This window comes from Bacillus sp. UNCCL81 (assembly GCF_900112535.1).
In the GTDB taxonomy this organism is placed as follows: Bacteria; Bacillota; Bacilli; order Bacillales; family Bacillaceae_G; genus Gottfriedia; species Gottfriedia luciferensis_B.
In genome coordinates, this window is record NZ_FOMF01000013.1 from 1 (window position 1) to 96,832 (window position 96,832).

Below are 96,832 nucleotides of genomic sequence, written 5' to 3' on the forward strand. Positions count from 1 at the left end.
GTTGAAAATATTATGACCTAATGTTTAGAAAAACAAATTCAGTTGATTAGTTTTTCTACATAACAGTTAGGTTACTCTAAGTAAAGGCTATTTGATTAGGGTTTATTTCAGACTTTTTTGGATGATTAAGTTGATTGGAGCGGATAGTGCTCGACTCCTATGGGATAAGCGGGAAGGCTGAGACCCCGCAGGCTTGCCGAGGAGGCTAAAGAATCTCGCCCCATGGAAAGCGAGCATCCTGTAGTGGAAATCAACATCACTCTACTCCTTTTACGAAAATTTGGTAATTTAACTGACAAGGTTGTTTTTTAACTAATCCCATGAAAGAATAAAGGCTTAGGAAATACCGCTCAAATGCTCATGAATAACCAGCCAAACACCATGGTCATTTTTTATAAATACATTGGTAGCTCTACCATGACCGGATACAAAGTTTCCTTTCAAATATCCTTCATATTGAAATTGATAAGTACATGTTGCAGAATTGTGATCGGTAGTTAACCATTTTACATTTGTAGCTTTGTAAACTTCATTTTGAATTACATTCCAAGCATTTTCAAAATACTGCTGAATTTCTAGTAAAGAAGTACAGGTTTTGTCTGAAAACCAATAAATGGCGTCCTTGTGTATATATTTTTTTACTTGATTAAAATCATGTGTATTTGTTGCAGTTATGTATTGTTGTAACGCATTTTGATAGCTCATATACAAACCACCTTTATAGTAGAGTTGAAGTAAGTCTTGTAGGTGAATATCTATAATACATCATAGTATTCTTTGCATAAGTAATCAGTTAGTTTAAAGCAAAAGAAACCCTCAAGGTAAGTTAAACTTCCTTAAGGGCTGCGGTAAGCATAAATGAACCTATTAATTGCTTTCTTCATCTATTTCCTGCTGTTATGTCTTTGGTACTGAACTTAAGTAACTTCAATCATACCGCCACTTATTCGCTTATAACCTCTCCATTTCGCTATATCTTCCATTAATTGCAATAGAGCTAAATCCTTTTTTTTCGATTCAATCATTATATCGATATCACTTCCAATTGATCTGACGATGTCAAAAAAGGGCTTAATAAAGTCAATGTCAATTAAATCTGAATGTGCTCTGAACTCTTTATCGGATTTCGGAGATGAAATATGAATTTTAGGCTTCAAAAATGTATGCTCCCAAGTAGAAAATATAATGGGTAATAATTTCTCTAATGGTTCTTCACATAAGTTTGCCATATGATGATGATAGTCAAATACGAGCGGAATACCTTCGTTTTTACAAACCATTAGTGTTTCAGCTGTATTATACGTTTTATCGTCATTTTCTAGCGTCATTTGTTTTTTTATGTGAGTAGGGAGCTTTTTTATATTTTCATAAAAACGTTGGATCGCAAGCTCTTTATTTCCATACGCTCCTCCAATATGTATATTAATGACGCTTTGGTCAGAAATACCCATTGCTTCAAGAACTTTATAATGATACTCCATATCAATCACAGCATTATCAGTTATATGAGGTTTTTCACTTGTAAAAAGCGTGAATTGGTTAGGGTGAAAACTAACTCTTAATTCATGCTTCTTGATAAAATCACCTATTTCTTTAAACTGTTTGTGAAAAATATTTATATAATCGAATTCTACATCTGGATGAGTCGCTAAAGGGACCATTGAAGAGGACATTCTATATAAGGGAATTTGTTGTCCCACATTATAATGAAGTGCTCTATACGTATTTTCAATATTTTGCGATGTAACAGAAATTAATTTCTCTAAACGTTCTTCCAGGTCAAGGGCTTTATAACGTGTAAATGTAAGAGTTTTTGCAGGTGAACAATTATATAAAGATAATGCATGTGATACATATCCAAATCGAATGATCATATTTTGTTCACCTCTACCTTGGTTTTTGTATATGTACAAATGTTTACATTAATGGAGAAAGAAGCTTAGATAAAAGCTTGCGACATTTCCATAAGAATGTTGTATTTTTATAATGTTCAATAGGATATGATTTTGAGCGTTCTAAGTCCTTTGTAAATATTTCCTTAATCTTCAATATGAAAGACTCACTTGAAAAAATACAGCTCCATTCATCATTTATGCAAAGACTTCTACGATCAAAGTTAACGGATCCTACATCACAACAACAATCATCGATGAGTAGTACTTTGGCATGAAAGAACCCTTTCTGATAATGAAAAACTTCCCCACCACCTTCTAAAATTAAAAGGAGATGTGGAAAACTCGCCTCTTTAACTAGTCTGTGGTCTTCTTTTTCCGGCACCATTACGCATATGTGGACACCTCGTTTAAGAGCGGCAAGAAGTGCGTTCATCAGTTTTTTTGTCGGAATAAAGTAAGGTGTACCAATATAAATATGTTTTTTTGCCTGATTTATTAAATCTTTATATAGATTCTCAATGCGTACAAAGTCCGAAGAATAGAAGTGATGCTCGATTTTCCCTTTTGCTAATTCATCGTCATTAATTAACGTAAAGGATTCTCCGCCACTTCTAACCCAGTCTATTAAAAATTGAATGTGTAAATCTTTTACACCTTCACCTGTCATTCGAATATGATAATCTCTCCAATAACCTAAATCTTCATCAAAACCAATATATTCTTTGCCAATATTAAAACCACCAAAATAACCGACTTTTTGATCTATTACAGTAATCTTTCGATGGTTACGATGTTGAAAACGATAAAGGGTAAATGGAAATCCCGTTCGCCGATTAAAAAGTACTTCTACGCCATTTTCTATTAGTTTTTTTATTCTTTTACGCTTAAGCCTAAAGCTTCCGATCCAATCAACAAGGAGGCGTACTTGTAATCCTTCCTGAGCTTTTCTTTCAAGTAATGATAAAAATTTTTCGGATGTATCATCATTTCGAACAATATAAAAAAGCATCGAAATACTACTACTTGCTTCTGTTATATCGTCTAGAAGATGCTTGTACAAATCATTACCATCTGTTATTAACATTGTCTCACTATATCTTTTTTTAAATGGACAAGTTTTATCATATTTATGAAATGCTTTATAGCCAAAATAAAGATCTAAGCTAGCAAGGAGTATAAGAAAGAGTAGAGCAATTAAGCAAATGAAAAGAATCATATAATTAAACTCCTTTACCTTTTACGTGTTGATAGTATGACCATATCCATTGAAGAATATGAAAAAGAGCCAATTTAATATGAAAAAGTATTTGACTGAATAGTCATTCATAATATAATTAAATTATATATTTTCTGAATATTATTATGGTTATAAATTTTTAAACAGTAAGCGTTTTCTTTATAACCGGGAAAATTGGGGGAGGAATACATCATGAATCATGCACTTTTGTATTTGAACGCACTAGGGTTTGTGGCAATTACAGTTTATGCAATTTATTTATTCGTTTACCTGATTCAAACAAGACTTGCCTACATTAAATTAGGTAAAAAAGAAGAATTTGAAAGAAATTTGAAAGAACGTTTTCAAAAAATTTGGGTCAATGTTTTTGGACAAAAAAAGCTATTAAAGGATAAGAAAAGTGGATTTATTCATTTGTTATTCTTTTATGGATTCATTTTAGTTCAAGCAGGAGCTTTAGACTTTATTATAAGAGGTCTTGTTCCTAGCGCACATTTACCTCTTGGACCTTTATATGGTGCATTTACATTTTTTGAAGAAATCATTGCGTTACTTATATTGGTGGCAGTTGTTTGGGCCTTCCATAGACGATATATTGAGAAGTTAGTTCGACTAAAAAGAGGTTGGAAAAGCGGTTTAGTTCTTATTTTTATTGGTTTATTAATGTTATCAACGCTTTTTGGTAATGGTATGGGAATCATTTGGCATGGTGAAGCAACAAGCTTTCATGAACCAATCGCATCATTAATTGCAACAGTTTTTAACGGTATTAGTAAGCCTTTATCAATTTCATTATTTTATGTTGCGTGGTGGACTCACTTAATTTCACTTTTAACGTTCTTAGTATATGTACCTCAATCAAAACACGCACATTTACTTGCTGGTCCAGCAAACGTGTATTTTAATCGTTTAACGAAAGCAGGAAAATTAGAAAAAATAGATTTTGAAGATGAAACACAAGAAACATTTGGTGTTGGAAAAATCAGCGACTTCCGTCAATCACAATTAATTGATTTATATGCTTGTGTAGAATGTGGTCGTTGTACTAATGTATGTCCAGCTACTGCAACTGGAAAAATGCTGTCACCGATGGATTTAATTTTAAAACTCCGTGATCATTTAACTGAAACAGGGGCTGTTGTAACATCTCGTGCACCTTGGGTTCCAACAGTTGCATTTTCTAAAACAAAAGGAAATCAATTAGCATTTGCTTCACAAGGAAAACAAGAATCAGCAGCAACATTGGAATATAGTCCAAGTTTAATTGGTGATGTAATTACTGAGGAAGAGATTTGGGCATGTACAACTTGTCGTAATTGTGAAGATCAATGTCCTGTAATGAATGAGCATGTTGAAAAGGTAATTGATTTACGTCGTTATTTAGTTTTAACGGAAGGTAAGATGCAACCAGATGCTCAACGTGCAATGACAAATATCGAACGTCAAGGAAACCCATGGGGATTAAATCGTAAAGACCGTGAAAACTGGAGAGAACTTGATGAAAGTATCCATATCCCAACAGTAAAAGAAGCTCAGAAAGCTGGAGAAGAAATTGAGTACTTATTCTGGGTTGGTGCAATGGGTTCATATGATAACCGTAGCCAGAAAATCGCATTAGCATTTGCGAAACTAATGAATGAAGCTGGAATTAAGTTTGCAATTTTAGGTAATAAGGAGAAAAATTCTGGTGATACACCTAGACGATTAGGTCAAGAATTCTTATTCCAAGAGTTAGCAAGTAATAATATCGCAGAAATTGAAAAATCGGGAGTAAGCAAATTAGTAACAATTGACCCGCATGCTTATAACACATTTAAAAATGAATATCCTGATTTTGGTTTATCAATAGAAGTTTATCATCATACAGAATTATTATCTCAATTGGTTAAAGAGGGTAAGTTAAAACCGGTTCATCAAGTTAATGAAGTGATTACTTACCACGATTCATGTTATTTAGGTCGATACAATGAAGTTTATGAAGCTCCTAGGGATATTCTTCGTGCAATTCCTGGTGTCAAACTAGTTGAAATGGAGCGTAAGCGCGAAACAGGTATGTGCTGTGGAGCGGGTGGAGGATTAATGTGGATGGAAGAGCATGTTGGTAATCGTATTAATGTAACACGTACTGAACAAGCACTTGCAGTTAGTCCAAATGTAATTGGAACAGGTTGCCCTTATTGCTTAACAATGCTATCAGATGGAACAAAAGCAAAAGAAGTCGAAGAAAATGTTAAAACACTAGATATAGCAGAGCTTTTAGAGTTATCGATTTTTGGTGACAAACAAAACCAAGCTTCATAAAAGTTCTATAACTTTTCAATCTTCATAAAATAGCAATGAAAGGTGTGCAACTTGTACACCTTTCAGACTGCCTGTCAGCGTTTTTTTATTTGGTGAATTGATTGATTATAGAATTTTATTATAGAGGAGAAATAGATAAAATTTTAAGGGGGAAAATGGGATGAGTAAAACAGTTATAGTAAGTGCAGTTCGTACACCAATCGGACGTTTTGGAGGCGCCTTAAAGGGCTTTAGTGCTGCTCAGTTAGGTGGTATCGCAATTAAAGAGACATTGAACCGTGTTAACCATCCATTAGAAATGATTGATGATGTAATAATGGGAACAGTTTTACAAGGTGGACAAGGACAATTACCTTCAAGACAAGCACTTCGTAATGCAGGATTACCTTGGGAAACAAGATCAGAGACAATAAATAAAGTATGTGCATCTGGTATGCGTAGCGTTATGCTTTCTGATTTATTGATTCGTTCTGGTGAAAGTAAACGTATTGTTGCAGGTGGAATGGAATCAATGAGCAATACACCTTATTATCAAACCTCTATAAGATGGGGAAATAAAATGGGGAACACAGAATTAAAGGATGGCCTTCTAGTAGATGGCTTAACTTGTTCATTTACTGGAGTTCATATGGGCACATACGGAAGTGAAGTTGCTAAACTTGAAGACATATCTCGTGAGCAACAAGATGAGTGGGCACTTCGTAGTCAACAACTTGCGGTTGAATCGATTAAAACAGGTAAATTTGAAGAAGAGATTGTAACGATTGAGTCAGTTGGCAAAAAAGGAGTCGTAACAAAAATAGAAGTAGACGAGTGTCCAAGGGAAGATACTACTATTGAAAAACTAGCTAAGCTATCTCCAGCATTTGATCGCGACGGAACAATCACAGCTGGAAATGCACCTGGATTAAATGACGCAGGTGCGGCACTTTTATTAATGAGTGAGGAAGAAGCAAAACTAAATGGCTATGTACCTTTAGCTACAATCGTTGCAACAGAATCAATGGCTGTAGAAGCAAAAGACTTTCCTAGAACTCCGGGATATGTCATTCAAAAATTATTACAAAAAACAAATAAAAAGATATCAGATATTGATTTATTTGAAATTAACGAAGCATTCGCAGCAGTAGTTTTAGCAAGTGCGAAAATTGCGGATATACCTTTAGAAAAAATAAATGTAAATGGTGGAGCGATTGCTCTAGGACATCCAATTGGAGCAAGTGGTGCAAGAATCATTGTAACCTTAATTAATGCATTAAAAGCACGAGGCGGAGGCCTTGGAATTGCTGCAATTTGTAGCGGTGGTGGTCAAGGAGACGCAGTCTTAGTAGAGGTACGATAAGAGGGAAAAGCAAGAATAGCAGTGTATGGAAGAGCAGGAAAGGTGTGGAGGGGAATGTTTCCTTCTATCTAAGTACTGCCTCCCTTAAGCTGTTATTTTTTTGCTTTTCTATTTTTGCGTATTAACTTGACCCTGTTTTTCCTTCCTTCCAGACTTAAAAATTTTTCTACAAAAAATAACAGGAATTTTCAGATTTTTGTCTAATATTATACGAAGTAGACTATCTTTTTAGTCAAAGTAGAAAATATTTTGTTAACGCTTACAAAAATCGACAAAAACAACATGGCAGTGATAAGGGAGCAATTAAGTTAAGGGGAATAGGATATAAAATAATTATCTTTAATTAAAACCTTTCATTTGATTGTGATACTTGTCCTAGCAAAAATCGGGGGAAATGATCTATGCAATTTCGTTTAAGTGAAGAACATGAAATGATTCGTAAAATGGTAAGAGATTTTGCTAGAAATGAGGTTGCTCCGTCAGCTGCTGAGCGTGATGAGCATGAAAAATTTGATCGTTCAATTTTTGATCAAATGGCTGAGTTGGGATTAACAGGAATTCCATTCCCAGAGGAATATGGTGGAATCGGCAGTGATTATTTAGCTTACGTTATCGCTGTTGAAGAGCTTTCTCGGGTTTGTGCTTCAACAGGTGTAACGTTATCAGCCCACACTTCATTAGCTAGTTGGCCGATATATAAGTTTGGTACTGAAGAACAAAAACAAAAATTCTTAAAACCGTTAGCACAAGGAACAAAAATCGGTGCTTATGGATTAACTGAACCAGGATCTGGGTCAGATGCTGGTGGTATGAGAACGACTGCTAGAAAAGAAGGAAACGAATATATATTAAATGGTTCAAAAATATTTATTACAAACGGTGGAGAAGCGGAAATTTACGTAGTATTTGCTGTGACAGATCCTACAAATAAACACGGAGTTTCTGCATTTATCGTTGAAAGTGATACACCAGGTTTTTCAGTTGGTAAGAAAGAAAGTAAATTAGGTATTCGTTCATCGCCGACAACTGAAATTATCTTTGAAGAATGCCGCATCCCAGCTGAAAACTTATTAGGTGAAGAAGGTAAAGGATTTAAAGTTGCGATGCAAACGCTTGATGGTGGTAGAAATGGAATCGCTGCTCAAGCAGTAGGTATTGCACAAGGTGCTTTAGATGCTTCAGTTGATTACGCTAAAGAGCGTGTTCAATTTGGCAAACCAATTATTGCTCAGCAAGGTGTCTCATTTAAACTTGCTGATATGGCTACAAGTATCGAAGCTTCTCGTCTATTAACTTATCAAGCTGCTTGGTTAGAATCTAATGGACTTCCATATGGTAAGGAATCTGCTATGTCTAAATTACTAGCAGGAGATACTGCGATGAAGGTTACAACAGAGGCAGTACAAGTTTTCGGTGGCTATGGATATACAAAGGATTATCCAGTGGAACGCTTTATGAGAGATGCTAAAATAACTCAAATCTATGAAGGAACACAAGAAATTCAAAGACTAGTAATCTCAAGAATGCTATAAAAAATAATATTATTCTTCTTTTCGCATTACGAAAGATTAGGATCGCTTGGTACAAGGAATATGGATAGCCCTTTACCAAGTTTTCTTTTACAAAAAAAGGCAATTATATTTCTGGGGGATGATTAGTATGGTAGAAAAGTATCAAGCTAAGCACAAGATTCGTTTCGTTACTGCATCAAGCTTATTTGATGGCCATGACGTGTCAATCAATATGATTAGAAGATTATTGCAAGAAAATGGAGTTGAAGTAATTCATTTAGGCCATAACCGCTCTGTTGAAGAAATTATTAACGCAGCAATTCAAGAGGATGTACAAGGTATTTCAATTTCTTCCTACCAAGGTGGACATATGGAGTACTTTAAATATATGTACGATTTGCTTCAAGAAAGAGGCGCTTCTCACATCAAGTTATTTGGTGGAGGTGGTGGCGTAATTCTACCTAAGGAGCAAGAGGAGTTAGAAGCATACGGAATCACTAAAATCTATTCACCTGAAGATGGCCGTATAATGGGTCTTCAAGGGATGATTAATCATATGTTACAAAGCACAGATTTTCTTCCACCTTTGAAGGACTTAGAAAACGTTCAAAAACTATCTGCTACAAATCATAAAGAAATTGCTAGATTTATTACTTTAGCTGAAAATAAAGGTTCTCTAGATTCAAGCTTAGAGATGGCCGCAACATTAGAAAAATCAGAAACTGATAAAAGTGTAGTAATTGGTATGACTGGTACTGGTGGAGCGGGTAAGAGTTCATTAACAGATGAGCTAGTACGCCGTTTTATTCAAGAGTTTCCAGAAAAAACAATCGGTATTGTTTCAATTGACCCAACAAAACGTAAAACAGGTGGGGCACTATTAGGTGATCGTATTCGTATGAATTCAATCCATCATCCAAATGTGTATATGAGAAGTTTAGCTACTCGAGATAGTCAATCTGAAATCTCAAATGCATTAGAGGATACGATTTCAATCTTAAAATCAGCTGACTTTGACGTTATTTTTGTTGAGACAAGTGGTATAGGTCAAGGTGATGCTGCAATTACGCAGTACAGTGATATTCATCTGTACGTTATGACAAGTGAATTTGGAGCACCTTCGCAATTAGAAAAAATTGATATGATTGACTTTGCAGACTTGATTGCAATTAATAAATTTGAACGTCAAGGCTCAGAAGATGCATTACGTCTTGTTCAAAAACAATATCAACGTAGTCGTCATCTTTTCCATGATGATATCGCTACAATGCCTGTATATGGAACAATAGCTAGCCAGTTCAACGATGCAGGAACTAATAATTTATTTTTAGCTTTAACAAAATCAATTGAAAAACACACTACAAATGAGTGGAATACGACATATATTAAGCCGGGTAATGTTGAGAAACAACATGTCATTATTCCAAGTAATCGTCGTTTTTATTTAAGAGAAATTGCAGAAACTGTAAGAAACTATCACGAAAACACTGAAGTTGAGGCAGCAAAAGCTTCAAAGCTTTATCAAATTGAAGGAACACTGTCTGAAATAGAGTCACAAAATATTGAAGATGCAAAACATACATTAGTAGATTTGAAAAATAAATTTGAAGAATCTCTTGCTCCATCTACAAAACAAGCACTAAATCATTTTAAATTGATTAAAGAAGCATATTCACAAGATCAACTAATTCAAAAAATTAGAGATAAAGAAATTAAAGTTGAGTTAACAACTACAACTTTATCGGGCACAAAAATACCGAAAGTATCTGTACCTACTTATCGAGATTATGGAGATTTATTAAGATGGGTAGCAAAAGAAAACGTACCTGGATATTACCCATTTACAGCTGGAGTGTTCCCATTCAAGCGTCAAGATGAAGATCCAAAGAGACAATTTGCTGGTGAGGGGCCTCCAAGTAGAACGAATAAACGATTCCACTATCTATGTGAGAATGACCCAGCTAAACGTTTAAGTACTGCATTTGATTCAGTAACTCTATACGGAGAAGACCCAGCAATCCGTCCTGATATTTTTGGGAAAATTGGTGAGAGTGGAGTTAATGTATGTACTTTAGATAATATGATTGAGCTTTATAATGGTTTTGATTTATGTAGTCCTTCAACATCTGTTTCTATGACAATTAATGGTCCAGCACCAATTATTTTAGCTATGTTTTTAAATACTGCTATCCATCAACAAGTTGAAATAAAAGAAAAAGAATTAGGTCGTATTTTAACAGTTGAAGAATTTACAGAAATAAAGCGAGTAACTTTACAAAAAGTTCGTGGTACTGTTCAAGCTGACATTTTAAAAGAGGATCAAGGTCAAAATACATGTATTTTCTCAACAGAATTCGCTTTAAAAATGATGGGCGATATACAACAGTATTTTATTGATAATAGTGTTCGTAATTATTATTCGGTTTCAATTTCTGGATATCATATTGCTGAAGCTGGAGCAAATCCTATTTCACAACTTGCATTCACTTTATCAAATGGATTCACTTACGTTGAATATTATTTAAGTCGAGGCATGAAAATTGATGATTTTGCCCATAATTTATCATTCTTCTTTAGTAATGGGCTTGATGCTGAGTATTCTGTAATCGGACGTGTAGCGAGAAGAATTTGGGCTGTTACGATGAAAGAAAAATATGGTGCATCTGAACGTAGCCAAAAACTTAAATACCATGTTCAAACATCAGGTCGCTCATTACATGCTCAAGAGATGGCGTTTAATGATATACGTACAACTTTACAAGCATTACTGGCTTTATACGATAACTGTAACTCACTTCATACGAATGCATATGATGAAGCTGTTACAACTCCTACTGAGGAATCTGTACGTCGAGCAATGGCGATTCAGCTTATTATTCAAAAAGAAAATGGTCTATCAAAAAATGAAAATCCAATCCAAGGATCATTTATCATTGAGCAGTTAACAGACTTAGTAGAAGAAGCAGTCTTAAAAGAGTTTGAGAGAATCAGTGACCGTGGTGGCGTATTAGGTGCGATGGAGCTTCAATATCAACGTGGCAAAATTCAAGAAGAATCACTTTATTATGAAACACTTAAACATAATGGTGAACTTCCAATTATAGGAGTAAACTCTTATATCAATCCTAACGAACAAATGGAATCAATTAATACGATGGAAATCGCTAGATCAAGCTACGAAGAAAAACAATCGCAAATTGATCATGTAGAACAATTCCAAGTGAAACATAAATCAGAAGCACAGGTTGCTTTAGAACAATTAAAACAAGTTGCTCGTCAAAATGGCAATTTATTCGAAGAGCTAATGAATACTGTTCGCGTTGCTAGTTTAGGACAAATCACTCAAGCATTATATGAAGTAGGCGGACAATACCGTAGAAATATGTAAAAAAGAATTGTGAAAGCCGGTTGTCCTGCTTTAAGACAGCATAAGTGGCATGTGACTGGAGTTAGGTAGAATGGGCGTCTTTTAGACGCTCATTTTACTATTTTCGCAAAAAATTAGTCTAATATTGAAAAATATAGACAAGGTGCTAGCATATTTAACTTAGTTTTGTTTATAATGAAAGATATGTATTTTATAGCTAACTAGTAAAATTTATACATAATGTTATTAAATTATGGTGAAAATATTATTTTTAAAGGAGTGCTTACCTTGAGTTTAAAGCAATACTCGGAAGAGCAATTAAAAGAATTATCGCTTATTGAATTAGCATATGAACTTTTTTCTGAAACAAAGGAACCTATTTCTTTTTACGATTTAGTTGACCAAATGGCAACAGTTTTAGGTGTAACTAGAGAGGCACTATTAGAAAAACTTCCTCAATTTTATACAGAATTAAATATTGATGGCCGTTTCGTATGTTTAGGTGAAAATCGCTGGGGATTACGTGCTTGGTATCCATACGATCAAGCAGAAGAAGAAGTATTACCTGTTGCAAAACCTAAGAAGAAACGTAAACAATTAGAAGAAGAAGATGAGTTCGAAGATTATGACGCATCTGAAGAAGATGATTTTGAAGAGGAAGAACTTGAATTAGACGAGTTAGATGAAGATCTAGTTGATGATGATGAAACTGATGAGTTTGATGACGAAGAAATCGATGAAGATGATGAAGATCTTGAAATAGATGATGAAGATTTAGAGCTAGAAGATGAAGAAGAAGAAGAATTAGATGAATTTGAAGAGGAAGAAGAACGATAAGTTCTTGACTTTTAAGTACTGAATGAGTAGAATTCTTATTGGGCTCTTTAAAAAGAACGAAATATATTTTGACGCTCCCTATTTTAAATAGGGGGCGTCTTTGTTTTTTTACAAATACTTAATGTAATAAAACAATAAATGAAATGTTTGCTTTCGATTCAAATGTTAAAAATTTGCATGAAAAAACCCAATTTTGGATGACAATAAAGCATGCATACAAAATGTTATTAAATAATTTTTTATAAAGGATTAGCTTTGTAATTTCTTGTAAGGAAAAATAAAATACGAATGCTAAAAATGAAAGGGGCTCAATTATGACAAAGTATATTTTTGTAACAGGTGGCGTAGTTTCTTCTCTTGGTAAAGGGATTGTTGCAGCATCTTTAGGACGACTACTAAAAAATAGAGGATTAAATGTAACAATTCAAAAGTTCGATCCTTACATTAACTTAGATCCAGGAACAATGAGTCCATACCAACATGGTGAAGTTTTCGTAACAGATGACGGTGCAGAAACAGACTTAGACTTAGGTCATTATGAAAGATTTGTTGATATTAACGTTACTAAATTCAACAATGTAACATGTGGTAAAGTTTATTCTACGGTATTACAAAAAGAACGTCGTGGAGATTACTTAGGAGGAACTGTACAAGTTATCCCACACATTACAAATGAGATTAAGGATAAAGTTTTCCGTGCTGGTCGCGAAACAAATGCAGATGTTGTTATCACTGAGATCGGTGGAACAGTTGGTGATATCGAGTCATTACCTTTTATCGAAGCTATTCGTCAAATTAAAGGTGATGTAGGCCGTGACAACGTAATGTATGTTCACTGTACACTTCTACCTTATATTAAAGCTGCTGGTGAGTTAAAAACTAAACCAACCCAACACAGTGTAAAAGAACTTCGTAGCATTGGTATTCAACCAAATGTGATCGTATTACGTTCAGAAACATCTGTACCACAAGAAATGAAAGATAAAATTGCTCAATTCTGTGATGTAGATGCTAAAGATGTGATCGAATGTGTAGATGCAGATACTCTTTACGAAATCCCATTAGCGTTACAAGCACAAGGATTAGATAGTATCGCATGTAATCATTTAAAACTACAAACAAATGAAGCAGATATGACAGAGTGGATTTCTTTAGTAGACAAAGTTAAAAACTTAACTAAATCAACAAAAATCGCTCTTGTTGGTAAATATGTAGAATTACAAGATGCTTATATTTCAGTAGCAGAGGCATTAAAGCACGCAGGATATGCTTTTGATAGTGAAATTGAAATTAAATGGATTAATGCAGAAGAAGTTACATCAGCTAATGTAAACGAACTTTTAAGCAATGTAGATGGAATTCTTGTACCAGGTGGATTCGGAGACCGTGGTGTAGAAGGCAAAATCTTAACTGCACAATTTGCTCGTGAAAATAACGTACCATTCTTAGGAATTTGTCTAGGTATGCAAATTGCGTCAATTGAATTTGCTAGAAATGTTTTAGGCTTGAAAGGTGCTCACTCAGCAGAAATTGATCCTACTACTAACTATCCAATTATCGATTTATTACCTGAACAAAAAGATGTAGAAGATTTAGGTGGTACATTACGTTTAGGTTTATATCCATGTAAATTAGTTGAAGGTTCAAAAGCATACGAAGCTTACGGGGATGAAGTTGTTTACGAACGTCACCGTCATCGTTATGAGTTCAATAATGAATACCGTCAACAAATGGAACAAGAAGGATTTATCTTCTCAGGTACTAGCCCTGATGGTCGTTTAGTAGAAATTATTGAGTTGCCAAATCATCCATGGTTTGTAGCTTCACAATTCCACCCAGAGTTTATTTCTCGTCCAAATAGACCACAACCATTATTCAGAGATTTTGTAGGAGCATCACTACAAAACCGAGGATAAGAAAATAAAAAAGACCCAACAGGATTTTATTAAAATCCTGTTGGGTCTTTTTGTTATTTTAGAATTGTTTTTCAGTCGAAATCTGATAGGATTTCACTCATTGTAAGTAGTAGGCAGTGATAAATAAATAATCCTGTAAGTAGGGTAGGTAAACAGATTCGGTCTCCCTCGTCAGTTGGAACAAGCTTTCTTGTTAATTCATAGTTAATAAATACATCAGCTAGTTCTGATAAATGGTCTTCACCATTGATCGTAGTAGAGACGATTACTAATCCAACGTTTGATTCTAATAGTTTATTAGCAAGAAGAATAGCTTCTTGATCGTCCGTCTGTCTTGTAAATAAAAGTACTCGATCTACTGGGGATAATGACTGGATTTCGCCGTTAATCAACAAAGGTTTAATTGAGTCGTTTTGTTCTGCTCCATCAGTTATTTCTGAAACAATACCAGCAAATTCTTTTGTGCCATGTACATAAACGCATCCTTCGCCTATAACTGCCTGTGCTAGGAAGCGTGAAGCATCTTCAAATACTTCCTCTTGTTTAACTATTTTTTGAAAAACCCCATTCAATTGTGTCGAAAAAATTTTTAACATTAAATAATACTCCCTCTTATAAAAGTATGGTCTAACCATTATACTGTAATTTAGATAGATACAAAAAAATTAAAAAAGTAATTTTTTGTAAATTTTTCAAACTAATGCAGGAAAAAAGGTTTTTAAGTAGAATGTAAAAATTTAGGGGAATTTGTATTTTTTTAAGCAAGGTTATCTGGTTTAGAAAGGTGGTACTATTTTTGGGAAGTAAATTACTTATAGTAGACGATCAGTACGGAATTCGTTTGCTTTTACACGAAATTTTCAAAAAAGAAGGCTATGAGGTATTTCAGGCAGCTAATGGTTTTCAAGCAATTGATATTGTAGTGAAGGATTGTCCCGACTTAGTTATTCTTGATATGAAAATACCAGGTATGGACGGAGTGGAGATTCTAAAGCGAATCAAAGAAATTAATAAAGATATTAAAGTTATTTTGATGACGGCTTATGGTGAACTCGATATTATTGAAGAAGCTAAAAAATTAGGAGCACTACAATATTTTCCAAAACCATTTGATATTGATGAAATTAAAAAGGTTGTTAGAGAACATACTTCACAACCACAATCTCAGCAGTAAAATAGCAGATGGGGTAGCGGACCATCTGCTTTTATTTTTACCCATTAACTGAAAGCGTTTTCGGAAATAGCCGATAAAACCGTTAGAAACAATGTTTAATTGTCTAAAATGTTACGATAATACGAACATTAGATGATATTTGTTGTGTTTTCATTTCATTTTTTGTATTCTTATGTTGTGATATAAATACCTTATAATTTACATAATAAAGAACACTTTGTAGCATTATATTCTTGTTAGTAAAATTATGGGTGCAGATTAATTTTCATAAAAGAGTATATAAGGAGGGCTTAAAATGCCTTTAGTATCTATGACTGAAATGCTTAATAAAGCAAAAGAAGGTAAATACGCTGTTGGTCAATACAATATTAATAACTTAGAGTGGACTTTTGCTATTCTTACTGCAGCTGAAAAAGAACAATCACCTGTAATTCTTGGTGTTTCTGAAGGTGCAGCTAAATACATGGGTGGATTTAATACTGTTGTAAAGATGGTAGAAGGTTTATTAATTGATTTAAAAATTACTGTACCTGTAGCAATTCATCTTGATCACGGTTCAAGCTTTGAAGCATGTAAAGCTGCAATCGACGCTGGATTTACTTCAGTTATGATTGATGCTTCTCACGATCCATTTGAGCAAAACGTTGAAACAACTAAAAAAGTTGTAGACTACGCTCACTCTCATGGTGTATCTGTAGAAGCTGAATTAGGAACTGTTGGTGGACAAGAAGATCATGTTGTTGGAGACATTATTTATGCTGACCCAGCAGAGTGTAAAGAACTAGTTGAGCGTACTGGCATTGATTGCTTAGCTCCAGCTTTAGGTTCTGTTCATGGACCATACAAAGGTGAACCGAAATTAGGTTTCGACGAAATGGAACAAATCGGTAACGAGACGAACGTACCATTAGTTTTACACGGTGGAACTGGAATCCCAACTGAACAAATTCAAAAAGCAATCGCTCGTGGAACTGCAAAAATTAACGTAAACACTGAGAACCAAATTGCTTTCAATAAAGCTGTTCGTGAATTTGTTGCAAATGATCAAAAACAATACGATCCACGTAAAGTTCTTGGACCAGGTCGCGAAGCAATTATCGCAACAGTGGCTGGCAAAATCCGTGAGTTCGGTACTAGCAACAAAGCATAATATTTTAAGTTTTTTAGCTTAAAATATGATATATTATAATAAATTAAAGCCGTCTAAATTATGTTTAGACGGTTTTCTTGTTTAACAAAGCCATTTTTAGCAATAAAATTAACTGTTTTTTCATTTAGACTTGAAGATATAAGATAATAATGATTAGAATTAGTTTAGGTCTAGTTTAAGAATTTACCAAATATCTATTTCTACTTTATTAGCTAATCAAAATTCATTTAAAGGTTTTACTCAATTTTTATTGAATTTCAAGATATTGTAAATAACAAAACCGAAGCAAAAGTCTTTACATTAGACTGTAGCTCTCGTATAAACTAAGATTAGAGAAGTAGAATTTTGGAGAAAATAGGTAGAAACTATTCGACAGTTGAGAAGTTTAAAAACTATACTTCTCTACTATTTTCTTCTGCTCATTTAGAAGGGAGTATACTATGGAAAAGCTTGTATTAGAAGGCGGTATACCTTTAAAAGGGACAATTCGTGTTAGCGGTGCCAAAAATAGTGCAGTGGCTTTAATCCCAGCAACTATCTTAGCAAGCTCACCTGTAACACTTGAAGGAGTTCCTTCTATTTCAGATGTTAAAACACTATGTGACCTTTTAGAGGAAATAGGTGGACAAGTAGAAGTATCTGATGAAAAAATAATGATTGATCCAACAAATATGGTTGCAATGCCACTTCCAAGTGGGAAGGTAAAAAAATTGCGAGCGTCTTATTATTTAATGGGTGCAATGTTAGGTAGATTTAAGCAAGCGGTTATAGGCTTACCAGGAGGCTGTTACCTTGGACCAAGACCTATTGATCAACATATAAAAGGTTTTGAAGCATTAGGTGCAAAAGTAACAAATGAGCAAGGTGCAATTTATTTAAGGGCAGAAGAACTAAAAGGTGCACGTATATACTTAGATGTAGTAAGTGTTGGTGCAACGATTAATATCATGTTAGCAGCGGTTTTAGCAAATGGTAGAACTGTTATTGAAAACGCTGCAAAAGAGCCTGAGATTGTCGATGTAGCTACTTTATTAACAAGTATGGGTGCTAAAATTAAAGGTGCTGGTACTGATGTAATTCGAATTGATGGAGTAGAATCACTATCTGGCTGCACACATACAATTATCCCTGATCGCATTGAAGCAGGAACTTATACAATATTAGCTGCTGCAACTGTGCAAGAAGGGGACAAGGTTATTGTTGATAATGTTATTCCACACCATTTGGAATCACTTATTGCGAAAATGAGAGAAATGAATATAGATATTGATACAAATGACGATCAAATTATCGTTTCAGGATCAAATAAAGAACTAAAATCAGTAGATATCAAAACTTTAGTTTATCCAGGGTTTCCAACTGACCTACAGCAGCCGTTTTCTGTGCTGTTAACGAAAGCAAATGGGACAGCCGTTATTACTGATACAATATATGGTGCAAGATTTAAGCATATTGATGAGCTTAGAAGAATGAGTGCAACGATTAAAGTCGAAGGTAGTACGGCTATTATTTCCGGCCCTTCACAGTTACAAGGCGGCCGTGTAAAAGCAAGTGATTTACGTGCTGGAGCAGCTTTAGTTATAGCAGGCTTGATTGCAGAAGGTAAAACAGAACTAACTGGATTAGAGCACGTTGACAGAGGATATGAGGATTTAGTTGAAAAGCTTTTAGGATTAGGAGCTAATGTTTGGCGTGTTCAGCTAACCAAGCAAGAAGTTGAACAATTAAAAAATGCGTAAAATTGGGTGTTTACATACTCATAACATAATTAGATAGTTTTCATTTACATCAAAGGGGGAGTTTGGAATGGAAAGAAGTTTATCAATGGAGTTAGTACGTGTTACTGAGGCAGCAGCACTAGCATCTGCAAAATGGATGGGTTTAGGTAAAAAGGATGAAGCAGATGATGCTGCTACAACAGCAATGCGTGACGTATTTGATACGATTCCTATGAAGGGAACAGTTGTAATTGGAGAAGGGGAAATGGACGAGGCTCCAATGCTTTATATCGGTGAAAAACTTGGGAATGGATATGGTCCAAGAGTGGACGTAGCAGTTGACCCACTTGAAGGTACAAATATCGTGGCATCTGGTGGATGGAATGCTTTAGCAGTTATTGCAATTGCTGACCATGGCAATTTATTGCATGCTCCTGATATGTACATGGAGAAACTTGCAGTAGGACCTGAAGCGGTTGGTAAAGTTGATATCAATGCATCTGTTCTTGATAACTTAACAGCTGTAGCAAAAGCAAAAGGAAAAAATATTAATGAAGTTGTTGCAACAGTATTAAATAGAGAACGCCATGCGAAATTAATTGAAGAAATTCGCTCAGCAGGTGCTCGAATTAAACTGATCAACGATGGTGATGTTGCGGGTGCAATTAACACAGCTTTTGATCACACAGGTGTTGATATTTTATTTGGAAGCGGTGGAGCGCCAGAAGGAGTTATCGCTGCAGTTGCTTTAAAATGCTTAGGTGGAGAACTTCAAGGGAAGTTATTACCTCAAAATGAAGAAGAGATCGAACGTTGCAAACGCATGGGTATAGAAGATCCAAACCGTATATTATATATGGACGATTTAGTTAAGGGTGACGATGCAATTTTTGCTGCTACTGGTGTAACTGATGGAGAATTACTAAAAGGTGTACAATACAAAGGGAATGTAGGTTCTACGCAATCATTAGTTATGCGTGCTAAATCAGGAACTGTTCGTTTTGTAGATGGACGTCACAGCCTAAACAAAAAACCAAACCTAGTTATAAAATAATCAATCCGTAAAAAAGCTTGGTTTTGATGAGGGTTAATAATGAATCAAAATTCTTTGTTAATGAAATCGGGACCTAGATATTAATTTAGTAAAATAATGACTCTTTCCTTTATTTACCAAGGGGAAGAGTCATTAAATAGTTTAGTCGAAAAATAGTTGGCATAAAAAACTCTTTCGAATTATAATCTCAATAGATAGTAAACCTATTAATTCTAATTACTTAGAATATTTTTAGGGGAAAAGGTTACACTAAAGAGTAATACTTTATGTAAGTTTCCTTCAAAAAACCTTCTAAATAACCTTCCGAATTAAGAAAACCCTAATTTGAACGAATAAAAGTAAAGAGTGGTGTTATATGAGTTTAACAATCTCTGCATTAGAAAACATGAAATTAAAAGATTTGTATGAACACGCGAAGGTAATGAAAATTTCGTATTACAGCAAATTAACGAAAAAAGAACTTATTTTTGCAATCCTTAAAGCGCAAGCGGAAAAAGATGGATTAATGTTCATGGAAGGTGTACTAGAAATTATCCCATCAGAAGGATATGGATTCTTACGTCCAATTAATTATTCACCTAGTTCAGAAGATATTTATATTTCTGCATCTCAAATTCGTCGTTTTGATATGCGAAATGGTGATAAGGTTTCTGGAAAAGTACGTCCACCTAAAGAAAATGAAAGATACTTTGGTCTACTTCAAGTAGAAGCAGTCAATGGAGATGATCCTGAGAATGCTAAAGAACGAGTTCACTTCCCGGGATTAACTGCATTATATCCAAATAGACAAATGAAGCTTGAAACATCTCCTGCTAAGTTTTCTACAAGAATTATTGATATGATCTCCCCAGTAGGATTTGGTCAACGTGGTTTAATTGTTGCCCCTCCAAAAGCCGGTAAGACAGAGTTATTAAAAGAAATTGCAAATAGCATCACGACAAATCACCCAGAAGCTGAACTAATTGTATTACTAATTGATGAGCGACCAGAAGAGGTAACGGACATTGAACGTTCTGTAAAAGGAGATGTTGTAAGTTCGACTTTCGACGAAACTCCTGATAGTCATATTAAGGTTGCTGAACTAGTATTAGAGCGCGCTATGAGACTAGTAGAGCACAAGAAAGATGTAATTATTTTGATGGATAGTATTACTAGGCTTGCTCGTGCGTATAATTTAGTTATTCCACCAAGTGGTCGTACGTTATCAGGTGGTATTGATCCTGCTGCATTCCATAGACCAAAAAGATTCTTTGGTGCTGCACGTAATATCGAAGAAGGTGGAAGTTTAACGATTTTAGCAACAGCTCTAATCGACACTGGCTCACGTATGGATGATGTTATTTATGAGGAGTTCAAAGGTACTGGTAATATGGAGCTTCACTTAGATCGTTCATTAGCTGAACGTCGTATCTTCCCAGCAATTGACATTCGTCGTTCTGGAACACGTAAAGAAGATCTATTAATACCAAAAGATCATCTGGACAAGCTATGGTTAATGCGAAAAACTATGTCGGATATCCCAGACTTTGTTGAACGTTATTTCAGAATGCTTCGTCAAACGAAAACAAATGAAGATTTCTTCAATACGATGACTGAAGAAAGTAGAAAAACGCCTGTATCTAATAAATAGATGGAAGATATAAGCAATCTGAAAGAGAAATAGTGGGTTGCATTCTCCCGGGTTAGTTGCTATAATTTCATTTGTATGTGAAATGTAAACTATGTGGTATACACATGGTTTCTTATAACTCTGATTTCAAGGATTTCAGGGCGGAAGGAGATGAAAAACATGAAAGCGAATATTCATCCTAATTACAAGAAAGTAGTGTTTATGGATATTAACACTGGTTTCAAATTCTTAAGCGGATCAACAAAATATTCTAACGAAACAATCGAATGGGAAGATGGCGAAACTTACCCTCTAATCAAAGTTGAGGTTTCTTCTGATTCTCACCCATTCTACACTGGACGTCAGAAATTTGCTAACGCTGCAGGACGTGTTGAACGTTTCAACAAAAAATACGGCCTTAAGTAATATTGATGAAAAGCAGGCGAGTTATTGCTACTTTGCCTGCTTTTTTTACGCATTTATAGTCAAATAACATATAAGTCTAATTCAATTTAGTGAATTTTTATATAAATACTCAAGATACTTACACGAATTATAAATAGTGCTGAATTAACCAGCGTTTAAAATAAATAATAAAATAGTCTTTGTACTGATATAGAAAGGTGAGACACATAATGTTCTTTATGATGAAAAAAAATGGTTGGATTGAAATGATTTGCGGAAGTATGTTTTCTGGAAAATCAGAGGAACTAATTCGCCGTGTTCGTCGTACGCAGTTTGCTAAGCAAAGCTGTGTTACATTCAAGCCATCAATTGATAATCGATACAGTGAAGTAGAAGTCGTGTCTCACACAGGTATGAAAGTACCTGCTTATGCAGTAACACACTCATCACATATACTTCAATACGTTACAGAAGAAGTTGAAGTAGTTGCAATTGACGAGATTCAATTCTTTGACGAAGAAATAGTTATGGTAGTTCAACAACTTGCTAACTCTGGGAAACGTGTGATTTGTGCAGGTTTAGACCAGGATTTTAGAGGCTTACCATTTGGTAAAGTACCTGAAATATTATCAATTGCAGAACATGTAACGAAATTAAATGCAGTTTGCGCTTCATGCGGATCACCTGCAAGTAGAACACAAAGATTAATAAATGGTAAACCAGCTTTATTTGAAGACCCTATTATTTTAGTAGGAGCATCTGAATCATACGAACCAAGATGTCGTCACTGTCACGAAGTACCAACGAAAACAATTCAACCAGCACTTCAAAGTCAGAACGATTAATTTTACTGTAGGTTGAAAATTAGCTATTAAGACCATATACTAAGAAATGTGGAGAAAGCTCGCCCAGCTCTGACTGAGATATGATCGAAGAGCTAGCTTGCAGAACTGAAGAATAATAATTGTGGATAAAGTGTTATACGCGCTTTTACCTTAGAATTTAGAATTAAAGAAGCGATTTAGAATCGCTTTTTTCGATATATATTTAAGACGAAAATGTCGAGGTGAAAATTATGTTTGATCGATTACAAGCTGTAGAGGATCGCTATGATAGATTAAACGATTTACTTAGTGACCCGGAAATTATAAACGATTCAAAAAAGTTACGTGAATACTCAAAAGAACAATCAGACATACAAGAAACGGTTGATGTATACCGTCAATACAAATCAGTTAAAGAGCAAATTAAAGATGCAAAAGCTATGCTTGAAGAGAAGCTTGATGCTGATATGCGCGAAATGGTTAAAGAAGAATTAAATGATTTAGAAAACGAATCAAAGGATCTAGAAGAACGTTTAAAAATCCTTTTAATTCCTAAAGATCCTAACGATGATAAAAACGTTATCGTTGAGATTCGTGGTGCTGCGGGCGGAGACGAAGCTGCATTATTTGCTGCTACGTTATATCGTATGTACAGCCGTTTTGCTGAGGTTAACGGATGGAAAACAGAAATCATTGAAGGTAACTATACAGAGCTAGGTGGCTTTAAAGAGGTTATCTTTATGATAAATGGTAAAGGTGCATATTCAAAACTAAAATTTGAAAATGGTGCACACCGTGTTCAACGTGTTCCTGAAACAGAATCAGGTGGACGAATTCATACTTCAACTGCAACAGTAGCAGTTTTACCAGAAGCTGAAGAAGTTGAAATTGAAATTCATGAAAAAGATATTCGTGTAGATACATTTGCTTCAAGTGGTCCTGGTGGTCAATCAGTAAATACAACGATGTCTGCAGTGCGTTTAACTCATATTCCAACAAATACTGTTGTATCATGTCAGGATGAAAAATCACAAATTAAGAATAAAGAAAAAGCGATGAAGGTTCTTCGCGCTAGGGTTTATGATAAATTCCAAAGAGAAGTACAAGCAGAATACGATCAAAATCGTAAGCAAGCTGTAGGTACAGGTGACCGTTCTGAACGTATCCGTACTTATAACTACCCACAAAACCGTGTAACTGACCACCGAATTGGATTAACAATTCAAAAGCTTGATCAAATCGTTGAAGGTAAAATCGACGAAATTATTAATGCGTTAATTATGGATGATCAAGCAAAACGCATGGAACAAAGTCAATAATGACAACAAAAATATATGAAGCCCTAAAATGGGCTTCTTCTTTTTTACAAGAACATGGTCGTGATGAAAATGTGGGTGAAATTGTATTAAAACATCTTTTGGACTACAATCGAACAGAATTATTGCTAAATATGAGAGAAGATTTAGAAGAGAATGATTGGATGCAGTTTCAAGAACTGATTCACAAGCACGTTAAGGGCCAACCAATCCAGTATTTAATAGGATATGAATACTTTTATGGCCGAAAGTTCTTCGTTAATGAAGAAGTACTAATTCCGAGACCAGAAACAGAGGAGTTAGTGGAAGGTGTATTGCATCGTATTCAAAAGCATTGGAAAAATACAGAACAACTTGAACTAGTAGATGTTGGTACAGGTAGTGGGGCGATTGCAATCTCACTTGCGCTTGAAAATAAACAATTAACAGTTCATACAGTCGATATTGCAGAAGAATCTATCCAAGTCGCTAAACGAAATGCGCAAGAGTTACAGGTAAATGTCCACTTTATTCACAATGATTTACTGAATTACTTTATTGAAGAAAACAAGAAAGTTGATATTGTTGTATCAAATCCGCCGTATATTCCGCATGAGGATTGGTTGGGTTTAGATGAAGTAGTTAAGGATCATGAACCATACCGTGCTTTAGTAGGCGGCGAAGATGGTTTAGAATTTTACCGCCGTTTTGCAAATGACTTACCTAAAGTATTAAAAGAAAAATCATTGGTTGCATTTGAAGTAGGTGTCAATCAAGGTGAACAGGTTGCAGACATTTTAAGGAAAGCTTATCCGAATTCAAATGTTGAAGTTGTTTTCGATATAAATGGCAAAGACCGTATGGTTTATATGGTAAATGGCTAATTTAAATAGTGAATCGTAATGATATTGACTAGAAAAAGTCCATGTATTACGATTCTTTTTTTTGTGTTAAAGTTGTAAAAGATGAGGAAAATTTCAATCAAGAAAAAACAAAAACATTACGAAAGAAGATAGTTAGAATGAAAAAGTTTAAAGGTTGGATTGTATTTAATGGTCATATTACAGCTACAAAATTTACTGAACTTTTCGAATGGTTACAAGATACAGCAATCGCAAAAGGAATAGACGTTTCCTTAGTTAAACATTATGAACTAATCCCAGTAATTGAAAAGGGTCAAGCAATTTTAAAAGGGAAATTCGCGAATGAGAAACCTGATTTTGTAATTTTTTGGGACAAGGATGTTCATTTAGCAAGGCATTTAGAAAATATGGGGCTAAAACTATATAATTCTGCGAGAACGATAGAAGTCTGTGATGATAAGGCTTTAACTTTTCAAGCATTATCTAACTTTAATATACCTATGCCAAAAACAATTACGGCTCCGCTATTATTCCCTAATTGTGATTTAACAAATTATGATTTTTACGATGAAGTTATACAGGAATTAGGTTTTCCTTTAATAATAAAAGAGTCATTCGGTTCATTCGGTAGACAAGTTTATTTAGTTGAGAATAGAGAAGACTTTTTTAAGAAGGTAGACGAACTAAAGCACAAACCGCATATTTATCAAGAGTTTATAGAATCAAGTAGAGGGACTGATATTCGTATCCAAGTAGTAGGTAAACAAGTAGTAACAGCAGTGTTAAGAAAATCAGAATCAGATTTTCGGGCAAATGTTACAAACGGTGGAAAAATGTATAAGTATGAGCCGACAGAAGACCAAATCAACTTAGCACTTAAATGCTCTGAAATAGTAGGAGCAGATTTTGCAGGGATTGACTTATTATTTGGAGAAGATGGAAAAACATATATATGTGAAGTTAACTCAAACGCACATTTCAAAAATATTTATCTATGTACAGACGTGGATACAACGAAATATATTATTGATTATATTACCTGGGACTTGGAGAAAAACGTATGATTGGTTGGTTAATCTATTCCGAAGCAGATGCAGAAAGAAACAGAACGTATATCGACTGGCTAGTAAGCGGAGCATTGGAAAATGGATTTGAGTTAAAGTTACTTTATACAGATGATATTGTAATAGGTACTCGAAACGGTGTTAATATACTTTACTATCAAGGTAAAGAATTAAACAAACCGGCTTTTGTAATCATGAGGACTATATCACAAATATTATCTTCCCACTTTGAAGAAATGGGAATCAGAACATTTAATAACCAGGCGATTTCAACAATGGCCAATCACAAGTTTCTAACACACCAGAAGCTTTCTAGTCTAGGTATTCCAATGCTGGACACATTTTATTATAAAAAAAGTACAATTATAAAATCTCTAGATACAGTCCATTTCCCTTGTGTACTTAAAAATTGCACAGGAAGAGGCGGAAGTGAAGTATATTTTATAAATAATCAAGAAGAGTTACTGGAGATAGTACAGAACTCAAATTTCGATGAACTATTAATTCAAAACGTTGCAGAGCAGTTAGGTAAAGACTTAAGAGTTTTCATTATCGGTAAAGAAATTATTGCAGCTGTTTTAAGATATTCAGAAAAAGACTTTCGAGCGAATTTTTCACTAGGTGGAGGCGCAGTGCTTTACGAGCTTTCCCAAAATGAAAAAGAACTAATTCAGAAAATAGTAGATCACTTTGATTTCGACTTCGTAGGAATTGATTTTATGTTCGATGCAAACAATCAACTGATTCTAAATGAAATTGAAGACGTAGTAGGAAGTAGAACATTATATACAGTATCAGATATAGATATTGTTTCGTTGTATATGAAATATATTAAAGAGCAGATAAACTGTTAAAGAAAAAAGAATTAAAAAAATCTAGGAAATAAACAAAGCTTTTTAAGGTTTTTCCTGGTTTTAATTCACACTTTCTTTTTCAATTGATAGTTAATGGAACAGTTAGGATAACCTTTTTATCTATGAGTAGCTCAACAACTGCACAACTAAAAAACGGGTAGCCTGAACTGGAAATCATCGTTTACTATCTAATCTAATAAAGAATCTATTAAAAAAAATAGAATACTAGTGTTTAAGAAATAATCAAATTGTCTACACTGTTCCTAGAGGGATGGTGGAGAGAATGAAAACTAAAAATAAAACAAAAATAACATATAAAATTATTTCTTTATTTATCATATTATTGATTAGTTCATCAGTGTTAATGCCACTTCGAGATACAAATGCAAAAGGTAATGAGATGGTCGTAATTCCTAAGAAAGCTGTACGACTACGAATTCTAGCAAATAGCGATTCTAGTGAAGATCAAGCTCTTAAACGTAAAGTTCGAGATGAAGTTAATGCTCAAATTAATACTTGGGTAAAAGATTTAACAACTTTTGAAGAAGGACAAAAGGTTATTAAAAGTCATATTCCAGACTTACAAAAAACGGTTGCACGTGTTATTAAAGAAGAAGGCTCAAATCAACCATTTACAATTACTTACTCTAAAAAAGTTAAATTCCCTACAAAATTATATGGTAGTTTCTTATATCCTGCTGGTGATTACGAAGCGGTTTTAATTAAACTTGGTGCAGGTCAAGGGGCAAACTGGTGGTGCGTATTGTTCCCACCATTATGTTTCCTAGATTTTTCAAACGGTGATGCAACTTTAAGTAAAGAGTCACTACAATCGCAACAAAGGGTTGATCATGAAACAAAAATCGAAAGTGAACCAAAAAGTGAACCAAAAAATGAAGCAAAAAATGAGTTTAAACAACAAGAAGCATTACGTTTAAGTGATGTTGATTCTATTGCTACAACAAAACAAAACAATGAATCATCTTTACAGGATGATGCTGATGTCAAGAGCAGTGAAGATGCGGTTGTAGCTTCCACTCTACCTGGTGATGAACCAAAAGAAGATATTAAGGTAGAGAGCTTCTTTGTACAAATGTTAAAGCAATTATTTTAGTTCTAGCAATCTCCCTATGTGCATAAAGTATTACAAGCATACTAGGGAGGTTTTTTTATGAAAATACGTTCAGCGATTCAGGATGATTTTGAAACAATTTTTTCATTCTTAGGACAAGCAGGGTTATCTACAAACGGACTTGAGGAGCAACAAGAAGCTTTTTTCATAATGGAAGATGAGTTTGGGAAAGCACAAGCTGTAATAGGATATGAACAAGATGGAGAAGAAGCGTTATTAAGATCACTAGTAGTTGCACCTACCATTTACTCACATCATATGGTACTCTTTTTACAAAGTGTTCTTGAAAAACTAAAAGATGAAATGATTAGTAAAGTATATTTATTAACAAGGCAGCATGTAGTTCAAGACTTATTCCTTTTACTAGGTTTTGGGCAAGTCGAACAGGAAAATGTTTCAAACAGTATTAAAGAAATGAAGCATTACCAAACTACTATTACGAATGAAGAAGTATTAGTTTATCAAAAAGAACTATACACAAAGTTATCCACAAATTAGCAAGTTTTGTCCACAATTTGTGGATAAAACTTGCTTTTCATTCTTTGGATAATGTCTAAATTTGTAAAATATACACTATTATTCACTCTAGAGAGAGGTGCTACGTATGGAAACGAAAATATGGTATGTGGATAATCCTGTGAATAAAGAAGAAGTTTACCCACAGATTGTGGATGCAGCAAAAAAATTACAGTTAGGACAAGTTGTCGCTTTTCCAACAGAAACTGTTTATGGATTAGGGGCAAATGCTCTTTCGGATGAAGCGGTTCAACGAATCTTCCAAGCAAAAGGTAGACCAAGTGATAATCCCCTTATTGTACATATTGCCAACGAAGAACAGTTAGATCATCTAGTTGAAGAAATTCCGTTAAATGCAAAAAAACTCATGGATGCTTTTTGGCCAGGACCATTAACGTTAATTTTAAAAAGTAAAAAACATGTTTCAAAATATGTAACGGCAGGGTTATCCACTGTTGGAATAAGAATGCCTGATCATCCAGTTGCTTTAGCGTTAATTGAAGCTTGTAATTTGCCAATAGCAGCACCAAGTGCAAATACTTCAGGCAAACCTAGTCCAACGTCTGCTAAGCATGTATTTGAAGATTTAAATGGACAAATTGTAGGTATTGTAGATGGTGGTAGTACAGGAGTCGGATTGGAATCAACAGTTATTGACTGTTCCCAAGATATTTTTACAATATTAAGACCAGGTAGTATTACACCAGAAATGATCAAAGAAATAATTCCTACAGTGGAAGTAGATCCAGCAACAATGAAGGAGAATGAAGCACCAAAATCACCGGGGATGAAATATAAACATTATGCACCAGATGCTCAAATGCATCTTGTAAATGGAAGTATTGAGTTTATGCACAAACTTATACACAATTCCAAAACAGAAGGAAAAAGAGTAGGGATATTAACAACGGAAGAAAATGCAACGAAATATGATGCAGATGTTGTTCTTACATGTGGAAAACGTAGTGACTTATCAACGGTAGCAGCAGCATTATATGATTGTATACGTCAATTTAATGAAGAACACGTTGATATCATTTATTGCGAAACTTTCCCTTATGAAGGTATTGGAATTGCCATTATGAATCGTCTGTGGAAAGCTTGTGGACATTCGGTTATACAGGAATAGAACGGGCTACTATTGTTTTCGTCTATAAACAAAGCCCAAAAACTTTATTTTCAGACAGGCGAAGTAACGAAGAAAGCGAGCGTTTGTCAACAGTCTGAAAAATTATATTAATTTCCCTCATATGATTTGTAGGACGTGCATATCTTTTAATAGCAAGTCCTAGGGGGGAAAGCATGAGTAGCTCGTTAATCAATGAACTAATTACATTAAGTATTATGGGATCTGCGCTAGGTTTAGATGCATTCTCAGTAGGGTTAGGAATGGGCGTTATCCAACTAAAATTTAAACAGATCATTCATATTGGCATTGTAATCGGGCTATTTCATGTAATAATGCCCTTACTAGGAATGATCATTGGATATGAGTTATCCGAAAATCTAGGACGATTTGCTGTATTACTCGGCGGATTATTATTAATGGGAATAGGCTTTCACATGATTTATTCAACTTTATTTGGTAAAGAAGAAAATAAATATTCACCAACAGGAGTAGGTTTACTTCTTTTTGCATTTAGTGTAAGTGTGGACAGCTTTTCAGTTGGAATTAGCTTAGGAACATTCGGTGCTAAAACATGGCTAACCATTTTACTATTTGGTATTATTAGTACGATTTTAACTTGGGCAGGATTACTTTTAGGAAGAAGAGTAGAACAGGAACTCGGTAAATTTGGAGAACTATTAGGTGGTTCATTCTTATTGATTTTCGGTATAAAACTATTATTTTTTTCTTAAAAGATACATATGGTGAATAAGAGCTAAGGATGGAGAAAATTGGAGACAATTGCCCCATCCTTTTACTTTTTAGTAAAATAGATTAAATAAAACGTTCAGATAAATGAGGGTGAGGTATTAAGATGGAAAATATATTATTTGTTTGTACCGGAAATACATGTAGAAGCCCAATGGCAGAAGCGCTATTAAGACATCATGGGAATGAGCTCTATCAGGTCAAGTCTGCTGGAGTATTTGCTATGTCAGGCGACCCTGCCTCTCAAAATGCAATATTGGCACTAAAAAATAAAGGGATCGAAACAAAGCATTCCTCGCAGCAAATAAATGAAAATCTTTTAGAATGGTCTTCGAAAGTCTTATCAATGACATTGAGCCATAAACAAATGTTAGTTTCTAGGTTTCCTCAATATAAGGATAGAATCTTTACGTTTTATGAATATATAAACGGTCAAGCTAAAGATATTTCTGACCCGTATGGAGGGTCATTAACAACTTATGAAAATACTTTGACGGAATTAGAAGAGTTGGTAAAACAGATTGTACAGAAACCGAACGAATATTAATTTAAACAGTGATTGGATGTTAATTAGATGCCCTAAATCTGAACATAATAGTGTAAGATAGAAATTGAAGTTAATTCAATACAGAAGAAAATTCAATCAAAGAGATCAATACGGGGGTTATCTAATGAAAGTAGCAATAGCATCTGATCATGGTGGATTAAATATTCGTCAAGAAATCATGAATTTAATGGATGAAATGGGTATTGAATACGAAGATTATGGTTGTGAGTGTGGTACATCTGTAGACTACCCAGACTATGCATTCCCAGTTGCACAAAAAGTTGCAAATGGAGAAGTAGACCGTGGAATATTAATTTGTGGGACAGGAATTGGTATGTCAATTGCCGCAAATAAAGTTGAAGGAATTCGATGTGCATTAGTACATGATACTTTCAGTGCAAAAGCAACTCGTGAACATAATGATACGAATATTCTAGCTATGGGGGAACGAGTAATCGGACCTGGTTTGGCAAGAGATATTGCAAAAATATGGTTAACGACTGAGTTTGAAGGCGGTCGACATGAAAATCGAGTAAACAAAATTAAAGACTACGAAAAAAATCATCAATTATAAAACTTAAACAAGAAGCCGTTAATCCAAAACATAATGTGAAGATTATCGGCTTTTTTAATAATGAGTAATAGAATTTAGTGAATTATTCTACGAAAGGAGCAAAATAAATGAATGAAGAGTTAAAGTTAGTAGCCGGGCAAATAAAAACATTATTAAACGAGCTAAATGATCATGTAAGTTTTACAAGTGACCATGTTTTAGTAATTGGATGTAGCACTAGTGAGGTTAGTGGGCAAAGAATTGGAACTTCAGGAACAATAGAAGTAGCGGAAGTTTTATTTAATGAGATTAAGGCATTTCAAGATGAAACAGGAGTACAATTAGCATTTCAATGCTGTGAACATTTGAATAGAGCAATAGTTGTTCAAAGAAAGACGGCAAAAAGTTTACAACTCGACGAGGTAACTGTGATACCAGTTCGTACCGCAGGAGGAGCACTTGCTTCATACGCATTTAGACATATAGATGATGCTGTAATTGTTGAACACATTAAAGCGGATGCAGGAATTGATATTGGAGATACTTTAATCGGTATGCATTTAAAGCACGTAGCAGTTCCTTTAAGAACAAGTATTAAACAAGTTGGACAAGCTCATATAACGGCGGCAAAGACTCGTCCAAAGTTGATTGGTGGAGCACGTGCAGTTTACTCAATAGATGAAGACGTGAAATAAAGCGCTTTTTATTATAATAGAATAGTTAAATGTTAGTTTTTTGAAAGATATATCTTTCATTTTTAATGCAAAACATGGTAAAATAGAAAGGAATTCGGTCGTTTTATCGAATAATATAGTAAATTTATACTAGTAATGTTCGTGTTTTATAAAAAGGGGGATATAACTGTGGAAAATTTAAAAAAGCAAGATCCATCATTGTATGAGGCAATACAGTTAGAGTTAGGTAGACAACGTACTAAAATCGAGTTAATTGCTTCTGAAAACTTTGTTAGCGAAGCAGTAATGGAAGCCCAAGGTTCAGTATTAACAAATAAATATGCTGAAGGATATCCAAGTAAACGATACTATGGCGGATGTGAATATGTAGATATCACAGAGAACATTGCAAGAGACCGTGCAAAAGAAATTTTCGGAGCAGAACACGTAAATGTTCAACCTCATTCAGGTGCTCAAGCGAATATGGCAGTTTATTTCACTATTTTAAAACATGGTGATACAGTATTAGGTATGAATTTATCACATGGCGGTCATTTAACTCACGGAAGTCCAGTAAACTTCAGTGGGGTACAATATAACTTCGTTGAGTATGGAGTAGATCCAGAAACTCAAGTTATCAACTATGAAGATGTACTAGAAAAGGCTAAAGCACATAAGCCTAAATTAATTGTAGCTGGTGCAAGTGCTTATCCAAGAGCAATTGACTTTAAAAAATTCAGAGAAATTGCAGATGAAGTTGGAGCTTACTTAATGGTTGATATGGCACATATCGCTGGTATAGTCGCAACAGGCCTTCATCAGAATCCAGTTCCATATGCTGATTTTGTTACAACAACTACTCATAAAACATTACGTGGACCACGTGGTGGTATGATTTTATGTAAAGAAGAATTTGCAAAAGCGATTGATAAATCAATCTTCCCTGGAATTCAAGGTGGACCATTAATGCACGTAATTGCAGCAAAAGCTGTAGCATTTGGAGAAGCATTACAAGAAGATTTTAAAAAGTATGCACAAGCGATCATCGATAACGCTGCTCGTTTAGCAGAAGCTTTAAAATCTCACGGCTTAAATTTAGTATCTGGTGGCACAGATAATCACTTAATTTTAATTGACGTACGTTCATTGGAATTAACTGGTAAAGTTGCTGAGCATGTATTAGATGAAGTTGGTATTACATGTAACAAAAATACAATTCCATTTGATCCAGCAAGTCCGTTTGTAACAAGTGGTATCCGTATCGGTACTGCTGCTGTAACTTCAAGAGGATTTACTTTAGAAGATATGGATGAAATTGCATCAATTATTGCTGAAACATTAAAAAACCACGAAAATCAAGAAGTACTAGAAGCATCTCGTAACCGAGTTAATGCTTTATCAAGCAAATACGAATTATATCCTACGTTTTAATAAATAAAGTATAAAGTAAGCTATCTTTAGAACTGTATTTTCAACATTGAAGGTGCAGTAATACTAAAGATAGCTTTATTTTTATAAAAAGTTTGTGATTAAATTCACAAAAAGTTCATATAAAATTGTGAATAACTTCACATTCGCTATTTGAAATAGAGTACAATAATTCATGTAAACAGCAATTAAAAATTATCCAAACGGAGGCAAAAAATTATGTTTATTAATTTTTTAAGAACTAATAAAATTGCATCTGGTTTCTTAATTATTATTCGTCTTTATTTAGGTTATGAGTGGATCCATGCAGGTTGGGGTAAGTTATCAGCTGGCGGATTCGATGCTTCAGGATTTTTAGGATTTGCAGTTAAAAGTGCCTCAGGTGAACATCCAGCAGTTCAGGGCTGGTGGGCTGACTTCCTTACAAACTTTGCAATACCAAACATCGATTTATTTAACTTTTTAGTACCTATTGGAGAATTCGCAATCGGACTTGGACTTATTCTTGGATGTTTTACAAAAACAGCAATGTTCTTTGGTTTAATGATGAACTTCGCATTTATGTTTAGTGGTACAACTAGCACGAATCCACAAATGGTCTTATTAGGAATCTTTATAATCATTGCTGGTTCAAATGCAGGACGTATCGGATTAGATCATTATATTAGCAAGTTTACTAATAGAAAAACTTTTTTCACTCCAAAAGGATCAGACAATAATTTCAGTAAAGCATCTTAACTATACCACCAAAGAGGGAACCAATTGGTTCTCTCTTTGGTGTGTAAGAGAAAAACTTCTCTGACTTATAATAATGAAGAAGAGGAGTTTTTCTAATCAAAATGGGTCAAAATAGCAATTAGATTAGTAAAAAAAGGAAATATGGAGCTTTGTATGTAAAAAGATCTAAATTTATTCAAAGTGATTGTATGATGTGGCTTGAATTATTTAACCGCTTTCGGTATTCTTTTTAAGAATAATAAATTACTAAGTATTTGCAAGGAGCGATAAAAGTGAGTAAAGTATACGTTTTTGATCATCCGTTAATTCAGCATAAAGTTTCTTTAATTCGTAAAAAAGACACTGGAACAAAAGAATTTCGTGCACTAGTTGATGAGGTTGCAGGTTTAATGGCATTTGAAATCACACGCGATCTACCACTACAAGAAGTGGAAATCGAAACGCCAGTAGCAATTGCAAAGTCGAAAGTTATTGCTGGTAAAAAATTAGGCATTGTACCAATTTTACGTGCAGGTTTAGGGATGGTTGATGGCTTCCTTCAATTAGTCCCAGCAGCTAAAGTTGGACATGTTGGATTATACCGCGATCCAGAAACATTAAAACCGGTTGAATATTATGTTAAACTTCCTACGGATGTAGAAGAGCGTGACTTCATTGTAATTGATCCAATGCTTGCGACAGGTGGATCAGCAGTTGAAGCGATTAACTCTTTAAAAACACGAGGTGCTAAAAATATTAAGTTTATGTGCTTAATTGCAGCTCCAGAAGGTGTTGAAGTTTTACAAAAAGCACACCCAGATGTTGATATTTACATAGCTGCCCTTGATGAAAAATTAAACGATCATGGTTATATTGTTCCTGGTCTTGGTGACGCTGGAGATCGTTTATTCGGTACAAAGTAATTACATTTTTAAAGCTTTCCTAGCATAGGAGAGCTTTTTTTATTTAAAAGGGGTATAATAATTAAAAATTTGAACGTGAATTAAGGATTGGCAAGTTAAAGGGGATTAGGGAATGTCACTTGAAAAACAAAGGTTAATAATAGATGCAGCAAGACTATACTATGATTCTGACTTTAGTCAACAAGAGATAGCGACACAATTAGGAATCTCTCGTCCAACTGTATCTAGATTACTTCAACAAGCTAAGGAATTGGGATATGTACGCATTGAAATTATTGACCCCCTAGAAGGAAATCAAGATTTAGCCCGAGAGTTGAAGAAGAAATATAATTTACAATCTGTTGAAGTTTGCTATTCACCTATTGATGACTACAATGAAGTTTTGCAAACAATTACTAAAAAAGCTGCGGATGTGTTAGTAGATTTAGTCCATGATGGTGACGTTGTAGGGGTAACTTGGGGAACAACGATGTATCATATTGCAACGAAGTTAAGCAATAAACAAGTAAAGGGTGTAGAAGTAATACAGCTAAACGGTGGAGTAAGTTACTCTAAAACGAATACTTATGCATCTGAAACGGTAAATTTGTTTGCCGAAGCATTTAACACCGTTCCAAGATATTTACCACTACCGGTTATATTTGATAATCCACAAGTAAAACAAATGGTCGAGGAAGATCGCCATATTGGTCGACTAATCGCTTTGGGAAAACAATCTAATGTCGCAATTTTTACCGTAGGAACTGTTAAAAAAGATGCCCTGTTATTTAAAGTTGGCTACTTAAACGAGAAGGAAGAGACGGATTTACAAACATATGCCGTAGGAGACATTTGCTCACGCTTTTTTGATAAAGAAGGAAATATTTATTCTGAACTTCTTGATCGACGTACGATTGGAATTGAGTTAGATGAGCTAAGAAGTAAAGAAAAGTCAATTTTAGTTGCTGGTGGAGAAAGAAAAATAAACGCTATTCACGGTGCTTTAATGGGTAAATATGCAAACATACTAATAACCGATCAATTTACTGCAAAAAGATTGCTAGAACAGGAATAAGCAAGGGAGAGATTAAGTAACTAAAAGAATTTGTTCTTTTCCTATGTCATGTTCCCTACTAGTCAGCTTTTAAAAAATAGTAGTGACCCTTGAAATTGGATATTTTTACAATTAAAAAAGAGGTGTCTTTTGTGTCAGTTAATCTGACTTATGAGACAACCTCTCTTCTATTTAATAGGTAAAATTATCCTTGAACATAAGTTCAATTAGTGTTTTACAAAATTTCATAGCGATGTTATAGTATAGACATATTCAAAGTAACTTAGTAAATAAACATTTTTTTATACTAAAACCATTAAGGGAGCGACTATATATGAATTACGCAAAATTAGTAGACCACACATTATTACGAGCTGACGCAAAAAGAGAAGAAATTGCAAAACTAGCTGAGGAAGCAAAAGAATTTAGCTTTGCATCAGTTTGTATCAATCCTACTTGGGTTTCTTATGCAAGTGAATTATTAAAGGATTCTTCTGTAAAGGTTTGTACGGTAATTGGTTTCCCTCTAGGAGCAAACACTCCTGAAGTAAAAGCATTTGAAACGACAAACGCAATTGAAAATGGTGCCGAGGAAGTTGATATGGTTATCAATATTTCTGCATTAAAAGAAAAAAATGACGAATTAGTTGAAAGAGATGTACGTGCAGTTGTTGAAGCTGCTAAAGGCAAAGCTTTAGTAAAAGTAATAATTGAGACTTGTCTTTTAACTGACGAAGAAAAAGTTAGAGCGTGTGAATTATCAGTTAAAGCTGGTGCTGACTTTGTAAAAACATCAACAGGATTCTCAACTGGTGGAGCAACAGCAGAAGACGTTGCATTAATGCGTAAAACTGTTGGAGAAAACGTAGGCGTTAAAGCTTCTGGCGGTGTTCGTAACTTAAAAGATGTAGAAAATGTAGTAGCTGCTGGTGCAAACCGTATCGGAACAAGTTCAGGTGTTAAACTCGTTCAAGGTGAAGAAGCAAACACAGCTTATTAATTTCAAAATAATTTTAAAATAAAAAAAAGTGAGTGAGTTATTGCTCTTTAGCTCTTACGTTGGTAATATGGTAAAGCGAAGACAAAACTCACACACTTTAATCAAGAATTACCTAACAATTCGTTAAAGGGTGATAAATATGAATACACAATCATTAATCAACGAAGCTTTAAAGGCTCGTGAAAACGCATACGCTCCTTACTCAAAGTTTAAAGTAGGTGCAGCAATTTTATTGAATAACCAAACAGTCTACACAGGATGTAACGTTGAAAATGCTTCTTATGGACTAACAAATTGTGCAGAAAGAACTGCTATATTTAGTGCGGTAGCTGCGGGTAACGGATCAGCAAAGATCGAATCAATCGCAATAGTAGGGGATACTGAAGGCCCAATTTCACCATGTGGTGCATGTAGACAAGTTATCGCAGAATTTAGTGATGAAAATACAAAAGTATACTTAACTAACTTAAAAGGTGACATCGCTGAAACAACAGTTAAGGAATTACTTCCTGGATCATTTAGTTCAAAAGATTTACAAGGTTAATCCTTGTCTGACATCTAACTTCTATATGATGTCTGACATCCAACAAATAAAAAGTTGTGTTCGTTTTGAAAGCGCTTATATTAATTAAAAATAAATTTATTGGATTTTCGGGGGAGAAACATGAAATATATTATAGCTCTTGTTGGATTACTAGTTGTTTTCGGTCTAGCATTCATCGCTAGTAGTGATCGTAAAAACATTAAATATCGTCCAGTTGTAATCATGGTCGTTGTTCAAATCATTTTAGCGTTCTTATTATTAAATACAGAAGTAGGTTTAATTTTAATTAAAGGGATTTCTAACGGATTTGGAAAGTTATTAGAATACGCTGGTGAAGGTGTTAATTTCGTATTTGGTGGTATGGCAAATGAAGGTGCTTTCCCATTCTTCACAGGAGTATTATTACCAATCGTATTTATTTCTGCATTAATCGGTATTTTACAATTCACAAAGATTTTACCATTTTTTATTAAATACATTGGGTTAATCTTAAGCAAAATCAATGGTATGGGTAAATTAGAGTCTTACAATGCAGTAGCATCTGCAATTTTAGGACAATCTGAAGTATTTATTTCAGTAAAAAAACAATTAGGTCATTTACCAAAAAATCGTTTATATACTCTTTGTGCATCAGCAATGTCAACAGTATCTATGTCAATCGTAGGTGCATATATGACGATGGTTGAACCAAAATATGTAGTAACGGCAATTGTATTAAACTTATTTGGTGGATTTATTATTTCTTCAATTATTAATCCTTACACTGTTACACCTGAAGAAGATATCTTAACGGTACAAGAAGAAGAAAAACAAACATTCTTCGAGATGCTTGGTGAGTATATTTTAGATGGTTTCAAAGTAGCAATCATCGTTGCAGCAATGTTAATCGGTTTTGTTGCATTAATTGGTGCAATTAATAATATTTTTGATATGATTTTTGGAATCTCATTCCAAGGGATTTTAGGTTATGTTTTTGCTCCATTCGCTTTCATTATGGGTGTACCATTTAAAGAAGCGGTTGATGCAGGTAGTATTATGGCAACAAAACTTGTTTCAAATGAGTTCGTTGCAATGATGGATTTAGCAAAACATGGTAAAGAGTTCTCAACTCGTACATTAGGAATTGTGTCAGTTTTCCTTGTATCATTTGCTAACTTCTCATCAATTGGTATTATTGCAGGCGCGGTTAAAGGTTTACATGAGAAACAAGGTAATGTTGTCGCTCGTTTCGGTTTAAAATTATTATTTGGTGCAACATTAGTAAGTGTTTTAACGGCAATTATTGTAGGGATCGTTTTAAAATAATTTAATCCAAGCGTTTGACTTAGATCAAGCGCTTGTATTTTTTTTCTAATCTTAAAGTAGGAGGGTTGAGTTAAAAAGTGAATTTTTAACAATTTTCTTTTTAACAAGTCACTATGGGAGCTGTAGGTTTACTTTTATCTGGTGCAACTCTATTTTTAAATAGTCTTGTTTTATTAAATAAAGCGAATGCAAAAAGTGCAGCTTTATTAAACTTATTTGTTGGTACATTACAAGTCCTTTTTCCTATCTACTTATTAATGCATTTAGGTGCTGGTAAGTGGGAATTATTTAATACGGCAAGTATTTTCTTTTTTGGTATTACTTATTTATATAATGGATTTACAAATCTTAAAGGTTTTAATGGAACAGGCTTAGGCTGGTTCTCACTTTGGGTATCCATCATGTCTGTACTTTGGGCTTTCGTGAACTTCGCTATTATTCATGATGTTGTAAGTGGACTATTATGGGTTATGTGGGCATATTTATGGTATCTATTCTTTGCTGGCCTAGTATTAGGTAAGAAAATAGAACGATACACTGGAATCGTTGCAATGATACAATCTTGGACTACAATTACTCTTCCTGCATTTTTTATGCTTTTAGGGATTTGGCAGGAGACGGTAATTTCAAATGCATGGATCGTAGTTTTAGGAGCTTCTATTTTGTATTTTGTCATACATGAGATTAAAGCGTATGTTACAAATAAAAGATTCCAGTTGTTTAACCAACCTGAATTAAAAAATTAATGATAATACAAAAAGACTAACTTTTTAGGTAAGCTTAATGCTTTACCTAGAGTTAGTCTTGTTTTATTTTTGAAAACTTTGTAGGTTCTAGAGAAAATTACCTTTTTATACATGAATGAACGATTAGTGAGAAAGCTAAAAAGAAAATATCTTATAAAAAGGAGAACCTGCATTGAATGAAAAATTACTTTCTTAAAATAATTATTTGTTTAGTTTTTTTACTATTTCCATTTAAAGATGTATATGTAAATGCACATGAACAACAAAAACAAGTAGCTTTAATTTCGGTTAAAGATGGAATGATTACACAGGCGATAAAATATATTGCTGAACGTTTCCCTAATGTAACCGTAAGACAACAATACACTGAGACGTATTATGGTTTTTCTGTATCGGGTTCTCTTGAAGAGTTATCACAGTTAGCTAAAATGCCGTTAGTAAATGATATGCACTTTGTTACAACTTATAGAGCTCATTTAGAAGATAGTATCCCTTTTATTGGAGCGGACGAAGCTCAATTATATAAGGATCAAAGGGGAAGAAAGATTACTGGTGAAGGCGTTAAGGTAGGAGTAATCGATACTGGTGTAGATTACAGGCATCCTGATTTGAAATCAAATTATGGTGGCGGTTACGATACAATTGATTTAGATAAAGATCCAATGGAGACTAAACTTGAAGAAAAAAGCACATTTCATGGTACCCATGTAGCTGGTGTAATAGCGGCAAATGGAAAAAGAAAAGGTGTAGCCCCTAAAGCTACAATCTATGCATACCGTGCTCTTGGCCCTGGTGGCGTTGGTACATCTGAAACTGTTATGGCTGCAATTGAGCGAGCAGTGAAGGATAAAGTAGATATTATTAATTTATCGCTAGGAAATGATGTCAACGGACCAGACTGGCCGACAAGTATTGCGTTAGATAAGGCAGTAGAGAAGGGTGTACTTGCAATTACGGCTGCTGGAAACTCTGGACCAGGACTATGGACTGTTGGGTCTCCCGCTACTGCATCAAAGGCTTTAACAGTTGGTGCGAGCTATCCACCTGTTCTTTTCCCATCTATCCACGTGAAAAATAAAGAGACAATTATTAGTCCTATGATTGGATCTGCTAAATGGGGTAAAGGTTTAAATGGGCGATTTGTATTTAAGAAATATGGAGAAAAGCGTGATTTAAAAAGAGTAAAAGACAAAATTGTCTTGCTTGAAAGAGGAAAAATCACATTCACTGATAAAGTAAAAAATGCTCAAGATGCTGGTGCTAAGGCGGTTATTGTCTTTAATAATATTGATGGAAATTTCATCGGACAAATTAAAGGGAAATTTACTGTTCCAGCTGCGACTATCTCAAGAAAAGAAGGCTTAATGATTAAGAAAATCATTGAGAAAAGTAAAGTGGAAGCTAAGACTGGACATGAAAAGAAGGTTGATATACTTGCGGATTTCAGCTCTAGAGGGCCGGTAACAGGTACTTGGCAAATGAAGCCGGATTTATTAGCTCCAGGTGTACAAATAAAAAGTACAATTCCGGGTGGGTATTTAGCGCTTCAAGGAACGAGTATGGCAAGTCCACATGTTGCCGGAGCAGCTGCTCTAGTAAGACAACTGCACCCAGATTGGAGTATGGATGATTTAAAAAGTGTGCTAGTCAATACAGCAACACCATTATATAAGAATAATAAAAAGATGTATCATGCGTACGAACAAGGGGCTGGAAGATTAGATATTGAAAAGGCACTTGAGACTGAGACAACATTATTCCCTACGTCTTTATCTTTAGGAGTAACTAGAAAAACCGATTTACAAATTAAGAAAGATTTTGTCGTAAGAATATCGAATAAATCAAATATGCCAAAACAAGTTACGGCTATAAATAATCAGCCAGCCACAGGAATACAATGGGTATTACCGAAGCCTTTTACAATTCCAGCACACACTAGCAAAAAGATTAATCTTACTGCAACAGTTGATACGAAAGTATTAAGAGATGGATTTTATGATGGGGCAATAACGTTCAGCACAAATGATGATGAAAATTTAAGAATGCCGTTTTTATTATTACAAGGAGAACCGAATTTTCCGTCAGTAATGGGATTTCACTTTGGAAGAGTGAAAGGTAAAAATCGCTATAAATATGAACTCTATTTACCAAGTAAGGTTGAGGAATACAAAATTGCTGTTTTTGAATCAGAAACATTCCGATTGTTAGGTGTAATTGATGAGCAGGAGAACAGTAAGAGGGGGATTATCAAAAAGGAATTAGTTTTAAAAGATTTTCCTAAAAGTGGAATTTATAAGTTTGTGATATTTTATAAACGTAAACAATATGAAAGTGCAACGGAATCTTACGTCAATGTCGCTAAAATTTATGTTGAAGACTAAAAATTGGTAAGTATTTTTTAATAGTTTTTTAATTTAGGTAATTGACACATTTTTGTAACATATTGTATGCTTAACATGAATGTTTAAAAGGGTTTTCAATGTATGTAAATACTATGTTATTAAAATTTTTTGAACGTTTTGTGAACAATTTGTGAACGTTTTCAATGTTTAGAGATTTTAGCAGATATTTGTTGTAGAATTAACCATGATAAGACTTTTGGCAATTTTTTGGAGAATGAAAATTGACATGGAGGGATTTTGTATGAAAAACAACAATCAACATCCTCTTAAAGCAATGGCACTCATGTCTTCCATTCTAGCTCAGCTTGTCGGTTCTATTCTCATAGGCATCTTTTTAGGAAGATGGATTGATTCATTTTTTAATTGGCCAGTACCAGTATTTATGATCATCTTTTTACTGTTAGGATTATTTACTGGAATCTACGGCACGCTTAAATTAGTTAAGCAATTCACACCAGGGGACTAGTTACATGCAAAAAGATAATTTTAGACGATTCACACGAGATATGTTGTATATTATTGCTTTAGCTGTTTTAGGTTGGGCATTTACCGACTATAAAACAATATTCACAGGCTATATTCTCGGAACAGTAACTAGCTTTTATTGTATATGGATTCTACACAGAAAGATAAATACCTTCTTTGACCGAGTTTTAAAGCAACAAAAAGTTCGATCTTTAGGTACTGTAATTTGTCTTTCAGCGGTGGCTCTAGCTATGGTCATCGCGCTTCGGTATGAAAATTTTGTGAGCATACCGGCACTAACTGCGGGACTAATGACAGGACACCTTGTCATTATGATACATTTTGCATTACAACAAACGTCTTTTGCAAGGAAGAGAGGTGAATAAATTGGAACACGGCACTTATGGTTTTAAATTTATTGGTTTAGATTTTACGTTAACAAATGTTCTAATGACTACCATTGCTGCAGTAATCGTCTTTATCATCGCAGTTACATGCGCAAGAAGTCTACAAATACGCCCATCAGGAAAGCAAAACTTTTTAGAGTGGGTTATAGATTTCGTTAAAGGCATTATCAACAGTACAATGGATTGGGAAACTGGTGGTCGCTTCCTTACACTAGGTGTGACATTACTTATGTACATATTTGTTTCAAATATGTTAGGTCTACCATTCGATATCTCATTTGATGGAAACTCAGTTTGGAAATCACCTACATCAGACCCAGTCATTACTTTATCATTAGCAATCTTTATAGTTGGTTTATCACATTATTATGGTATTAAGATGCGCGGTTTTGGAGCGTATGGTAAAACATTCTTCCAACCAATGCCATTCTTATTCCCATTAAAAATTATTGAGGAATTAGCAAACACATTAACGCTAGGTCTTCGACTTTACGGTAACATTTACGCGGGGGAAATCTTACTAGGTTTACTTGCAACAATGGGTACACATGCTTATGCAGCAAGCGCAGGAGAAGGCGTTCTTTGGACAATTGCAGCGGCAATACCAATGATCGTATGGCAGGGATTCTCTGTATTCGTTGGTTCAATCCAAGCGTTTATCTTCGTAATGTTAACAATGGTTTACTTGTCACATAAAGTGGCGGACGAGCATTAATCTGCTCATTAAAATTGGTAGTTAGATAAAAATTATAAAAAAAAATATATTTCTTATGATTAAGAAGGAGGAAATTTAAAATGGCTTTAATCGCAGCGGCAATCGCAATAGGTTTAGGTGCACTAGGTGCAGGTATTGGTAACGGTTTAATTGTATCACGTACAGTAGAAGGTGTTGCTCGTCAACCAGAATTACGTTCAACTCTTCAAACTTTAATGTTCATCGGGGTTGCATTAGTTGAGGCACTTCCAATCATCGCGGTAGTTATCGCATTCATGGCATTTGGTAAAGCTTAAGATTTATACAAGTAGTTAAAAAATGGCGAAGTTTGTGTTCACATTTACTTCGCCATTCCTTTATGACACTTTTGTTGTAAAGATTGAATTTTGAATTTAAAGCAAAGGTCGGTAAGAGTCCTAAGCTTTGTTATAAAAAAGAAAAATTATTAAAAGATACCCTCGAAGGGAGTGAAGGCTTGTGTTAAACGGTTCATTATTCGTAATCGGTGAAGCAAACGGACATGGTATACCTTGGGGCGATGTAGCGTTTCAATTAGTAATCTTCTTAATCCTACTTGCTTTATTACGTAAGTATGCATTAGGACCTGTAATGGGAATTATGAAACAACGTGAAGATCACATCGCTAATCAATTAGACTCAGCTGAGAAAAACAACGCTGATGCAATGAAACTAGTTGAAGAGCAAAAGCAAGAGTTAGTTGCTGCTCGAACTGAAGCTCGTGAGCTTCTTGAGAAAGCTAGAAAGCAAGCTGATGTACAACGTGAAGAAATCGTTGCAGCAGCAAAAGCAGAAGCTGAAAACTTGAAAGAAAGTGCTAAACGTGAAATTACACGTGAAAAAGAGCTTGCAGTACAATCAGTTCAACAACAAGTGGCTTCATTATCTGTATTAATTGCTTCTAAAGTACTTGAAAAAGAAGTGAAGTCTGAAGACCAATCTGCTATTTTTGATCAATATCTTAAAGAAGTAGGCGAAGCTAAATGAGTAACGAATTAGTTGCAAAACGCTACGCAAACGCTCTTTTTGAATTAGCAACTGAACAAAATTTAGTAGAAACTGTTGAACATGACTTACAAGTTGTGAAAAAGGAGTATGTAGGAAACTTAGAATTAAATAAGTTTTTACAACACCCTGGTATCACAAAAGAAAGCAAAAAGTCTGTCTTAAATGACACGTTTGCTTCAATCTCTGAAACGGTATTAAATCTAGTATGTTTATTAGTCGATCGTGGGCGAATGAGCACTATTTCTAACTTAGTAACTGAATATGTAAAAATTGCGAATGAAACTCGTAATATTGCAGATGCAACAGTTTACTCTGTAACGGAAATGTCTTCTGAAGAACTAGATAAAATTGGAGCGTTATTCGCTTCTAAATTAGGTAAAAACTCAATACGTTTGAAAAACGAAATTGACCCATCTTTAATTGGTGGTTATAAAGTTCGTGTTGGAAACCGTATTTTTGACGGCAGTTTAAAAAATAAACTTGTTCGAATTGAACGTGAATTAATCGCAAAATAGTTTGTAGATAGGGGTGAAATGCATGAGCATCAAAGCTGAAGAAATCAGTGCGCTGATTAAAAAGCAAATCGAAAATTACCAAACTGAAATAGAAGTTAGTGATGTTGGTACAGTTATCCAAGTTGGTGACGGTATCGCTCGTGCTCATGGTCTTGACCAATGTATGTCTGGAGAGCTAGTTGAGTTCTCTAACGGCGTTATGGGACTAGCACAAAACTTAGAAGAAAACAACGTAGGTATTATCATCTTAGGACCTTACACAGGCATTAAAGAAGGCGACGAAGTTCGTCGTACTGGACGCATCATGCAAGTTCCAGTTGGTGAAGCATTAGTAGGACGTGTAGTAAACTCATTAGGTCTACCAGTTGATGGTTTAGGCCCAATCGAAACGACAAAATCTCGTCCAATTGAAAATGCTGCTCCAGGTGTAATGGCACGTAAATCAGTACATGAGCCATTACAAACAGGTATCAAAGCGATCGACGCTCTTGTACCAATCGGACGTGGACAACGTGAGTTAATCATCGGTGACCGTCAAACTGGTAAAACAGCTGTTGCTATCGATACAATCCTTAACCAAGCTGACCAAAACATGATCTGTATCTATGTTGCAATCGGTCAAAAAGAATCAACAGTTCGTGGACTTGTTGAAACTTTACGTAAGCATGGCGCATTAGATTACACAATCGTTGTAACTGCACCTGCTTCATCTCCAGCTCCAATGTTATACTTAGCTCCTTTCGCTGGTGTAACGATGGGTGAAGAGTTTATGTACAATGGTAAACACGTATTAGTAGTATACGATGATTTATCAAAACAAGCGGTAGCTTACCGTGAGCTTTCATTACTATTAAAACGTCCTCCAGGTCGTGAAGCATATCCAGGGGATGTATTCTACTTACACTCTCGCTTATTAGAGCGTGCAGCTAAGTTAAATGATGAGTTAGGTGGCGGTTCATTAACTGCATTACCATTCATCGAAACACAAGCTGGTGATATCTCAGCTTATATTCCAACAAACGTAATCTCGATTACTGACGGACAAATCTTCTTACAGTCTGACTTATTCTTCTCTGGCGTACGTCCAGCGATCAATGCAGGTCTTTCTGTATCACGTGTTGGTGGTTCAGCGCAAACTAAAGCGATGAAATCAGTAGCAGGTACTCTACGTCTTGACTTAGCGTCATTCCGTGAGCTTGAAGCATTTGCTGCGTTCGGTTCTGACTTAGATAAAGCAACTCAAGCTAAACTTAACCGTGGTGCTCGTACAGTTGAAATCCTTAAACAAGGTTTACACAAACCGTTAAAAGTAGAAAAACAAGTAACTTCTTTATATGCGTTAACACGTGGTCACTTAGACAGCGTAGCAGTTGAAGACATTACTCGTTTTGAAGAAGAAATGTTAGCTTGGATGGACGTTAACGCAAAAGGTCTTTTAGATGCTATTCGTGATACTGGTAAATTACCAAACGAAGCTGACCTTGACGCTGCAATTACAAGCTTTAAAAAGAACTTTATTGCTTCTAAATAAGAAGGCGATTTAAATATCTGGATTTGAAGGATCGGGCTCTAGCTCGTCCTTCATTTAACTGTTTACCAAAAGGTGGTGAAAACCTGTGGCATCATTACGCGATATAAAAACAAAAATTAATTCAACAAAAAAGACAAGCCAAATCACAAAAGCGATGGAGATGGTATCTGCTGCGAAATTAAACCGTGCTGAGCAAAACTCTAAGCAATTCGTTCCTTACATGGAAAAAATGCAAGAGGTAGTTGGTAGCGTGGCAAAAGGCGTAAACAGTAGACATCCGATGCTAGTAACTCGTCCAGTTAAAAAGACTGGTTACATTGTCATCACTTCTGACCGTGGTTTAGCGGGTGCATTTAATAGTAACGTATTACGTGCGGTAACAAATACAATTAAAGAGCGTCATAAATCAAATGATGAATTTGCAATTATTGTACTAGGTCGAGTTGGACGTGACTACTTTAAGCGTTTAGGTTACCCAATCGTTGAAGAGGTTCTTGGGCTTCCAGATCAACCTTTATTCGATGATATTCAAAAATTTGCTAATCGTACAGTTCAAATGTATACAGACGGCATTTTTGATGAGCTTTACTTATCATATAATCATTTCGTAAGTAAGATTTCTCAAGAAGTTACTGAGAAAAAGCTATTACCTTTAACAGATATTGACACAGGTAAGGCAACAACTAATTACGAATTTGAACCATCTGATGATGAAATCTTAGAAGTGTTACTGCCTCAATATGCAGAAAGCTTAATCTTTGGTGCATTATTAGACAGTAAAGCTAGTGAACACGCTTCACGTATGACAGCGATGAAAAGTGCAACTGATAATGCGAAAGAAGTTATTAGTAAGCTTACTCTTCACTATAACCGTGCGCGTCAAGCAGCAATTACACAAGAAATTACTGAAATCGTCGGTGGAGCAGCAGCACTTGGCTAATCTGCTTACAACGGCTATATAAATTGAACGGCTTTTAATGAAACAATGCTAGGAGGAAAAGCGATGAGCAATGGTATTATTACTCAGGTATTAGGTCCAGTAGTAGACGTAAAGTTCGAAAACGGCCAATTACCACAAATATATAATGCGTTACGTGTTCGTAAAGAAGCGGGCGACGCAAACGAAGTAAACATTGATTTAACATTAGAAGTTGCTCTTCACTTAGGTGACGATACTGTTCGTACAGTTGCAATGGCTTCAACTGATGGATTAGTACGTGGAATGGAAGCAGTTAACACAGGGAAACCAATTTCGGTTCCAGTTGGAGACGCTACATTAGGACGCGTATTTAATGTGTTAGGTGATAACATTGACTTAGACGAAGAACTTGGAGAAGACGTACGTCGCGACCCAATTCACCGTCAAGCACCTAAATTTGAAGAATTAACTACAAAAGTAGAAATCCTTGAAACTGGTATCAAAGTAGTAGACTTATTAGCTCCTTACATCAAAGGTGGTAAAATCGGTCTATTCGGTGGTGCGGGTGTAGGTAAAACTGTATTAATTCAAGAATTAATTAACAACATCGCACAAGAGCACGGCGGTATCTCAGTATTCGCTGGTGTAGGTGAGCGTACTCGTGAAGGTAACGACTTATACCACGAAATGAGCGACTCTGGTGTTATCAAGAAAACAGCGATGGTATTCGGACAAATGAACGAGCCACCTGGTGCACGTCAACGTGTTGCCTTAACTGGTTTAACAATGGCTGAATATTTCCGTGATGAGCAAGGACAAGACGTGTTATTCTTCATCGATAACATCTTCCGTTTCACTCAAGCAGGTTCTGAGGTTTCTGCCCTATTAGGTCGTATGCCTTCTGCGGTAGGTTACCAACCAACTCTTGCTACTGAAATGGGTCAATTACAAGAGCGTATCACTTCAACAAACAAAGGTTCTGTAACTTCGATTCAAGCGATTTACGTTCCTGCCGATGACTATACGGATCCAGCACCAGCTACAGCGTTCGCTCACTTAGATGCAACAACTAACTTAGAGCGTCGTTTATCTGAGATGGGTATTTACCCAGCGGTAGATCCATTAGCATCTACATCTCGTGCATTAAACCCAGAAATCGTTGGTGAAGAGCACTATGAAGTAGCTCGTCAAGTACAATCAACTTTACAACGTTATAGAGAACTTCAAGATATCATCGCAATCTTAGGTATGGATGAGTTATCAGAAGAAGATAAATTAGTCGTAGCTCGTGCTCGTCGTATTCAATTCTTCTTATCTCAAAACTTCCACGTTGCGGAGCAATTCACAGGACAAAAAGGTTCTTACGTACCAGTTAAAGAAACTGTTAGTGGATTCAAAGAGATCTTAGAAGGTAAATATGATACTCTTCCTGAAGATGCATTCCGTCTTGTTGGACGCATTGAAGAAGTAGTAGAAAAAGCAAAAACATTAGTATAATAATTGTCTAATCGAAAGGCTTGTTCATCATTCTATTTGAATGAACTTGATTAGCTCACGAAGCTAGACAGGAGGAGTTCACTATGAAGACAATGAAAGTCAGTATCGTCACTCCGAATGGACCGGCTTATGAAGGCGAAACAGAATTCGTTAGCACGAAAGCAACTAGCGGTGAGCTAGGTATTTTACCTGGACACATTTCAACTGTGGCACCGTTAGCAACAGCACCTGTTAAAATTAAATCACCAGCTGGAACTGATTACGTTGCAGTTAGTGGCGGATTCATTGAAATTCGACCTGAAGCCGTTACAATATTGGCTCAATCTGCTGAAGCATCAACTGAAATCGACGTTGAGCGCGCAGTAGAAGCAAAAAAACGTGCAGAAAAACGTCTACAAGAAAGACGACCTGACACAGATATCAAACGTGCAGAACTTGCTTTACACAAAGCAATGAACCGTTTAAACGTAGCACAATATAAGTAATTAAAAATAGAGCCCTTTTTGGGGCTCTTTTTTTGTTGGATGGGAGTGGGGTTGGGTGGGGTCGTTAGTAGGATGATGGGTGCAATTAAGGATAATGAAAGTGCAAATAACTAGGTTGAGCGTGCAAATAAATTTAATTAAGTGAAGGAAAAACTGATCGGTGTAAATAAAATCATGAGTATCGACATTAACTCAAACAAGTGCGCAAATAAATTATGAAAACCGCAAATAAAATTGAAGAATCACAATTAAAAATTGAAAATAGCAATTAAAAATGGTAAACCGCAAATAAATTTTGTGAATCACAAATAAAAAAGCAAAATAGCAATTATTTATAAGGAAATCGCTATATAAAGTAGAAGAATCGCAAATAAAGTACATTACCATTTAAAATTAATCAAAAATTTTCCTTGTAGATTATTATTTTGACTAGATTTAGTACGATATTTCAAGAAAATTAATTAAAATAAGGCAATATTGCTTTAAAACATATAAAAAAACTGAAGAATAGATACCAATTCACTTTAACTTTTCACAATCAAGATTAGGAGGTGACACGGAAATTATGTCGAACTTTATCATAAAATAAAAAAGAGGTGATTAAATGATTTTGAAAGAAAGAACTGTTCCATTGACTATTAGGAAACTTGAAGCTCTACTTAGAAGATTACCCAAAGAACACAACCAAAGATTAAGAATAGAGGATGATTTTGCAAAATTTAAAGCGGGGTTTCATGGTGAAAAATCACTAGATTATCATTTGAGTTTTTTCAATAAAGAACGGTATATTATAATTCAAGATTTAAGATTGTTAGACAACGAAAAACGGTTTTTTCAAATCGATACAATAATTCTTTCACCAAGCTTTATTTTAATTATTGAAGTGAAGAATTTAGTTGGAATACTTTACTTTGATCAAAGTTTCAATCAACTTATTCGAATGAATGAGGGAAAGGAAGAAGCTTTCATGAACCCAATTATTCAAGTTGAGCGGCAAAAACGGCAACTTCGAAGTTGGTTAGAGCAAAATAAGTTTATGAATTACCCAATAATTCCATGGGTTGTATTAAGTAATTCTAAATCGATCATAAAAGCATCATCTAATGTAATACAGATTGCTAACACGGTTATTCATTCAGATTCACTCTACAGAAAACTTGAGGAATTAGAAAAAAAGTTGCATATAAACATTTTCACATCTAAAGAAATTCGTAAGTTAGCAAAGCTCTTAATAAAACAAAATCAACTACTAGATCAAAATATACTCGAGAAATACAATATATCTAAAAATGAATTATTGACTGGCGTAATTTGTGACAACTGTAAATTGTATTCTATGTTCAGAACTAAGGGTTCTTGGTATTGCCCGCAATGCTTCAACGTTTCAAAAGATGCTCATTTACATTCGTTATATGATTTTTATTTATTAATTGGAAATACCATTAAAAATAGCCAACTTCGCGAATTCCTACATATAACTTCAATATACTCAGCTTCAAGACTCCTCCGTAAACTAAACCTACCATCATCAGGAACAAAAAAAGACAAAACACACTATTTAGACGAGTTGTCACAGCAATCCTCTTTTTAGTTTAATTCCAATCCCGCTGTTGTTAAAACTCCATTTCTTGAGATTTTTAAAAGGTATTCTGCCATGTGTTTTTTTGTGTATGGCATGTCATTTTCAACCCAAAATGAAATTACGCTGAGGGTTGCGCCTGATATATAGCTTATTAGTAGGTCACCTGGTACAAGGTATTTATTCTTCTTTGGTTGTATGAATGCAATGCCTTTTTCGAACGTTGTTGATAATACTTCGTAAAGTTTTCTTCTAAAAATATTTGGTCCTTGTCGTTTTAGTAGGACTTTGTAGAAGTAACTGTTTTTTTCGATATGTTCGAATAGGTGGAAGTAGGATTTTAAGGCCATTTCATCGAGTGAGTTTGGGTTTCCGTCATAGTTACTAAAATCTACATTTTTCATGGCGCTGTCCAAATCAACTAGTTTTTCTCTAACGATTTGGCGGATCATTTGGTATTTGTCTTCGTAATGGCTATAAAAGGTTGCTCTGTTCACATTTGCTTTTTTAGTTATATCTTGTACACTAATCGCTTCAAATTCTTTATCTGATAGTAACGTAATTAATGCATCTTGTAAAAGTTGTCTAGTGCGAATGACACGAGGGTCAAGATTATTTTTTATGCTCATTTTAAAACTCCTTTATTAAATAACTTTAAGAAATCAAACAGTTAATGATAGAGTGTTGCTTAAACAACAATTTTTTAATTATTAACGGTTGAGTACGTTTATAAATCAATTATAATTAAAAACTATGAGAAGTAAAACGACAATGTGTTGCTTTACTTTTGTTACCTATATAGAGAAACGATTAAAAATTTAGGAGGAATTTTATTTATGGGGAACATGAAGAAAATGGTGTTTGTTAACATAATTACTTTAATCATATTAGTTGCTGGTGGATTTGCTGGTTATTACTATTATGATCAATCAACAAATTATATCAAAACTGATAATGCAAAAATAGATGGGCAACAAATTGTTATTTCATCTCCTGCTGCTGGTAAGCTTGAGTCATGGTCAGGTACTTTCGGAAAAACATTTTCACCAAATGAATCAATCGGGAAAGTTTTAACTGCGCCTCAAACTGCTGGAGATACTGCACATGAAGTATCAGTTTCAGTACCAACAAATGCTACGATTGTTCAAGCAAATGCAATTAAAGATCAATTGGTTGGAACAGGTTCAACTCTTGGTTATGCATATAACTTAGATAACCTTTGGGTTACTGCAAATATTAAAGAAACTGAAGTAGAAGATGTGAAAAAAGGTCAAGTGGTTGATGTGTATGTTGACGCATATCCAGATACTACTTTAACAGGTACTGTTGAATTTGTTGGATTAACAACTGCAAATACATTTAGTTTATTACCTTCTGGAAACTCTAATGCAAACTATACGAAAGTTGAGCAGGTTGTACCTGTAAGAATTGCTTTAGATCATAATAAGTCATTTGAAATTGTTCCAGGAATGAATGCTTCTGTTCGTATCCATAAGTAAGGAGGAATTTCTATGTCTACAGGAATGATCATAGCATATGGAGGGTTTTGCTTAATTGTTTTCTTTATTATTAATCGAATCGTATTAAGAAATAAAGAAAATGACCTAAAAATAGATAAAAGAGAAGAAATGGTCCAATCGGAAGAACCGAATAAAATAGAAAAAACTGAAGAAATTCAAAAGAAATCAATCCCATCTGAGTCAAGTGAAAAACAGAGCTTTAGCATGGGAAAAGTTTTGACAGTACTATTACTAGGAATGTTCGTGTCTATTTTAAATCAGACATTAATAAATGTTGCTTTACCTAAGTTGATGGCAGATTTTAATGTAACGACTTCGACCGCACAATGGTTATCTACTGGTTTTATGTTAGTGAATGGTATTTTAATTCCAGTCAGTGCTTACTTAGTTGATACATTCACTTATCGAAAATTATTTATCTTTTCAATGATTGCCTTTACAATAGGTTCAATTATTTGTGCTTTATCAGGAAACTTCCCAATTATGATGGCAGGTCGCGTAGTTCAGGCTGTCGGGGCAGGTATTTTAATGCCACTTGGTATGAATATCTTTATGACGATCTTCCCGCCTGAAAAACGTGGGGCAGCAATGGGATTAATGGGGATTGCAATGATTCTAGCGCCAGCTATTGGTCCTACAATAACTGGTTATGTAGTTCAAGATTATTCTTGGCATTTCTTATTCTACGGGATGGCAGTGTTAGGTGTCATTTCAATTATTTTGTCTAATGCTTGGTTTCACATTTCACGTAAACGTTCATTCCCAACTTTGGATATTTGGGGAGTAATAAGCTCGTCACTTGGGTTTGGAAGTTTATTATATGGATTCAGTGAAGCTGGTAATAAAGGTTGGGGTAGCACTGAAGTAGTTCTTTCTTTAGTAATTGCCTGTATCAGTTTAGGTTTATTTGTGTGGAGAGAATTAACTGCTAAACAACCTTTAATAAATTTAAAAGTATTTAAATCTTTCTCGTTTACTTACACATTATTAATTAACTTAATTGTTACGACTGCTTTATACGGGGGGATGATTTTATTACCTCTTTATTTACAAAACATTCGTGGGTTTACACCAATTAGAGCAGGATTATTATTGCTTCCTGGCTCATTGATAATGGGTGCGCTCGGGCCACTTACGGGTAAATTGTTTGATAAATATGGTATCCGTCCTTTAGCCATTTTTGGTTTACTTATTATGACATTTACAACTTATGAGTTCACTAAATTGTCTATTGATACACCGTATTTAAAAATTATGTTTTTCTATACTTTACGTTCATTCGGTATGTCATTTATTATGATGCCAATTATGACGGCTGGTTTAAATAAGTTACCACTTAAGATGATTTCGCATGGTACTGCAACTCAAAATACACTACGACAAGTTGCAGGTTCGGTAGGTACAGCAGTCCTTGTTACAATCATGACGACTCAAACGACAAACCACATGGCTGACTTTTCAAATGAAGTAACTTCAACGAATTCTTTCATTATGGATTGGGTTCATCAAACAGGCGCACAGTTAGCTGGCGCAGCTGGAGTAACGCCTTCTCAAGGTGGGGCTTTAGCAGTTACAACCCTTTATAGCCAGGCGTCTAAATTAGCATCTATCAATGGGATCAATGATGCATTTATTTTTGCAACTGTATTATCAGGTATAGCATTAGTGCTTTCATTCTTTATGGGAAGTACAAAGAGCAGAAAGATTGCACAACCTAAATCTAAATCTAAAAATCAAAATAAACAGCAATCTTCAGAAACGATTGCATCTTAAAAAAGAGCCAGTTCATGTATTGAACTGGTTTTTTTTTCGACAATTATCACTATATTTTAACTTGTGGGAATTGTGAATAACTTTCTGTGGATTTGTGGATAACTCTTATACTGATATACAATTTTAGTAACTGGTAATGACAATTGAAAGATTAGAAATTTATTAGAACGACATACATATAAGATAAATTAAGAATAATGGAATTTATTTTCCAACTATATCATTCAATTTTCAGATTAATGGCAATAAATATCGACACGTTTTTGTCACATTTGTTATAATGGATACGATTACAAAACTGAATAGTAAAAATTAATGAAAAATACATTATATTTATAATAAGTATATAATGTAGAGCTCTGTAGTTAGAGGAGGGACAAGTTTCGTGAATGCTTATTTAAATAATTATGTGATCGTAGTTGTGTTTCTAGTTATAGGAATTGCACTTCCAGTTGTCGCACTCTCGGTAATAGGTAAAATTTTAAGACCGAATGTACCAACTGAAGCAAAAGCAACGACCTACGAAAGTGGTATTGAACCATTTCATGATGCGAAGGTTCGTTTCCACGCTGGATATTACATTTTTGCACTATTATTCGTTATTTTTGATGTTGAAACTGTTTTCTTATATCCGTGGGCGGTTGCATATGATCAATTAGGGCTTTTTGCTTTTGTAGAGATGATTATTTTTATTCTTATGCTATTACTTGGACTTATTTATGCTTGGAAGAAGAAGGTGTTGAAATGGTTATGAAGTTAGATGGGATTTCTGTTGCTGAAATGGAAGAACTCCAAAAGAATATTTTTTTCACGACTTTGGAAGAAGTGAAGGCATGGGCAAGAAGTAACTCGTTGTGGCCATTAACATTCGGGTTAGCTTGTTGTGCAATTGAAATGATGGGTGTAGGTTCATCTCATTATGACTTAGACCGATTTGGATCATTTTTCCGTACTTCTCCTCGTCAATCTGACTGTATGATTGTTTCTGGAACTGTTACGAAAAAGATGGCGCCAATTGTTAAACGCTTATACGATCAAATGCCTGAACCAAAATGGGTAATTGCGATGGGCTCATGTGCAACTGCTGGTGGACCATATGTTAACTCGTATGCAGTTGTTAAAGGAGTGGACCAGATTGTTCCTGTGGACGTGTATATCCCTGGATGCCCTCCGAATCCAGCAGCTTTAATTTATGGTATTAACAAATTGAAAGAGAAGATTCGTTACGAAGCTAAAACTGGAAAGCAGGTGACGAATAAGTGAGTGAAGATAAGTCAAAAGAACAGTTAAAGAAAGAAGCAGCTGAGAGGGCTAAAGAAGCGGCTCGACGAAAAATGGAACAGTTGAAGGCAGAAAAGGAAGCTGCAAAAAATACTGAAGTTCAAAAAGAAGAAGTACCTGTAGTTGAGGAGCCTACTGTTGAAAATGAAGTTAAACAAGAGGAACCAGCTTCAGAAGATGAAAAAGCGAAAGCACTTGCACTAGCGAAAGCAAAAGCAGTGGCAGCGGCGAAGGCAAAGGCGGCAGCAATCGCAAAACAAAAAGCAGCAGAAGCAAGCGAACAGACTGAAGCAGAAGAGTCAGAGGAGCCTTCTGATGAAGATAAGGCAAAGGCTTTAGCAGCGGCGAAGGCAAAAGCAGTAGCAGCAGCAAAAGCAAAGGCAGCAGCAATTGCGAAACAAAAAGCAGCGGAATCAGGCGAACAGGCTCAAGCAGAAGAGCAAGAGGCGGCTTCTGATGAAGATAAGGCAAAGGCCTTAGCAGCGGCGAAGGCAAAAGCAGTAGCGGCAGCAAAAGCAAAGGCAGCGGCATTAGCAAAGCAAAAAGCAGCAGAAGGTGGAGAAGGTCCAACAGAAGGTGCAGATGATGAAAAAGCGAAAGCAATTGCAGCAGCAAAGGCAAAAGCAGTAGCGGCAGCAAAAGCAAAGGCAGCGGCATTGGCAAAACAAAAAGCAGCGGGTGGAGAAGACACTGCTGGTTCAGACGATGAAGCGGCAAAAGCAAAAGCGAAGGCGATTGCAATTGCGAAGGCAAAAGCAGCAGCAGCGGCAAAGGCAAAAGGTAAAACAGACGGTGGTAAAGAGGCTCCAGTTGAAGAAGTAAAACCTTCTCATAATCAATCTTTGTTAGATGAAGTAAAGGCACTGATTGAAAAAGAGTTTGGAGCGGATGTTATTGAGGAAGCAATTATTAATACGCTTTCTAAACATGATCCAACTTTTACAATTAAAAGGGATGCTTATTTTAAAGTAGCACAGTTCTTAAAGAGTAATGAACAGCTACAATTTACTTATTTATCTGGATTACACGGAACTGATTTTGTTGAGTACATGGAAGTTTACTCTTACATATATTCATATGAACGTAAACATGGAATCGCTTTAAAAGTAAGAGCAGACCGTGAACAACCTATTGTTGATAGTATTACTCCAATATGGGAAGGTGCAAACTGGCCAGAGCGTGAGACTTACGACTTACTTGGTATTCAGTTTGAAGGACATCCAAAGTTGGAGCGTATATTGCTGCCAGATAATTGGGTTGGCTATCCACTAAGAAAAGATTACGTTCAATTTGACGAGGGGGTGTAGGATAAGCCATGATTCGTACGGAAGAAATGCTATTAAATGTCGGACCTCAGCATCCAAGTACACACGGTGTATTTCGTCTTGTGTTAAAGATTGATGGAGAGATCATTAAAGAAGCGACACCTGTCATCGGTTATCTACACCGTGGTACAGAGAAAATCGCTGAAAATCTTCAATATACACAGATTATTCCATATACAGACCGTATGGATTATCTATCAGCAATGACAAATAACTATGTTATCTGTCACGCTGTTGAAACAATGATGGATATTAAAGTTCCAGATCGCGCAGAGTATCTACGCGTTATTTCAATGGAATTAGGGCGCGTTGCTAGTCACTTAGTTTGGTGGGGTACAAACCTTCTAGATATTGGGGCAGTAAGTCCATTCCTTTATGCTTTCCGTGAGCGTGAAATGATTATCAATCTATTAAACGAACTTTGTGGAGCGAGATTGACTTTTAACTACATGCGTGTTGGTGGGGTTAAGTGGGATGCTCCTGAAGGTTGGATTGAAAAAGTAAAAGAATTTATTCCTTATATGAGAGAGCAATTAAAAGGATATCACGATTTAGTTTCCGGTAATGAAATCTTTATTAATCGTGTAAAAGGTATTGGTGCATATTCACAAGAAGATGCAATTAATTTTTCATTAAGTGGTGCAAATCTTCGTTGTACTGGTGTTAAATATGATCTACGAAAAGATGCTCCATACTCTATTTACGATCGCTTTGATTTCGATGTCCCAGTGGGAACAGTTGGCGATGCATGGGATCGATATATGTGCAGAATGCTAGAAATTGAAGAGTCATTAAAGATTTTAGAACAAGCTGTTGAACAATTTCCTGCTGAAGGTGATATTTTAGCAAAAGTTCCTAAAATCATCAAAGCCCCAAAAGGTGAAGGATACGTTAGAATTGAGTCACCGCGTGGAGAAATTGGTTGCTATATTGCAAGTGATGGAAAAAAAGAGCCGTATCGTTTGAAGTTTAGACGACCATCTTTTTATAACCTGCAAATTCTTCCAAAGTTATTAAAAGGTGAAAACATCGCAAACTTAATTACTATTTTAGGTGGTATTGATATTGTACTTGGGGAGGTAGACGGATAATGATAGAAAATCTTCTACAAAGTACACCGTCTTGGATAAATTTTCTCATCTATTTAGGTTTAGGCGTTATTTTTCTATTTGTAGTTTTAGGTTTCGTAACATTTGGAATCCTATCAGAACGTAAAGTAATGGGTTTCATGCAAGGGCGTATTGGACCTAACCAAGTTGGTGGACGATATGGTTTACTTCAAACTGTTGCTGACGTATTAAAACTACTTTTAAAAGAAGATACAATTCCGAAAGCGGCAGACAAACCATTATTTATACTTGCACCGATCATCGCATTTGCACCAGCGTTTATGGTATTAGCAACTCTACCTTTCACAGAGAACTTACAGTTTGCTGATATAGGTGTTGGATTACTTTACTATATTGCTGTTTCAGGATTAACAACAGTTGGTGTTGTCACAGCGGGTTGGGCTTCAAATAACAAATACTCACTTATTGGTGGTATGCGTGCAGCAGCACAGATGATTTCATATGAAATTCCGTTAGTAATGAGCGTATTAGGTGTTATTTTATTAACTGGAAGCTTGAATTTAAATGATATTGTTAATGCACAAGATAATGTATGGTTCATTGTAACTCAGCCGATTGCTTTTATCGTTTTCTTAATTGCAGCTGTAGCTGAATTAAACCGTACACCTTTTGACTTACCAGAGGCTGAGTCAGAGCTTGTAGCAGGGTATCATACAGAGTTTTCAGGATTCCGTTGGGCATTCTTTATGCTTTCAGAGTATGTTTACTTTTTTGCAATGTGTTCGTTAATTACGATTCTATTTTTAGGCGGATGGAAACCAATTGCGGGTCTAGACTTTATTCCTGGAGCTGTGTGGTTCTCTTTAAAATTTAGTGTAATTTTATATTTATTAATTTGGTTCCGTGTAACGTTCCCACGTTTACGTGCTGACCAATTAATGGAGTTCGGTTGGAAGGTATTATTACCAGTTTCATTAGCTAATATTTTAATAACTGCATTAGTAAAAAGCTTGTTCTTCTAAACAAATAGACCAATCTAAAGGGGTGTGAGTCATGATTGGGTTAGTAAAAGGTTTAAAATATACTCTTCAAAATTTAACGCGCGAGAAAGTGACGTATGATTATCCAAATCAGCCGATTCCGTTACCAGATCGTTTTCGTGGAATTCAAAAGTTTTATCCAGAAAAATGTATTGTTTGTAATCAATGTTCAGCAATTTGTCCAACAGACTGTATTACATTAACTGGAAAAAAACATCCTGATCCTACGAAAAAAGGAAAAATTATCGACACATACGATATAAATTTCGAAATTTGCATTCTATGTGATTTATGTACAGAAGTTTGTCCAACAGAAGCGATTATTATGACAAATAACTTTGAACTTGCTGAATATTCACGTGATGAATTGTTTAAAGACCTTCAATGGCTTGATGAAAACGATCAAAACATTCGAAAGGAGAATAAAGCATGAGTGGTTTTGTAGTTGCTTTCTTTCTTCTTTCTTTATCAGCCATTTTAGGTGGCGTAATGATGTTAAACTCAACGAAAGTTATGCATATGATGCTTTCACTTGTATTAACATTTATTAGTATTGCTGGGATTTATGTCCTTCTATCAGCTGAATTTGTAGCTGTTGTTCAAATTCTTATTTATTCAGGTGCAGTAACAATCTTAATGATTTTTGGAATCATGTTAACGAAACATGATATTGAAAGTGAAAAACCAAAAAGAAATTGGAGAAATATTGCGGCATTAATCGGTATTGTTGCATTTGGAGTCGTTATGTTTTTAGGTGTAAATGGACTTTCAATCGACGAATCAGATGTTGATTTAGCAACAAATAATACGAAAAATATTGGATTACAATTATTTACAAATCATATCGTGCCATTTGAAGTAATGTCTGTTTTATTACTAATTGCTTTAGTAGGTGCGATCATTTTAGCAAAATCAGATGATTCAAAAGAGGAGGGTACGAAGGAATGAGTTCAGTTCCAATTAATGCTTATCTTCTTTTAGCGCTAATATTATTTTGTATCGGATTATATGGTGCATTAACAAAACGAAATACAGTAATCGTGTTAATTTGTATTGAGTTAATGTTAAATGCCGCAAATATTAATTTAGTAGCATTTAGTAAGCTTGGGGTAGCACCGTCGTTAACAGGGCAAATTTTTTCATTATTTACGATTTCAGTTGCAGCGGCTGAAGCTGCAGTGGGCGTGGCAATTCTAATTGCATGGTATCGTCATCGTCAGACAGTCAATATCGATGAAGCTGATTCATTGAAAAGATAAATAGGAGGTGGAATTTGATGATGCAGTATGCTTGGCTTGTTCCGGTACTTCCGCTAATTTCCTTTCTAATCCTAATATTAGCTGGTACAAAAGGAAAGAAAGGTAGTGGGATTTTAGGAGCAACTTTAACAGGAATCTCATTCATCATCTCCTTGTTCGTCTTATTTGACCGTCTACAAGGGGATACAGTGCAGAAACTATACACTTGGTTAACAATTGGAAATATCGATATTCACGTTGGATATGTAGTAAATGCACTAAATTCGTTAATGTTAGTAATCGTTACGTTTGTTAGTACATTAGTACATATTTATTCAACAGCATATATGGAAGAGGATGACCGAATTACAGTGTTCTTCGCATACTTAGGCTTATTTACATTTGCGATGTTAGCACTTGTCATTTCACCTAGCATTCTACAACTTTATGTATTCTGGGAGTTAGTAGGTTTAGGTTCATTTTTACTTGTTGGTTTCTACTTTTATAAAGAGGAAGCAAAAGCAGCGGCTAAAAAGGCGTTCATTATGACTAGAATAGGGGACGTTGGTTTATTTATCGGGATGGTACTTTTATTTTGGAAAACAAAGAGCTTTGATTTCGATCAAATTTTCAATGTAATCCAAGGTGGACAAGTGAGTACTGGTATGTTAACACTTATTGCGATCTTGATTTTCGTAGGGGCAATGGGTAAATCAGGTCAGTTCCCGCTTCATACATGGCTTCCTGATGCGATGGAAGGTCCAACACCTGTTTCTGCATTAATTCACGCAGCAACAATGGTAGCTGCCGGTGTTTACTTAGTAGCAACAACTTATCCAATCTTTATCGCTAGTGGTACAGCTTTAACGGTAGTTGCGATTGTCGGAGGATTTACTGCGATCTTTGCAGCTAGTATTGGTCTTGTGCAAAGAGATATTAAGCGAGTACTAGCATACTCTACTGTCAGTCAATTAGGCTATATGATGCTTGCATTAGGTGTAGGTGGTTATACAGCAAGCATTTTCCACTTAACAACTCATGCGTTTTTTAAAGCATTGTTATTCTTAGCTGCAGGTAGTGTTATTCATGCCGTACACACTCAAGACATCTTTAAAATGGGTGGATTGCGTCAGAAAATGAAATGGACATCTACACTATTCTTAATTGGTACATTAGCTATTACAGGTGTACCGTTATTATCTGGTTTCTTTAGTAAGGATGAGATTTTAGCTGCAACTTGGGAAAATGGAAATTACGTTTTATTCGTAGTAGCTTTAATTGCGGCATTCTTTACTTCTTTCTATATGTTCCGATTATTTTTCTTAGTATTCACTGGAGAAGAGAAGACAAAAGGTGCGCACGAGTCACCAATGTCAATGGTCCTTCCAATGTCACTATTAGGGATCCTTGCAATATTCGCAGGTTATATTAATACACCTTTCTTTGGTCGTCACTTAAATGAGTTTTTATTAGATGGAGCACCATTTACAATTGCAGAGCATAGTCATGAACCGGTTTGGATTATGATCGTAGCAACGCTTGTTTCTTTATCTGGTATTACGCTTGCTTACAATATGTATGGAAGAAAAGTGCAGCAAACTAAACATGAAGAAAATGGATTATTCTATGAAATTCTTCTTAATAAATATTATATTGACGAATTATATAACGGTTCAATCGTAAAAGGAATGTTTGCAATTGGACATGTAATGTTTGCTATTGAGCGTTTTGTAATTGAAGGGCTTGCAGTTCTAGTAAAAGGAATTGTAAGTAGTGTCGGTGGAATTGGTTCAAGGCTTCAAAGTGGTCAAGTTCAAACTTATGGATTTATCACATTACTTGGTCTTGCCCTAATTTTATTAGCAATCGTTGTGACAGGGGGGTACAACTTATGATGTCTCATTTCTTATTATGGGTTGTTTTCTCACCTTTATTGGGATTATTACTAGTTTCTTTTGCTCCAAAGAATTCTTATAAGCTTTGGGCATTATTGACTTCGGTTTTATCATTTGCAGTTACTATACTAGCTTATGTAGCAGGTCAAAACCATTCTAGTTTAAAAGATTGGAATATTTCATATGATTGGTTTTCATTTGGAAAATTTTTCGCTGGATCAACTAGATTGTTTCAAGTTAAGTTTGAGCTTGGAGTAGACGGTCTATCATTAGTGATGATTTTACTTACTGGTATTATCTCCTTAATCGCTGTAATAGCAGGTTACTCTATTAATAAAGGCTCAAAAGGCTTCTATCAACTTCTATTTATTTTACAAGTAGGTATGTTTGGGGTATTTGCAGCTCAGAACTTAGTGTTATTCTTCTTATTCTTTGAATTAACGCTAGTTCCAATGTTCTTCTTAATTGGCAAATGGGGCCGATTTGATAGTGAACGTGCTGGATACCAATTCTTAATTTATAACGGATTAGGATCAGCATTTTTATTATTTGTTATTGCTGTCCTATTTGCTCGCACAGGTACAACAAATTATGAAGTTTTAGCTAATATCATTCCAATGGGACAACAAACAATTAGTCCAATTTCAGAGCATTTAAAAATGGTTCTATTAATTTGTTTATTAATTGCATTTGCAATCAAACTACCATTATTCCCGTTCCATCGATGGATGGTGAATGTTCATACTCAAGCAAATCCTGCTGTAGTAATCATTCACGCTGGTATCCTATTAAAAATTGGAACTTACGGTTTAATTCGTTTTGCTTTAGGGATTTTCCCAGAGCAATTTGAAAAAATGTCGACGGCTCTTGCGATTATTGGTGTAATTAATTTACTTTACGGGGCTTATATTGCTTTAATCCAAAAGGAATTACGTTCTGTATTGGCCTATTCAAGTTTCTCACACATGGGGATTGTTATTATTGGATTAGCAGCAATGAATAGCGCTGGAATTCAAGGAGCAATTTTACAATCTGTATCTCACGGTTTAATTGCAGCACTTCTATTTTTAATAGTTGGCATGTTAGAAAACCGAGGTGATACTACTAGTTTTGACCGTATTTCTGGTCTTTCAAAATCAACTCCAAGACTTGCCGGCTTATTACTTTTTGGCGGTATGGCATCGCTAGGATTACCAGGTCTATCAGGTTTCGTAGGAGAATGGCTATCATTTGTTGGTCTTTTCCAATCTCATAAAGCAATTGCAACTGTAGGTACGTTAGGAATCATCTTAACTGCAGCTTATATTTTAAGAGCAATTTTACAATTAAGCTTCGGTAAAAGTAGTGAATTTATTTCATCATTCACTGATTTGTCAAAACGTGAAGCAATCGCTTCAGTTATTTTAGTATTTGCGATTGTCCTGCTTGGTGTGTACCCGGCTTTCGTAAACGATATGATTGTTTCATCAGTGGATTTTATCATTCAAGGGATTAGAGGTGTATAGAAGATGACATGGAAAGCATTATCTGAATTTCAATGGGGAACAATGGGTCCTGAGATTATTCTAGTAGCTGCTGCGCTTCTTCTATTAATCCTTGAACTCTTACTACCTAAAAATGCGAGTCGTAAAATAGTCGGTTGGGTTGGTTTACTAAGCGTTGTTGGATCACTAGTATGGTTAATTACGCTTTATTCACATAAACCAATAAGCCTATTAGCGGGATCATTTAAATTTGATTCATTTGGGCTTCTCTTTAAAACGATTTTATTAATAGGAGCAATCTTAGTTTTATTACTTGCTCTTGGAGATAAATCGATTGCGGAGCGCTCAGAATACTACACATTGTTTATTACAGCGTTAATTGGAGCAATGTATATGGCTTCAAGTAGTGATTTAATCACATTATTTGTTGGATTAGAGCAACTTTCGATTTCATCTTATATTCTAGTTGGCATTCAAAAGAGAAGAGAAGGCTCTTCTGAGGCTGCACTCAAGTATGTAATTAACGGCGGTATTTCAACTGCAATAACATTATTCGGACTAAGCTATACTTATGGCTTAACAGGTACAACAAATATTACTGAAATGAATTTGGCACTTCAACAAGGAATTCCGAGCAGTAATGGATTTCTAATGATCTTAGCATTTGTGCTAGTATTTGTTGGATTATCATTTAAACTTGCGTCTGTTCCGTTCCATATGTGGGCTCCAGATGTATATGAAGGTGCTCCAACCCCTGTAACAGCATTTTTAGCAACAGTTTCAAAAACAGGTGGGTTTATTATCGTACTTCGCATCTTCTTAGCAATTTTCACGGGTGCATTATTGATGAAGGAACAAAAATCTGTTTTTGAAGTAATGCAACCAGTTGTTGCTACATTGGCTGCGTTATCGATGATTATTGGTAATACAATTGCTTTAAAACAAAACAGTCTAAAGCGTATACTTGCTTACTCAGGTATTGCACACGGTGGTTATGTTCTAGTTGCATTTGTAAGTATTTCGCCATTCATGTTTGAGGGAATCTGGTTCTATTTATTAGCTTATACATTCATGACAATCGGTATTTTAACAATTGTCTACAATGTACAACAACAAAGGGGATCTGACTCTTTATCATCATTTGCAGGGTTAATTAAAACGAATCCATTTTTAGCGATTACAATGACAATATTTGTGTTATCGCTAGCAGGTATTCCATTAACTGCAGGGTTTATAGGGAAGTTAAATATTTTCTTGGGGGCTTTCGTGCAAGTTAAAGGATATTATGTATTAGGTGGAATTCTACTTTTAACTACAGTAGTATCTTATTTTTACTATTTTGGCATCCTTCAAAATATTTTCTTTAGAAGTGGTGAAGAACGTAAAATTGTACTTCCTAAGACACATCTATTCGTTGTATTGGTTTGTGCTGTTTTAACAATTGTATTGGGGATTAAACCATCATTAGCATTAGATGTATTTCATAAGCTAGACATTGTGAAAGACTTCTTTATGGCGTAAAATATATTTAAATTAAAAGTGTAGGTTGATTCCTACACTTTTTAATTTGTAGAAAAAGTATAAAATTAGTTTTTCAGACTGTTTGAAATTGCTTGTACTAAAAAAACATAAGCTAAAAATGCAACTAGGCAATCTGAAAGTTTTTCTATAAAAATCGAGCGAAAAGAGGACGAAAAATTGGAAGCTTTAGTTGGGACAGAAGCGTTATTAGCAATAATTGTCCATTTATTTTTCATTATTTTAACTTGGTGGGCTTTAACCGCCATTAAGTGGGAGAGTATTATGAAAAAAGGTCATGTCGCCCAAATTCGACTTTTTATGGTGCTATTGACGATTACAATTTCCTCTGCTGTAAGTAGTTTTTTCTTAGACTATCTTCAATATACAAAAAACATTACATATTTATTGAAATAATTTGTCAAAAAGTATGTTACGATGTATCGTATAAACCCCTCTCTACCTGTGAAAAATGGAAGTAAGAGAGGGGATTATTTATGAAAAAGACTATGTACTTATTTTTAATTACTATTACTTTTGCTTCTGCACTATTTTTTAATTGGGGTAAGATCGGTATGGCTGACACTGGTGTAGGCCAATTGAACCGTTTTGCAGACGTATTAAATAAAAAAGACATTTCGGTTACAAGTTGGAATTTATACGCAAGAGAAGCTAAAATGAATACTTCGGTGTCCAAAATAATCAGTAAATATAAAAATGATTTTAAAAATTTTAAGTGGACGAAAACTGACAATGGTAATAAAATAATTGGTACGTTTAACCATAAATTGGTCACAGAAAGAATCGTTGTTACATCTACTGGCAATAACAGCAGCTATGTAATTTATGAACTTAGTGGGACTAAATGGGACCAGCATGCTGAAAAAGAAACAAATAAACTGATCAAGAACTCATTGGAAAATATTTTTAGTAAAGAACCTACTTTTTTTACTTGTATAAAGGGGACAATGGGTGGTAAACTTGAAGGTGTTTTGCAGGGTATAAAAAATGATTTTTTGGGGACTTTTAAAGCAACAAAAATTGAAGAAATAAAAGAAGGGGCATTCGTCTCTGTTTCAGCATATACTGAACAGTGGAATGACGCTCTGGTTGCAAATGGCAAAAAAATTAATTTACAAATTGCAATACGTGAAAACAATGTTGATAAATCAACGACAATTATTATTGGCACACCGATTATAACAGTAGAATATTGATAGATCTATTTTAGGACACGGAGGGGAAAAGTTTGGATAAAATCATTGTCCGTGGCGGGAAACAGCTTCAAGGCACAGTTCGTGTAGAGGGTGCAAAAAATGCTGTCTTACCAGTTCTTGCTGCAGCGCTACTAGCTAGTGAAGGAAAAAATATAATTCATGACGTACCAACTCTATCTGACGTTTACACGATTAACGAAGTTCTTCGTAATTTAAATACAGAGGTTGGGTTCAAAAATAATACAGTAACAGTTGATGCTTCAAAGGATTTACATGTTGAAGCACCATTTGAATATGTTCGTAAAATGCGAGCATCTATTCTTGTAATGGGACCACTTTTAGCAAGAAATGGTCATGCACGTGTAGCGTTACCAGGTGGATGTGCGATTGGATCTAGACCAATTGAACAGCACTTAAAAGGATTTGAAGCGATGGGAGCTCAAATTACGGTTGGTAATGGTTTTGTAGAAGCAAAATCAAACGGTCGTTTAAAAGGAGCTAAAATCTATTTAGATTTCCCAAGCGTAGGTGCAACAGAAAATATTATGTCTGCAGCAGCACTTGCAGAAGGAACAACAATTCTTGAAAATGCTGCAAAAGAACCTGAAATTGTTGACTTAGCAAATTTCATTAATGCAATGGGTGGTAAAGTTCGTGGTGCTGGAACAGGCACTATTCGAATTGAAGGTGTACCAACATTATTTGGTACAACTCATCACATTATTCCAGACCGTATTGAAGCTGGAACATTTATGGTAGCAGCAGCAATTACGAATGGAAACGTACTAATTGAAAATGCGGTTCCAGAACATTTAAGCTCAGTTGTAGCGAAAATGCGTGAAATGGGAGTAACAATTATCGAAGAGGAAGAAGGTCTTCGTGTAATTGGTACAGACAATTTAAAACCTGTAGACATCAAAACAATGCCTCATCCAGGCTTCCCAACAGATATGCAATCACAAATGATGGCACTTCTATTAAAAGCTAATGGAACAGGCATGATTACTGAAACAGTATTCGAAAATCGTTTTATGCATGTGGAAGAATTCCGACGCATGAATGCAAATATTAAAATTGAAGGTCGATCAACTATTATTCATGGACCAAATGATCTTCAAGGAGCAGAAGTAGCTGCTACGGATTTACGTGCTGCTGCATCACTTATCCTTGCTGGTCTTGTTGTAGATGGATATACTCGTGTTACTGAATTAAAACATTTAGATCGTGGTTATGTAAATTTCCATGAAAAGCTTGCTGCACTTGGAGCGGACATTGAACGTGTAAACGAACCAAGCACAGCTGTAGAGGAAGAAACACTAAAAGATTTACAAGCGTAAACTAAAAACTAATTCAAATGCCTGGCACTTTGTGTTACCCCACATAGAGTCGGGCATTTTTGCATTTTCATGCAACTTTCTACTATCAGTTATAGACAGAAACCTTATAAAATATTCTAAAAATAAAAAAAAATAATACATTTTGTTAAAAGAATCTAATTTGGAATCAATCTATTATTTGTTCTAAATGCTTGTCCATATACATAAATTATCTTTAGAAAGGGCAATTAGTTGGAAATTGTCATTTAAAGTTGTTTTGAAATGGATAGGAGGAAAATATGAAGTCATTTAAAACATTAATCACTGCAGGATTAACTACTTGCTCAGTCGTTATTATTATCCCTACATTGCTTGTTCTACCATTTCATAGCCATACAGATGGTAGATTGGTTGATCAGCTACAGAAAAAAGCAAACCAAGTCGCAGCAGCGAACAAAAATGACAATCTAAGTATTGAAGTTTTTAGAACAAAAACACAAAAAGTTGAAAAACTACCACTCGAGGAATACGTATTAGGAGTAGTAGCATCAGAAATGCCAGCAAAATTTGAAACAGAAGCACTAAAAGCACAAAGTTTAAGTGCAAGAACATTTATCATCAAACGATTGAAAGAAGGAAAACCGCTTGATGAGGGTGGAATTGTTGATGATTCAGTTAACTTTCAAGTCTTTCAGGATCGTGATGACCTGAAGAAAAGATATGGCGCTGAATACGATAAAAATATAGCTAAAATTGAAAAAGCTGTCAAAGCCACTGAAGGACAAATACTAACTTACAATGGACAACCTATAACTGCTTCATTCTTCTCCACAAGCAATGGATACACAGAAAACTCCGAAGAATATTGGAAAAATAGTGTACCATATTTGAAAAGCGTACCGAGTCCTTGGGATTCTGTTGCTCCAGACTATATATCAAAAAAATCATTTACAATAAGTGATTTTGAAAAGAAACTTAATGTAAAAATTAATAAGTCAGACATAGGGAAAGTCACTTCGAGAACAAAAGGTAAACGTGTAGAACAAGTGGCGTTTGGTAAAAAAACTCTTTCAGGGAAAGAAATTAGAGAAAAACTAGACCTACGTTCAACAGATTTTTCTTGGGAGCGTTCAGGTAATGAAATCATCATTACAACAAAAGGTTTTGGCCATGGAGTAGGTATGAGTCAATACGGAGCAAATGAGCTTGCTAAACAAGGAAAAACATACGCTGAGATCGTTAAGTATTATTATAAGGGTATCAACATAAAGAAGCTTAGTAAGAAGGATTATGATCAACTGGAGAAGCTTTAAGTACGGTACATTAAGACAGACCTAATTTAGGTCTTTTTTTTTGTATAACCGCTACTATTGGTATTATATGAAAAGAAGAAAATAACTTAAAAACACTCTAAATTGAACTAATATTCGTCCATTTAGAGTGTTTTTTGGTTAAATAAAGTATTTACCTTTGGAAATTAAGAAGTTAATAGCAGAAATACTAGTGTTATTTGCAACATGCAGGTTCAATTTCAGTTCCTTACGATACAGAAGATTACACTACATTTCCACTTCTTTTCTTATCTCTTACTGCTTTTGAGCATATTTATAATAAAAATACCCAACAAATGGACGTACCTTTATGTTTTTTACATTTGATTTTTGCAAGTATACATAGCCAGCTTGGTAAACTGGAGCAATCGCAGCATCATCTAGTAAAAGATCTTCAGCATTATGAAGGAGCTGAGTACGTTCTTTTTCGTTTTGTAAGCTGATTGTATTTGCTTTTTGAATAAATCCATCATATTGAGAGTTTTTATAATTTAATACATTTAAAGCCGATTTAGATGTAAATAGCTCTAAATATGTCGTTGGATCTGGATAATCAGCACCCCATGTATCTAGAGAGAGATCATAGTTTCCTTGCTGACGCAATTCGAATTTTTGTTGTGCAGGCTGTACGACAATATTAACTGTTAGACCTTTTAAATTTGTTTCTAATTGTGATTTTAAATATTCACCGATTTTACGCGATGTATTGTTATCACTTACAAGTAATGAAATTGTAGCTTTTGATTTACCACTTTCAGATAAAGCTTCTTTAAAGAGTGATTTAGCCTCCTCTAAACTTACTGTAGAAGGATGAGACGTTGAGCTAACAAAGTCGACGCCTTTTGAGTTTTTTACTAAACCTTTAGGAATAATTCGATCAGTAGGAATAGAACCATCGTTTAATAGCGTTGTACTAATGTCCTCTTTATTAAAGCCATTTGCGATTGCCTTACGCGCTTTTAGATTTGCTAAAAATGGATTTTTTTGATTAAAGCTAATGTAAGAGATAATTGGCATAGCTAATTTGTTTAATTCTTTATTACCTTTATAACGATCGATAACATTAGAATCAATAATCGCTTGGTCAAGTTCACCAGTTTCATAGAGATTAACTGCAGTTGTTGTTTCTTTCATGATTTTAACGTCAATTTTATTTACATGGACATTCTTTTTATCATAGTATTGTGGATTTTTTGTCATTGTGAATCCAGCTTCATGATCCCATTTACTTACAACGTAAGGACCGTTATATAAAGTTGTATTTGCTTCTAAACCATATTTGCTACCTTGCTCCTTAACGAATTTTTCATTTAACGGGAAGAACATCGGTAAACTAGTCAGTTGAATGAAATATGGAATAGGGCGTTCAAGTTTAATTTGTAATGTTTTATCGTCTAGTGCAGTTACCCCGAGTTTATCCACAGATAACTTTCCTTGGTTAATTTCTTTTGCATTTTCAATATCATATAAATCGTATGCAAACTGAGCTTTAGTATTTGGATCAACAGCTCGTTTCATTGCAAAAACAAAATCTTTTGCTGTTACTGGGTCTCCATTTGAATATTTAGCATCTCTTAAAGTAAATGTATAGACTTTACCATCCGTACTAACTTTATGTGATAATGCAGCAGCGGGAACGTAATCTCCTTTTTCATTTGGCATATAAAGACCTTCCATTACGCTATTAAGTGCGTTCAATGATGGTCCATCTAAAGCTAGTGAACTATCAAGACTTACTATATCTGAAGTATCCATTAAATGTAGCGTGTGATCATTTGACTTCGAAGTTGCCTGATTTGATTGTTGTCCACAGCCTGCTAGTGCCAATGTGAGTAATAAAGTAATTGATATGAAAGTTTTCTTAGTAAATATCATTTTATTTTTTCTCTCCTTATTTTTGGGTACAAAAAAAGAGTCCCCGCCTTATAGAAAGGACGAGGACTCCCGTGGTGCCACCTTAATTAGCCTAAAACGATTAGACTCACTTTGCAGTATCAAAACAAATGAATTGAACTACCTTGTGACAAAAAGCAGTATCGAAACATGAGTTTTTAATACCTGTCTCTTTTATCGGTGAGACGTCCGCCAAAGCCTACTGCATAAATAAATGGTTCGGTTTGGGTGCTCAGAAGCCCATTCAAAAATATGTCCGTACTGACTTACACCAACCGTCAGCTCTCTGAAACTTTCATATAATCTACTCTTCTTCATCATCGCAAAAAATATATAATGACTGAAATAATTTTTAAGTTTAAGTTTTTAATACATCGTACAAGCTTGTAGTGTGATTATATTTTGTAAAAAAGAAAAATGCAAGAAAAATATTTTATTAACTTCATAATGAGATTTATTAACTTATCCACAAATATTGTGTATAAACCTTTTGAAATTGTGGATAAATCGCTTTCATTTGTTAATATTGTTCAAGTATTTTGTGGATTAGTGTGAATTAGTTTGAAATTGTGTGGAAAAATAAGAATTTTGTCGAACTAAAATTTTCTAAATTGCGTATATAATTCCAGAAATCTGTTGACAATGATTGCAGAGGTGATAAGGATGAGAGAGGAACAAAACAAAAAAACTTCTCAAAAAGTTATTAAAATGTTAAGAAAGCGTTGGGTAGTACCAGCAATTTATTTAGTGAGTGCGGCAGTAATTTTGACAGGTGCGTTATGGTATCAATACAGTAATGCTCCAACTCCAACAAAAACTGGAACTACAGTTGATACGAGAGAGCCTGAAGCAATTCCAGCTTCACAGCCAGAAGAAAAATTAACGTACCCAGTTTCAAAGGATGCAACAGTTCAAGTTAAAAGTCACTATTATGATGACTCTGCTTCAAAAGATGAGCAACAAGCATCATTAATCCAAATGGATAATAATACTTTCACGATCAACACTGGTATGGATTTAGTTGATAAAAGTGGAAAAGAATTTGATGTGACTGCAGCGCTAAGTGGTACTGTTACAAAAGCTCAAAAAGATGCTGAGCTAGGTTATGTAGTTGTAGTAGAAAGTGGTAACGGATTAGTTTCATATTACCAAAGCTTAAAATCTGTAAGTGTTGAGCCAGGTACAAAAGTTTCACAAGGACAAGTTCTTGGTACAGCTGGAACAGCTTTAATTGGCAAAGAAAATGGCATTCATGTTCATTATGAATTACGTAAAGATGGTGTAGCAATTAATCCAGAGAAATATCAAGGACAAGATGTTTCGTCAATTATTAGTTCTGTAAATACCAAAAGCGAAACAAAAGAATCTAATACAATGAATACTTCTGGTAATGTATCAGATGACAATGAAGAAGGTTCTTCTAATACTGATTCAGATGGAAATAAAATTCAACAATAATAATTAAGCAATTCACAAAGTGCCTAACACGTGGGAATCATACCCCATATGTGTTGGGCACTTGTTTTTTTCTGATAATTGTGCATAGTTAGACACCTTTGCTAATACAATGTTATAAACCCATCAAAGAGGTGTTTGAGGTGAGGAATCGTGGATTTTCTACCTAGTCAAAATAAATGTACCTCAGCAGGTCAGTCAGAGCAGGAAAAAGAGCAGCTTAGTCAGTCAAAACGAGTCTCATTTCACGCTTCTCACATCCATTTAGAGGAGGAGAGTAGTGTGCACGATTACATCAAAGAGAGAACGATCAAGATTGGGAAATATATCGTGGAGACGAAGAAAACAGTTCGTGTAATAGCTAAAGAGTTTGGAGTGTCAAAAAGTACAGTACACAAAGATTTAACAGAACGCCTACCGGAAATCAATCCAGATTTGGCAAATGAAGTAAAGGAAATTTTGGATTATCACAAATCAATTCGTCATTTACGCGGTGGAGAGGCTACAAAGCAAAAGTATCAAAAAGAAGACGTTGAGAAAGTAACTAAATAGGTTTCTGAGCCTTGAAAACAAAATTAGAAATATTTAACCTCCTGTTCACAAATATTAATTACTAAAAGTAGTTCTTTATGGTAAAATTATATTTTGGTATGGAACGTATTCGGGGAACTGCTCATGAGTATAGTGAATAAGGAGGAGCCAAAAGGAATGTTTTCTAAGGATATCGGAATAGATCTTGGTACAGCCAATGTCTTAATACATGTTAAAGGTAAGGGAATCGTATTAAACGAACCTTCTGTAGTAGCAATAGAGCGTAGTAGCGGTAAAGTATTAGCAGTAGGGGAAGAAGCAAGCCGCATGGTAGGTCGTACACCTGGTAATATCGTAGCAATTCGTCCACTTAAAGACGGTGTAATTGCTGACTTTGATATTACTGAGGCAATGCTACGTCATTTTATAAATAAATTAGATGTAAAGGGATTCATGTCAAAGCCGCGTATTTTGATTTGTTGTCCAACAAACATTACATCTGTTGAACAAAAAGCAATTCGTGAAGCTGCTGAAAAGAGCGGCGGTAAACAAGTTTATCTTGAAGAAGAGCCAAAGGTTGCTGCAATCGGTGCTGGAATGGATATATTCCAACCAAGTGGTAACATGGTAATTGATATTGGCGGTGGGACAACCGATGTCGCAGTCTTATCGATGGGAGATATCGTCACCGCCTCTTCAATTAAAATGGCAGGGGACAAGTTTGATATGGAGATTTTAAACTATATCAAGCGTGAATACAAACTGCTAATTGGAGAGCGTACTGCAGAGCAAATTAAAATTGAAGTAGGTACTGTTTTCCCTGGTGCAAGAAATGAATCAATCGATATCCGTGGACGTGATATGGTAACTGGATTACCTCGTACAATTACTGTACAATCTGATGAAATTCAAAGAGCATTAAGTGAACCAGTTTACTTAATCGTACAAGCTGCAAAAACAGTATTAGAGCGTACACCACCTGAATTATCAGCTGATATTATTGATCGTGGAGTTATTCTTACTGGTGGCGGAGCATTACTTCATGGAATAGATATTTTACTTGCTGAAGAATTAAAAGTACCTGTTTTCATCGCTGAAGATCCAATGCAATGTGTTGCAGTAGGTACTGGAATTATGTTAGAAAATATTGATAAAATTCCAAGTCGTTACTTAAAATAAAAAATCTCAAGCTATATTGATACACACTGAAATCTCAAGCATATAGAGCTTGGGATTTTTTTGTTTGGAATTTATTAGGAGCAGTTATCTTTGTAAGAATAATGTTTAGGTTTTGTAAAGTTAAGATGAACAAGAAGGTAGTCAAAGTTGGAATAGAGAAAAGGAAAGTATCAAAGTTTAAAACGCTCCATTTAAAGTTTAAATTAAGTAATTGTAAAACGTGGATTATCTAGGTAACCAGTACATATGATTTAATACTTAAAACTCCAACATCTTAAAAATAATGTAAAACGCTCCTCTAGTTTAACTTGGGACTTGATCTAAAGAAAATCAAAAAGGGTTGATTGGTAGATAGTTAATTTAACTGGTGTAAATGATGATCGAACTTCAAGATAAGTAGAGATTTTATCTCTTTAAAAGGCAGTAGACCTATAAAAATCAAAACTGAATTTGCAATTAAAAGTAAATATTAAAGCTTAAATTAATCTTCACTTTAGGCAGAGTTAAAGTTTTTTTATCTTTACTGATTAATTGTATAGGATGGGGATGAACCATGATGCATATAGTTGTTGCTGGTACGGGATATGTTGGTCTTACTACAGGAGTTTCATTTGCTTCAGTTGGTTACAAAGTGACATGTGTTGATATTGATGTTGAAAAAATTGAATTACTGCAAAAAGGAATTTGTCCTATTTTTGAACCGGGTTTGAAAGAAGCGTTATTAGAAAATATTTTCCTTAATAAAATTGAGTTTACAACAAATTTCAAAGATGCTTATAGCCATACAGATATCATATTCATTGCTGTCGGTACACCAGAACTTCCAGATGGAACAGCAAATTTGCACTATTTAAAAAGCGTTGCGAAAGAAATCGCAATTAATGCTAAAAAAAATCTTACAGTTGTTATTAAAAGCACTGTTCCAGTTGGAACGAATGAGGCAGTTAAGAGAATAATGTTGGAAAATGCCCCTCGACATTTAACGATTGATATCGTATCAAATCCTGAATTTTTAAGAGAAGGTTCTGCACTATACGATCTATTTAATGGTGATCGAATTGTCATTGGTTCCGAAAGTCAAAGTGCAACAGAATTAGTAAAGGAATTATATAAACCATTTAATACGGCTATTTATACAACAGATGCAAGAAGTGCGGAAATGATTAAGTATGCATCTAATGCATTTTTAGCGACTAAAATAAGTTTTATTAATGAAATTGCCATGATCTGTGAAAAATTAGATGCTAATGTTGATCATGTTGCTCAGGGTATCGGGCTAGACCACCGAATCGGTTCAAAGTTTTTAAAAGCTGGAATTGGATATGGCGGATCTTGTTTCCCAAAGGATACGACTGCTTTAGTAAAAGAAGCTGAGCTAGTAGGTGTAGACTTAAAACTATTAAAATCTGTTATTACAATTAATAATCAACAAAAAATAAAACTTTTCGAATTAACAAAATCTCTTTTTGGAAATTTAAAAAATAAAGAAATTGCAATTCTAGGAGTTAGCTTTAAACCAAATACAAATGATATTCGACATGCGCCTTCTATCGATTTAATTAATCAATTCATCAGAGAAGGTACTAAAATAACAGTATATGATCCATATGCCTTACCTGAATTAAGAAAAGTATTTGGAGATTCCATAAATTATTCAGTTAATGTGAAGGAAGCTATTCATGATAAAGAGGCTACATTAATTTTGACTGAATGGAGAGAAATCGTAGAAACCGATCTCCAATTATATGAGGAGCTTATGAAGCTTCCGTTAGTAATTGATGGACGTAATTGTTTTGAATTGACTAAAATGCAAAAAAAGAATATCCACTATTACTCAATCGGTCGAAAACCAGTGAATCCGATTCCACAGCTTATTAGTAAATAAATATAAATAAAGTTAGGTCTCTTTTGAACTGAAAAATCTATGACTTTTTAATAGGAGTTGGGCTCTTAAGTTGCTTGGATATGTCAAGGTACTTCGGAGGTCGAGCAACCTAGATGAAAAAAATTCTTATAACAAAAGTGAAGCGGGGTGTCTCATGAGACAGCCTTTTTTTGTATGCAAAATAAACCACATAGAAAACAATACATTAAATGAAATATTTTGGAAAAAGTATAAGAATAATAAGCCATGATTATGGGGTGGTGGAAAAAGTGTTTAACTACAAAGAAACCAATAGTGCAGCTACAAATAAAAAAATTCCATTTCAAAATAATATATCACGTTCTTTAAGTAAAGACATTTTAGAGAATATAAAAAGAATAAAAGATGATTTTGGAGATAGCTCTGATCTTGTGATTCGTCATGAAACACTTGGAGAAGGCATGCAGTATTCTTTTGCTGTAATTCATATTGACGGAATTTCAAATGAGAAATTAGTGAATGATGGAATCATTAATAAAATCGTTAAAATTAATGCAGAAAAAGAAACAACGCTGTCATTAACAGATTTAGAGAATGGCTTAAAAAGCGTAATCGCCGTTTCAAGTTTAAAATCACAATCAAGCTATACAAATCTCCTATCGGCATTACTAATTGGAGATACCGTTGTTCTTTTAGACCATGATAGTAATTTCTTAGTTGCATGTACAAAAATGGTGCAATCTAGAAGTATATCAGAGCCTTCAACACAAACTGTAATCAGAGGACCAAAGGATAGCTTTACAGAAAGCTTACGTACAAATACTTCTCTAATTCGTAATAGAATTCAACACCCAGCGCTGCGAATCGAGTCAATGAAAATAGGTGAAGTAACGAGAACTGATGTAGAAATAATGTATATAAAAGGTGTTGTAGATGAAGATTTATTAAGGGAAGTAAAACATCGTTTAGAGGCTATTAATGCAGATGAAATCTTAGAATCCAGCTATATTGAAAACTATATTCAAAACGATCAAAAGACTATTTTCCCTACAATGATTAACTCAGAGAGACCTGATGCTGTAGTAGGTAACTTACTGGAAGGACGTGTTTCAATTTTTATAGCTGGTACACCATTTGTCTTAATTTTACCAGCTACATTTACACAGTTTTTTCAATCTCCAGAGGATTATTATCAAAGCTCATATATTGGTACTTTTTTAAGGTTACTACGTTATATGTCCTTTTGGACTGCATTGTTTGCACCTGGAATTTTCATTGCAATTACATCATTTCATCAAGCAGTAGTTCCAACGGTTTTATTAGTAAGCTTAGCGGCCCAACGTGAAGGTGTGCCTTTGCCAGCGATTGTTGAAGCCCTTGGAATGGAACTAATTTTTGAAGTATTACGGGAAGCCGGAATTCGAATGCCAAGAGCGGTTGGGCAGGCGCTTTCTATTGTTGGAGCCTTAATCTTGGGGCAAGCAGCTGTACAAGCAGGATTTGTATCTGCGTCAATGGTAATCATCGTATCAATTACTGCGATTGCTAGCTTTACGATCCCTTATTATAATATGTCAACAGCCGCTAGGATTCTTCGGTTTATATTATTATTGGCAGCAGCTTATATTGGTTTATTTGGAATGTTGATTGGCGGTTTAATTATATTATTACATATGTGTAGCCTACGATCTTTTGGAGAGCCATATTTTGCACCATTTGCTCCATTCCGTATAAAAAGTCAAAAAGATACTATTTTAGTTGTACCTGGTCAAGGAAACCCAAAAACCGTTAAAGAACAAAGTACTGGAGAATAAGTATGAAGAGAAAATGTATGATCTTAATTCTAATTACAAGTTTACTTTTGGTGAGTTGTTCTAATTATAAAGAATTAAACAGTGTATCAATCGTGGTAGCTATGGGTGTCGATTATATACCTAAAGATAATCAATACAATATGGTTCTTCAAATCATTAATCCGAGTGCAATTGCCAGTGTTACTGGTTCAATAGGTACACCAGTTATTGCCCTAGAACAAAAAGGTAGAACAATTTCGGAAGCGGCTCGAAACATTACAAAAAGTGTTTCTCGATCAAATATATATTCTCATGTAGCGCTCGTTGTCATTGGTGAAAAATTAGCAAAGGAAAAAACGTTGAACTATATATTTGATGTGTTTGAGCGGGATTCCAAAATACGTGTTAATATTCCAGTTGTTATTGCAAGGAACGACAGTGTTTATCATGTAATGAATAACTTGCCAGCACTTGATAAATTACCGGCTAAGTCGATCGTAGGAAAAATTAGAAATACGTCATCTCTTTTAGGGGAAAATCAAGAAATACAAATGCGCCAAGTAATATCAGCTCTTTCAAGTAGTGGTAGAGAACCAGTCATTAATGGTGCAGTTTTAGAAAATGAATCCAAGACTTCTGAAACACTTGATAATTTTTCAAGTGTGAAATCATCCTTTAACAAAATTGAGGGGCTAGGCGTTATTAAAAAAGGAAGGCTAGTAGGGTGGTTAGATGGCGCACCGGCAAAATCGGTACAAATAATTGATAATGCAATAAAAGAAACAAATGTACAAATAAAATGCAGCAAAAAAGAATTTGATTCGATGGAGCTCACACGGGTGAAAACGGACACGAAGATTAAAATGAAAGGTAAAACACCAATAATTCACATAAAGGTAAAAGCGATAGGCATTATTGATGAAGTACTTTGTAATGACAATTTTGATCAAGCGAAAACACTAAAAAAATATGAATTATTAAGTGAGAAAGCGATAAAGAAATCCCTGGATGAAGGAATTAAAAAAGTACAAGAATATGGTGCAGATATTTTTGGGTTTGGCGACAAACTACATTTATCAGATCCAAAGGTTTTTAAAAAATATGAGAAAAATTGGAATGACCAATTTCAAAAAGCTAAAGTGAAAATTGATGTTGATGTCCAAATAAATAATGTAGGTATGAGAAAAAAAGCTTATCCATTTTAGAAAAGAAGGGAATGCTAATGAATCGAAAATTATCAATTGGTGCTTACCAATTCTTTAGTATTATATTTTTATTTGAAATGGGGAGTGCTACATTAGTAGGGCTTGCATCTGGTGCAATGCAAGATGCTTGGATTAGTGTTTTAATAGCTTTGGTTACTGGATGCTTTCTATTATGTGTTTACAATAAATTATTTGATCTGTATCCCGAGTTACCATTTACGAGATATATTCAATCTATTTTAGGGAAGTTTGCAGGCAAAATACTAGCAATGGTTTATATTCTCTATTTTATTTATATTGGAGCACGAGTGCTTAGAGACTTTGAAGAATTACTAGTGATTACACTTTACAACGCGTCCTCTCTTATTTCAATCGGTATATTATTTATGTTTTTATGTATGTATGCAGTCTTTAAAGGTTTTGAAGTATTCGGTAGAGTATGTGAGTTTCTATTTATCGTAATCCTCTTCATAATGATGTCAATAATTGGTTTTGAAGTAATTGCAGGAATCATAAAAACTGATAATCTAAGACCCGTCCTAGAGACGGGGTGGAAAATCATAATAAAAGAAGCGTACCCTTTGACCGTTACATTTCCATTTGGTGAGATGATTGTATTTACAATGATTTTACCTTATTTAAAGAAACCGGAATATGCATGGAAGGTCGGCATTCCTGGATTAATTTTTGCAGGTCTGCTTTTAACTTTAGTAACAATGCTTAATATTTGTGTTTTAGGAGCAAATACAGTGGTGAGAGCTACTTATCCGATCTTAACGGCAATTAGTTATATCAATATTGCTGATTTTATTCAAAGACTCGATTCAGTCGTTGTCATTGTTATTGCTGTTGGGGGATTTATTAAGATAACGATTTTCTTCTTTTGTGCGATCATTGGAGCGGCAGATTTATTTAAAGTGAAAAAATCGGATACACTTACCTATCCAATTGCAGTAATCATAGTAATTTGTTCCGTATGGATGGCACCTGATTATTTAGAGCACTATAAAGAAGGGTTTGACATAGTGCCTTACTATTTACATATACCTTTACAAATCATTATTCCTACCGTTCTGTTGGTCATTGCAGTCATCCAAAAAAAAGCAAAAACAAAAACAAAAGAGAATGCAGCATAGAAGCTCTAACTGCATTCTCTTTCGTTTTAATTTGAAGTATTTTGATTTTGTTCTTGATTTCGTTTCTTTTTTAGTTTTTTCATATAAGATAGGACGATTTTGGCAACGCCGAATGGAACGGTAAAGAAGAAAATTAATACATAATCTTCACCTACAAGTTCAGTTTTGCTAAGCTTTATATTTGTTAATAAGTGAGGAAATTGATCTCCATTATATAAGTCGATTCCTTCCAATAAGCACATCTCTAGTATAAATAAACAAAGAAAAACCCAAAACACCTTCAATGCTAAGCACCCCATTTATAATGACTAATTACAATTATTTTGGTATATGATGGCAGTGATTATACGAAAAGTTAGGGAAACTTCGAGAAAAGTCTACGACCATTTATCTGAAAATTTGGTATATAATAAAAAGAGTGTAAAAGGGGTGATTAATTGATCCAAATATTTAAAAACAAAAACTTTTCATGGCTATTTTTAGCGAATTTTACTTCCCAGATTGGTTCTGTAGTAGGGATGACAGCATTTATGTTGTACTTATTAAGAAAATTTTCAAGTCAGCCATACTATGCTACGATAACCGAGCTAATGTATACTCTACCAATGATCTTTGTTTTCTTTTTAGTAGGTGTAATAGCAGACCGTTTAAATCGAAAGAAAATAGCTGTTAATTGTGACTTTATAAGCGCGATTTTATCAATTATTCTACTAATAACGATTATGCAGGATTGGATTTACCTATCATTCGGAATTCTCTTTTTAAGAAGTGGCGTTTCGAAATTTTTCCAACCGGCTCAGTCTGCTTTATTACAGGGAATATTAACAGAAGATCAGTATGCAATATCAGCCGGTTTAAACCAACTAGTTAGTAGCTTATTTATGCTTTTTGGAGGAGCAATTGGAACATTCATATTTTGGACATTGGGAGTAGAAGCAGCCATCGTCATTGATATGATTTCCTTCATTGCATCGGGACTATTTATTTTATTAGCAAAAGTTTCAAAGGACATTACGAATCCGAATGGAGAACATAAGCTTAAAGATTTAAAATTTACATTAGTCTTAAAGGATTTTAAAGAGGGAATATACTACATAATTAATCATTCATTACTTAGATCACTTATATCTGGTTTCTTTTTATTTGGTGTAATTAATGGCGGATTTTCAGTTATGCCATCATTTATTTTAAAATATAAACTGGCACCATCAAACTATGAAGAAATGTTAATTTATATTGGAGTAGCTTTTGGTTCAGGCGTTTTAATTGGAAGTATAGTTGGATCAATGCTCGCGAAGAAAATGCCACTACCATATATGATTATAAGTGGGCTAATTGTTTCTGGTTTATGTGTTATTGCAGGAGGTTTTTCTAATACCACATATGCATATATCATTTGGCAATTCATAATCGGGTTGGCTTTACCTATTATTAATATTGGACTTGGTGGATGGTTCCCTAAAATTGTTGAAAAAAAGATGATGGGAAGAGTTCAAGGGTGGATATCTCCTACTATTTTATTCTCCCAAAGCATCACATTGGGATTAATTGCAGCTTTCTATCCTTCGATTTTAAAAATTGAATGGCTCCATGCCATAGTCGGTGCTAGCTTGTCGATTGTTGGTATTTATTATTTATTTATACTGCCTAAGTATCTTAGAGCTGAGTCTATTAAAACCGTAAAGGTTGAGAAATCGATAAATCAATAAATAGAATAAAAAAGAGACAGATATAAAAGGCAATTACCTCTTTTATACCTGTCTTTTTGTATGAATTTGTATTTATAAACTAACAATCTTTAAAAAATTTGAGCTAAATATTTAAAGTGCCGATTTATTATTTGAATTATGTTTGTATAAATTCGATTTGCGACTTTTTTGGATCCAGTAGCCAATTGATACTAATATGACCCACGGCACACCAATTTTCCAAGCGGAGTTCCAATCCGGTGAAAATGCCATTGTAATTAAAATACCACTAAGTAGTAGTATTCCGATCCATTGAAGAAATGGAAAGAGCGGTGCTTTAACTGGTAAAGGCTCGTGATAATGAAGGTGAACGGTTTTTCTAAAACGAAGATGACTAATTAAAATCATAAGCCATACTAAAATTCCACCAAAGATTGAGATACCAAATAATTTGTTAAATGTATCTGGGTAGTACATAGACAATACGGTTGCGATTAATACACCTGCACTTGAAATGAAAATTGCTGTTACTGGCGTACCATTTTTAGATAATTTACCGAATGACTTTGGAGCATAATCTCCGCGAGATAAGGAGAATAACATACGAGATGTTAAGTATAAATTAGTATTCATACTGGATAGAGCAGCGGTTAAGATAACAAAATTCATAATGCCAGCTGCATATCTCACACCAGAACTCTCAAAGACTTTTACAAACGGTGATCCAGAAACCTCATGGGCACCTGCTTGCATCCAAGGAATAACAGCAACGATGATTCCTAATGATAGAATATAGAATAAAAACAAACGTAGAACCATGCTCTTCATTGCTTTAGGAATAGCTTTTTTTGGATCTTTAGATTCCCCTGCTGTTACAGCGACAATCTCTACACCATAAAAACTAAAGATTGCCATAAGTACTGCCATCCAAACGCCTTTAAATCCATTTGGTAGGAACCCGTGTTGATCGGTATAATGGTGGAATCCTATAGAGTGTGAATGTCCAATTCCAAATAGGAGCGAAACACCAAAAACGATGAATAGTACAATAGCAACGACTTTAATCATTGCAAACCAATACTCGATTTGACCAAAGTTGGAAACAGATCTGCTGTTCACAAGGACTAAAGCAATACCAAATCCAAGTGTCCATAACCAAACAGGAATACTCGGGAACCAATACTGCATGTACAGTCCAACCGCAACAGCTTCTCCACCAATTGCGATTACTTGTGCCGCCCAATATGTGTAGCGAATAAGGAAACCTGCCCAAGGATTTAAATACATCTCTGCATAAGTACCGAATGAACCGGCTGTCGGGTGTACAACTGCCATTTCAGATAAACTAAACATCATTATGACTGCTATGAATGCAGCAATAATATAACTTATAATAACCCCAGGTCCAGCGTATCCGATTGCAATGCCACTTCCCATAAATAAACCGGTACCAATTGCCCCACCAATCCCAATCATGGTCAGCTGTTTACTAGTAAGCGAACGACTTAGTCCTCCTTCTCGTTCAATTACAGTTTTGTTTTCATTCATATTGTTTCGCCACCTTTCTTGAATTGTTTTCTATAAGATAACGTCCAATCAACACTTTTTCCGGCAATCAGCATACTAAAAAACGTGAGGAAGGTTCGCTGTAATCCTTCTCCGATTAAGGAATACAAAAGGACAAATCCGTTTATAACCATCATCGTTTTTCCAATAGAAAAATTCGGGAATTTTCTATTGATTACTACACTTGCTATATCAAGTCCTCCAGTTGTACCACCTGCTAAAATCACGATTCCAATTCCGATTCCAGACAAAATCCCACTGAGTATACATCCTATTAACGGAAGATGTGGGCCTGGTAGTGAGGAGAAGAGAGTTAAGAAGAATGATAAACTAAACATTCCAAGTAAACTAAGCAATGCAAATGGTACACCAACTGCTCGGTATCCAATTAAAAATAGTGGTATGTTTAATAAAAAATAAAGAATCCCCAGTGGAATAGGCATAAATTTAACTAGCAACATACAGATCCCACCAAGCCCAGGAGCCACAATTCCATTTGGAACCTGGAAAAAGTAATAGGTAAGTGCGACCAAAATTGTTCCGACAATTACTATAATTGATTTTTTGAAATATAGTTTTTGGTTAGCTTTTCCTAATTGCATAAGCAATTTCCTCAATCGCGCGTACAACTTCATCTTCTGTATTGTAGAAATGAGGAGCTACACGTAAAACGTCATTTCGGGCAGAGACAATAATTTTTTTTGTTTTTAAGTATTGCTCAACGACGTTAGCTTGTTCCACTCGAATTGCAGTGTTACTACCTTTTATTGATAAATCTGTTGGGCTAACAACGGTCAATCCGAGAGAATGCGCTGTTTCAATTGCAACAGTAGATAAGTAAGATAGGTAATCCTGAATTGATGGAACGCCAATTTGATTTAATAAAGAAATTCCTGCTCCAGCTGCATAAGCGTTTATCATCATTGGAGTACCAGTATCAAATCTCCTTGTCCCTTCCGCATAATCAAGAAGATGCTGATCAAAAGCAAATGGATTCACTCGACTAAACCAACCAGTCGTTGGGGGGTGGAGAGACTCTGCTAACTCTTTTCTTACGTATAAAAAGCTAATCCCAGGAATACCTAGTAAAAACTTTTGTGCACCTGTTGCGAGTGCATCGACTCCCATTTCCTTTACATCGATTGGAACACTTCCAGCCGATTGATAGGCATCGACAAATAGTAGTGATCCATTCGCTTTAGTAATGTTTGATATAGCTTTGATATCCTGAATAAACCCATTATAATAAGACACATGTGGGACAGAGGTAATAAGTGTGTTTGAATCCACTGCTTTTTCATATTGTTCGATTTGAATTTGATGAAGGTTTTCATTTAAAAACGTGACGTTTGCGCCACGTGGTACTTGTGATAGCCAAACGTGACCAATGCATGGGAAATCAATATCTGTTGTAACAACTTTATTTCGACTTCCAGTAAAATCTAACGACGCTGCAAATGATGAAGCGGCATCAGATACGCTAGATAACACCGCAATCTCATCAGGAGAAGCATTTATTAAAGTAGCAAAGGCGACTTTTGCTTCATATACTTTGTCCATCCATCCTTCCCAGTCCATACCTTTTTCGGTCCAGCTTGTAAGGTAAGATTGAATACTTTCCTTCACAGGTGATGAGATTGCACTTTGGGAACAACTTGATAAATGAATTGTTTCAGATAAGGTTGGAAAAAGAGACCGTTTTTCTATAAATGGGTTTATCATTTTAAATCATCCTTCCACTAATTTGGTAGCGTTTTCATTTTTGGTATTTAATTAATATGAGGTGACATATGAATCAACAGTCCTTATGGTTTGAACAAGGTGAATGGGCAGCAATTCCTTTTCTTGAAATAGGTAAAGAACTTTCATTTTCGCGTGAAAACATATTATTTCAACAAGATGAGAAACATCCTTTTGTGTATCTCGTCCTTGAAGGGCGAATTCGAATTTATTTGTTATCGCCTAATGGGTCTGAACGCCATTTATATATTGTTGGACCTGGTAATATTATTGGAGAATCAAACGTATGGGCAGAAGAAGTATATGGATACAACGCATCTACTTCATCAAGTGCACGAGCCCTTCGAATACCAAAACCAGCATTTCATGATATTGTTATGAGAGACCCAATGCTTATTCAAAAAGTACTAAGATCATTGAGCAACAAACAATCAGCTTTACTTCTTCAAACGAAGTTAATGAGTTTTTCAGATATAGGAGAGCGAGTTCTAACAATGTTGCGCCAATTAGCATCCTCATATGGTATTAAAACACCGAAGGGTATAACGATTACGATTCCATTCACTCATCAGGAACTTGCTTATGTAGTTGGTTCATCACGTGTAAGCGTGTCCTATGTGATGAATGAATTATGTGAAAAAGGAATTATCTTGAAACAAAAAGGACGCTACACATTACTAGCCTAAGAGTTTTAACGCTTTCATATAGTAACTTAATCTTAAGAAATTCTTTCACCTAAATCTGTCAAATACTTTACAAAATATCTGATTTTTTAAAATTTTCGATAAATAGAACAGATACTAATCTTAGATTATAAAATCTATAGGCTACTAGAATAAATAAATCTCTTAATTGGGATGACCTCAAATAGCCGAAGTATAAATTAATAATGTAAAAACACCCAAATGAATACGTCATCGAGCGATAAGAGATAAAATATACTGCTAATTATGGGTTTGCGTTAACTTACAAAATAAGATAGTATTATATTTATAGCGTATAGAAGCTGGTCTTAAGACTTGCTTCTTTTTTATTAACATATTGAATCTTTTCAATTGGAGGACTACATAAAATGTTAGATATTAAAGCAATTAAAGAAATTCTTCCTCATCGTTACCCATTTTTATTAGTAGATCGTATCATTGAGCATGAAGAAGGTAAACGTGCGATTGGTATTAAAAATGTTACAGCTAACGAAGAGTTTTTTAATGGTCATTTCCCTGATTATCCTGTAATGCCGGGAGTACTAATTGTAGAAGCCCTAGCACAAGTTGGTGGAGTTGCAGCATTAAGCTTAGAGCAAAACAAAGGAAAGCTAGCATTATTTGCTGGTATCGATAATTGCCGTTTTAAAAGACAAGTAGTACCAGGCGACCAGCTAAGACTAGAGGTTGAACTAGTGAAAATGCGTGGACCAATCGGTAAAGGTAAAGCAGTAGCAACGGTTGACGGACAAATCGCTTGTGAAGCTGAACTTACATTTGCACTTAAATAAATCGAATTAAATTATAAAAAATCCTATTTTGAAAAAATAGGATTTTTTTATTATTAAATATTGTTAAGCAACCAGTGAGATTGATGAACTGTAAATAAAGAAGCCGAATCTGCAATTAAAAGGTTTTTGCCCGTATAATTATGTTGATCAATTAGTTATCATGATTAAATGTGTAGTGAGCTTTATTCGTTTTTCTCCACTCTATAGCTTTTCGCTCTATTTCCTTCACAAAAGCATCTTTTCCATCCATGTATCCATAAATATCATTTGGAAATTTTTCAGCAAGCTGCGCTTTTAATTCGCCATATGCTTTCATCTCATCTTCATGTGCTCTTAAATAGGCAGGAACAGCAATATGACGCTCAATTTCTTTTGCATTATCAAACTGATACATATGCATTTGATGGGTACGATTCTCACCACCTTTTCGGAAGTATCTTCTACCTGGAAGACCGAACTCACCAAGTCCCTCATAACCAATTTCAGCCAATTGATCATTATACTTGTCTATGTTTTCTATGTTTTTAACGACGGGTAACATATCAATAATCGGTTTCGCCTTTAAATTTGGAACTGATGTACTACCAATGTGATGAATCTCAATAATCTCATCTTTTAAGATTTCACGTACACGGTTAGCTTCTATTTGAAATAAGTTTTTCCAGTTTTCATCATGGTTTTTGACAATTACGTTCCTTCCACTATTTGTGCCCATAATATAACCTCCATTCAAGAGAAAATGGGATTATCTCTATACAATAATCCCATTTTTCATTCAAATTAAACACCTAACAAATCAACAAGCTCATCCATAGACAATTCTGTAATCCACTGTTCGCTCGTTATGATTGTATCGTTCAGTGATTGTTTCCGTTGTAGCATTTCATCAATTTTTTCTTCTAGCGTTCCGATCGTTACAAATTTATGGACTTGAACGAATTTTGTTTGCCCTATTCTGTATGCTCGGTCAGTCGCTTGATTTTCAACTGCTGGATTCCACCAACGGTCAAAGTGCATTACGTGATTTGCTGCTGTTAAGTTTAATCCTGTTCCACCAGCTTTGAGTGAAAGAATAAATACTTTTACATCGCCGTTTTGGAAGCGAGAAATCATATTATCACGGGCAGTTTTAGGAACACTACCGTTTAAGAATAATACCTCTTCACCAAATTTTGCTTGGATCGCCTCTTTAAGCATATCACCCATTCTCACATACTGAGTAAAAATTAGGCAGCTTTCGCTCTGTTCAAGGATTGGGTCTATTAATTCGAATAGTCGTTCAACTTTACTTGATCTTTCTTCGAATTCAACAAGCTGTGATTCCTTTAAGAATAAAGAAGGGTGATCACAGATTTGTTTTAATTTATTTAGCATCCATAAAATGCGGCCTCGACGTTCGATACCAGTTAATGTATCGATTTGTTTTAAACTGTCTTGAACAACTTGCTCGTATAATGCAGCTTGTTCCACTGATAAAGGACAAAGCATCTTTTGTTCTTGTTTTGGTGGAAGATTTAAAGCAACATCTTCATCTTGCTTCGTTCGTCTTAGTAAGAAAGGTGAAATTAAACGATGAACAGCATTTATTTTTTCTTCATCGCGGTCCTTCTCTATAGGGTTTACATAATTGCTTGCGAAACGGTTTAGTGAACCAAGATATCCTCTATTTATAAAATCAAAGATTGTCCAAAGCTCCGTTAAGCGGTTTTCCATTGGAGTACCAGTAAGAGCAATCCGGTGCTCAGCTTTTAACCCACGAACTGCGCGAGACTGCTTAGTGGTTGGATTTTTTATGTTTTGAGCCTCATCAAGAATGATACTTTTCCAAACATATTGCTTTAGGTCTTCATAATCTAACACGCTTAAAGCATAGGAGGTGATGACAATATCGAAATCTCTCATTATTGAAAACAAGTCTTCACCTTTTAAACGGTTACCTCCATAGTGAACATGAACAGTTAAATCAGGATAAAATAATTCAATTTCTCGTTTCCAGTTGTTGATAACAGAAGTAGGGCAGATAATCAATGATGCTCCTCGATTTTCTTCGTTTTCTTTACGATAAGCTAAATAAGAGATCGATTGAATTGTTTTACCAAGCCCCATATCATCAGCAAGTAGTGCACCAAATCCCATATTTTTTAAATGAACTAACCATTCGAATCCTTTTTGCTGATATGCTCGTAATGTTGCTTGTAGACCATGAGGAACATTAAGCTCAGGAACTTCTGAAATGGATGTTAATCGTTTAGTTAATTCTCGGAATACCTCATCAACTTCAATTTCAACCTCGGCAAAAGGTGAGTGGTCGTCCTCAGGTTTTTCAGTCCCTTGTAGTAGCTCATGTTGAAGAACTTCGTGAAATCTAAGTCCTTGCTTTTCAGCCTTTGCCATCATTTTCTTCATACGTGCAATAAAAGCAGGGTCAAGTGCAATCCACTGTCCATTAAATTGAATTAAACGTCTTTGATTTTCAACGAATTGTTGGAATTGTTGTTCCGAAAGCTCCATTCCATTTGTAGAGATTCGCCAGTTGAAGTCAACTAATGTTTCCATATTGAAAAATGAATTTCCAGCAGGTTTACCTTTTACACTTGCTTTTAAAGTCATCTTATTTTGTTTTAAAGCTTGCCACCAGCTTGGTAAAAGAACCTGAATATTTGCTGAAAGTACTTTTTCACTATCCTCTGTTAAAAATGTCCAAGCTTCTTGTTCACTTAAAACTTCTTTTGGCATATGATTATCGATTAAGTTTGGTGCTAATAATCCTACACCTTGGAACGTTCGATCTAAATACTCAGCATAAGAAGAATGCTTTTTATGTAATGATTCATGTCCGTTATATTCATAAGGTTTTATCGTTTTTCGCTCATCTATTAAATATGTACGAAGATTCCAATCATCATGCTCACTCATTGGCTCTTCAAGTACTAATCGAATCGAAAATGGAACATCATCGTCTCTTAGACCAATTTTTACATGCCAATCGTCTTCATCAATACTATGTGTGAGTTGCTGTTTTATATAACTTGGATTATGATACAAGCCCCTAGCAATATCCCAGCGTTTAGACTGTAAAGTTTCTATTTCAAACTGCTGTTTTATTGCAGAAGAAACCAATTCCTGTAAAGTTGGTTCTAATTGTTCAAATCCATCAATTTTCCATAGCTCTTCGCCAGCCTGATAATGAGCAAAACTTGGCGAAACGTGGCCCTCGTTAAAATCATTGTATAAGCTTGAGATTATCGAATGAAACTCATTTGCTTCATCTAAATAAGTAATCTCTACTAATGAGTTTTCTTGGTGTTCTCTAAAAAAAGTAAGTGCTTCGATTGGAGTTAAAAGAATTCCTTCAATCTGACCGACTCGGGTCGGTTGCAATAATGTCCCATAATATGAAGGTTCATGCCATTGAAACACTAGATGCTTCCATGCGGTTACCGGTAAAATGACACCGTGACTTTGCATTCCATAAATGAGTAAGCCTTTTCGCTCAACCCATTTTACGGCAATACTAAGATTTGCTAGTCGCTTCATTGACTAATTTTCCTTTCTTTAATTCCTCTTGAAGTGCACGTAAACGAATAAATTGAGATTCAACATACTGAATATAGTCTTCCCACTCATTCATGCGCTTTAATTTTTTATAATTTGTTCTTAGTTTTTTCAAATATCGAACAGCTATTTTATAGTTTGCTCGGCCTTTTAAATCAATGTAATAAAGAACTAAGTGATGGTATATAGGTAATACAGATTGAGGTGAGTACTTATGTACTTCCTGAAGGTCATGTTTATCAATGTAATCAGGATTGTAAGAATATAAGTGCATTTGCAGCTCAACCCATCGTTTGTATTCCCGATTATGCATTAAATAATCAGTGTACTGCATCACACTATATGGAAGTAGTGCTTGATAAACTACTTCTAAGCCGGCCGTTTCATTAGTGTAAAAACTATTGTACTCATAATTAGTAAGGAAATGTTTCGCAAAAGTAGTTTTTGCATATTCATCATCGCCATTTTTTAAAAAGTGTAAAAGCATCTCGTAATACAATGGTAAAAATAATGTTAGCCGATCTGTTTCATTGTTTTTTCGAAGATTTTCTATCCAGTAAGTAAAGCAATATAGAGTGCGTTCATTATCGCTGTAGTGCTTTATAATGGGCAGCATTGCTTCATCTTCTTTTAATAAATAATATAGATGAGCTTTTCCTAAATCTGCATAATAGTTGTCCTCAACCTTTGATAATGTTTCTAAATCCTTATATAAAATCTTTGGGCTATTTAATAGCTCTTTATATACATGACGAAAAGAGTTATAACGAGGAACTAAACAAAGGTTTCTTTCTAATAAAAGATCCTGCAACTGCTCACGAAGAACTTCTTCGTACTGAGTAGACACGGAGCCCCCAGTTAAATTATGTAATTGCCTACTTACAGCGTCAATTTGATTTTCTAGCATTGTCATTTCGCGCGGTAAATGCGCATTGTCGTAAACTGTACTTTGAATTTCGATTTGTCCGACCATTTTATTCATTGTAAAAATTGACGCAAGTAACTGATATTGTAGCTTTTCCTTTTCTTGACGTGGTTGTTGATTCAATAATCCATGATAAAACCGTTCATATAATGGATATACAAAATAAACATCTTGGTAAAATGACGTTCGTTGCTGTTCTATATATTCCTTATACTTTTGCTCAAATAACGCTACTGTCTCTTTCGGTCGATCCTGCTCAAACATACTCATTTGATCTAGCAGTTGGCGACCAGTCATTATATTCGGGATACTTTTTAAAGAAGACTGCTTAAACTTCCTCATAATATCTCCGACTAAAGAAAATGAAGCGGCAGCATAGCAAAGAAGTGCAATTTGATGTTGGCATGGAGGAGCTTCGTAGCAATCACATCCATTTTGATCATGGTTTTCAATATGTAAAATTGGTAAATGAATTTGATCCCCTTCTTCAACAACACCAACTAGACGACCTTCTCGAACTGAAACATTATATACCTGACCTAGTCGATACAACTGTAGGCCAGTTTCAACAAGCTCTGCGTCCCTCGTATTTTGAGGAGAAAGCTTTGAAAAGAGTGAATATGAAAGTTCATAAATAATATCTTTACTTAAATCACGCTGAAGCATTCGATGCCTCCTTACTCGAAACATTCTTATTGGTAATTATACCCTAAACAAATACGATACACATAGCCGAAAAGGGAAAAATTGAAAGTTGATATAGATTGTTACTTTTATGTTGTAGTTTTGAAATCATTAATAAAAGAGTGGATGGCAATTAAAATTCGGGAATCGCAATTAAAAAGTGAAAATCGCAAATAAATTCAAGGAACTCAAATAAAAAGTGAAAATCACAATTAAATTCAAGGAACGCAAATAAAAAGTGAAAATCGCATTAAAATCAAGGAACGCAAATAAAAAGTGAAAATCGCAAATAAATTCAAGGAACGCAAATAAAAAGTGAAAATCGCAATTAAAATTCGGGAATCACAAATAAAAAGTGAGAATCACAATTAAAATCCGGAAACCGCAAATAAAAAGTGAAAATCGCAATTAAAATCCGGAAACCGCAAATAAAAAGTGAAAATCGCAATTAAAATTCGGGAATCGCAAATAAAAAGTGAGAATCACAATTAAAATCCGGAAATCGCAAATAAAAAGTGAGAATCACAATTAAAATCCGGAAATCGCAAATAAAAACCATCAAACCTCAATTAATTCAACAATTAAAACGCACTTATATGTAAAATCCTCATAGTTTCAACTTAAATCTATAAAAACATACCTAATTACCTAAATTTAAAAGTAAAAAACGTAACAAGAATAGGCAAGTGTGTAATACAATTTTAATATGCAAAGAAAATGCTAATATAATAAAATATTAATATATTAGACAGTCAAAAAAAGCCCCCTAAACAGGGGGCTTTTCGTCTGTTATGAGATTTTTCAATAGTAAAAAAACAATTATTTACATATACACAATTGTTTTGAATTAACTAGAGAGGTGAAGGATTTGAAAAAAGGTTTTACTAGTTTAATTGTTTTAGTACTTATTTTTAGTATGTTTAAAGATGTATTTGCGGAAACTAAAGCTGCAGACAAATGGGTGGTAACTCTAAAACCTACAGAATTGACGATTCAGACTGGAACTGGAGGAACAACTGGCGGCGCAACAACTGGTGAGATAGCTGGAGGAACAACCGGCGGCACAACAACTGGTGAGACAACTGGAGGAACAACCGGTAGCACAACAACTGGAGGAACAACCGGCGGCACAACAACTGGTGAGACAACTGGAGGAACAACTGGTACAACAACTACTACAATAACAATACCAGCAAACGTTAAGTTAAAAGTAGATAAAGAGGAGAATGACCTTTACTATGTTACTTATAATGGGAATGCGGGGACTATTTTGAAAAGTGCAGTCCGAAATGCAACTCCATGGGAAATCTACCCAACGGCGAAAGTCTTTAAAGTAACGAATGATACACCTCTATTATTAAATGAAAATGGTAAATTAGTGAATAGGGGAACAGTTAAAGCAAATACGGTTTTTAGTAAAATAGGTGTGAAGGATCAGTATTTAATGATTCAATATTCTAATCAAACTGCTTATATTGATAAAAATAAAACTATTCCTTTACCAAATGGGACCTTGCCTGTGATCAGTATCGTGACGCAGCCTGTTAAAATTACGGCGGGTGTTGCAGTGCGAAATACTAAAATTGTCCTCCCGCGTGATAATAAACCAACAATGGTTAACATACCTGCTAAGCAAAAAATAGTAATTGATTCAGCTTATTCCTCTTATTATGTCGTAAAAGTTGGAGGACTTAAGGGACTGATCCCTAAAGCAGATATTTCGTTAAAAACCTATAACTACGTTGACCCAAATGGTGATTATTCATATGAAGAATTGACAGCGGATTTACAGGAACTGAATGCTTGGTATCCTGGATTTACTAAAGTTGAAACAATTGGTAAATCGGTAGATGGTAGAAGTTTATATGCGATTAAACTAGGGACTGGAAAAACTGAAATTAGTATAAATGGTTCGCATCATGCTCGTGAGCATATGACAACAAATGTCATAATGGAAATGCTTGATCAATATGCAAGTGCTTATGAAAAAAATACAAAAATTTCTGGTTTTGATGTAAGAAAAACATTATCTCAAACGTCTATTTATTTTGTACCAATGGTAAATCCTGATGGTGTAATGCTTGTACAAAAAGGTGCGAGCAGTGCAAAGAATCCAAATCAGGTCATTAAATTAAATAATGGTAGCAAGAATTTTAAAGCTTGGAAGGCAAATGTACGTGGTGTAGATTTAAATCGACAATATCCAGCTGGGTGGAGTACAATTTCTGGTAATAAGTCAAAGCCCGGCCCTGATAACTATAAAGGTACTAAGGCTTTAAGTGAACCAGAAGCTAAAGCTTTATATGATTTCACTAATAAACATTCATTCAAAAATACAGTTGCATACCACTCATCAGGAAATATTATTTTCTGGCATTATAATCAAACAGGATCTCAAATGGCTAGAGATAAGGCAATTGCTACAAAATTATCAAAACAAACAGGGTATAGTTTGGTCGCTCCTGCCAAAGGTGGAGGCGGTGGATATAAAGACTGGTATGTTGCTGCAAAAAAACGACCAGGATTTACTATTGAAATTTCTCCTTATGTAGGGAACAAACCAGTGCCAAATAGTTACTTTAGTAGTATTATAAAGAAAAACTTACCAGTTGGTTTAATACTTGCTAACGAAAAGTAAAAAATCACATTTTTTATAATAAAATTACTAAATTTAATTAATCTTCGTGCACAATTTGTTTTTCATTTCATTTTATGTTAAGATAGGAACATACTTAATAAGAAATTGGTTAATTCAATTCATGTGTTAAAAGGGACGAATTTTCATCCTGTTCTAATGTGTGTATTTTTTCTTAACAATACTCATTAAGTGTAAAAAAACAGGTATATATGGAGGTTCGTACAATGAACACAGGTACAGTTAAATGGTTTAACGCAGAAAAAGGTTTCGGATTCATCGCTGTTGAAGGTGGAGACGATGTATTCGTACATTTCTCAGCTATCCAAGGCGACGGTTTCAAATCTCTTGAAGAAGGCCAAAAAGTAAGCTTTGAGATCACTCAAGGTAACCGTGGCGCTCAAGCTGAAAACGTAGTTAAATTATAATTTTCACTTCTGAGTGAGTAAAAGGCTGCTAGCATTTTTGTTAGCAGTCTTTTTTTATTTTGTATAGAGAAGTGAAGTGATGGCGTCGCCTACAAATAAAATGACCACAACCGTAAATAAACTATTTAAGCGAATTCGAAAAAAATTTTAAAACTTCAAATGTCTTCCGGATTTTCTATTATAATAATACTAAATCAACTAAAACTGGTTTTAAAACTGGTAAAGACAATAGAAATCATACCGGACTTAAAACTATACTCATACTTTATTTTGATTATTGATCATCCTAGGTATTCATTAAAGTAACTAAAAAGTTCGAAAATCAAAAAAAAGAGCTTAAAGTAAGCTCTTTTTCCTAAAAAAATCTTTATTTTAATGCAGAATCAATTAATTCGGTTGCTTCAAGCTGCGATATGCCTTTAATTAAGCTAAGTTCACCAACAAACATGCGTTTAGCCATGTCTAGCATTTCTCTTTCACTAGGGTTTAAAGGTTTCTCCCTACTTTGAAGTGTTAGATCACGTACTACTTGAGCACCAGCGAGTAATTCGCCAGACTTTAATTTTTTCATGTTTGTATCATATTTTTGTTTCCAAGATAAGGAATCGTCAGGAAGACCATTTGAAAAGTCATCTAATACATTACTTAAATATTCTTTGTCTTCGACTAAACGAATTTTCGTATTTGACACATTCCCTTGAGGGACCATCAATTTTAAATTGCTGGATGGTATGTTAATAATGTAGTACTGTTGTGTTACACCTTGTATAACTTTCTCTTCGATGGAATCAATTACTGCAGCTCCCTGCATTGGGTAAATAATTTGATCGCCAATTTTGAACAATGTACCCACCTCCGAAAATTCTTATAACTTAAGTATAACATTAATAAATGAAATATCAAAATTTATATGATAACATCTGTAAAATAAAACTGTCAATAATTTTATGTATAATTTTTTACTTTTTTGGGGAAAAGATGAACATGTCATATGGTCGTGGACATAATATGGAAGAAAGAGACTGTCGAAAGGAGGTTAGGTTACTAATGAATTTTCGTGTAGTTATTTTTATCGTTACAGTACTTACTTTTTTTACAACGACCACCGGATGTAGCCAACAAGAGCAAAGAGAGCTAGAGAAGCTTCCAGATGGCGTATTATTATCAGCATCTGAGCTTTCTTATGAAGCATTTCTAAGTAAAGAAATAGGCAAAAGCTTAAGAGAACATAAAGGGATTGCTGATCCATTACTTACTCAAGTTCATAAGAATCTTAGCGATTATAGGCTTGTTTCCATTACATCTGGTAATATTGGATTTTCTGCAATAGCATTAAAAAATAATAAAAATAATAGTTTACTATTTGCTTTTAGTGGATTAAAGAAAATTAATATACAAGATATTTATCAAAGATTAGTTGAATTTGAAACTCCTGAGAATGGTTCACCAGTTGTAATAGATCAACAAGCTCAGCAAGCATATGACTGGGTTTCATCAATATTAAATAAAAAAGAGAATAAGCATTCAAGTGTATATGTTACTGGTCATTCCTTTGGAGGTTATTTAGCTCAATTTGTAGGTTATCAGCTTAAAAATGATAAAAAATTGAAAAATCATCTTTTTGTACAGGGCGTTACATTTAACTCATTAGGTGTACTTTTAGATGATGGTTCGAAAAAACTTCATGCAAAGTCACAAAAAGTCCAAAAAACGTTTAAACCACTTTTTACAAATTACATTGTAAAGGGTGACCCATTGGACTACGCTAATAAAACCTTTTTTAAACAAATAACTGGGTACTCACTCCAGCATCTCGGTAATATCAAATATATTACAGTTGATGAGAATTATAAAACGTCTTTAACTGCTTTAGAAAAAACAACAGATTTATGGACAAAAGCAAGATTGTTGAAACCTTTGTACCCATATCACGATTTAGTTGAGTTTGAGGGTGCGTTTTGGAAATAGTACGGTGAAAATTAAAAGCTACTATCATAGATAGTAGCTTTTACACGCTGTTGAAAAACAACTTTGTCAATTAAATTACCAAATTTTCGTAAAAGGAGTAGGTGATGTTGATTTCCATTACAGGATGCTCGCT

General features: G+C 34.8%; 88 protein-coding genes and 1 other annotated feature. Of the genes, 74 read left to right on the plus strand and 14 right to left on the minus strand.

Annotation, left to right across the window (positions count from 1 at the left end; genetic code table 11):
- Positions 1-336: 336 nt before the first annotated feature.
- From BM319_RS21005 to cls, 3 genes are all read right to left on the minus strand, one after another.
- A complete protein-coding gene (locus tag BM319_RS21005) occupies positions 337-705 on the minus strand; it encodes a YybH family protein (protein ID WP_069033713.1) in 369 nt (122 codons plus the stop codon).
- A gap of 212 nt (positions 706-917) precedes the next feature.
- Complete coding sequence (gene uvsE / locus BM319_RS21010; RefSeq protein WP_025569254.1) at positions 918-1,874, minus strand: UV DNA damage repair endonuclease UvsE; 957 nt, start codon at positions 1,872-1,874, stop codon at positions 918-920.
- Between the two features lie 43 nt (positions 1,875-1,917).
- The gene (gene cls, locus BM319_RS21015) at positions 1,918-3,111 is read right to left on the minus strand and encodes a cardiolipin synthase (protein WP_091024562.1); all 1,194 of its coding nucleotides are present in this window, start codon (positions 3,109-3,111) and stop codon (positions 1,918-1,920) included.
- Positions 3,112-3,324: 213 nt separating this feature from the next.
- Here cls and BM319_RS21020 point away from each other — a divergent pair, with 213 nt between their 5' ends.
- The 6 genes from BM319_RS21020 to pyrG all read left to right on the plus strand — a co-directional run bounded on the left by BM319_RS21020 (position 3,325) and on the right by pyrG (position 14,406).
- Positions 3,325-5,433, plus strand: coding sequence for a heterodisulfide reductase-related iron-sulfur binding cluster (locus BM319_RS21020; protein ID WP_091024563.1), 2,109 nt, complete (start codon positions 3,325-3,327; stop codon positions 5,431-5,433).
- Between the two features lie 160 nt (positions 5,434-5,593).
- Positions 5,594-6,775 carry an acetyl-CoA C-acetyltransferase gene (locus tag BM319_RS21025; protein ID WP_069033716.1) on the plus strand — a complete coding sequence of 394 codons (1,182 nt, stop codon included), beginning with the start codon at positions 5,594-5,596 and terminating at the stop codon, positions 6,773-6,775.
- Positions 6,776-7,176: 401 nt separating this feature from the next.
- The gene (locus tag BM319_RS21030) at positions 7,177-8,307 is read left to right on the plus strand and encodes an acyl-CoA dehydrogenase (RefSeq protein ID WP_069033717.1); all 1,131 of its coding nucleotides are present in this window, start codon (positions 7,177-7,179) and stop codon (positions 8,305-8,307) included.
- A gap of 127 nt (positions 8,308-8,434) precedes the next feature.
- The gene (gene icmF / locus BM319_RS21035) at positions 8,435-11,674 is read left to right on the plus strand and encodes a fused isobutyryl-CoA mutase/GTPase IcmF (protein WP_069033718.1); all 3,240 of its coding nucleotides are present in this window, start codon (positions 8,435-8,437) and stop codon (positions 11,672-11,674) included.
- A gap of 267 nt (positions 11,675-11,941) precedes the next feature.
- The gene (gene rpoE, locus BM319_RS21040) at positions 11,942-12,490 is read left to right on the plus strand and encodes a DNA-directed RNA polymerase subunit delta (RefSeq protein WP_069033719.1); all 549 of its coding nucleotides are present in this window, start codon (positions 11,942-11,944) and stop codon (positions 12,488-12,490) included.
- 314 nt (positions 12,491-12,804) lie between these two features.
- Positions 12,805-14,406: a CTP synthase gene (pyrG, locus tag BM319_RS21045; RefSeq protein WP_091024564.1), complete on the plus strand. Its 1,602-nt coding sequence runs from the start codon at positions 12,805-12,807 to the stop codon at positions 14,404-14,406.
- A gap of 71 nt (positions 14,407-14,477) precedes the next feature.
- On the opposite strand, the gene BM319_RS21050 is transcribed toward pyrG, so the two are convergent.
- Positions 14,478-15,002, minus strand: a complete 525-nt coding sequence (locus tag BM319_RS21050; RefSeq protein WP_175495665.1) for a DUF2529 family protein — start codon at positions 15,000-15,002, stop codon at positions 14,478-14,480.
- A gap of 200 nt (positions 15,003-15,202) precedes the next feature.
- Between BM319_RS21050 and BM319_RS21055 the strand changes: the two genes are divergently transcribed.
- From BM319_RS21055 to BM319_RS21240, 38 genes are all read left to right on the plus strand, one after another.
- Complete coding sequence (locus tag BM319_RS21055) at positions 15,203-15,580, plus strand: response regulator (RefSeq protein WP_025671030.1); 378 nt, start codon at positions 15,203-15,205, stop codon at positions 15,578-15,580.
- Between the two features lie 295 nt (positions 15,581-15,875).
- The gene (locus BM319_RS21060; RefSeq protein WP_069033722.1) at positions 15,876-16,730 is read left to right on the plus strand and encodes a class II fructose-bisphosphate aldolase; all 855 of its coding nucleotides are present in this window, start codon (positions 15,876-15,878) and stop codon (positions 16,728-16,730) included.
- A gap of 440 nt (positions 16,731-17,170) precedes the next feature.
- Complete coding sequence (murA, locus tag BM319_RS21065) at positions 17,171-18,469, plus strand: UDP-N-acetylglucosamine 1-carboxyvinyltransferase (RefSeq protein WP_091024568.1); 1,299 nt, start codon at positions 17,171-17,173, stop codon at positions 18,467-18,469.
- A 67-nt stretch (positions 18,470-18,536) separates the two neighbouring features.
- The gene (gene glpX / locus BM319_RS21070) at positions 18,537-19,502 is read left to right on the plus strand and encodes a class II fructose-bisphosphatase (protein ID WP_069033724.1); all 966 of its coding nucleotides are present in this window, start codon (positions 18,537-18,539) and stop codon (positions 19,500-19,502) included.
- A gap of 355 nt (positions 19,503-19,857) precedes the next feature.
- Positions 19,858-21,132 (plus strand): transcription termination factor Rho, encoded by a 1,275-nt coding sequence (gene rho / locus BM319_RS21075; RefSeq protein ID WP_069033725.1) that lies wholly within the window; start codon positions 19,858-19,860, stop codon positions 21,130-21,132.
- 159 nt (positions 21,133-21,291) lie between these two features.
- Positions 21,292-21,537, plus strand: a complete 246-nt coding sequence (locus tag BM319_RS21080; RefSeq protein WP_025671035.1) for a type B 50S ribosomal protein L31 — start codon at positions 21,292-21,294, stop codon at positions 21,535-21,537.
- 209 nt (positions 21,538-21,746) lie between these two features.
- Positions 21,747-22,361 (plus strand): thymidine kinase, encoded by a 615-nt coding sequence (locus tag BM319_RS21085; RefSeq protein ID WP_091024570.1) that lies wholly within the window; start codon positions 21,747-21,749, stop codon positions 22,359-22,361.
- A gap of 230 nt (positions 22,362-22,591) precedes the next feature.
- On the plus strand, positions 22,592-23,659 hold the full coding sequence (prfA, locus tag BM319_RS21090; RefSeq protein ID WP_025671037.1) for a peptide chain release factor 1: 1,068 nt from the start codon (positions 22,592-22,594) through the stop codon (positions 23,657-23,659).
- Positions 23,659-24,519, plus strand: a complete 861-nt coding sequence (gene prmC, locus BM319_RS21095) for a peptide chain release factor N(5)-glutamine methyltransferase (RefSeq protein ID WP_091024574.1) — start codon at positions 23,659-23,661, stop codon at positions 24,517-24,519. The genes prfA and prmC overlap by 1 nt, the downstream gene beginning before the upstream one ends.
- A 137-nt stretch (positions 24,520-24,656) precedes the next feature.
- Positions 24,657-25,562: an ATP-grasp domain-containing protein gene (locus tag BM319_RS21100; RefSeq protein ID WP_025569178.1), complete on the plus strand. Its 906-nt coding sequence runs from the start codon at positions 24,657-24,659 to the stop codon at positions 25,560-25,562.
- A complete protein-coding gene (locus BM319_RS21105) occupies positions 25,559-26,416 on the plus strand; it encodes an ATP-grasp domain-containing protein (RefSeq protein WP_091024576.1) in 858 nt (285 codons plus the stop codon). The genes BM319_RS21100 and BM319_RS21105 overlap by 4 nt, the downstream gene beginning before the upstream one ends.
- 283 nt (positions 26,417-26,699) lie before the next feature.
- The gene (spoIIR, locus tag BM319_RS21110; RefSeq protein WP_091024578.1) at positions 26,700-27,530 is read left to right on the plus strand and encodes a stage II sporulation protein R; all 831 of its coding nucleotides are present in this window, start codon (positions 26,700-26,702) and stop codon (positions 27,528-27,530) included.
- Between the two features lie 57 nt (positions 27,531-27,587).
- Positions 27,588-28,046, plus strand: coding sequence for a GNAT family N-acetyltransferase (locus BM319_RS21115; RefSeq protein ID WP_025569174.1), 459 nt, complete (start codon positions 27,588-27,590; stop codon positions 28,044-28,046).
- Between the two features lie 106 nt (positions 28,047-28,152).
- Positions 28,153-29,193: an L-threonylcarbamoyladenylate synthase gene (locus BM319_RS21120; protein ID WP_091024581.1), complete on the plus strand. Its 1,041-nt coding sequence runs from the start codon at positions 28,153-28,155 to the stop codon at positions 29,191-29,193.
- Between the two features lie 173 nt (positions 29,194-29,366).
- Positions 29,367-29,924, plus strand: coding sequence for a manganese efflux pump MntP (locus BM319_RS21125; RefSeq protein WP_029715294.1), 558 nt, complete (start codon positions 29,367-29,369; stop codon positions 29,922-29,924).
- A gap of 122 nt (positions 29,925-30,046) precedes the next feature.
- Positions 30,047-30,487 carry a low molecular weight protein arginine phosphatase gene (locus BM319_RS21130; RefSeq protein ID WP_025568583.1) on the plus strand — a complete coding sequence of 147 codons (441 nt, stop codon included), beginning with the start codon at positions 30,047-30,049 and terminating at the stop codon, positions 30,485-30,487.
- Positions 30,488-30,611: 124 nt separating this feature from the next.
- A complete protein-coding gene (gene rpiB, locus BM319_RS21135) occupies positions 30,612-31,061 on the plus strand; it encodes a ribose 5-phosphate isomerase B (protein ID WP_025568584.1) in 450 nt (149 codons plus the stop codon).
- Positions 31,062-31,168: 107 nt separating this feature from the next.
- The gene (locus BM319_RS21140; protein ID WP_025568585.1) at positions 31,169-31,735 is read left to right on the plus strand and encodes a TIGR01440 family protein; all 567 of its coding nucleotides are present in this window, start codon (positions 31,169-31,171) and stop codon (positions 31,733-31,735) included.
- A 168-nt stretch (positions 31,736-31,903) separates the two neighbouring features.
- On the plus strand, positions 31,904-33,145 hold the full coding sequence (gene glyA / locus BM319_RS21145) for a serine hydroxymethyltransferase (RefSeq protein ID WP_139226557.1): 1,242 nt from the start codon (positions 31,904-31,906) through the stop codon (positions 33,143-33,145).
- 216 nt (positions 33,146-33,361) lie between these two features.
- Positions 33,362-33,880, plus strand: coding sequence for a DoxX family protein (locus BM319_RS21150; protein ID WP_025568587.1), 519 nt, complete (start codon positions 33,362-33,364; stop codon positions 33,878-33,880).
- 272 nt (positions 33,881-34,152) lie between these two features.
- Positions 34,153-34,782 (plus strand): uracil phosphoribosyltransferase, encoded by a 630-nt coding sequence (upp, locus tag BM319_RS21155; RefSeq protein WP_025568588.1) that lies wholly within the window; start codon positions 34,153-34,155, stop codon positions 34,780-34,782.
- A gap of 112 nt (positions 34,783-34,894) precedes the next feature.
- Positions 34,895-35,836, plus strand: coding sequence for a DNA-binding transcriptional repressor DeoR (gene deoR, locus BM319_RS21160; protein WP_025568589.1), 942 nt, complete (start codon positions 34,895-34,897; stop codon positions 35,834-35,836).
- A 313-nt stretch (positions 35,837-36,149) separates the two neighbouring features.
- A complete protein-coding gene (gene deoC / locus BM319_RS21165; protein WP_025568590.1) occupies positions 36,150-36,815 on the plus strand; it encodes a deoxyribose-phosphate aldolase in 666 nt (221 codons plus the stop codon).
- A 139-nt stretch (positions 36,816-36,954) separates the two neighbouring features.
- On the plus strand, positions 36,955-37,359 hold the full coding sequence (locus BM319_RS21170) for a cytidine deaminase (protein ID WP_069033737.1): 405 nt from the start codon (positions 36,955-36,957) through the stop codon (positions 37,357-37,359).
- Positions 37,360-37,479: 120 nt separating this feature from the next.
- Positions 37,480-38,664, plus strand: a complete 1,185-nt coding sequence (locus tag BM319_RS21175; RefSeq protein WP_025568592.1) for a NupC/NupG family nucleoside CNT transporter — start codon at positions 37,480-37,482, stop codon at positions 38,662-38,664.
- A gap of 113 nt (positions 38,665-38,777) precedes the next feature.
- Entirely contained in the window at positions 38,778-39,410 is a 633-nt protein-coding gene (locus BM319_RS21180) for an AmiS/UreI family transporter (protein WP_025568593.1), read from the plus strand.
- Between the two features lie 176 nt (positions 39,411-39,586).
- The gene (locus tag BM319_RS21185; RefSeq protein ID WP_091024584.1) at positions 39,587-41,791 is read left to right on the plus strand and encodes a S8 family serine peptidase; all 2,205 of its coding nucleotides are present in this window, start codon (positions 39,587-39,589) and stop codon (positions 41,789-41,791) included.
- 262 nt (positions 41,792-42,053) lie between these two features.
- Positions 42,054-42,278 carry an AtpZ/AtpI family protein gene (locus BM319_RS21190; RefSeq protein WP_025568596.1) on the plus strand — a complete coding sequence of 75 codons (225 nt, stop codon included), beginning with the start codon at positions 42,054-42,056 and terminating at the stop codon, positions 42,276-42,278.
- A 4-nt stretch (positions 42,279-42,282) separates the two neighbouring features.
- Positions 42,283-42,663 (plus strand): ATP synthase subunit I, encoded by a 381-nt coding sequence (locus BM319_RS21195; protein WP_025568597.1) that lies wholly within the window; start codon positions 42,283-42,285, stop codon positions 42,661-42,663.
- Between the two features lie 64 nt (positions 42,664-42,727).
- Positions 42,728-43,399 carry a F0F1 ATP synthase subunit A gene (gene atpB / locus BM319_RS21200; protein WP_439097782.1) on the plus strand — a complete coding sequence of 224 codons (672 nt, stop codon included), beginning with the start codon at positions 42,728-42,730 and terminating at the stop codon, positions 43,397-43,399.
- 80 nt (positions 43,400-43,479) lie between these two features.
- Positions 43,480-43,695, plus strand: coding sequence for a F0F1 ATP synthase subunit C (gene atpE, locus BM319_RS21205; protein WP_025568599.1), 216 nt, complete (start codon positions 43,480-43,482; stop codon positions 43,693-43,695).
- Positions 43,696-43,900: 205 nt separating this feature from the next.
- On the plus strand, positions 43,901-44,404 hold the full coding sequence (gene atpF, locus BM319_RS21210) for a F0F1 ATP synthase subunit B (RefSeq protein ID WP_029715296.1): 504 nt from the start codon (positions 43,901-43,903) through the stop codon (positions 44,402-44,404).
- Complete coding sequence (locus tag BM319_RS21215; RefSeq protein WP_025568601.1) at positions 44,401-44,940, plus strand: F0F1 ATP synthase subunit delta; 540 nt, start codon at positions 44,401-44,403, stop codon at positions 44,938-44,940. The genes atpF and BM319_RS21215 overlap by 4 nt, the downstream gene beginning before the upstream one ends.
- 22 nt (positions 44,941-44,962) lie before the next feature.
- A complete protein-coding gene (gene atpA / locus BM319_RS21220) occupies positions 44,963-46,471 on the plus strand; it encodes a F0F1 ATP synthase subunit alpha (protein WP_025568602.1) in 1,509 nt (502 codons plus the stop codon).
- A gap of 85 nt (positions 46,472-46,556) precedes the next feature.
- On the plus strand, positions 46,557-47,411 hold the full coding sequence (gene atpG / locus BM319_RS21225) for an ATP synthase F1 subunit gamma (protein ID WP_025568603.1): 855 nt from the start codon (positions 46,557-46,559) through the stop codon (positions 47,409-47,411).
- Between the two features lie 63 nt (positions 47,412-47,474).
- Positions 47,475-48,887 (plus strand): F0F1 ATP synthase subunit beta, encoded by a 1,413-nt coding sequence (atpD, locus tag BM319_RS21230; RefSeq protein WP_025568604.1) that lies wholly within the window; start codon positions 47,475-47,477, stop codon positions 48,885-48,887.
- 83 nt (positions 48,888-48,970) lie between these two features.
- On the plus strand, positions 48,971-49,372 hold the full coding sequence (locus BM319_RS21235) for a F0F1 ATP synthase subunit epsilon (RefSeq protein ID WP_025568605.1): 402 nt from the start codon (positions 48,971-48,973) through the stop codon (positions 49,370-49,372).
- 604 nt (positions 49,373-49,976) lie between these two features.
- Positions 49,977-50,963, plus strand: a complete 987-nt coding sequence (locus BM319_RS21240) for a nuclease-related domain-containing protein (protein ID WP_091024586.1) — start codon at positions 49,977-49,979, stop codon at positions 50,961-50,963.
- On the opposite strand, the gene BM319_RS21245 is transcribed toward BM319_RS21240, so the two are convergent.
- On the minus strand, positions 50,960-51,580 hold the full coding sequence (locus BM319_RS21245) for a TetR/AcrR family transcriptional regulator (protein WP_025568608.1): 621 nt from the start codon (positions 51,578-51,580) through the stop codon (positions 50,960-50,962). The two genes, BM319_RS21240 and BM319_RS21245, sit on opposite strands and share 4 nt — an antisense overlap.
- Positions 51,581-51,805: 225 nt before the next feature.
- Between BM319_RS21245 and BM319_RS21250 the strand changes: the two genes are divergently transcribed.
- The 17 genes from BM319_RS21250 (at position 51,806) to spoIID (ending at position 68,941) form a co-directional block, all read left to right on the plus strand.
- Positions 51,806-52,450 (plus strand): HlyD family secretion protein, encoded by a 645-nt coding sequence (locus BM319_RS21250; RefSeq protein ID WP_483295418.1) that lies wholly within the window; start codon positions 51,806-51,808, stop codon positions 52,448-52,450.
- A 12-nt stretch (positions 52,451-52,462) separates the two neighbouring features.
- Positions 52,463-54,244, plus strand: coding sequence for a DHA2 family efflux MFS transporter permease subunit (locus tag BM319_RS21255; protein WP_025568610.1), 1,782 nt, complete (start codon positions 52,463-52,465; stop codon positions 54,242-54,244).
- A 385-nt stretch (positions 54,245-54,629) separates the two neighbouring features.
- The gene (locus BM319_RS21260; protein WP_056469320.1) at positions 54,630-54,998 is read left to right on the plus strand and encodes an NADH-quinone oxidoreductase subunit A; all 369 of its coding nucleotides are present in this window, start codon (positions 54,630-54,632) and stop codon (positions 54,996-54,998) included.
- Positions 54,989-55,507: a NuoB/complex I 20 kDa subunit family protein gene (locus BM319_RS21265; RefSeq protein WP_056469321.1), complete on the plus strand. Its 519-nt coding sequence runs from the start codon at positions 54,989-54,991 to the stop codon at positions 55,505-55,507. Before BM319_RS21260 ends, BM319_RS21265 begins: the two co-directional genes overlap by 10 nt.
- A complete protein-coding gene (locus BM319_RS21270) occupies positions 55,504-56,832 on the plus strand; it encodes an NADH-quinone oxidoreductase subunit C (protein ID WP_091024588.1) in 1,329 nt (442 codons plus the stop codon). The genes BM319_RS21265 and BM319_RS21270 overlap by 4 nt, the downstream gene beginning before the upstream one ends.
- Positions 56,833-56,840: 8 nt before the next feature.
- Positions 56,841-57,941, plus strand: a complete 1,101-nt coding sequence (locus tag BM319_RS21275) for an NADH-quinone oxidoreductase subunit D (protein ID WP_025568980.1) — start codon at positions 56,841-56,843, stop codon at positions 57,939-57,941.
- Positions 57,941-58,942 carry an NADH-quinone oxidoreductase subunit NuoH gene (gene nuoH, locus BM319_RS21280; protein ID WP_025671809.1) on the plus strand — a complete coding sequence of 334 codons (1,002 nt, stop codon included), beginning with the start codon at positions 57,941-57,943 and terminating at the stop codon, positions 58,940-58,942. Before BM319_RS21275 ends, nuoH begins: the two co-directional genes overlap by 1 nt.
- A gap of 31 nt (positions 58,943-58,973) precedes the next feature.
- Positions 58,974-59,393, plus strand: a complete 420-nt coding sequence (nuoI, locus tag BM319_RS21285; protein ID WP_025568978.1) for an NADH-quinone oxidoreductase subunit NuoI — start codon at positions 58,974-58,976, stop codon at positions 59,391-59,393.
- Positions 59,390-59,908 (plus strand): NADH-quinone oxidoreductase subunit J, encoded by a 519-nt coding sequence (locus BM319_RS21290; protein WP_069033743.1) that lies wholly within the window; start codon positions 59,390-59,392, stop codon positions 59,906-59,908. Before nuoI ends, BM319_RS21290 begins: the two co-directional genes overlap by 4 nt.
- On the plus strand, positions 59,905-60,219 hold the full coding sequence (gene nuoK / locus BM319_RS21295; RefSeq protein ID WP_025568976.1) for an NADH-quinone oxidoreductase subunit NuoK: 315 nt from the start codon (positions 59,905-59,907) through the stop codon (positions 60,217-60,219). Before BM319_RS21290 ends, nuoK begins: the two co-directional genes overlap by 4 nt.
- A gap of 17 nt (positions 60,220-60,236) precedes the next feature.
- Complete coding sequence (gene nuoL / locus BM319_RS21300; protein WP_025568975.1) at positions 60,237-62,093, plus strand: NADH-quinone oxidoreductase subunit L; 1,857 nt, start codon at positions 60,237-60,239, stop codon at positions 62,091-62,093.
- A complete protein-coding gene (locus BM319_RS21305) occupies positions 62,090-63,598 on the plus strand; it encodes a complex I subunit 4 family protein (RefSeq protein WP_091024590.1) in 1,509 nt (502 codons plus the stop codon). The genes nuoL and BM319_RS21305 overlap by 4 nt, the downstream gene beginning before the upstream one ends.
- A 3-nt stretch (positions 63,599-63,601) precedes the next feature.
- Positions 63,602-65,098: an NADH-quinone oxidoreductase subunit NuoN gene (nuoN, locus tag BM319_RS21310; RefSeq protein ID WP_091024593.1), complete on the plus strand. Its 1,497-nt coding sequence runs from the start codon at positions 63,602-63,604 to the stop codon at positions 65,096-65,098.
- Positions 65,099-65,275: 177 nt separating this feature from the next.
- Positions 65,276-65,512, plus strand: coding sequence for a DUF1146 family protein (locus BM319_RS21315; protein ID WP_025568971.1), 237 nt, complete (start codon positions 65,276-65,278; stop codon positions 65,510-65,512).
- An 80-nt stretch (positions 65,513-65,592) separates the two neighbouring features.
- Positions 65,593-66,312: a YwmB family TATA-box binding protein gene (locus BM319_RS21320; RefSeq protein WP_025568970.1), complete on the plus strand. Its 720-nt coding sequence runs from the start codon at positions 65,593-65,595 to the stop codon at positions 66,310-66,312.
- A 32-nt stretch (positions 66,313-66,344) separates the two neighbouring features.
- Entirely contained in the window at positions 66,345-67,649 is a 1,305-nt protein-coding gene (gene murA, locus BM319_RS21325) for a UDP-N-acetylglucosamine 1-carboxyvinyltransferase (RefSeq protein WP_025568969.1), read from the plus strand.
- A 278-nt stretch (positions 67,650-67,927) separates the two neighbouring features.
- On the plus strand, positions 67,928-68,941 hold the full coding sequence (gene spoIID, locus BM319_RS21330) for a stage II sporulation protein D (RefSeq protein ID WP_069033746.1): 1,014 nt from the start codon (positions 67,928-67,930) through the stop codon (positions 68,939-68,941).
- 273 nt (positions 68,942-69,214) lie between these two features.
- Here the strand turns inward: spoIID and BM319_RS21335 are convergent, their stop codons facing one another.
- Positions 69,215-70,834, minus strand: coding sequence for a peptide ABC transporter substrate-binding protein (locus BM319_RS21335; protein ID WP_091024595.1), 1,620 nt, complete (start codon positions 70,832-70,834; stop codon positions 69,215-69,217).
- A 52-nt stretch (positions 70,835-70,886) separates the two neighbouring features.
- Positions 70,887-71,182 (minus strand) — a binding site (T-box leader).
- 333 nt (positions 71,183-71,515) lie between these two features.
- Between BM319_RS21335 and spoIIQ the strand changes: the two genes are divergently transcribed.
- The 7 genes from spoIIQ (at position 71,516) to BM319_RS21370 (ending at position 80,015) form a co-directional block, all read left to right on the plus strand.
- Positions 71,516-72,310, plus strand: a complete 795-nt coding sequence (spoIIQ, locus tag BM319_RS21340; protein WP_025569000.1) for a stage II sporulation protein SpoIIQ — start codon at positions 71,516-71,518, stop codon at positions 72,308-72,310.
- Between the two features lie 279 nt (positions 72,311-72,589).
- Complete coding sequence (gene spoIIID / locus BM319_RS21345; RefSeq protein ID WP_025569002.1) at positions 72,590-72,859, plus strand: sporulation transcriptional regulator SpoIIID; 270 nt, start codon at positions 72,590-72,592, stop codon at positions 72,857-72,859.
- A 156-nt stretch (positions 72,860-73,015) separates the two neighbouring features.
- A complete protein-coding gene (locus BM319_RS21350; RefSeq protein WP_025569003.1) occupies positions 73,016-74,017 on the plus strand; it encodes a rod shape-determining protein in 1,002 nt (333 codons plus the stop codon).
- A 553-nt stretch (positions 74,018-74,570) separates the two neighbouring features.
- Positions 74,571-75,902 carry a UDP-glucose dehydrogenase family protein gene (locus BM319_RS21355; protein WP_353615548.1) on the plus strand — a complete coding sequence of 444 codons (1,332 nt, stop codon included), beginning with the start codon at positions 74,571-74,573 and terminating at the stop codon, positions 75,900-75,902.
- Between the two features lie 269 nt (positions 75,903-76,171).
- Positions 76,172-77,695 carry a spore germination protein gene (locus BM319_RS21360; protein ID WP_254664589.1) on the plus strand — a complete coding sequence of 508 codons (1,524 nt, stop codon included), beginning with the start codon at positions 76,172-76,174 and terminating at the stop codon, positions 77,693-77,695.
- 2 nt (positions 77,696-77,697) lie between these two features.
- Complete coding sequence (locus BM319_RS21365; RefSeq protein ID WP_091024597.1) at positions 77,698-78,879, plus strand: Ger(x)C family spore germination protein; 1,182 nt, start codon at positions 77,698-77,700, stop codon at positions 78,877-78,879.
- A gap of 17 nt (positions 78,880-78,896) precedes the next feature.
- A complete protein-coding gene (locus tag BM319_RS21370; protein ID WP_175495666.1) occupies positions 78,897-80,015 on the plus strand; it encodes a GerAB/ArcD/ProY family transporter in 1,119 nt (372 codons plus the stop codon).
- Positions 80,016-80,041: 26 nt separating this feature from the next.
- Here BM319_RS21370 and BM319_RS21375 read toward each other — a convergent pair whose 3' ends face one another.
- Complete coding sequence (locus BM319_RS21375) at positions 80,042-80,299, minus strand: hypothetical protein (protein WP_098231086.1); 258 nt, start codon at positions 80,297-80,299, stop codon at positions 80,042-80,044.
- Between the two features lie 153 nt (positions 80,300-80,452).
- Here BM319_RS21375 and BM319_RS21380 point away from each other — a divergent pair, with 153 nt between their 5' ends.
- Complete coding sequence (locus tag BM319_RS21380; RefSeq protein ID WP_091024601.1) at positions 80,453-81,724, plus strand: MFS transporter; 1,272 nt, start codon at positions 80,453-80,455, stop codon at positions 81,722-81,724.
- 111 nt (positions 81,725-81,835) lie between these two features.
- On the opposite strand, the gene BM319_RS21385 is transcribed toward BM319_RS21380, so the two are convergent.
- From BM319_RS21385 to BM319_RS21395, 3 genes are read right to left on the minus strand one after another with little or no spacing between them, the layout of a single operon-like run.
- Complete coding sequence (locus BM319_RS21385) at positions 81,836-83,251, minus strand: amino acid permease (RefSeq protein ID WP_091024603.1); 1,416 nt, start codon at positions 83,249-83,251, stop codon at positions 81,836-81,838.
- Positions 83,248-83,871 carry a YitT family protein gene (locus BM319_RS21390; RefSeq protein ID WP_175495667.1) on the minus strand — a complete coding sequence of 208 codons (624 nt, stop codon included), beginning with the start codon at positions 83,869-83,871 and terminating at the stop codon, positions 83,248-83,250. The genes BM319_RS21385 and BM319_RS21390 overlap by 4 nt, the downstream gene beginning before the upstream one ends.
- Entirely contained in the window at positions 83,852-84,991 is a 1,140-nt protein-coding gene (locus tag BM319_RS21395) for an aminotransferase class V-fold PLP-dependent enzyme (RefSeq protein ID WP_091024607.1), read from the minus strand. Before BM319_RS21395 ends, BM319_RS21390 begins: the two co-directional genes overlap by 20 nt.
- A gap of 68 nt (positions 84,992-85,059) precedes the next feature.
- Here BM319_RS21395 and BM319_RS21400 point away from each other — a divergent pair, with 68 nt between their 5' ends.
- Together BM319_RS21400 and fabZ are read left to right on the plus strand one after the other, a co-directional pair.
- Complete coding sequence (locus BM319_RS21400; RefSeq protein WP_091024609.1) at positions 85,060-85,695, plus strand: Crp/Fnr family transcriptional regulator; 636 nt, start codon at positions 85,060-85,062, stop codon at positions 85,693-85,695.
- A 386-nt stretch (positions 85,696-86,081) separates the two neighbouring features.
- Complete coding sequence (fabZ, locus tag BM319_RS21405) at positions 86,082-86,504, plus strand: 3-hydroxyacyl-ACP dehydratase FabZ (RefSeq protein ID WP_056469377.1); 423 nt, start codon at positions 86,082-86,084, stop codon at positions 86,502-86,504.
- Positions 86,505-86,655: 151 nt separating this feature from the next.
- On the opposite strand, the gene BM319_RS21410 is transcribed toward fabZ, so the two are convergent.
- The 3 genes from BM319_RS21410 to BM319_RS21420 form a co-directional block, all read right to left on the minus strand.
- Positions 86,656-87,219 carry a GrpB family protein gene (locus BM319_RS21410; RefSeq protein WP_069033758.1) on the minus strand — a complete coding sequence of 188 codons (564 nt, stop codon included), beginning with the start codon at positions 87,217-87,219 and terminating at the stop codon, positions 86,656-86,658.
- A gap of 65 nt (positions 87,220-87,284) precedes the next feature.
- Positions 87,285-90,041 (minus strand): DEAD/DEAH box helicase, encoded by a 2,757-nt coding sequence (locus BM319_RS21415; protein ID WP_091024611.1) that lies wholly within the window; start codon positions 90,039-90,041, stop codon positions 87,285-87,287.
- Positions 90,019-91,650 (minus strand): hypothetical protein, encoded by a 1,632-nt coding sequence (locus tag BM319_RS21420; protein ID WP_069033760.1) that lies wholly within the window; start codon positions 91,648-91,650, stop codon positions 90,019-90,021. The genes BM319_RS21415 and BM319_RS21420 overlap by 23 nt, the downstream gene beginning before the upstream one ends.
- A gap of 886 nt (positions 91,651-92,536) precedes the next feature.
- Here BM319_RS21420 and BM319_RS21430 point away from each other — a divergent pair.
- Both BM319_RS21430 and cspD read left to right on the plus strand, forming a co-directional pair.
- On the plus strand, positions 92,537-94,306 hold the full coding sequence (locus tag BM319_RS21430; RefSeq protein ID WP_139226558.1) for a M14 family metallopeptidase: 1,770 nt from the start codon (positions 92,537-92,539) through the stop codon (positions 94,304-94,306).
- A 224-nt stretch (positions 94,307-94,530) separates the two neighbouring features.
- The gene (cspD, locus tag BM319_RS21435; protein ID WP_025568675.1) at positions 94,531-94,731 is read left to right on the plus strand and encodes a cold-shock protein CspD; all 201 of its coding nucleotides are present in this window, start codon (positions 94,531-94,533) and stop codon (positions 94,729-94,731) included.
- A gap of 367 nt (positions 94,732-95,098) precedes the next feature.
- On the opposite strand, the gene BM319_RS21440 is transcribed toward cspD, so the two are convergent.
- Positions 95,099-95,584 (minus strand): CarD family transcriptional regulator, encoded by a 486-nt coding sequence (locus tag BM319_RS21440; RefSeq protein WP_254664590.1) that lies wholly within the window; start codon positions 95,582-95,584, stop codon positions 95,099-95,101.
- A gap of 194 nt (positions 95,585-95,778) precedes the next feature.
- On the opposite strand from BM319_RS21440, the gene BM319_RS21445 reads away from it, so the two are divergent.
- Positions 95,779-96,699 (plus strand): lipase family protein, encoded by a 921-nt coding sequence (locus BM319_RS21445; protein WP_175495668.1) that lies wholly within the window; start codon positions 95,779-95,781, stop codon positions 96,697-96,699.
- The last annotated feature ends 133 nt before the right edge of the window (positions 96,700-96,832 follow it).

Coding starts and splice junctions, on each gene's coding strand:
- BM319_RS21005 (WP_069033713.1), bottom strand. CDS start 705: ATGAGCTATCAAAATGCGTTACAACAATACATAACTGCAACAAATACA.
- uvsE (WP_025569254.1), bottom strand. CDS start 1,874: ATGATCATTCGATTTGGATATGTATCACATGCATTATCTTTATATAAT.
- cls (WP_091024562.1), bottom strand. CDS start 3,111: ATGATTCTTTTCATTTGCTTAATTGCTCTACTCTTTCTTATACTCCTT.
- BM319_RS21020 (WP_091024563.1), top strand. CDS start 3,325: ATGAATCATGCACTTTTGTATTTGAACGCACTAGGGTTTGTGGCAATT.
- BM319_RS21025 (WP_069033716.1), top strand. CDS start 5,594: ATGAGTAAAACAGTTATAGTAAGTGCAGTTCGTACACCAATCGGACGT.
- BM319_RS21030 (WP_069033717.1), top strand. CDS start 7,177: ATGCAATTTCGTTTAAGTGAAGAACATGAAATGATTCGTAAAATGGTA.
- icmF (WP_069033718.1), top strand. CDS start 8,435: ATGGTAGAAAAGTATCAAGCTAAGCACAAGATTCGTTTCGTTACTGCA.
- pyrG (WP_091024564.1), top strand. CDS start 12,805: ATGACAAAGTATATTTTTGTAACAGGTGGCGTAGTTTCTTCTCTTGGT.
- BM319_RS21050 (WP_175495665.1), bottom strand. CDS start 15,002: ATGTTAAAAATTTTTTCGACACAATTGAATGGGGTTTTTCAAAAAATA.
- BM319_RS21060 (WP_069033722.1), top strand. CDS start 15,876: ATGCCTTTAGTATCTATGACTGAAATGCTTAATAAAGCAAAAGAAGGT.
- murA (WP_091024568.1), top strand. CDS start 17,171: ATGGAAAAGCTTGTATTAGAAGGCGGTATACCTTTAAAAGGGACAATT.
- glpX (WP_069033724.1), top strand. CDS start 18,537: ATGGAAAGAAGTTTATCAATGGAGTTAGTACGTGTTACTGAGGCAGCA.
- rho (WP_069033725.1), top strand. CDS start 19,858: ATGAGTTTAACAATCTCTGCATTAGAAAACATGAAATTAAAAGATTTG.
- BM319_RS21080 (WP_025671035.1), top strand. CDS start 21,292: ATGAAAGCGAATATTCATCCTAATTACAAGAAAGTAGTGTTTATGGAT.
- BM319_RS21085 (WP_091024570.1), top strand. CDS start 21,747: ATGTTCTTTATGATGAAAAAAAATGGTTGGATTGAAATGATTTGCGGA.
- prfA (WP_025671037.1), top strand. CDS start 22,592: ATGTTTGATCGATTACAAGCTGTAGAGGATCGCTATGATAGATTAAAC.
- prmC (WP_091024574.1), top strand. CDS start 23,659: ATGACAACAAAAATATATGAAGCCCTAAAATGGGCTTCTTCTTTTTTA.
- BM319_RS21100 (WP_025569178.1), top strand. CDS start 24,657: ATGAAAAAGTTTAAAGGTTGGATTGTATTTAATGGTCATATTACAGCT.
- BM319_RS21105 (WP_091024576.1), top strand. CDS start 25,559: ATGATTGGTTGGTTAATCTATTCCGAAGCAGATGCAGAAAGAAACAGA.
- spoIIR (WP_091024578.1), top strand. CDS start 26,700: ATGAAAACTAAAAATAAAACAAAAATAACATATAAAATTATTTCTTTA.
- BM319_RS21115 (WP_025569174.1), top strand. CDS start 27,588: ATGAAAATACGTTCAGCGATTCAGGATGATTTTGAAACAATTTTTTCA.
- BM319_RS21120 (WP_091024581.1), top strand. CDS start 28,153: ATGGAAACGAAAATATGGTATGTGGATAATCCTGTGAATAAAGAAGAA.
- BM319_RS21125 (WP_029715294.1), top strand. CDS start 29,367: ATGAGTAGCTCGTTAATCAATGAACTAATTACATTAAGTATTATGGGA.
- BM319_RS21130 (WP_025568583.1), top strand. CDS start 30,047: ATGGAAAATATATTATTTGTTTGTACCGGAAATACATGTAGAAGCCCA.
- rpiB (WP_025568584.1), top strand. CDS start 30,612: ATGAAAGTAGCAATAGCATCTGATCATGGTGGATTAAATATTCGTCAA.
- BM319_RS21140 (WP_025568585.1), top strand. CDS start 31,169: ATGAATGAAGAGTTAAAGTTAGTAGCCGGGCAAATAAAAACATTATTA.
- BM319_RS21150 (WP_025568587.1), top strand. CDS start 33,362: ATGTTTATTAATTTTTTAAGAACTAATAAAATTGCATCTGGTTTCTTA.
- deoR (WP_025568589.1), top strand. CDS start 34,895: ATGTCACTTGAAAAACAAAGGTTAATAATAGATGCAGCAAGACTATAC.
- deoC (WP_025568590.1), top strand. CDS start 36,150: ATGAATTACGCAAAATTAGTAGACCACACATTATTACGAGCTGACGCA.
- BM319_RS21170 (WP_069033737.1), top strand. CDS start 36,955: ATGAATACACAATCATTAATCAACGAAGCTTTAAAGGCTCGTGAAAAC.
- BM319_RS21175 (WP_025568592.1), top strand. CDS start 37,480: ATGAAATATATTATAGCTCTTGTTGGATTACTAGTTGTTTTCGGTCTA.
- BM319_RS21180 (WP_025568593.1), top strand. CDS start 38,778: ATGGGAGCTGTAGGTTTACTTTTATCTGGTGCAACTCTATTTTTAAAT.
- BM319_RS21185 (WP_091024584.1), top strand. CDS start 39,587: ATGAAAAATTACTTTCTTAAAATAATTATTTGTTTAGTTTTTTTACTA.
- BM319_RS21190 (WP_025568596.1), top strand. CDS start 42,054: ATGAAAAACAACAATCAACATCCTCTTAAAGCAATGGCACTCATGTCT.
- BM319_RS21195 (WP_025568597.1), top strand. CDS start 42,283: ATGCAAAAAGATAATTTTAGACGATTCACACGAGATATGTTGTATATT.
- atpB (WP_439097782.1), top strand. CDS start 42,728: ATGACTACCATTGCTGCAGTAATCGTCTTTATCATCGCAGTTACATGC.
- atpE (WP_025568599.1), top strand. CDS start 43,480: ATGGCTTTAATCGCAGCGGCAATCGCAATAGGTTTAGGTGCACTAGGT.
- BM319_RS21215 (WP_025568601.1), top strand. CDS start 44,401: ATGAGTAACGAATTAGTTGCAAAACGCTACGCAAACGCTCTTTTTGAA.
- atpA (WP_025568602.1), top strand. CDS start 44,963: ATGAGCATCAAAGCTGAAGAAATCAGTGCGCTGATTAAAAAGCAAATC.
- atpD (WP_025568604.1), top strand. CDS start 47,475: ATGAGCAATGGTATTATTACTCAGGTATTAGGTCCAGTAGTAGACGTA.
- BM319_RS21235 (WP_025568605.1), top strand. CDS start 48,971: ATGAAGACAATGAAAGTCAGTATCGTCACTCCGAATGGACCGGCTTAT.
- BM319_RS21240 (WP_091024586.1), top strand. CDS start 49,977: ATGATTTTGAAAGAAAGAACTGTTCCATTGACTATTAGGAAACTTGAA.
- BM319_RS21245 (WP_025568608.1), bottom strand. CDS start 51,580: ATGAGCATAAAAAATAATCTTGACCCTCGTGTCATTCGCACTAGACAA.
- BM319_RS21250 (WP_483295418.1), top strand. CDS start 51,806: ATGGTGTTTGTTAACATAATTACTTTAATCATATTAGTTGCTGGTGGA.
- BM319_RS21255 (WP_025568610.1), top strand. CDS start 52,463: ATGTCTACAGGAATGATCATAGCATATGGAGGGTTTTGCTTAATTGTT.
- BM319_RS21265 (WP_056469321.1), top strand. CDS start 54,989: ATGGTTATGAAGTTAGATGGGATTTCTGTTGCTGAAATGGAAGAACTC.
- BM319_RS21275 (WP_025568980.1), top strand. CDS start 56,841: ATGATTCGTACGGAAGAAATGCTATTAAATGTCGGACCTCAGCATCCA.
- nuoH (WP_025671809.1), top strand. CDS start 57,941: ATGATAGAAAATCTTCTACAAAGTACACCGTCTTGGATAAATTTTCTC.
- nuoI (WP_025568978.1), top strand. CDS start 58,974: ATGATTGGGTTAGTAAAAGGTTTAAAATATACTCTTCAAAATTTAACG.
- BM319_RS21290 (WP_069033743.1), top strand. CDS start 59,390: ATGAGTGGTTTTGTAGTTGCTTTCTTTCTTCTTTCTTTATCAGCCATT.
- nuoK (WP_025568976.1), top strand. CDS start 59,905: ATGAGTTCAGTTCCAATTAATGCTTATCTTCTTTTAGCGCTAATATTA.
- nuoL (WP_025568975.1), top strand. CDS start 60,237: ATGATGCAGTATGCTTGGCTTGTTCCGGTACTTCCGCTAATTTCCTTT.
- BM319_RS21305 (WP_091024590.1), top strand. CDS start 62,090: ATGATGTCTCATTTCTTATTATGGGTTGTTTTCTCACCTTTATTGGGA.
- nuoN (WP_091024593.1), top strand. CDS start 63,602: ATGACATGGAAAGCATTATCTGAATTTCAATGGGGAACAATGGGTCCT.
- BM319_RS21320 (WP_025568970.1), top strand. CDS start 65,593: ATGAAAAAGACTATGTACTTATTTTTAATTACTATTACTTTTGCTTCT.
- spoIID (WP_069033746.1), top strand. CDS start 67,928: ATGAAGTCATTTAAAACATTAATCACTGCAGGATTAACTACTTGCTCA.
- BM319_RS21335 (WP_091024595.1), bottom strand. CDS start 70,834: ATGATATTTACTAAGAAAACTTTCATATCAATTACTTTATTACTCACA.
- spoIIQ (WP_025569000.1), top strand. CDS start 71,516: ATGAGAGAGGAACAAAACAAAAAAACTTCTCAAAAAGTTATTAAAATG.
- BM319_RS21350 (WP_025569003.1), top strand. CDS start 73,016: ATGTTTTCTAAGGATATCGGAATAGATCTTGGTACAGCCAATGTCTTA.
- BM319_RS21355 (WP_353615548.1), top strand. CDS start 74,571: ATGATGCATATAGTTGTTGCTGGTACGGGATATGTTGGTCTTACTACA.
- BM319_RS21365 (WP_091024597.1), top strand. CDS start 77,698: ATGAAGAGAAAATGTATGATCTTAATTCTAATTACAAGTTTACTTTTG.
- BM319_RS21370 (WP_175495666.1), top strand. CDS start 78,897: ATGAATCGAAAATTATCAATTGGTGCTTACCAATTCTTTAGTATTATA.
- BM319_RS21385 (WP_091024603.1), bottom strand. CDS start 83,251: ATGAATGAAAACAAAACTGTAATTGAACGAGAAGGAGGACTAAGTCGT.
- BM319_RS21390 (WP_175495667.1), bottom strand. CDS start 83,871: ATGCAATTAGGAAAAGCTAACCAAAAACTATATTTCAAAAAATCAATT.
- BM319_RS21395 (WP_091024607.1), bottom strand. CDS start 84,991: ATGATAAACCCATTTATAGAAAAACGGTCTCTTTTTCCAACCTTATCT.
- BM319_RS21400 (WP_091024609.1), top strand. CDS start 85,060: ATGAATCAACAGTCCTTATGGTTTGAACAAGGTGAATGGGCAGCAATT.
- fabZ (WP_056469377.1), top strand. CDS start 86,082: ATGTTAGATATTAAAGCAATTAAAGAAATTCTTCCTCATCGTTACCCA.
- BM319_RS21410 (WP_069033758.1), bottom strand. CDS start 87,219: ATGGGCACAAATAGTGGAAGGAACGTAATTGTCAAAAACCATGATGAA.
- BM319_RS21415 (WP_091024611.1), bottom strand. CDS start 90,041: ATGAAGCGACTAGCAAATCTTAGTATTGCCGTAAAATGGGTTGAGCGA.
- BM319_RS21420 (WP_069033760.1), bottom strand. CDS start 91,650: ATGCTTCAGCGTGATTTAAGTAAAGATATTATTTATGAACTTTCATAT.
- cspD (WP_025568675.1), top strand. CDS start 94,531: ATGAACACAGGTACAGTTAAATGGTTTAACGCAGAAAAAGGTTTCGGA.
- BM319_RS21445 (WP_175495668.1), top strand. CDS start 95,779: ATGAATTTTCGTGTAGTTATTTTTATCGTTACAGTACTTACTTTTTTT.